Raw genomic sequence first — 115,343 nt, 5'->3', positions numbered from 1 at the left:
CTGCCCGAAGATATTTCAGATCCGGAGCAAGTGGAAGACATCATCCGCATGATTAATGACATGGGGATCCCCGTACACGAGAGTGCTCCGGATGCGGACGCCCTTATGTTGGCCGATGCTGACACCGACGAAGCCGCTGCTGAAGAAGCAGCTGCAGCGTTGGCGGCAGTAGAAACCGATATTGGTCGCACTACCGACCCAGTACGCATGTATATGCGTGAAATGGGCACGGTAGAACTGCTGACACGCGAAGGCGAAATTGAAATCGCCAAGCGTATCGAAGAAGGCATCCGCGAAGTGATGGGCGCAATCGCGCACTTCCCTGGCACGGTTGACCATATTCTCTCCGAGTACACTCGCGTCACCACCGAAGGTGGTCGCCTTTCTGACGTCCTGAGCGGTTATATCGACCCGGACGATGGAATTACGCCGCCTGCAGCCGAGGTTCCGCCTCCTGTCGATCCTAAAACGGCCAAGGCCGAAGGTGATGACGAAGAGGAAGAGAAGGACGACGCTACCGATGAAGAGGAAGAGGTCGAAAGCGGCCCCGATCCAATCATCGCGGCACAGCGCTTCGGCGCCGTTTCCGATCAGATGGAAATCACTCGCAAGGCACTGAAGAAGCACGGTCGCGACAGCAAGCAGGCGATTGCCGAGCTGGTTGCCCTGGCTGAGCTGTTCATGCCGATCAAGCTGGTGCCCAAGCAGTTCGAAGGCCTGGTTGAACGTGTTCGCAGCGCTCTGGAGCGTCTGCGTGCACAAGAGCGGGCCATCATGCAGCTGTGCGTCCGTGATGCACGCATGCCGCGTACTGATTTCCTTCGCCTGTTCCCGGGCAATGAAGTCGACGAAAGCTGGAGCGACGCGCTGGCCAAAGGCAAAAGCAAATACGCTGAAGCCATTGCCCGCTTGCAACCGGACATCATCCGTTGCCAGCAAAAGCTGTCTGCTCTAGAAGCAGAAACCGGCTTGAAGATTGCCGAGATCAAGGACATCAACCGTCGCATGTCGATCGGTGAGGCCAAGGCCCGCCGCGCGAAGAAAGAGATGGTTGAAGCCAACTTGCGTCTGGTGATCTCCATCGCCAAGAAGTACACCAACCGTGGCTTGCAGTTCCTCGACCTGATCCAGGAAGGCAACATCGGCTTGATGAAAGCGGTAGACAAGTTTGAATACCGCCGCGGCTACAAATTCTCGACTTATGCCACCTGGTGGATCCGTCAGGCGATCACTCGCTCGATTGCCGACCAGGCACGCACCATCCGTATTCCGGTGCACATGATCGAGACGATCAACAAGCTCAACCGTATTTCCCGCCAAATGCTGCAGGAAATGGGTCGCGAACCGACCCCGGAAGAGCTGGGCGAACGCATGGAAATGCCTGAGGACAAAATCCGCAAGGTATTGAAGATCGCTAAAGAGCCGATCTCCATGGAAACCCCGATCGGTGATGACGAAGACTCCCATCTGGGTGATTTCATCGAAGACTCGACCATGCAGTCGCCAATCGATGTTGCCACCGTTGAGAGCCTTAAAGAAGCGACACGCGATGTACTCGGCGGCCTTACAGCTCGTGAAGCCAAAGTACTGCGCATGCGCTTCGGTATCGACATGAATACCGACCACACCCTTGAGGAGGTTGGTAAGCAGTTCGACGTTACCCGTGAGCGGATTCGTCAGATCGAAGCCAAAGCGTTGCGCAAGCTGCGCCACCCGACGAGAAGCGAGCACCTGCGCTCCTTCCTCGACGAGTGATACCAAAACCCCCGGCCCTGCCGGGGGTTTTGCTTTGTACCCGCCAAACCTTTCCAGCGCCTCACGTCCATATCCCACAGCCCGTCTACACTCGTCACATTCGCGAGTAGAACGAGCCCCGCATGCCACGACTGCCAGCCACCCTCCTCTTGCTGCTAATCGCCTTTTCCACAGCGGCCAACGCCTTGACGTTGACCGATGAAGAGCGACAGTGGCTCGACAAGCATCCCGAGCTACGCCTTGGGGTGGATGCGTCATGGCCACCCTTTGAGTTCCGCGACGAAAAGGGCCTCTATACCGGCCTGGCCGCGGACTACGTGGAACTGATCAAAAACCGTTTGGGTGTGAGCATCAAACCCGTGGAGCCCTACGACTGGAGCAGCGTCCTTGAGCTCGCCAAAGAAGGCAGTCTCGACTGGCTACCCGGCATCATGTCGACCCCTGAGCGTCAGAAAACCCTGGCCTTTACGCGCCCCTACCTCGACTTCCCGATTGTCATCCTCGCGCACAAAGGCGGCCCCGCCCCAAAAAACATTGATGAGCTGTATGGGCTGAAAATCGCCGTGGTCGAAAACTACGCCCCGCACGAGCTGTTGCATGCCCAACACCCCGACCTGAATCTCGTCGCCCTGCCCAATGTCAGCTCCGCGCTACAAGCATTGGCTACCGATCAAGTCGACGCCATGGTGGGCGACCTGGCGTCCAGCGTCTGGAGCCTGCGCCAGCTCAAGCTGGACGGGTTGTACGTCAGTGGCGAAACCCCGTATCGCTATCAACTGGCAATGGCCGTACCCAAAGACCAAACCATCCTGTTGCGCCTGCTGGATAAAGTCATGGCCGACATGACACCCCGTGAAATCGAAGCCATTCAAGCGCGCTGGATCGGCAATACCGGCGATTATCAGGCGTTGTGGCGCGGGTTACTGCTGTATGTACTGCCGGGCATCTTGTTGCTCGTCACCGTATTGATCGTGGTCGTGCGCATCAACAGGCGCTTGAGCTCCGAAATAGCCCGCCGCGTTGCCCTCGAACAGGAACTGCGCAGTAGCGAATACCGCTACAGAGGCTTGGTCGAAAGTCTGTCTGCCATCGCATGGGAGGCCCAACGGGATGACTACACCTACACCTATGTTTCCCCTCAGGCCGAAACACTCATCGGCTACCCCTTGGCCGACTGGCTGACCCCTGGGTTCTGGGAGCGAATCATCCATCCCGATGACCTGCCCCGAACCAAAATGTACTGCGAAAGTGAAATCAAGGCCGGGCGCGACCACAGCATCGACTATCGCGTGATAACCGCCGATGGCAGAACCCTGTGGCTACGGGACATCATCACGCTTTCCACGCACAATCAGACGCCCGTACTGCGCGGATTGATGATCAACATCAGCGAAACCAAACAAACCGAAGAAGCGCTGCGCCTTTCTGAGGAAAAATTTGCCAAAGCCTTCCATGCATCGCCAGACGGATTGCTGTTGAGTCGGCAAAGTGATGGCTTGCTGATCGAAATCAACGAAGGCTTCAGCCGCTTGACGGGCTACGACAGCGCCAGCGCACTGAATCGATCCTCTCTGGACCTCAACATCTGGGCCGATGTTCACCAACGCCAAGAGTTACTCACACGCCTGAGTGAGGACGGGTTTGTACGGGATTTCAGGTGCAAATTGCGCCACAAAAGCGGGCGCATACGCATCTGTGAAGTCTCTAGCCGACCGCTGAAAATCGGTGATGAAGACTGCATGTTGACCATCACGCGGGACATCACCGAACGCCAACAGATGCAGGAAAAACTCCTGCAAACCGCCACCGTGTTCGAAAGCACGGCTGAAGGCATCTTGTTCACCGACCCGGCGCAAACCATCACCGCCGTGAACCGCGCCTTCACCGAGATCACGGGCTACAGCGAGGCCGAAGTACTCGGCCAGACACCGCGGATTTTGGCCTCCAATCAGCACGACAGCGCCTTCTTTGCCGCCATGTGGCATCAGTTGTCAGGCGAGGGACACTGGCAAGGGGAGATTTATAACAAGCGCAAAAACGGGGAAGTCTATCCTTGCTGGATAACGATCAGCGCAGTACACAACTCCGAAAATATCGTCACTCACTTTGTGGCCGTCTTTGCCGACATTTCCAGCCTCAAGCACGCACAGGCGCGTCTGGATCATCAGGTCCATCACGACCCGCTGACTGGCTTGCCTAACCGTTTGCTGTTCGAGAGCCGACTGGACCAGATCCTCAATCAGCAAAATGCGCAAGACCAACACGCGGCAGTACTGTTTCTGGACCTTGATCGCTTTAAAAACATCAACGACAGCCTGGGCCACCCGGTGGGCGATCTGTTGCTCAAAGGCATCACCGCACGCCTCAAGGTGCAGCTGCGCGACATTGATACCGTCGCCCGCCTCGGCGGCGATGAATTCATTATCCTGCTGCCCGGCCTTCAGCAACCCCGTGATGCCGAGGTGATTGCCAACAAGTTACTGGCCTGTTTCAGCGCACCGTTCCCAGCGGGCGAACACGAACTGTTTATCAGCGCCAGCATTGGCATCAGCGTGTACCCGCATGACGGCACGGACGTGGCCACACTGGTAAAAAACGCCGACGCCGCCATGTACCGCTCCAAGCTCAAAGGCCGCAACCGGGTTGAGCGCTACACCCATGACCTCACCTCACAAGCGAGCGAACGGGTGATCCTCGAACAGGAACTGCGACGTGCGCTGGAGCGCAACGAGTTATCACTGTTCTATCAACCCAAAATCAGCTTGCACGACCTGAGTCTGGTCGGCGCTGAAGCCCTGATTCGCTGGACCCACCCCACGCTGGGCGTCATTGCCCCTGAGCGCTTCATTCATCTGGCGGAAGAAAACGGCATGATCATCCAGGTGGGTGACTGGGTGCTGGAGCGTGCATGCATGCAATTGAATGAGTGGAATCAGACATACGCACCTTTTGGCCCGGTTTCCGTAAACCTGGCCGGCGCCCAATTACACCAACCCCGACTGGTCGGCCGCATCCGCCAACTTCTGAAAAAATACAACCTCCAGCCGGGTTGCCTGCAACTTGAGATCACTGAAAACTTCATCATGAACCAGACCGAAGAAGCACTGGACGTCCTGCATCAGCTCAAGCGATTAGGCGTACAACTGGCGATAGATGACTTTGGCACCGGATATTCCTCACTCAGCTACCTCAAACGCCTGCCCCTGGACACCTTGAAAATTGACCAGTCATTCGTGCGCGGCTTACCCCACGACCCCAATGACGAAGCCATCGTACGGGCCATCATTGCCCTGGGTCGCAGCATGCAATTCACCGTCATTGCCGAAGGTGTGGAAAACCAGGCCCAGCAAGACTTCTTGGCCAACGCCGGCTGCGAACAGATTCAGGGGTACATCGTCAGCGTGCCTTTATCGGCTGAAGAATTCGCGACGACCTTCCTTCGTATCTCTATTTCAGACTTTTCGGATAGCACTGCCGAGAAACCATCGTTATAATCCGCGACCTACTGAGGGCCTATAGCTCAGTTGGTTAGAGCAGGGGACTCATAATCCCTTGGTCGTAGGTTCGAGTCCTACTGGGCCCACCATACTCAAAGCCGCGCACTGCGCGGCTTTTGTGTTTCTGGCGTTTGCAGGGTTGTGCTGCGAAAAGTCGTGATCGTCCATATCCCGTCCAACACTGGACGTCCCGCCCCTCAAGCGCTGTACCATGAGCGCCCACTTCGATGACGCCACTGGAGCCTCTCTTGCCTGACTCTCGCCCACCCGTGCTGGATGAAATCGATCGTCAGTTGATTGCCGCCTTGCAGCTCAATGCACGCGAAAGCGTCGCCATGCTGGCGCGTCAGTTGGGGATTGCGCGCACCACGGTGACGTCACGGCTGTCACGTCTGGAGAAAAACAACGTCATCACCGGTTATGGCGTTCGACTGGGGCAGCGCCTGATTGATGGCGGGCTGCAAGCGTATGTCGGGATTACCGTGCAGCCACGCTCGGGCAAGGAGGTGGTCAGGCGGTTGAGTGCCATGGCGCAGGTGCAGCAACTGTGCGCCGTCAGCGGTGAATTTGATTACGTCGCGTGGCTGCGCAGCGATTCCCCCGAGCAACTTGATCAATTGCTGGACCAGATCGGCAGTGTCGAGGGCGTTGAAAAAACCACGACCTCCATCATTCTCAGCAGCAAAGTCGACCGCGGCTAGGCCGACGCGAACAACACTTTGCACAGCACTTTCGTCACACTGCGCAAAGACAATGCAAAACGACGACACTTTGCGTCTTAATAACGTGTTCTGTGCTCCCTATCATGGTGCCTGTCTTTTCCTATACTCAGCGTTAAGCGCGGGTCGCCAGCAAGGTCAGCCATGAATAAGAACAATCGCCACCCGAATGACGGCAAGAAACCGATCACCATTTTCGGCCCCGATTTCCCTTTCGCCTTCGACGACTGGATCGAACACCCGGCCGGTTTGGGCAGTATTCCCGAACATAAACTGGGCGCAGAGGTCGCGATTGTCGGTGCTGGCATGGCCGGAATGGTCGCCGCGTATGAGTTGATGAAGCTCGGCCTCAAGCCTGTGGTGTACGAGGCCTCGAAAATGGGCGGACGTTTGCGCTCGCAAGCGTTTGAAGGCAGTGAAGGCGTCATCGCCGAGCTGGGCGGGATGCGCTTTCCGGTGTCCTCTACCGCCTTCTACCACTATGTCGACAAACTCGGGCTTGAGACCAAACCGTTCCCCAACCCGCTGACACCCGCCTCTGGCAGCACCGTGATTGACCTCGAAGGTCAAACCTTCTACGCGCAAAAACTGTCGGACCTGCCTGCACTGTTCCAGGAAGTGGCTGACGCGTGGGCGGATGCACTGGAAGCAGGGTCGCAATTTGGCGATATCCAGCAGGCCATTCGCGATCGCGATGTCCCGCGTTTGAAAGCGTTGTGGAACACCCTGGTCCCACTGTGGGACGACCGCACGTTTTATGACTTTGTCGCCACCTCCAAAGCCTTTGCCAAACTCTCGTTCCAACACCGCGAAGTGTTCGGCCAGGTCGGCTTCGGGACGGGCGGATGGGACTCAGACTTCCCCAATTCAATGCTCGAAATCTTCCGCGTGGTCATGACCAACTGCGATGACCATCAGCACCTGGTGGTGGGCGGGGTTGAGCAGGTGCCGCTGGGAATCTGGCGCCACGCGCCGCAGCGCTGTGCTCACTGGCCTGAAGGCACCAGCCTCAGTTCGTTGCACCATGGCGCACCGCGAACCGGGGTCAAGGCGATTTCCCGCACAGACGACGGTTTGTTTTCTGTCACCGACAACCTCGGTGTGACCCGCCCGTTCGAGGCTGTGTTGGTGACGTGCCAAAGCTGGCTGCTGACCACCCAGATCGAGTGCGAAGAAGCGCTGTTCTCGCAAAAGATGTGGATGGCGCTCGACCGCACGCGCTACATGCAATCGTCCAAAACTTTCGTCATGGTCGACCGCCCGTTCTGGAAAGACAAAGACCCGCAAACCGGCCGCGACCTGATGAGCATGACCCTCACCGACCGCCTGACCCGTGGCACTTATTTGTTCGATAACGGCGACGACAAACCAGGCGTTATTTGCCTGTCGTACTCATGGATGAGCGATGCGCTGAAAATGCTGCCGCACCCCGTCGAAAAACGCGTGAAGCTGGCCTTGGACGCGTTGAAAAAGATCTACCCCAACGTCGACATCGCCAGCCGGATTATTGGCGACCCGATCACCGTTTCGTGGGAAGCCGATCCGCACTTCCTGGGCGCTTTTAAAGGCGCGCTGCCCGGTCATTACCGCTACAACCAGCGTATGTACGCGCACTTTATGCAGCAGGAGATACCAGCAGAACAACGCGGAATTTTCATCGCTGGCGACGATGTGTCGTGGACACCCGCGTGGGTGGAAGGAGCGGTACAGACCTCCTTGAACGCCGTGTGGGGCATCATGACCCACTTTGGCGGGCGCACCCACGCCGACAATCCCGGGCCGGGCGATGTGTTTAACGACATCGGCCCAATCGCCCTGCCGGATTGAACCGCGCGCCAACCCACCCGGAACAGGAGAACCCCATGCGCGTCGCCCTTTACCAATGCCCGCCCCTGCAACTGGACATCGCGGGCAACTTGAAACGCCTGAGCCTCGTTGCCCAGCACAACCCCGGGGTTGATCTGCTGGTGCTGCCCGAAATGTTCCTGACGGGGTACAGCATTGGTCAGCCTGCCGTGGCGCAATTGGCTCAACCCCACGACGGCGACGCGGCCCGAGCAATCGCCCAAATAGCCAAGGCCTGCAACATGGCCATTGCTTACGGTTACCCGGAGCTGGGCGCGGACGGCCGCCTCTACAACAGCGCGCAACTGATCGATTGCCACGGCCAACGCCTGCTCAACTACCGCAAAACCCACTTGTTCGGGACGCTTGACCACGCCCAGTTCAGCCCCGGCGAAGAAGCGTACCCCGTGGTCGAGCTCAACGGCTGGCAGGTCGGCATGCTGATTTGCTATGACCTGGAGTTTCCGGAGAACACGCGGCGTCTGGCACTGGCCGGCGCGCAATTGATCGTTGTGCCCACCGCCAACATGCAACCCTACGACTTCATTGCCGATGTCACGGTGCGCAGCCGTGCGTTTGAAAATCAGTGTTACGTGGCCTACGCCAATTACTGTGGCCACGAAGACACGCTTCATTATTGCGGCCAAAGCAGCATCGCAGCGCCAGATGGCCAGCAAGTAGCACTGGCTCAACGGGATGAAACGGTGATCGCCGCCGAGCTTGATCCACAAAAACTGACGGACGCGAAGGCTGGAAACAACTACTTGGCCGACCGCCGTCCGGAACTTTACGGTGCGCTGAGCGCGCGCTGATTGCCAGTAATCCGCTAGCATGAGCGCTTCTCTGTAACGGAAGTGCCCATGCCCGCGTTGAACACCCCAGACGTCCTACGCCTGACCACCCGCAATGGTCTGACGCTGACCGTGCGCCATGTCCCACGGCTCACCCGCAGCGCGGCTTGCATCCGAGTGGCCGTAGGCAGTCATGACGTACCCGCCGACTGGCCGGGGCTGGCGCATTTTCTGGAGCATTTGTTGTTCCTCGGCACCGAGCGCTTCCCCGCGGCGCAGGGCCTGATGGCCTATGTGCAACAGCATGGCGGGCACCTCAACGCGCGCACCAGCGAACGCCATACCGACTTCTTTTTTGAATTGCCGCCCGAAGCCTTTGCGGGCGGGCTGGATCGCCTGTGCGACATGCTGGCTCATCCGCGTCTGGATCCGGACGACCAGCGGCGCGAACGCGAAGTGCTGCACGCGGAATTCATTGCCTGGGCCCGCGAGCCTTCGGCGCAACGCGACCTGCAAAGGCTTCAACCGCTCAACGCCACACACCCGCTGCGGGGCTTCCACGCGGGCAATCGCTACAGCTTGCCCGTGCCACGCGCAGCCTTTCAGCGCGCCTTGACGCATTTCCATGAGCAGTTTTACCGAACCGGGCACATGACCTTGAGCCTGGTGGGCCCGCAATCGCAGGACACGCTGATCGCACTCGCCGAGCGTTACAGCCTTGAGCTTCAACCGGGGACGACCGCCACGCCACAGCCCCCGCCGCCTCTGATGAGCAAGGGTTCGTCACAGTACCTGCAGGTCGAGGGTTCACACGTGGACCTGATGTTTACCTTGGAGCAGCTACCCACTGCATCAGAAGAAGCGCTGGCATTCCTGTGTCACTGGATCAACGCCGATAAACCGGGCGGACTTCTCGCTCACTTACGTCAGCAGCAACTGACCGACAGCCTGCGTGCCACACCGGTGTACCAGTTTCGGGACCAGGCCCTGCTCGGCCTGACGTTCACAGGGTCGACGGACATGAGGGCCAAGGCTCAACCGATTCGCGACGCCGTCGACGACTGGTTGTGCTTTTTCAGCGCTCAGCAACCCTGGACCGGCCTGCGCAACGAATACCGACGCGTACAGGAGCGTCAACAACAGGTCAGCAGCGCCTTGGAATTGGCCCGCCGCGATGTTCAGCACCACCCGACAGGGCTGTCAGGCCACGGTGTTGAAGCACTGGCGGTGATCCTGAAACACCTGCAAACCGAGCCCCGCCCGAGCGGGCAGCACGCCTGGCAATTACCCACACCCAATCCCTTCCTCATATCGGAGAAACACCCCGTGACCGCTGGCCTTATTCGTGGACAAACCAGTGCCCATCGCGGCTTGCGCACGTTTGCCCAGGACCGCTTGCGCAGCCGCCGCGAAGTATCGGCCATGACGTTCAGCCCTGCTCTCGCGCCCCCTAATGGCGAAGCCGCTGTGTACTTGCGCTGGCACTTGGGCGTGACCCCTGCCCCCTCGCTGTTACCGGCGCTGCAACACCGCCTGCTGAGACTGCAACACGATGCCCGCGAAGCGGGCGTTGAAATGTCGCTCATCGCGCAGGGCAATGACTGGTTGCTGACGTTGCATGGCCTGCAAGAGCCGATGCCTGCCATTCTCGAACACGCGCTGCCATTGCTCACCCCGCTGACGGATGATGCGCCGGGAGCGACGCCGCAAACGCCACTGATGCCCATCCGCCAGCTACTCAAACGCCTGCCGGAACTGCATTCCCGCTTCGCACTGCCTGCGGCTGACTCCGTGCAGCACGTCTGGCCATCCGCCCGATGGCACGGTCTGGCGGTGGGCGTTTCCCCGGCCAGTCAACCCATGATCAGCAGCGCGCTCAGCAAAGCCCCCGGCACCCCGGACCCGCACCTGACGCACGTCGTCGAAGCCCCCTCAGCACGCCACTGGCACACCGAACCGTGCGAGTCGAGCGAACAGGCGTTGCTGCTGTTCTGCCCGGCACCGCGGGCTGACGTCACGCAAGAAGCCGCCTGGCGACTGCTGGCCCACCTGGCGCAAACCCCGTTCTATCAGCGTCTGCGGGTGGAGCTGCAAATGGGTTACGCCGTGTTCAGCGGCGTGCGCCAGCTTGGCGACAGAACCGGCCTGCTGCTGGGGGTGCAATCGCCTCAAGCCACGACGGCAGACATCTTCGAGCAGGTCCGCACTTTCCTCGGGCAATTGCCGCAGCAGATTGCCGCACTGGATGAAGCGTCTTTCATCGAGGCACGCACCGCACTGGCTCAACAGTTCTCAGCCGAGGCCCTCAGCCTGGCTCAAGCCGCCGACCTGCTCTGGCACGCTCAACAGGCGGGCCACTCGTCGGATTACCTCAAGGTGCTCTACAACGCACTTATGACGCTGGACCGAGCCACTACACTCAAGGCAGCTGAGTGCCTCAATGACCCGGACAGCGACTGGCTGTGCGTGGCCACCGAGCCGCAAACTGAATCGTTTTATCAACGTAGAAGCTGATTTTTACCATCCACGTAATGAGCTTTCTTCGACTTTGGTCGTTCATGCTCAGTCAAATTTAGTAACATAGCCACCTAAGCATCTGAACATCTCCTTCGGGAGCTGGACTAAGTTAAAGACACCCCACCCACCCCCACTGCTAAGGAGTCACCTCATGGCTTGGACTAAACCGGCTTACACCGATCTGCGCATTGGCTTTGAAGTCACCATGTACTTCGCAAGCCGTTGATCTGCCGCTTTTATTGAGCAGAGCAACCCAACGCCTCGGTTCGCCGGGGCGTTTTTATTTTCAGATTTGCAAGAGAACAGCCTCCCATGTTCGTCCAGATTCTAGGTTCCGCCGCTGGCGGCGGGTTCCCGCAGTGGAACTGCAACTGCGTCAATTGTGCCGGTTTTCGCGAGGGCACCTTGCGCGCCACGGCCCGTACCCAGTCTTCCATTGCGATCTCCGATGACGGCGTGAACTGGGTGCTGTGCAACACCTCGCCCGACATCCGCGCCCAGCTCCAGAGCTTCGCCCCCATGCAGCCCGGCCGCACCCTGCGTGACACCGGGATCAGCGCCATCATCCTGATGGACAGCCAGATCGACCACACCACCGGCCTGTTGAGCCTGCGCGAAGGTTGCCCGCACGATGTCTGGTGCACCGACATGGTCCACGAGGACCTGAGCACCGGTTTCCCGCTGTTCACCATGCTCAAGCACTGGAACGGCGGCCTGAACTGGCACCGCATCGAACTCGAAGGGTCGTTCACCATCCCGGCCTGCCCGAACCTGCGCTTCAGCCCGTTGCCGCTACGTAGCGCTGCGCCGCCGTATTCGCCGCACCGCTTCGACCCGCACCCAGGCGACAACATCGGCCTGATCGTCGAAGACCTGCGCACCGGCGGCAAACTGTTCTATGCACCAGGGTTGGGCAAAGTGGATGCGCCCTTGCTCGACATCATGGCCAGCAGCGATTGCCTGCTGGTGGACGGCACGATGTGGGATGACGACGAAATGCAGCGCCGCGGTGTCGGCACGCGCACCGGCCGTGAAATGGGCCACCTTGCACAAAATGGCCCCGGCGGCATGCTCGAAGTGCTGGAGCAATTGCCCGAGCAACGCAAAGTGCTGATACACATTAACAACACCAACCCGATCCTCGACGAAGACTCCGCCGAACGTGCCGAACTGGCCCGCCGTGGCGTAGAAGTCGCCTTTGATGGCATGAGCATCGAGCTGTAAGCCACACCCTGTCGCTGCCACACGCTGCGTTCACGGACGCAGCGCTCAGGTCGGCGTCACCCCCTGCGGCTGCAACGACACACCGTCTTTTCTGGAGGCACCCGATGACCCAAGCCCCACTGTCCAAAACTGAGTTCGAAGCCGCATTGCGAGCCAAGGGCGCGTATTACCACATCTACCACCCGTATCAGGTGGCGATGTACGAAGGCCGCGCCACGCGCGAACAGATCCAGGGCTGGGTCGCCAACCGCTTCTACTATCAAGTCAACATCCCGCTCAAGGACGCCGCGATTCTGGCCAACTGCCCTGACCGCGAAGTACGCCGCGAGTGGATTCAGCGCTTGCTCGATCACGATGGCGCCCCCGGCGAAGACGGCGGTATCGAAGCCTGGTTGCGCCTGGGGCAGGCCGTCGGCCTTGACCCGGATCAACTGCGCTCCCAAGAGCTGGTGCTACCCGGCGTCCGGTTTGCCGTGGATGCCTACGTCAACTTTGCCCGCCGCGCCACTTGGGAAGAAGCCGCCAGCAGCTCGCTGACCGAAATGTTTGCCCCGCAGATCCATCAGTCGCGTCTCGACAGCTGGCCGCAGCATTACCCGTGGATCGACCCGGCGGGCTACGAATACTTCCGCACGCGTCTGGGCCAGGCACGCCGCGACGTCGAGCACGGGCTGGCTATCACGTTGCAGCACTACACCACGTGGGAAGGCCAGCAGCGCATGCTGGAAATTCTCCAGTTCAAACTGGACATCCTTTGGAGCATGCTCGACGCCATGACCATGGCTTACGAGCTGGACCGCCCGCCGTACCACAGCGTGACCGACCAACGCGTCTGGCATAAAGGAATCACCCTATGAGCTTCGATCGCAGCAAAATCCCGACCTGGCGCCCCGGCTATCGTTTCCAGTACGAGCCCGCGCAAAAAGGCCACGTGCTGCTCTACCCCGAAGGCATGATCAAACTCAATGACAGCGCCGCGCTGATCGGCGGCCTGATCAATGGCCAGCGCGACGTCGCGGCCATCATTGGCGAACTGGATGCACAGTTCCCCGACGTTCCCGAGCTCGGTCAAGACATCGAGCAATTTATGGAGGTCGCTCGTGCAGAGCACTGGATCGAACTGGCCTGACAGCCGGGTGCCACCCACGCCAGAAGTTGGCTTGCCGCTATGGTTATTGGCGGAGCTGACCTACCGCTGCCCGCTGCAATGCCCGTACTGCTCCAACCCGCTGGACTTCGCCCAGCAAGGCAAAGAGCTGACCACCGAACAGTGGATCAAGGTGTTTCGCGAAGCGCGCGAAATGGGCGCCGCACAACTGGGCTTCTCGGGCGGCGAACCATTGGTGCGTCAGGATTTGGCCGAACTGATAGGTGAGGCGCGCACGCTGGGGTTCTACACCAACCTCATCACCTCCGGCATTGGCCTGACCGAGCAAAAAATCAGCGACTTCAAAAAAGCCGGTCTGGACCATATCCAAATCAGTTTTCAGGCCAGCGACGAGCAAGTGAACAACCTGCTCGCCGGGTCGAAAAAAGCCTTCGCACAAAAGCTGGAGATGGCCCGCGCCGTCAAGGCTCACGGCTATCCGATGGTGCTCAACTTTGTGACCCATCGACACAACATCGACAAAATCGACCGCATCATCGAACTGTGCATCGCGCTGGAGGCCGACTTCGTCGAACTCGCCACCTGCCAGTTCTACGGCTGGGCGCAGCTCAACCGCGTGGGTTTGCTGCCCACCCGCGAGCAATTGGTGCGGGCCGAACGCATCACCAACGAATACCGCGCCAAACTTGAGGCCCAAGGTCATCCCTGCAAGCTGATATTCGTCACCCCGGACTATTACGAGGAACGCCCCAAAGCCTGCATGAATGGCTGGGGCAGCATCTTTTTGACCGTCACCCCGGACGGCACCGCGTTGCCCTGCCATGGTGCGCGGCAGATGCCGGTTCAGTTCCCCAACGTGCGCGAGCACAGCATGCAACACATCTGGTACGACTCGTTTGGCTTCAACCGTTTCCGCGGGTATGACTGGATGCCCGAACCCTGCCGCTCCTGCGACGAGAAGGAAAAGGACTTCGGCGGCTGTCGCTGCCAGGCGTTCATGCTGACGGGCGACGCCAGCAACGCCGACCCGGTGTGCAGCAAGTCACCGCACCACGACCTGATCCTCAAGGCGCGCGAAGAAGCCGAGCACGCCACCCAAACCATTGAGCAACTGGCCTTCAGAAATGACCGAAACTCACGACTCATCGCCAAAGGCTGAACCGTTCAGCGCCGCCCTCGCCGTGGCCGCCGGGGTGGATTTTGCCGAATTGAAACTCGGCCGCCACGGCCTGTTCTGGAACGAATATCGCCCCCAGGACGCGGCCTGCCGCCTCTGGCACTGGCGCGACGGTCAGGCGCACTGCCTGACACCCAACGGCTTCAGCGTGCGCAGTCGGGTGTATGAGTACGGCGGCGGGTCGTTTTGCCTGAGCGGTGACGGCGTGGTGTTCGTCAACGAGGCCGATCAACAGGTGTATGTGCAAACCCTGGAGGGCACTGCGCCTCACGCCCTGACCCAAGGCAACTGCCGCTATGGCGATGTGCAGTTTGCCCATGGGCAGGTGCTGGCGGTCGAAGAAGACAACGACCGGCATCGTTTGGTCAGCCTTGACACCGCTTCGCGGGCGCGCCACGTACTGGCCGAAGGCGCCGATTTTTATGCGGCGCCGACGCTCAGCCCGGACGGCCAGCGCCTGGCGTGGATCGAGTGGTATCGCCCACATCAGCCGTGGACCTCAACCCGCTTGATGGTCGCCCGGCGCAGTCACGAAAACCGTTGGCAAGCGCCGCAGTGCATCGCGGGCGAGGCGGGCGAGGAGTCGCTGCAACAACCGCGTTTCGATGAGCACAACCGCCTGTACTGCCTGACAGATCGCGAAGGTTTCTGGCAACCGTGGGTCGAATCGTCCGGGGGCTTGAAGCGCTTGCCGTGCGAGCGCGCCGACCATGCGCCTGCGCCCTGGCAGCTAGGTGGCAACACCTGGCAACCGCTGAGTGACAACGCGTATGTCGCCAGTTGGACGCAAGACGGTTTCGGACGCTTGGGCATACGCGCATCCGACGCCAGCCTTGAGGATTTCACAGGCCAATACAGCCGTTTCCGCAGTCTGGCGCTGGATGACGATGCCCTTTATTGCATCGCGGCCTCACCGGTAAGCCCGTCGGCCATCCTTCGCATTGCCCGCAACAGCCGGCAGGTGACGGTGTTGGCCGGTGGGGTGGCGCCATTGCCGGCTGATCGCGTCAGCCGCCCGCAAACGCTGCGCTACCCCACGGCCGGTGGCGAGGCTCATGGATTTTTCTACCCGGCGATGCACGGCGAAAAACAGCCGCCGCTGGTGGTGTTTATCCATGGTGGCCCGACCTCGGCGTGTTATCCGATGCTCGACCCGCGCATTCAATACTGGACGCAACGCGGCTTTGCCGTCGCGGACCTCAACTACCGGGGCAGCACCGGCTATGGCCGCGAGTACCGGCAGGCGCTGCACCTGAAATGGGGTGACGTGGATGTGGAGGATGCCTGTGCAGTGGTCAGCTATCTGGCCGATCAGGGGTTGATTGATCGCCAACATGCCTTCATTCGAGGCGGCAGCGCAGGCGGTTACACCACGCTGTGCGCGCTGGCATTCAAGGACGTGTTTCGGGCAGGCGCCAGTCTGTACGGGGTCAGCGACCCGGTGGCGCTGGCACGCGATACCCATAAGTTCGAAGGCGATTACATGGAGTGGCTGATTGGCGATCCCGACCGGGATGCCGAGCGTTATGCCGCGCGCACGCCCTTGTTGCACGCCGCCAACATCCGCGTGCCGGTTATTTTCTTTCAAGGTGAGCTGGATGCGGTCGTGGTGCCGCAGCAAACCCGCGACATGCTGAGCGCCTTGCAGGCAAACGGTATCCCTGCCAAAGCGTATTACTACCCCGACGAACGCCACGGGTTCCGCAAGGCCAGCAATCAGGCCCACGCCCTGGAGCAGGAGTGGATGTTTTATCGGGAAGTGATGCAATCAACCCCTGAATAAGTCGGGCGAATCGCTGCCGGGCAACGAAGCTGCGTGGGGCGCAGCTTCGTGCGGATCGGCAACAGTGACCGATCAGGGCGAAAGGAAAGTTATCGCTTGGCGATGATGTACACCGCGTGGATCACGCCCGGGAAATACCCCAACAGCGTCAACAGAATATTGAGCCAGAAAGCACCGCCGAAACCGACTTGTAAAAACACACCCAGCGGCGGCAGCAGGATGGCGATGATGATTCGAATAATGTCCATGTGTTCAGTCCCCAATCAATGGTGGGCTCAATCAAGCCCTATGGTTAATCGACTCTGAGCACTGTCAAAAGGTTCAGTCGGTACTTTTCCACAGGCAAAAAAACGCCCCGTGCCGAACGAAACAGGCACGGGGCGATGCGTTATACCGCGAGACGGTTCTTTAAATTCTGTGTGCGCCGGTGTGTCAGCGATTACACCAACACGGCACGGCGACACTGCAACTGCGCGGTTCTGACCCGGGAAAACGCGCGGGCCAAACGCAGCAACATTTCATCGATATTGCCTTTGCTGACGCACAGCGCCGGGGTAAAGCGCAGGCAGTCGGGTTGCGGCGCGGTAATCAGCAAGCCTTCATAAAGCGCTGCTTTTACGAGCTCCTCTGCCGAGTCATCCGACAGTGTCAGGCCCCACATCAGGCCCTGACCGCGTAATTCCCCCTGTGCATAACGGCTGGCCAAACGCCCCAGGCCCTCGCGCAAGTGTTGCCCTGCGTCGCGAACCTGCTGCAAAAAGCCTTTTTCAACAAGCGTTTCCAGCACGGCACTGCCCGCTGCCGTCATCAGGGCATTGCCGTGATGCGTGCCGCCCAGCTCGTCCGCTTCCAGGCAACACGCTTTGCCGCGCGCCAGCAGCGCAGCCAGTGGCACACCACCGCCCAAGCCTTTGCCCAGGGTGATGACATCGGCACGAATGCCGTAATTCTGTTCCGCCAGCAGGGTGCCGCAGCGCCCCATACCGGTGTGGACTTCATCGAGAATCAGCAAAATGCCCAACTCCCGGCACAGGCGCTCGACCCCTTTGAGGTAATGCTCGGTCGCGGGAATCACCCCCGCTTCGCTCTGCACCGGTTCCAGCATGATGGCCACGGTTTGCGCATCGACTGCGGCGTGCAACGCGGGAAGATCGTTGAACGGCACATTGATGAACCCCGGCAGTTGCGGCTCGAAACGGTTATCGAACGTGCCGCTGCCCGACGCCGACATCGCGCCAAAGCTGCGACCGTGACAACTGCCGGTCGCCGTGATGATCCGGTGAGCGCCGCCGCGATGCAGTTGGCCCCATTTGCGCGCCAGCTTGATCGCGCCTTCGTTAGCCTCGGCCCCGGTGTTCAAAAAATGCACCTGATCGCTGCCCGTGCTGTGGCACAGGCGTTCAGCCAGGTCCAGCATGCCGCGATTGAAAAACCCGGAGCCAGGGTTGATCAATGACTGCGCCTGTTCTGCGATCGCCCGGGTCAGCACGGCCGGGCTGTGGCCCAGACAATTGGCGGCCCCGCCCTGGGTGAAATCCAGGTAAGCCCGACTGTCGCTGTCCCACATCCAGGACCCCTGACCGCGCACGAAAACCTGCGCTGGCCGCTCTACGCTGGGCATCAAACACGCTCTGGATACGGCGTTATTCATAGGCAATGACTGAGGCTCAATCGCCAGTTCATCAAGGCTGGGGGATTGGCGACGCAGGTTAAACAGGTTCATGCACGCTGACCTTGTGACCATAAGCCGTTTCGATTTGCAATCGGGGGCGGGGCATATTCAGGGTGAATCCCTCTGCGGGGTTTTCTGCCTTGCCTATGCAAAATTGCGCTACGCCCATGCACTTCATTGGGCTCTGTGACGCTATGAGCCCTGTGGAATGGGCGTAGACTAGGCGCCTGACGGCGTTTGAGCCATTTCGTTTTTTAAGCATTTTCGATAAGTATTACTTATGGATTTCAAGCAACTGCGTTATTTCGTCGCGGTGTACGAAGAAGGTCATGTGGGACGCGCTGCCGAACGGCTTTCCATCTCGCAACCGGCCCTTTCGCAACAGATCCGCCATCTCGAACACAACCTTGATGTCAGCCTGTTCGAGCGCAGCAGCAAACGCTTGCTGCCCACACTGGCCGCGCACACGTTGTATAACCACGCATTGCCACTGCTTGACGGGTTGCAGCGGGCGAAAGAAGCCTTGCGTAACTTTCAGGGCCAAGCCTTGCGCACCATTGCCATTGGCGTGCTGCAAACGGTCCACACCAGCTTGGTGCCGCAAATGCTGGAGCGAGTGCGTCAGGCGCAACCGCACCTGGTGGTGCAGATTTACGAGCTGACAGGCCTTGAGATTGAACGTCGCCTGCTCAATGGCTCACTCGACATCGGCATCAGCTACCTACCGCCGCGCCAGCCGGGGTTACACGGCATGCTGCTGTACGAAGATGAGCTGCAACTGGTCATCCCGGCAGATCACCCACTGCGGGAATTCAAGAAGGTCTCGCTGACGCAGGCGGCAGAGTTGCCGATGCTGCTGTTGGGGGAAGAGTTTCAGGTGCGCCAGATCTGGCAGAGCCAATTGGCCAATCTGGGCCGTCGTCCACAGGTCCAGGCGGAGCTCAACAACATGGCCGGGATTCTCGACAGTTTGCCGCACACCAAATTGGCCACGGTGCTGCCGGGGCGTTCGCGTCACGAACACGACGACAAGGCGCTGCTCTGGAAACCGCTCAGCGAGCCGAGGGTGCCATTGAAAGTGGGATTGGTGTGTCGAGATGTACAACGCCAGCAAGCCACATTGGGGTTACTGCGCACGCTGCTTGAGGATGTGATCCAGCAGGAAGAAACCCCGCTCTAACGTTTACGCCCCATGAGAAGGCTTGCTCCTACACGTCGTAAACATCTTTCTGCGCCACAAAAAGAAAACCCCGCCGAAGCGGGGTTTTGCAGACTGTTTCCCTGACATCCTTTTCACTCCGCCTTCCTGGCAGAATCCTACGTGTCCCTGTTGTTGCTTTGAGCTTCCTGCTCGACGTCCATGTGAAGTAGATTACCGCTGGATCCAATTCTGCGATATGGACGATTGGCAGCGCGTTGTGTAAGCAAATGCTTACATATGCCTAAACAGGTTAAAAATGTGCTTCATCGAGCAAATACAACGACTCGCTGCCCGCCTTGACCGACGCACTCAGAGAATGAATACGGGGCAGCAAACGCTCGAAATAGAAGCGTGCAGTGCCCATTTTGCTGACATAGAACGCGTCTTCCGCCTCCTTGCCCTTAGCGGCTTTGGCCATCATTGCCCACATGTAGGCATACGTTATGTAACCAAAAACGTGCAGGTACTCGACCGAGGCAGCGCCGATCTCGTTAGGGTTGGATTTCGCACGCTCCAGAACCCAGGCCGTCAACGCATCAAGTGTGTCCAAAGCTGAGGCCAAAGGCGCCGTGAACTCATGCAGGTCGCCGCAAGCCGACGCGATGAACTGACGGATTTCATCGGCGTACAAACGGTAATACGCGCCGTTATTACCCACGATCTTGCGCCCGACCAAGTCCAGCGCCTGAATACCGTTAGTGCCTTCGTAGATTTGCGTGATACGCACATCACGCACCAGTTGCTCCTGGCCCCACTCACGGATGTAACCGTGACCGCCAAACACCTGCTGGCCGTGGACGGTTGTTTCGAGGCCCAGGTCGGTGATGAACGCCTTCGCCACCGGTGTCAGCAATGCCACCAGGGCATCGGCCCGCTCGCGGGCGCCTGGTTCATCGCTGAACTTGGCAATGTCCAGCTGATTGGCCACGTAGGTGGAAAAGGCCCGTCCGCCTTCGTTCGACGCTTTCATGGTCAGCAGCATGCGACGCACGTCAGCGTGGACGATGATCGGGTCGGCGGCTTTGTCTTTGGCTTGAGCGCCAGTGGCTGCCCGGCCTTGCAGGCGATCACGCGCGTATTCCACCGCGTTCTGGTACGAGCGTTCGCCCGATGCCAGCCCCTGAATGCCTACCCCCAGACGCTCATAGTTCATCATGGTGAACATGGCCGCTAGGCCACGGTTGGGCTCGCCCACCAGGTAGCCGACAGCCTCGTCGAAGTTCATCACGCACGTGGCCGAGGCCTGAATGCCCATTTTGTGTTCGATAGAGCCGCAGGTGACCGGGTTGCGCTGGCCGAGGCTGCCATCGGCATTGACCATGAACTTGGGCACCAGAAACAGCGAAATGCCTTTAGGCCCCGCCGGGGCGTCCGGCAGTTTGGCCAGCACCAAATGGATGATGTTTTCCGTCAGGTCGTGCTCACCACCGGTGATGAAAATCTTGGTGCCGCTGACCCGGTATGAGCCATCGGCCTGAGGCTCGGCCTTGGTCCGGATAATGCCCAGATCGGTGCCAGCGTGTGGCTCGGTCAAGCACATGGAACCGGCCCACACCCCGGCGTACATATTCGGCAAATAGGTGGCTTTCAGCGCGTCGCTGGCATGGGCGTTGATCGACACGCAGGCACCGGCCGTGAGCATCGGGTACAGGCCGAACGCGAGGCTGGAGGAGTTGATCATCTCTTCAACTTGAGCCGACACTGCCTTGGGCATACCCATGCCGCCGAACTCGGGATCACCGCCGACGCCGACCCAGCCGCCCTCGGCGTACGTTTTATAAGCCTCGACAAAACCGGCGGGGGTGGTCACGACCGTATCGTTCCAATGGCAACCCTCTTCATCACCGCTACGGCTCAACGGCGCGATGCTTTTGGCTGTCACTTTGCCCGCTTCTTCAAGAATGGCCTCAACCGTTTCGGCGTCCACGGTCTCGGCCAGTGCCGGCAGTGTTGCCCAAAGGGAGGCGACCTCGAACACTTCATTGAGGACGAAGCGCATATCGCGCAGGGGCGCTTTGTAATCAGCCATAGCAAACCTCGTAATCGCTAACGGTCAAAGCCCGGACGGGCCACGGATAGAAGTGGCACACTCTAACTTAACAACGAGAGCGATACATAGGGTCGCCTAGTGACTGAATAGACAGATACAGTCATCTCAGGCTGGGGCTTCAGTGGTCCGCACGGCGCCCCGTCGGGTTTGGCCATAGGCAATGACGCAATTGCGGCCTGCACTCTTCGCACTGTAGAGCGCCTTGTCCGCCGCCTTGAGCACCTCTTCGGCCGTGCGCTGCTCCGGCATCCGCTCGGCGACGCCGATACTCACCGTGACCGATACACTGCTGGCCCGCGTGCCTGCACGGCGCTGTCGACCTTGTTGGTCATCTTGCGGGCGGCTTTCCTGATTACGTAACTGGATGTTGTAAATGGCAATGGACTCACGCAACTCATCAAGATGCTGCATGCATTCGTCCAGGGTTTTGCCTGCGAAAACCAGCGCGAACTCCTCGCCGCCGTAGCGATAGGCCCGGCCGCCGCCACCGACTTTGGACAGCTTGCTGGCAACCAGACGCAAGACCTGATCGCCGACATCGTGACCGTGGGTGTCGTTGAATTTCTTGAAATGATCGACGTCGCTCATGGCCAGGACGTAATTACGCCCCAACCGCTGCAAGCGTTCGTTCAATGCGCGACGCCCCGGCAAACCGGTCAGCTCGTCACGGAAAGCCATTTGATAGGCCTCGTGCGCCACAGCGGCGGCGATCATCAACATCACCTGGCTGCACATGATGTTGAGCGTGAACGGCAGGATGAACGTTTGCGGCAACATCCAGAACAGCCCCAGCAACCCCACCAATTGGGCCGCATGCAGCGGCCGGGGGTTGCGCCAGTACTGCCAGCCGAGCAGTACAAAACCGATACAAAACACCGGGTAAGACAATTGAATCAGGCTCATCCAGGCGCCATGCAAGGCGGGCCAGCGAATTTCTGCCAGCCAGTTCAGCAGCACCTGTGGGTAACTTTGCTCCAGCCCCAGCGCGACACTGCCGACCGCCAACAGCACAGCAAAGCGCGCCACCAAATCCTGAAACAGGTGAGTGCGCTCCTCCCAGGCCGCGTAGAGGCTGTACAGCAGCGGCAATAACAGTGAACACAAATGGAAAACCACGGCGGCATCGGTGCGCACTTGTCCGTTGTCACGGTAGTAATCGGTCTGGGTATCGAGCAGAAAGTAGGCGATGTACACCGTCAGCATCAAAAACAGTTCGCGCTGACGCCGGTAGACCGCGCAGTAAGCACCGCCCAACAACAGCACCAGAGTGGGGAGCACATTGAACAATGAGGTAAAAAACACATTGAGGTCTTTGACATACGCAGCCGCCAGGCCCGCTGTCAGCAGCACAATAGACGGCAAAAAGTGAGTGAAACGTGCAGCAGAAGGACGCGACAAAAGTAAGGCTCCAACCTGAACAACCAAGTAGTGGCATTGTGCCTGCTTTTTCCGCAGTTAAGCACACTAGGCGACGTCCCGTTCGCCTCGGCCATAGGATTTAACGGCCGAAAAGGCGAAAGTCTTAGAGGATTTGTCGGGTTTAGATGTTGCAGATCGAGACAGCCAGGGCGCAGCGCGCGGCGTAAACGGCGAATCACTTCGCCCACAACTAAAAAAGCCGCTTCCCCCGAAGGAGAAGCGGCTTTTGGAAGGGGACAGCGGCGGGGCTTAGTAGCCCAGGTCGAAGTCTTCTTCTTTCATGTCCATCAGGTTGGCGGCACCCGACAGCATGGCAGCCACGTGAGTGCGAGTGCGTGGCAGGATGCGCTGGAAGTAGAAGCGGGCGGTCTGCAATTTCGCTTTGTAGAACGCTTCTTCCGAGGTGCCAGCAGCCAGTTTCTCAGCCGCCAGACGCGCCATGTCAGCCCAGAAGTACGCCAGGCAGGCATAACCCGAATACATCAGGTAGTCGACCGAAGCCGCGCCCACTTCTTCACGGTCCTTCATGGCGGCCATGCCGACCTTCATGGTCAGTTCGCCCCATTCTTTGTTCAGCGCCGCCAAGGGTGCGATGAACTCCTGAACGCCTTCGTTGCCTTCGTTGTTCTGGCAGAACTTGTGCACGATCTTGGTGAAGCCTTTGAGGGCTTCGCCCTGGGTCATCAACACTTTGCGGCCCAGCAGGTCGAGCGCCTGAATGCCGGTGGTGCCTTCGTACAGCATCGAAATACGGCTGTCGCGAACGTTTTGTTCCATGCCCCATTCAGAGATGAAACCGTGACCGCCGTAGATTTGAACGCCATGGTTGGCGGCTTCAAAACCGACTTCGGTCATGAACGCTTTCGCGATCGGCGTCATGAACGCCAGCAGTGCGTCGGCCTTTTTCTTCTCTTCTTCATCAACGCCGTATTTCACGATGTCGACTTGCTTGGCAGTGAAGTAGACCATCGCACGGTTGCCTTCGGCGAAGGCCTTCATGGTCAACAGCATGCGACGCACGTCCGGGTGGACGATGATCGGGTCAGCGGCTTTTTCCGGGAATTTAGGGCCGGTCAGCGAACGCATTTGCAGGCGATCGCGGGCGTATTTCAGGCCGCCCTGGAAGCTGATTTCGGCGTGGGCCAGACCTTGCAGCGCAGTGCCCAGACGGGCGGTGTTCATGAAGGTGAACATGCAGTTCAGGCCTTTGTTCGGCGGGCCGATCAGGAAACCGGTCGCGCCGTCAAAGTTCATCACGCACGTGGCATTACCGTGAATGCCCATTTTGTGCTCAAGGGAGCCACAGCTCACTGCGTTACGCTCACCGATGGTGCCATCGGCAGCGGGCATGAACTTGGGCACGATGAACAGCGAAATGCCCTTGGTGCCAGCCGGTGCATCCGGCAGACGCGCCAGAACGATGTGGACGATGTTGTCGGCCATGTCGTGTTCACCGGCCGAGATGAAGATCTTGGTGCCGGAAACTTTGTACGAACCATCAGCCTGAGGCTCGGCCTTGGTGCGCAGCATGCCCAGGTCGGTGCCGCAGTGCGGCTCGGTCAGGCACATAGTGCCGGTCCACTCGCCCGTGACCAGTTTGCTCAGGTACGTCTCTTGCTGCTCGGGAGTGCCGTGCTCGGAGATGGTGTTCATCGCACCATGAGACAGGCCGGGGTACATGCCCCACGACCAGTTGGCTTCGCCCACCATTTCACTGACCGCCAGACCCAGCGACTCAGGCAAACCCTGACCACCGTGCGCGACGTCGTGAGCCAGGCTTGGCCAGCCGCCTTCAACGAATTGTTTGTAGGCTTCTTTGAAGCCGGTCGGGGTTTTAACGCCAGACTCGCTCCAGGTGCAGCCTTCGGTGTCACCCACACGGTTCAGAGGTGCCAGCACCTGTTCACAAAACTTGGCGCCTTCTTCAAGAATGGCGTCAACCATATCTGGAGTAGCGTCCTGGCAAGCCGGCAGGCTCTGATAGTGCGCTTCGTAACCGAGCAGTTCGTCACGTACGAAGCGAATATCACGCAAGGGGGCCTTGTAATCAGGCATAGCGATAAACCTCTGCTGATGAATCCGGGAATGAACAACCGCGTAGAATTTGTTATTGCGGTCAAACAGGTGTTTGAAACATACGTTTACGCCCTTTTATTGTCAAGCAGCTGCAATACGCCGTTCGTCCCGACGGACACACGGCGACCTGCCTGTGAAAAAGCGTTGAAAACAGTTAAGCGCGACAGTGCCGGGGTGGCGTCAGGCTGCGCCGGGCAGCCTTTGGGAAGATCCAGAGTGGACATCGACCCGGCCTGAAGCCGCGTCGAGGTCAACACCCGCAGATCAGGCGTAGGTATCGATCAACGTTCCGACCATTTCGTCAGCCGTGCGTACCACTTTGGCGCCGAGTTCGACTTGTGCTTTGCCTACGCTTAAATCAGCCACATCACTGGCAACATCAGAAAGCTGGCTACGGTCAACGGCACGCATGCGGTTGACTTGAGTGTCGGAGGATTGGCTACCCACCGCGCGATCAAGCGTCGCACCGGCGATCTGCCCCGCGGCTTGGTCGACCCGGTTCTGCCCGGCCTGAACGGTGCTCAGACCCGCGTAAAACGCAGTGCTTCCTGAGATTTCCATGGCGGCATCATCCTTTGAAGAGGGAATCGACCTTCATTCAAGCAGACCTGATGGCAAAAGGCCCGTCAAAAAAGCTCATGGCTGTTGGCCAGTCGATAGGCCCCGGCAATAGCGTCAGGTTCAGTCCAGCAGGTCCAATTCAAGGTACTGCGCGACGGCCTCGGGGGTCGGTAACTTGAGTTTGGGCACTCGCCCCAAACACGGTGCAGGCAAGCGTTCGGCCAGGGTGGCGAGGTTTTCCTCAAGGCGCGAGGTCTTCGGGTCAATGATATTGGCCACCCAGCCAGCCAGTTGCAGGCCATCCTGAGCAATCGCTTCAGCCGTGAGCAAGGCATGGCTGATGCACCCCAGCCTCACCCCCACCACCAGGATCACCGGCAAATCCAGACCCTGAGCCACATCCGACAAACTGTCCTGCCCCGACAACGGCACGCGCCAACCGCCTGCGCCTTCTATAAGGGTGAAATCGGCGCGCTGACTCAGGATGCGCTGCATCGGTGTGAGTAATGCCTGCACCGTCAGGGCCACGCCTGCCTCACGGGCCGCGATGTGCGGCGCGATGGCGGGTTCAAACGCGACCGGGTTAACCTCTCCATAGCTCAATGCAAGGGTGCATTGAGCCATCAATGCCAGCGCGTCTGCGTTACGCAGCCCCTCGGGCGTCACCTCGCACCCGGAGGCCACCGGTTTACCCGCCGCCGTGCTCAAGCCCGCCGCACGCGCGGCCTGTAACAGACCCGCCGCGACCGTGGTTTTGCCGACATCGGTGTCCGTACCGGTAATGAAATAAGCAGGACTCATCGCGGGTTCTCCAAAATGCCGTAGACCACCTGATACGTCGCCGGTAACCCTTGGGGTTGACGGAAGTGTTCATAAGCGGCCATCAACCCCTGAAGCCGCGCCCTGCCGGTCAAGCCTTCGGGCCGTCCCGGATTAAGGTTATGCGCGCCCAGGGCTTTGAGTTCATGGGTCAAGTGGCGCACCTGAGGGTAGTGCAGCACATGGGGCTGAGTCTGCAAGCTGAGCACCTGAAAACCACTGTCGGCACAGCGTTGCTGATACGCGGCGAACGACCGGAAACGGTTGACATGGACTTGCCCGTCAACCGCCTGCCAACTGTCGCGCAACTCGCTCAGCGTGCCGACGCACAGGCTGGCAAACGCCAACACCCCGCCCGGCCTGAGCACGCGCTGGGCTTCTTTGAGCACCCCGTCAAAATGCTCGCACCACTGCAACGCCAGGCTGGAAAAGATCAGGTCACAGCGGTTGTCTTGCAGCGGCAAGCACTCAGCGTCCCCGGCAATAAAGTGCTGCGCGCCCCCCAGCGGCCGCGCATAGGTGAGCATACCCTGCGCGATATCCAGCGCCACGCCTTCACTGCCCGCAAATTGCTGACCCAGCACGCGACTGAAATAGCCGGTGCCACTGCCCACATCCAGCCAGCGTCGGGGGCTCACATCAGGCGGTAATCGCCCGATCAATTCATGACCGACTGCACGTTGCAATTCAGCCACGCTGTCATAACTGGCAGCCGCACGCGAAAACGACACCGCCACCAGACGCTTGTCCGGCAGGTTGCCCACACTCAGATCAGTCATCACCCAACTCGTTTAAAAAACTCTGGATCGCCGCCGCCAGTTCGTGGGGTGCTTGCAGAAGAAACGCGTGACAGGCCTGTTCCATCAGGCCCACTTGAACATCGGGCAATAACGCCAGCAAATCGCTGGCGGCCTGCGCGGGCACCAGCCCGTCTTGCCCGGCGAAAACGTGAAATTGCGGCCCGTTAAACGCTTTGAGCGCCCCACGGGTGTCCAGCGTAGCGAGCAGCTCAAGCCCCGCCAGCAAGGTATCCGGCTGCGCGTGCGGTGCGCCGTTAAGCAGCCGACTGGCCATGGCCTTGCCGTCACTGCACAACAAAGAAAAACGCTTCAACGTTGTGTTAGGCGCCTCCCGAAACCCGTTGATAAACGCGTCAAACGTGGCGCCCGGCATGGCGCCCGGCCAGTCGTCGGTGCGGACAAAACGCGGGTTACTGGCCAGCGTCACCAACCCACAGCAGCGCTCTGCCCGACGCGCAGCCAGCTCACTGGCGAGCATGCCGCCCAAAGACCAACCGCCCAGCCAGACGTCTTGAGGCACCGCAGCCTCCAGTTCATCCAGCCAGTCGTCCAACTGCGCCGATGCAAGCACCGGCAACGGTTCGATCTCAACCCGCAAGTGCTCGTTCAGCCCTCGCAAGGCGGCCGCCAAAGGCTCCAACGGCGACACGCCAAGCCCCCAGCCCGGCAACAGAATCAAGCGGTCACGCATGGTTCGACTCCACGGTTGGCCAGCAGTCGTTTAATGCGTTTAACAGTAGCTGCACCTGGGCCTCGGTGTGCGCGGCCGACAAGGTGACGCGTAAACGCGCACCGCCAGCCGGCACCGTCGGCGGGCGGATGGCGGTCACCAGCAGGCCGCGCGCACGCAATTGCTGCGATAAACGCACCGCTTGCGCGCTGTCACCCACGAGGATGGGTTGAATCGGCGTGAAGCTGTCCATCAGTTGCAGGCCCATCTGCTCGGCCCCTTGACGGAACTGACCAATCAACCGGTTCAAGTGCTCACGTCGCCAGTGTTCACTGCGCAGCAGCTCAAGGCTCTTTAACGTCGCGCACGCCAAGGCCGGGGGCTGGCTGGTGGTGTAGATGTAAGGGCGGGCGAACTGGATCAGGCTTTCGATCAACGCCTCACTGCCCGCCACAAACGCACCGCTGGTGCCGAAGGCTTTGCCGAGGGTTCCGATCAGCACGGGAACATCGTCCAGCCCCAAGCCGAAATGCTCGACAATCCCGCCGCCCGTGGCACCCAGCGCCCCAAAACCATGGGCATCATCGACCATCAGCCAGGCCCCTTTGGCCTTGGCTTCGCGGGCCAGCGCGGGCACGTCGGCCACATTGCCGTCCATGCTGAACACGCCGTCCGTGACCACCAGCGTATTGCCGACGGCTTTCTGCAGACGCTTGGCCAAACTGGCGGCATCGTTGTGCAGATAACGATTGAACCGCGCCCCGCTCAACAAGCCCGCATCCAGCAGTGACGCATGGTTGAGGCGATCTTCGAGCACCGTATCGCCCTGCCCCACCAGCGCCGTGACGGCCCCCAGGTTGGCCATGTAGCCATTGCTGAATAAGAGTGCGCGCGGGCGACCGGTGAATTCGGCCAGTGCTTCTTCCAGTGCGTGGTGCGGGCGGCTGTGACCGATCACCAAATGCGATGCACCGCCCCCGACACCCCAGCGCGAAGCGCCCTGCTGCCAGGCTTCAATAACTTGCGGGTGATTGGCCAGGCCCAGGTAGTCGTTGTTGCAAAACGCCAATAACAGCTGCCCGTCGACCACCACTTGAGGGCCTTGCGGGCTTTCAAGCAAAGGGCGATGGCGATAGAGATTGTCCGCCCGGCGCGCAGCCAGACGGGCACTTAAATCAAAAGACATGCTAGGCGAGCCCTCTTGTAGCCACCGGCGCACGCTGCGACAGGCCGCACGGCGGGCAAAGCCGAGCCGTTACAGACCTGAGCGCAGCGTGCGCCCGCGCCTACCTGTGCGGTGGGTAGCGTTAAACCGCAGCGTTGTAGAACTGCTCGCTGGATTTTTGATCCATCAGCGCGTGCTCGATGGCCGCCTGATGCACTTCGTCAGCATGATCTTCGCGGGCCTCGGGGAGGATGCCCAGGCGACTGAACAACTGCATGTCCTTGTCCGCCTGCGGGTTGGACGTGGTGAGCAGTTTGTCGCCGTAAAAAATCGAATTGGCCCCGGCCATGAAGGCCAGCGCCTGCATTTGTTCGTTCATGGCTTCACGGCCGGCCGACAGCCGTACATGGCTCTTGGGCATCATGATGCGCGCCACGGCCAGCATGCGAATGAAGTCAAACGGGTCCACATCGTCAGCGTTTTCCAGCGGCGTCCCCGCCACTTTCACCAGCATGTTGATCGGCACGGATTCCGGGTGTTCCGGCAGGTTGGCCAGTTGAATCAGCAAATTGGCGCGGTCATCGAGCGACTCACCCATGCCCAGAATGCCGCCCGAACAAATCTTCATGCCTGCATCACGCACATAACTCAGGGTTTGCAAGCGCTCGCTGTAAGTGCGGGTGGTGATGATGGTGGTGTAGAACTCTGGCGATGTATCGAGGTTGTGGTTGTAGTAGTCGAGCCCCGCCTGGGCCAGCGCGGCGCTTTGCTCCTGATCGAGCTTGCCCAGTGTCATGCAGGTTTCCAGCCCCAGCGCTTTCACGCCTTCAACCATTTTCAGCACATAGGGCATGTCTTTGGCCGACGGGTGCTTCCACGCGGCCCCCATGCAAAAGCGCGTTGCGCCGATGGCCTTGGCTTTCGCCGCTTCCTCCAGCACCGCCTGTACCTGCATCAACTTTTCTTTCGCCAACCCGGTGTTGTAGTGGCCCGACTGCGGACAATATTTGCAATCTTCCGGGCAGGCGCCGGTTTTGATTGAAAGCAGCGTCGAGACCTGCACCCGGTTAGCGTCGAAATGCGCGCGATGAACCTGTTGCGCCGCAAACATCAGGTCGTTGAAGGGCTGGGTGAACAACGCCCGCACTTCGACTAAAGACCAATCATGACGCATGGTGTTAAAGGTGCTGGCGCTCATCGGCGTCTCTCTTGTTTATGCTTTGGTTTAAACCTGAATGGGGTATTTCAGGCAGGGGCACGGATGACCGGTATGTTTAAGGATGTTACCCACGCTGTCAACCCAGAACAAAATGGAGGTTTACATCTGGTTATTTAATGTACAGAACTGCTTACTATGCGATGAGCCATCCGCCACCCGGCAACCGGTATGCGGGCCCTGCAAACACGAACTGCCATGGCTGCAAACCCCCTGTCAGCGCTGCGCCCTGCCGTTGTCCATGCCGGGCCTGACCTGCGGGAGCTGCCTTAAACACCCGCCCGCCTTTGAGGGGGTGCATGCGCCGTGGCTGTATGACTTCCCGGTGGACAGCCTGATCCTGCGGTTCAAACACAACAGCCGCTGGCCTTTTGGCCGCTTGTTGACAGCACTTCTCAGTCAATCGCTGCTCGATCGCTACCAGCAGGCTCAACCCCGGCCGGATGTGCTGCTGCCCGTCCCACTGTCCGCCGCCCGGCAACGTCAACGCGGTTACAACCAGTGCGTCATGCTGGGTCAGTGGCTCAGTGACCACCTTGATATTCCCTGCCAGGCACACTGGCTATTACGCACCCAGGACACCCCGGCACAACAGGCGCTCGACGCCAAAGCCCGCAAACGCAACTTGCTCAACGCCTTCGCGCTGGGGCCCGACGCTCAAGTCCGGGGGCTGCATGTGGCGTTGGTGGATGACGTATTGACCACCGGCGCTACGGCACAAAGCCTCGCCCTGCTGTTGCTCAAGGCCGGGGCGAAACGGGTGGATGTGTACTGCCTGGCGCGCACGCCAAAACCGGACGGCCCGGCTTGACGACGCCCCGGCAAGTGGGCACTTTGCCAAGCCCCCTGCCAAACGAATCAATCGACATGCATTTGCCGACCTTGCTGACGCAGCACATCGTCCGCCGCCCACAGCGAATAGCGCTGTTGCAGCACATCGCCGAGCAAGGTTCGATCACCCGAGCCGCCAAAAGCGCCGGCATCAGTTACAAAGCCGCGTGGGAGGCCATTGATGAACTGAACAATCTGGCACAAACCCCCTTGGTAGAACGCAGCGTGGGGGGCAAGGGCGGTGGCGGTGCCCGGTTGTCGGTAGCGGGCGAGCGTGTGCTGCGTCTTTATCAACGGCTGCAAGTGCTGCAAAGCCAGGTACTGGACGCCGCCGAAGAAGCCCAAGACCTTGAGCTGCTGGGCCGCCTGATGCTGCGCACCAGCGCCCGCAACCAGTTGCACGGCACCGTCGCGCGCATTCACGGCCACGGCCATTACGACTTGATCGATCTGCAATTGGCAGGTGGGCTGACCCTGCAAGCGCACATCACCCGCGACAGCACGCAGCGCCTGGAGCTTGAACCCGGCACGCCGGTGGTGGCGTTAATCAAGGCCGGTTGGTTGCAGTTGATTAAGCCCGAAGCTGCGGTGGCGGGTCACAACCGGTTACACGGCAAGATCGAGCAGATTTTCCACGCGCACGACGGCCCGAGCGAAGTGCGCATCGGCCTGCCCAATGGCCAGACCCTGTGTGCGCTGAGCGAAGCGCAACACCTCGAAACACTCGCGTTGGTGGAGGGCAGTGAAGCCCTGGTGCAGTTCGCGCCGACCTTGGTGCTGTTGGGTACGCCGCTTTAACACGTCGCCCGCCACCCTCTGAAACATCCCTGTCACACCCTCTGATTAAGGTGGCTGCCAAAACCGTTGCGAGGGGCAGCCTGACATGAACCTATTACAAGAAGACCAAACCACCGATCTTGAACAGATCATCGGCCTCAGCCGTCGGGGCTTCATCAGCGCGGGCGCCTTGTGCGGCGCGGCGATGTTTCTGGGCGGCAGCCTGCTGAGCCGCAGTGTGCTGGCCGACGGGGTGCGCGCAGCGTCCAGCCCGTTACTGGGTTTTAACAGCATCGACGCCGCCACCACCGACACCCTCACCCTGCCGCCCGGCTACCGCGCCTCGGTGCTCATCAGCTGGGGCCAACCGCTGCACGCGCACGGCCCGGCCTTCATGCCCGACGGCAGCGGCACGGCGGCGCAACAGGAAGTGCAATTCGGCGATAACAACGACGGCATGAGCCTGTTTGCATTCCCCGACGACCCCGACCGCGCTCTGATGGCCATCAACAACGAATACACCAACTACCGCTACCTCTACCCCCACGGTGGACAGCCGACCTCGGCCCAAGACGCGCACAAGGCGCAGGCCAGTGAAGGCGTGTCGGTGATTGAAATTCAGCGCAAGGGCGACCACTGGCAGTTTGTCCAAGGATCGCCCTTCAACCGGCGCATTCACGGCAATACGCCGATTCGCCTGAGCGGCCCCGCCGCCGGCCATGCGTTGCTGCGCACCCAGGCCGACAGCACCGGCACCCGGGCGCTGGGCACGTTTCAAAACTGCGCCAACGGTAAAACCCCGTGGGGCACGTACCTGACATGCGAAGAAAACTTCACTGACTGCTTTGGCAGCACCGACCCGAATCAAACCTTTGATGCCGCGCAAAAGCGTTACGGCGTGGTCGCCGCCAGTAAAGACATCAACTGGCACCTGCACGACCCGCGTTTCGACCTGGCGCACACCCCCAACGAATTGAACCGTCACGGCTGGGTGGTGGAAATCGACCCGTTCGACCCGCAATCAACGCCGGTCAAACGCACGGCACTGGGCCGCTTCAAACACGAAAACGCCGCACTGGCTGAAACCCGCGACGGTCATGCCGTGGTGTACATGGGCGACGACGAGCGCGGGGAGTTCATTTACAAGTTCATCAGCCGCGACAAGATCGACCACCAAACCCCCAAGGCAAACCGCGACCTGCTGGATCAGGGCACCTTGTATGTCGCACGCTTTGATAACGGCGACAGCCACCCCGACCGGCCCAAGGGCAAAGGCCAATGGATCGAACTGACCCACGGCAAAAACGGCATCAACGCGGGCAGCGGCTTCGCCAATCAGGCTGAAGTGCTGATCCACGCCCGCCTGGCCGCCAGCACGGTCGGTGCCACACGCATGGATCGCCCGGAGTGGATCGTCGTCAGCCCCAAGGACGGCCAGGTGTATTGCACCCTGACCAACAACGTTAAACGCGGTGAAGACGGTCAGCCCGTCGGCGGCCCCAACCCGCGCGAGAAAAATGTGTACGGGCAAATCCTGCGCTGGAGCGAGCAAGGCAATGACCCTGGCGCTGCCACGTTTGACTGGGACCTGTTCGTCGTCGCGGGCAACCCGGCCGTGCATCCCAAACAGCCCAAGGGCGGGTCGGCCAATATCACCCCGCAAAACATGTTCAACAGCCCGGACGGCATGGGCTTTGACGAGGCGGGAAGGCTCTGGATCCTGACCGACGGCGATGTCAGCAACACCGGCGACTTTGCCGGCATGGGCAACAACCAGATGCTTTGCGCCGACCCCAACACGGGTGAAATCCGTCGCTTCATGGTCGGCCCGGTCGGTTGCGAAGTGACGGGGATCAGCTTTGCCCCGGATCAGAAAACCCTGTTCGTGGGCATCCAGCACCCGGGCGAAAACGGCGGTTCGACCTTCCCCGAGCACCTGCCTGGCGGCAAGCCGCGGTCCTCGGTAATGGCCATCAGCCGCGAAGACGGAGGAATCGTCGGCGCCTAAGGCCAACACCCGCAGGGCGATGGATATCTATCGCCCTCTGCTCAGCTGTCTGCGCTAACATGCGGGGCCGGACGCGGCAGCCTGCTGCGCGCAGGAGTCAGCATGTCTCATCCGTTTGCAACACTTACCCCAGATCTGGTGCTCGACGCCGTTGAAAGCATCGGCTTTCTCAGCGACGCCCGCGTGCTCGCGCTCAACAGCTATGAAAACCGCGTGTATCAAGTCGGCATCGAAGGCTCGGAACCGCTGATCGCCAAGTTCTACCGTCCACAGCGCTGGACCAACGCAGCCATTCTCGAAGAACACCGTTTCACCTTTGAACTGGCCGACTGCGACGTGCCGGTGGTCGCACCGTTGATTCACAACGGCGAAAGCCTGTTCGAACACGCCGGTTTCCGCTTCACCCTGTTCCCGCGCCGGGGTGGCCGTGCGCCGGAGCCGGGCAACCTCGATCAACTCTATCGCCTCGGCCAACTGCTCGGCCGTCTGCACGCGGTCGGCGCTACCAAGCCGTTCGAACACCGAGAGGCCCTGGGCGTAAAAAACTTTGGCCATGACTCCCTGACGACCTTGCTTGAAGGCAATTTCATACCCCGCAGCTTGCTCCCGGCCTACGAGTCTGTGGCACGCGATCTGCTCAAGCGCGTCGAAGATGTCTATGCCGCCACCCCGCACACCACGATCCGCATGCACGGCGATTGCCACCCCGGCAACATGATGTGCCGCGACGAGGTGTTCCACATTGTCGACCTGGACGACTGTCGCATGGGGCCTGCGGTGCAGGACTTGTGGATGATGCTCGCCGGGGATCGTCAGGAATGTTTGGGCCAGCTGTCGGAATTGATGGACGGCTACAGCGAGTTCCATGATTTCAACCCGCGTGAACTGGCCTTGATCGAGCCGCTGCGCGCCCTGCGCCTGATGCACTACAGCGCCTGGCTGGCAAGGCGCTGGGACGATCCGGCCTTCCCCCACAGCTTTCCGTGGTTTGGCACCGAACGTTACTGGGGCGACCAAGTGCTGGCGTTGCGCGAGCAACTGTCCGCGTTAAATGAAGAACCGCTGAAGCTGTTCTGAACACCCTGACACCGCGTTGCTGAGGCCCGGGAGCACGTTTTCGCGGCCTCGGGCGTCGGCCGCAAAAATGCTGTCTGCCCCCGCCTTTCACACGACACCTTCGTAAAACCTGCTTACACTCTTGCCCTTCACAGTGTCTGACAGTTGTTCACGCAAGGATTCCGCATGCAAGCCGCCAACCCGCGCCACGGGTACATTCTGGGCCTGAGCGCCTACATCATCTGGGGCCTGTTCCCGATCTACTTCAAGCTGCTGGCCAGCGTCCCCGCCGCAGAAATCATCGTCAACCGCGTGCTCTGGTCTGCACTGTTCGGCTCGTTACTGTTGTTGGTGTGGAAACATCCCGGCTGGTGGCAAGAGTTACGCGACAACCCCAAACGCCTGGCTGTGCTGACCGTAAGCGGCCTGCTGATTGCGGCCAACTGGCTGACCTACGTGTGGGCGGTCAACAACGACCGGATGCTCGAAGCCAGCCTCGGGTACTACATCAACCCGTTGGTTAATGTGCTGCTGGGCATGTTGTTGCTGGGCGAACGTCTGCGTCGATTGCAGTGGGTCGCCGTCGGGCTGGCGGCGGTCGGCGTGGCGCAGCAAGTGTGGCAAGTGGGCAGCCTGCCCTGGGTGTCGCTGGCGTTGGCGCTGACGTTCGGCTTTTATGGACTGATCCGCAAACAGGCGCCGGTCAAGGCATTGCCCGGCCTGGTGGTTGAAACCTGGATTCTGGTGCCGATTGCCATTGGCTGGCTGCTGATGCACCCGGAGGCCAACAGCGCGCACGCCGAATTCTGGGCCAGCTCTGAAGCCTGGTTGCTGGTGGCCGCAGGCCCGGCAACGCTGATCCCGCTGGTGTGCTTCAACGCCGCCGCACGGCATTTGCCCTACACCACACTGGGTTTCATGCAGTACTTGGCGCCCACCATTGTGCTGATTCTGGCCGTCACGCTGTACGGCGAACACTTGTCTGAAAGCACACTGATCGCGTTCATGTTCATTTGGGCGGGGTTGCTGGTCTACAGCATCGATGCGTGGGTCAACCTGCGCCGTCGCGCCTGATCAAAAAACGTACATTCCAATGCAGGCCATACCCCCTGTGGCCTGCAACGATGTTTCCAACGGTTATCCACAGGCAGGTGCAGCGTTTCATGGGATAACCTTTGGCTTTACTCGTCTGTGCGTAACTTCAGTTCCACTAGCATCTCATCGGCGAGTTTTTCCAGCCGCTCTTGCAGCACCTCCAGCGACAGCGTCAGCGGCACGGCCAGAATGGCTTCGGCATGAAACAACGGCTCATTGCTCATGGGCGCGGGCCGCACCTCCGTCACCAGCCGCTCCAGGCTGACCTCATGATCGGTCAGCACCTTGGTGATATCGCGCACGATGCCAGGGCGGTCGTTGCCGACCAGGTCCATGGCAATGGGTTTCCAGGTGCAGGCTTGCTCAATCCCGCTTTCAGCCACCAGCACCCGAATGCCTTCGGTCTCCAGCCTTTTAAGCGCATCCACCAACTCCTCGTAGGTTTCGGCTGACACGCCCACCCGCAAAATGCCAGCGAACTGTCCAGCCATGCGTGACATGCGACTCTCCAGCCAATTGCCGCCATGTTCGGCAATGCATTGGGCGATGCGCTCGACCTGACCGGGTTTGTCCGGGGCAAAAACCGTAATCACGAGATGGTTCATGGCGCCAGCACTCTGAAAAGGGGTCGACTGAGTATAGGCAACCGTGCGCCATCCGCCTGGCCGACTACAGTTGGCTGCGCAGCGGCTGTTTACACGTGCGGAGCGCGAACGACAGTGGCGCGAACACAGGGTTTGCACATTAAATTGTGTACTGTTTTTAGAATTATCTGGAACAACCTGTGTGTTTCTTGAGAACATCCTGTTCTTCTACATGACCAGACCCTTAAAAATGGTCGTGGAACGACGTGATTAGTCTGATTTTCACATCTGCAATTGATCATGTAGTATGCCTCGGCGAGCACTACATAATTCGTAACACGGTTCGCCAAAGCGTCTGCAATACCCCGTACAACCCCGCAAGCATGAGCCACGCGGTGTTTTGAGAAGCGCTCCAGGCTTTAAATAAAAATGAGTGAGGCAAGCAATGACTGAACACGTTCACGTCGGTGGCCTGCAGGTCGCCAAAGTCCTGTTCGACTTCGTAAACAACGAAGCTATCCCCGGTACCGGTCTGAATGCCGACCAGTTCTGGGCCGGTGCCGACAAGGTTATTCACGACCTGGCACCCAAGAACAAAGCACTGCTCGCCAAACGCGATGATTTGCAGGCGCGCATCGACGCCTGGCACCAGGCTCAGGCCGGCAAGGCCCATGACGCCGTGGCTTATAAAGCCTTCCTCCAAGACATTGGGTATCTGCAGCCAGAAGCCGCGGATTTCCAGGCAACGACGCAAAACGTCGATGACGAAATCGCTCGCATGGCCGGCCCGCAGTTGGTGGTGCCCGTGATGAATGCGCGCTTTGCCCTCAACGCGTCGAACGCCCGCTGGGGTTCACTGTATGACGCGCTGTACGGCACCGATGCCATCAGCGAAGCCGATGGCGCCGAAAAGGGCAAAGGCTACAACAAGGTACGTGGCGACAAGGTAATTGCCTTCGCCCGCGCCTTCCTCGACGAAGCCGCACCGCTGGCCAATGGCTCCCACGTGGACTCGCTGGGTTACGCGGTGGTCAATGGCGCACTGCGCGTGGCCCTCAAGGGCGGTGCCAGCAGCGGCCTGCGCGACGCGGCGCAACTGATCGGCTACCACGGCGAAGCCGCCGCACCGACCGCCGTGCTGCTCAAGCACAACGGCCTGCACTTTGAAATCCAGATCGACGCCTCAAGCCCCGTCGGCCAGACCGATGCCGCGGGCGTCAAAGACGTCCTGATGGAAGCCGCGCTGACCACCATCATGGACTGCGAAGACTCCGTGGCCGCCGTCGATGCCGACGACAAAGTGGTGATCTACCGCAACTGGCTGGGCCTGATGAAAGGCGACCTCAGCGAGCAAGTGTCCAAGGGCGGCCAGACCTTCACCCGCACCATGAACCCGGACCGCGAATACACCGCCCCCAACGGCGGCACCGTGAACCTGCATGGCCGCTCGCTGTTGTTCGTGCGCAACGTGGGTCACTTGATGACCATCGACGCGATCCTCGACAAAAACGGCAACGAAGTGCCAGAAGGCATCCTCGACGGCCTGATCACAAGCCTCGCGGCGATCCACAGCCTCAACGGCAACACCTCGCGCAGCAACAGCCGCACCGGTTCGGTTTACATCGTGAAACCCAAAATGCACGGTGCCGAAGAAGCCGCGTTCACCAACGAGCTGTTCGGCCGTATCGAAGAAGTCCTGAACCTGCCGCGCAACACCCTCAAAGTCGGGATCATGGACGAGGAGCGCCGCACCACGGTCAACCTCAAGGCCTGCATCAAGGCTGCCAGCGAGCGCGTGGTGTTCATCAACACCGGCTTCCTGGACCGCACTGGCGACGAAATTCATACCTCGATGGAAGCCGGCCCGGTCGTGCGCAAGGCTGACATGAAAGCCGAGAAGTGGATCTCGGCCTACGAGAACAACAACGTCGATGTCGGCTTGAGCACAGGCCTGCAAGGCCGCGCCCAAATCGGTAAAGGCATGTGGGCCATGCCGGACCTGATGGCCGCCATGCTGGAACAGAAAATCGCTCACCCGCTGGCAGGCGCCAACACCGCCTGGGTGCCGTCGCCGACGGCCGCGGCCCTGCACGCGCTGCACTATCACAAGGTCGACGTGTTCGCCCGCCAGGCCGAACTGGCCAAGCGCGCCAAAGCGTCGGTGGACGACATTCTGACCATCCCGCTGGCCGTGAACCCGCAGTGGACGCCCGAGCAGATCCAGAACGAACTGGACAACAACTCGCAGGGCATCCTGGGTTACGTGGTGCGCTGGATCGACCAGGGCGTGGGGTGTTCGAAGGTGCCGGACATCAATGACATCGGCCTGATGGAAGACCGCGCCACGCTGCGTATTTCAAGCCAGCACATCGCCAACTGGCTGCGTCATGGCATTGTCAACGAAGCGCAAGTGATGGCCAGCCTCAAGCGCATGGCGCCGGTGGTTGACCGTCAGAACGCCAACGACCCGCTGTACCGCCCGCTGGCCCCGGACTTCGACAGCAACATCGCCTTCCAGGCGGCGGTCGAACTGGTGATCGAAGGCACTAAACAGCCGAACGGTTACACCGAGCCGGTGCTGCACCGTCGCCGTCGCGAGTTCAAGGCCAAACAGGGTCTGTGAATCAGCGTTAACGGCGCGTCATCAAAAACCCCGGCCACGTGCCGGGGTTTTTGTGGGCGTTCATTCGATGCGCAACTCGCGCTTGATCAGGTTGAGCAACTGATCGGTATCAATGGGTTTGAGCAGAAAATCCACCACGCTCAAATGCATCGCGGCGATGGTGTCGCGCACCTCGGCATCGCCCGACATGATAATCACCGGCAAATTGGCCCATTGCGACCTGCGCACCTTGCGAACCAAGTGCAAACCGTCGCGCTCGGGCATGCGTAAATCGGTGAGGATCAAGCCAATGGTTTTTTCCGTCATCAACGCGCGAATGGCTTGTCGGGCACTGGCCGCCTTGATGGAGGGGATGCCATGCATCTGCAGTAATTCACTCAGCAGGTCGCGTGCAAACTGATCGTCTTCGACAATCAATACACACTGCTCAGGCTGTACCGGAGCAGGCGCTTTCATCACCTCACTCAGGGCCTCTCGCTCGGCGTCACTCAAGATGTCGTGTTCGGTCATAGGGTTCTCAAACGCGTTGTGAAAGTCGTTTATCCCACCGGTGCAGTCAGCTTTCTCTAAGCTCTGCGCCCAATGTGCACTCGCAGAGCTGTAATTCCAAGTTTTGCAACACAATAAACGGACCTGTTTTCTGTGAGGTGATTCAAAAATATTAATAGGCCATTACCCTGTAAGGCCTGCCATAGACTTACGTCCAATGGGCACGTGAGCGCAGACAACCGAGCATGAAGCGCATCAAGACGACAGGGGGCACGACCCCGCCATAACAACAACGGTCAGACATGCGGTCACGGTCAATGAGTAAATCGGATGCGTTTCTCCAGGCAGGAAAAACCGCGGTGTTGCAGAACATTCACGGCACCATGCAGTTTTTGCAGCGATTCCCGCCCTTCAACCAAATGGAAAACACTCACCTGGCGTTTCTGGTCGAGCAGTGCCAACTGCGCTTCTATGGCCCCGGTGAAAGCATCATTCGACCCGCCGATGGCCCGGTCGAACACTTCTACATTGTCAAGCAGGGCCGCGTGGTGGGCGAACGTACCCATGTGGGGCGTCAGGAGGCCGAGACCACGTTTGAAATCACGGCCGGCGAGTGTTTCCCCCTCGCCGCGTTGCTGGGCGAGCGCGCCACGCGCACCGAGCATCGCGCGGCCGAAGACACGTTTTGTCTTCAATTAAACAAGCCTGCGTTTATCAAGTTATTCGCCCTGTCCGAAGAGTTCCGTGACTTCGCCCTGCGCGGGGTCAGCAGCCTGCTCGACAAGGTCAATCAGCAAGTTCAGCAAAAGGCCGTCGAAACCCTCGGCACGCAATACTCGCTCAACACCCGCCTGGGCGAACTGGCCATGCGCCATCCCGTGACCTGCCTGCCCGGCACAGCCCTGCGCGAAGCCGTGCGGCTGATGCACGAACAACAGGTGGGCAGCATCGTGGTGGTGGACGAGGACAAAGCGCCGCTGGGGATTTTCACCCTGCGCGATTTGCGCCAAGTGGTGGCCGACGGGACGCAGGATTTTGAGCAAGCCATCGAACAGCACATGACGCCCGGCCCGTTCTACTTGTCCCCCGACCACAGCGCGTTCGATGCCGCCATCGCCATGACCGAACGCCACATTGCCCACGTGTGCCTGGTCAAGGAACACCGCTTGTGCGGCGTGGTGTCCGAACGTGACCTGTTCTCCCTGCAACGGGTCGATCTGGTGCATCTGGCGCGCACCATTCGCCATGCCCCGCGACTGGACAACCTGATCAACCTGCGCGGCGAAATCGGTCAACTGGTGGAGCGCATGCTGGCCCACGGTGCGTCATCGACCCAAATCACCCACATCATCACCCTGCTCAACGACCACACCGTGTGCCGTGTCATCGAGCTGGTGCTGGCCGAAAAAGGCGACCCCGGCGTGCCGTTTACCTGGCTGTGCTTCGGCAGCGAAGGGCGACGGGAGCAGACACTGCACACCGATCAGGACAACGGCATCCTGTTCGAAGCGACCGATGCGGCGCAGGCGGCCGAGATTCGTCAGCGCTTGCTGCCCATCGCCCAGCTCATCAACACGCACCTGGCGGCCTGCGGTTTTACCCTGTGCAAAGGCAACATCATGGCCGGCAACCCCGACCTGTGTTTATCCCGAGCCGAATGGGCGCGCCGCTTCGCCGCGTTTATCCGCGAAGCCACGCCCGAAAACCTGCTGGCATCGAGCATCTATTTCGACCTGCGCGCGGTGTGGGGCGACGAAAGCGGTTGCCGGCAACTGCGGCGCGGCATCCTTGAGCAGGTGGCTGACAATCGCCTGTTCCAGCGCATGATGGCCGACAACGCCTTGCGCCATCGCCCGCCCGTGGGGCGCTTCCGCGAATTTGTGTTGGAACGCAAAGGCAGCGACAAGGCCACCCTCGACCTGAAAGTGCAGGGCCTGACGCCCTTTGTGGACGGTGCCCGGCTACTGGCGCTCTCCCATGGCGTCGAGGCCATTAATACGCTGGAGCGTTTGCGCCAGCTGGTGACGCTCGGCGTGATCGAAACGCTGGACGGCGCGGCCTACGAAGAGGCGTATCACTTCATTCAGCAAACGCGTATGCAACAGCACCAATTGCAAACGCGGGAAAACCGCCCGTACTCCAACCGCGTCGACCCGGACAACCTCAACCAGCTTGACCGACGCATCCTGCGCGAAGCGCTGCGTCAGGCCCAGCGTCTGCAAAGCAGCTTGGCCCTGCGGTATCAGCTATGAGCCTGTTCTCCTGGTTGCTGCCACGCAAGACCCCGGTCTTGAGCCTTGAACAGCAACAGCGCCTGCTGCAACTGCCGCCCGCGCCGAGGCTCGGTGAGGCGTCATTGCGCCGCCAGCGTTGGGTGGTGGTGGATCTGGAGACCAGCGGGCTGAACCTCAACCGCGACCAAGTGCTGTCGATTGGCGCCATGGTGATTGAGGATGGCGCGATTGATCTGGGCCAAGCGTTTGAGCGCACTTTGCTGCGCACCCACAACCCGCTGAACCCCAGCGTGTTACTGCATGGCCTGGGCCCCGAAGCGATTGCCGCCGGGTGCGACCCCGCTGATGCCCTGCTCGACTTCATGACGTTTGTGGGCGACAGCCCGCTGCTGGCGTTCCATGCCCCGTTTGACCAGCACATGCTGGGGCGGGCCTTGAAAGACAGCCTGGGGTATCGCTTGCAGCACCCGTTCATGGACGTAGCGGCCCTGGCGCCCCTGTTGTGCCCGCACGCCGACATGCGGGATGCGGGGCTGGACCACTGGGTCCGGCACTTCAACTTGCAGGTTGAAGACCGCCATAACGCCAGTGCCGATGCACTGGCCACCGCCGAGCTGGCGCTGATCCTGTTCAGCCGCGCCCGCGCTCAACACCTCGACAGCCCCTTGGCCCTGCAACAGCGGCTCAATCAGTGGCAGCGGCGCAAGCAGATGCACAGCTTCTAACCCCACTGCCCAAGCCTGATGTCGGGGGCGCTTGCACTGACGCCGCCTCTCTTCTTTCCCGTTGCGCGAAGGTCAGCGTGAGGGCGTTCATCCGATGAGCGTCAATTGCGCATGGCTTTTGGCTCTGACACAATCGCGAATAATTATCGTTAGTTAAAACTTGCATTCGGTGATGCCTTTGTCGTCAGTCCAAAATCCCCACAGTGAGCTGGTTGGATCGCTTTATCGCGACCATCGCGGCTGGCTGCTGGCGTGGTTGCGGCGCAATGTCGCCTGCCCGCAGCGGGCTGAAGACTTGAGCCAGGACACCTTTGTGCGCCTGCTGGGCCGACCCCAATTGCAAGCACCCCGCGAGCCGCGCGCCTTTTTGGCGGCCATCGCCAAAGGCCTGCTGTTCGATTACTTCCGGCGCGCCGCACTGGAACAGGCCTACCTCAACGAATTGAGGCTGATTCCCGAAGCCGAGCAGCCTTCGCCTGAAGAACAGCAATTGATCCTCGAAGACCTCAAGGCCATTGATCGCTTGCTGGGCAAGCTGTCGAGCAAGTCCCGCGCCGCCTTCTTGTACAGCCGCCTCGACGGCCTGACCCACGCCGACATCGCTGAGCGCCTGGGCGTGTCGGTGCCCCGGGTGCGCCAGTACCTGGCCCAAGGCATTCGCCAGTGCTACATCGCGCTGTATGGCGAACCGACATGAGCCAGGCCAACAGCAAACCGGTGTCCGCTCGCGTGCTCGACGCCGCCATTGCCTGGCAGTTATGCCTGGACTGCGGCAACGGCAGTGAGGTTGAACAGGCCGAATTCGCCAAGTGGTACGCCGCCAGTGAAGAACACGCCCGCGCATGGCTGCAGTTGGGCATGCTCGACCACCGTTTCAGCACCGCCAGCGTCCCGGCGCGCAATGCCTTGCTCAAGGCCCGTGACAGCGCCCACCACCGGATGCGCAAAATCGGCAGCGGGCTGGCCAGCCTTGCGCTGGTGATCGGGTTGACCTTACTGGTGGGCAAAAACCACCTGCCGATGGATTACTGGATGGCCGATCAACGCACCGCCACGGGCGAGCAACGCGTGGTAACACTCGCCGACGGCACCCTGCTCAACCTCAACACCCACAGCGCGGTGGACGTGCGGTTTGACGAAACCACGCGCCTGATCGTGCTGTACGAGGGTGAAATCATGGTGCAAACCGGCCACAACGACGCCCGCCCGTTTATCGTCAAAACACGAGATGGCAGCCTGCGCGCCCTGGGCACCCGGTTTATGGTCAAGCGCGAAGACGACGGCACCCGCCTCAGCGTCCTGCAATCGCGAGTGGCTGCGCACCCCGAACACACCGCCGACGAGACTGTCTACGCCGAAGGCCAGCAAGTGGTGATGCACCGCGACGGTCTGGGCCAGCGGCTGGCGCTCAACCCCGGCGCAGACGCCTGGACCCGCGGGATGCTGGTGCTCGACAACGTACGCCTGAGCGACATGGTCAGCGAGCTCAACCGCTACCGGCGCGGCCACCTGGGGGTTGACCCGGACGTCGCTGACCTGCGCATCACCGGCAGCTTCCCGTTAAACAACATTGAACTGGCACTCAATGCACTGCTGCCGACCCTGCCGGTGCAAATCACCCAACGCACCCCGTGGTGGGTCACGGTCAGCGGAAAACCGGAAGCCCGGTGATCGGGTAACGGCTACCGCCCTGGCGCCCCGCGTTCGAGCGTGTTTCGCACCGGGGGCTAAGCGCGTGCGCGCTGTTGCTCACCCTGGACACCGGCACCGCGCTGCCTTACGGGCTCAAATAACTGGCCCGACCCAAAACGCCCTTGACCTGCGGGCCGACCTCGCGCTTAAACCATAGGCACATCCGCTGGCGCAGGTGCTGTACTGCCTGCGCCAGCGTTTACGGCTGCGCACGCCCCCGCCTGCATATTTATTTCACTTAGCCCTATCACTTTTCCAGACTCGTTCGGCATAGAGGCATTGAGAAACATTTCCATTCAGGAATCTGCCGAATGTCCCGTACCCTCGACACGTTGTTGCGCCCCAGCCTGCTAGCCGTCGCCATTGCGTTCAGCGTCCCGTTGACCAGCAGCGTGCTGATGGCCGCCGAACACAGCACGACCGCCCGCAGCTATAACCTGCCCGCCGGCCCACTGGCCTCGACCCTGAACCAGATCGCCAGTCAGGCGGGGATCACGCTGGCCATCGACTCGTCCTTGCTGGCAGGCAAAACCTCGGCGCCGGTCAACGGCCAGTTCGAGCCGACCACGGCGCTGCGCGAGGCGTTACAGGGCAGCGGTTTGCAGTTGGTGCCCGGCATTAACGGCAGTTTTACCCTGATAGAACTCCCCCAAGGTACGTTAGCCCTTGATGCCACTACGATTTCAGGTCAAGGAGGCTACGAAACGGCTTGGGGGCCAACAAGTGGATATCTTGCCCAACGTACGGCCTCAGGAACAAAGACAGACACTGCCCTGCGTGAAGCCCCGCGCTCAATATCGATCGCCACACGCAGTCAGATGCAAGACAGGGCAGTGCAAAACCTTGACGATGCAGTGCGTTACATGCCGGGAGTTACTGCAAGTAGTTATGGTAGCGATAGCCGTGCAGAGTGGTTAAAGGTACGCGGGTTTGAACCGACCCAGTTCCTTGATGGGTTGCCTTTACCAAAAGGCACATATGCCATGCCAAAACTGGAAACCTGGGACTTGGAACGTGTAGCGCTTTTGCGCGGGCCAGCGTCTTCGGTTTATGGCCAGACGCCGGCTGGAGGGCTGCTCGACATGGTCAGCCGTCGTCCTGAAGACGCTCCGGCTCATGAGCTCCAAGTTCAAATCGGCAGCTATCAACGTAAGCAAATCAGTTTTGACACTACGGGTCCAATCGATGATGAAGGCCGTTTTCTGTATCGCGTCAGCGGTGTAGTACGAGACAGCAACACGACCATTGAGCATAACGAAGACAAACGATACAACATCGCGCCCAGCCTGACTTGGAATATCAATGAAGACACAAAGCTGACATTCCTCAGCCAGTTCAATCGTGACGATACCGGTATCACCAGCCAATTCCTGCCATTGCAAGGGACTCAAGTAGCCACACCCGCTGGCCAAGTGAAATATCACAAGAACTTGGGTGATCCGACGTGGGAATTCTATGACAAAACTTATTACGCCTTGGGCTATGCGTTGGAACACAACTTTAATGACGTGTGGCAGTTTCGACAAAATGTGCGCTACACCAAAAGTGATTTAGCTTTTCAGGGCATAACGGCTGGCGGTTTTTATGGTTCTGTGGCGGACGATGGAACATTACAGCGCGGGGCGAATGTGGTTGATGAGGATATTAGCCAATTTGCTGTGGACAACAACTTTCAGGCTGATTTCAATACCGGGCTAATCAAGCACACACTGCTGATCGGGCTGGATCATCAACGCATCAACACTAATTACAAGTGGGATTACGGAACTGCGCCGACCAGCAACATCACTAATCCTATCTACGGGCAAGACTTCAGCAACGTCCAGTTCACGGCTTATAACGATTACAACCAAAAAACCCGTGACACGGGTCTTTATCTGCAAGATCAGATGGCTTTAGATAATTGGCGTTTAACCTTGGGTGGCCGTCAGGACTGGCTGCATACCAACACAATTTTTTATAACTATAGCAATGCCCAAGACAAACGCGATGATAGTGCATTTACGGGCAACGCCGCACTCAGTTACGTGTTCGACTCAGGTTTTACGCCTTATGTGTCATATGCCGAGTCATTTCAGGCTGAAGCAGGGGGATTTCAGGGCAAGGCGTTCAAACCCGGTACCGGCAAACAATATGAGTTAGGCATCAAATATCAGCCTCCCGGCAGCGAAATGCTGTTCACAGCCGCGGTCTATGACCTGACTCGCAAGAATATTGTGCTAAATGACACTCTTGGCGTCAGCCGTCCTCTGGGGGAGGCAAACGTGCGAGGACTGGAGTTAGAAGCTGTAGGTAAAGTGACCGAAAACTTAAAGCTGACGGCTGCTTACACCTATGCCAATAGCAAAATGACCAAAGTAGGCGATCCGATGGACAAAAATCGTCCATTGCCACTTACTCCAGAACATCAAGCCTCCCTTTGGGCCGATTACACGTGGCATAACGGCGTGCTCGAGGGCTTTGGCGTCGGCTTCGGCGCTCGTTACATTGGTGAAACAGACAACATTGCTATAGGGAGCATGGCGTTTGTTCCAGACAAGTCCTACGGCCATAGTAAGGCTTACACTGTCTACGACGCAGCCGTCCATTACGACTTGGGGAAGTTGAACAAAAGCCTCAACGGAGCATCGTTTTCTCTCAATGCTAATAACGTTTTTAATAAGGAATACATCTCTACCTGTGATGGATTCTACTGTTATTACGGTGATCGCCGAAGCATACTCGCCAGCGTTAATTACAAGTGGTAACCACTTGTAATCGCTGCCGCAGGCTGCGAAAGGTTGTTCAGCAATTTTTATATCGGAACCACAACCCATCCCTCGCAGCCTGCGTCATTTTTGGAATGTCATGAAAAGCAAAACCATCCGTCGCTGGTCCTTTATCCACACGTGGACCAGCCTGATTTGCACCGCGTTTTTGCTGTTGCTGGCGCTGACCGGTTTGCCGCTGATTTTTCATCATGAAATCGATCACCTGCTGGGTGACAGCCCGCAGCTTCGAGAGATGCCCGCCGATACACCGCGCCTGAACCTGCAACAACTGGTCAAGGCCGCCGAGGCACATCGGCCCGGCGAGGTCATGCAGTACTTCGGCACTGAAGACGACGAACCCAACGCGGTGATCGCCATCATGGCCGCCACGGCAGGCACCGAGCCCAATGCCTCGCACACCTTCATGCTCGACGCCCGCACCGGCGAAGCCCTGGAAATGCCGTCGGCCAATGGCGGCCTGATGATGGTCATGTTGCGCCTGCACGTGGACATGTTCGCCGGACTGCCGGGCAAGCTGTTGCTGGCCTTCATGGGCATTCTGTTCGTGCTGGCGATTGTCTCGGGCGCGGTGTTGTACCTGCCGTTCATGCGCCGACACACCTTCGCCACCGTGCGCACCGACAAATCCACACGCCTGCGCTGGCTCGATCTGCACAACCTGATTGGCGTCGTGACGCTGACCTGGGCCTTGGTGGTCGGCGTCACAGGCGTGATCAGCGCCTGCGCCGACTTGATCATTGCCGCCTGGCGCACCGACAGCCTCACGGCCATGGTCGAGCCGTACCGCAACGCCCCCCCGTTGACCCAACTGGCACCGGCCACGCACCTGCTGGACATCGCCGCCACCGCCGCCCCCGGCATGCGCCCGGACTTCATCGCCTTCCCCGGCACGCGTTTTTCCAGCGAGCACCATTACGCGGTGTTCATGAAAGGCAGCACGCACCTGACCTCGCACTTGCTCACGCCGGTGTTGATCGACGCCAGCACCCTGCAGGTAACGGCCGTGGGCACGCGACCGTGGTACATGGACGCCATGGGCATGTCCCAGCCTTTGCACTTCGGGGACTACGGCGGCATGCCGATGAAAATCATCTGGGCAGCGCTCGACGTATTGACCCTCATCGTGCTCGGCAGCGGCCTGTATTTATGGTGGGTTCGGCGCACCGCCGCGAAGGAGAACACGTGATGAAACCGCGTCAGTCGAGTTTCTGGAAAGTCTTCTCCATCCCGCTGGCCATCGGCCTGCTCAGCGCCATGGGCCTGTTCAGCGCGTTGCTGGACGACGGCGCGTGGGATGCCCTGAGCTGGATCGGCCTGGGCATACCGGTGTGGATCAGCGCGCGCGGGTTGCTTAAGCGGTGAATAGCGCGCTGTCCGATGAGCGGTCTAAAACCTATTCGTTCTGAGAGTATCCGCCTGCCCGTTAGACCTTTATTAATCACCTGAACCGGTGAAATGAGAAAAGGGTTAACGCCATGTCAAAAAAAAAGAAGACACAGACTCACAGCTATGCGTACGACCCGCTGGACCGCCACGTAATCAGTCAAGGCGCGAACGCAGATAATACCCAGCTGTTCTATTGTCGAGACCGTGTCGCAACTGAGCACCGAGGTAACGTAGGGCTTCGGATCTTCGAATGTGAAGAGGCTGTATTGAGTTATCAGGTACACCAGAACGGCACGCCTAAGGCATTACTTATTGCAGGTGAAGAAAATCGATCAACGCTAACTGTATTGAACAACAGCCAACAACATTTAATCGCCTACACACCCTATGGCCATCATCTGCAAGAAGCTGATACCCCACAGCTGCTCGGCTTTAATGGCGAACGCTTTGACCCGTTCACCGGGTATTACTTACTCGGTAATGGCTACCGGGCGTTTAACCCGGTTCTGATGCGTTTTAACAGCCCCGACAGTTGGAGCCCGTTTGGTGAGGGTGGGATTAATGCGTATGCCTATTGTGCGGGCGATCCGGTGAACCGGGAGGACCCGACCGGGCACATGCCTTGGAAATGGCTAAGACGCCTATTTCACCGCACCCCCCGTACACCGGGGTCGCAAAAAAACTTATCAGTTCTCCCCAACCAGAATAACGTGCAGCCCAAACAATCGGGTCCCTCGCGTTCTCCTCAAACAAATAGCCCCCACTCAAGACAGCCTACGCAACCCACTGAACAGAAGGGCTGGGTTGTGGAACCGTTAGATCCAGGCAGAATAAGCCATGTATCGCCCGCTACCGCCAGAAAAAACTTAGGTGGCCGCGTGGAACTCAAAGAGGGAACCTGGACACTTACCTCGACTCAACCCGTTAATAGAACGGGTTTCGTACCTAACCCCAAAAATAAAGATTGGATAATACGCGTAGGAAAAAGTGAAGCTGAAAACATTTTGCGTGGGCCCGTGACATTGGAAGGAAACTCCTGGGTACTCGCTCCCCGCACCAGCACAGCCCCTAAAGTAGCTGCCGTTATCCGAAAGAATTAGATCAAGAGTGACGCCCCCTTAACACCCCGGCTTGTCCGCCGTATACCGGCGAGCCGGGTTGACCGCCGCGCCGAACTCACGCAGGGCCTTGGCGCCGATCAGCAGCGGGTAGTTGAAACTGCTGCGGTCGGTCAGGTTGACCTCCACGGTGCGCTTGACACTACCCAGGCACATTTCAAGGTCAACCACCGGGCGCTTGGCGCTCGCGGGCTCTTGCTTATCGTCGTCTTCATCGGCGCGGTTTTTGATTTTGCTGATGCGCGCCACTTTGTGCTCGTACACCTTGTCGCTCGCGCCTTTGGTCGCGAGCTGGAAACGCACCCATGACTCGCCATCGCGGGTGAAGGTTTCGATGTTCTTGGCCGACAACGACGCCGTCAGCGCGCCCGTGTCCATCTTGGCCTGCAAGGTTTCACCGATTTCCGGGAGCTTGATGTATTCATAACGCCCGTACAGCGTGGGCTCGGCCGCCATCACCGGCAAAGCCAGAACGGACAACAAAACGAAAACGGATTTCATGGTGGCAGTTTCCTGTAGAGGTTGCGGGTTAGACCCCGGTTTGCGCCTTGGTTCCCGCGGGCAAAGGGCATCCGGTCGTTGGGCGTGGTCGCTGGTGATCGCACGCAGCGCGTTTGGGCGGCACGTGTTCAGGTGTGCGCGCAGCTTATTTCATCGCCTGTGAAACATTTGTCCACACTCCAATTTGGCGTTCTATGGCGTGCTGCTTATCATTGACGACCCTCACATCGTCAAGAGTCGCTTATGCGCCGCCTGCTCACCGGCTGTTTGGTCACGTTATTGCTGCTGTGCAACACCCTGGTTTTATTTGGTCCGCTGATGCTGTTTGCCCTGCTCAAGCTGATCTCGCCGGGGCGTCTGCGCGATTACAACTCGCGGGCGGTCATGTGGATCGCCGAAACGTGGTCCGACATCGACAAGCGCATTTTTGCCCTGTGCCTGCCCACGCACTGGGACATCCGCGGCGCCGAGGGTTTGAGCCGCGACACCTCTTATCTGGTCATCAGCAACCACCAATCGTGGGTCGACATCCCGGCGTTGATGCAGGGCCTGAATCGCCGCACGCCGTTCTTCAAATTCTTTTTAAAGAAGGAACTGATCTGGGTGCCGTTTCTCGGGCTGGCCTGGTGGGCGCTCGATTACCCGTTCATGAAGCGCTATTGCAAAGCGTTCCTGGCCAAGCACCCCGAGCTCAAAGGGCAAGACCTGAAAATCACCCGCGCCGCCTGCAAACTGTTCAAGCGCCAGCCAGTGACGGTGGTCAACTACTTGGAAGGCACGCGCTTCACCCCGGCCAAAAGCGCGCTGCAACACTCGCCCTACACCTACCTGCTCAAGCCCAAGGCGGGCGGCGTGGCGTTTGTGCTGGCGGCGATGGGTGAACAACTGGATGCCGTACTCGACGTGACCGTGGTGTACCCACAGGCCAGAATTCCGGGGTTTTGGGAGTTGATCAGCGGGCAAGTGCCCAAAGTGATTGTCGACATCCAGACCCGTGAGCTGGATCCGGCGTTGTGGCAGGGTGATTACGAAAACGACCCGGTGTTTCGTGAGGTTGTCCAGAGCTGGGTCAACCAGCTCTGGATCAAGAAGGACCAGCGCATCAGCACCTTGCGTGCCGAGCGCAACTGACCTTTAAGCGCCCCACAGCGTACTCAACGTGGTCAACAGCGGGCTGGCTACGCCCTGTTGGCCCAAGTACTGAGTGATCAACGGCGCGAACTCCTGAATCAGGCTGCTGTTCATGCCCAGCGCTTCGAACGCGCTGTTGAGCTGCGACTGATTCGTCACGTTGCTCACTGCCACTTTGGCATCTTTGCTGACCGGGTTGATCTGCCCCACGAGGGCCTGAAGCTGCGGGTTCTTGGCGCTGAACTGGCTCAGTTGGGTCAAGGCACCGGCCCCGGTGACTTTGTTGATGCCCGGCACTTGCTGCGTCAAGGCTGCGTAATCATTGGTGGTGAGCTGGTTTTTGGCCAGGCTCAACATCGCGCCCACGCCACCGGCTGCCTGCTCAGGCTTAACACCCATCTGTTGGGCTTTATTCAGCAGGGCCAAGGCCTGAACGGTCTGGTCGGACTTCGCGCTGTTGCCGCCCTGAACCTGATTCAAAATGCCGGCGGCATCGTTCAGGCTAAAGCCCCCTGCAAACACCGGGCTCGCGGCCACGGTCATCCATGTTGCCAGTGCTACGGCGCTCAACTTCTTCATTGCGTCCACCTCTTAAAAGCCAAAGACCACTCCCGGCGGAGCAGTGAAACCGTGTGTAAGACCTGCCGCCCCGGCCGTTGTTCCCAACGCCCGTCGCCGGTCCAACGGACGGCAAGCTTAATGCAAAAGCGCTACGGCCTACAGCAATTGAGGTTTGCCGGTTGCGGGCCAGCGGCTTATAGTCCGCCGGTCGTCCTCATGACGACCGGGTTTGGCGACCTGACTACCACCATGCGAAAACTCTTGTTTAATTGCAGGACTTTTTGCACCCGCAAAGCTGCTTTATGGCAGCTGCGCGTGGGAGACCTTCGGGTCTGCCGGTGGTGTGTTTCCGGTTCGCCAACCTGCGCGCAGCTGCCACCTATTCGTTTGGCGACGGCTAGGTGGGAGTTTTATCAAACACACAAAGAGCATTGTCCATGAACCACTACATCCCGCTGACCGCCATCGACTGCCTGATCCCCAGCCTGCTGATAGACACCCAAAGCCCGCCCGACGTCCTGCATGCCAACGCGGCGGCGCGCATTCTGGCCGTCACCCAGGCGCTCGAAAGCCTTGACCGGCTCGAACTCAACGACGCTGACAGCGTCGACCTCAAACACCTCACCCACGCCTGCGCCCTCTTGCTGCGCGACGGCTGCGACCTGCTGGACGTACTGGGCCGGCGTTTGCACGTGTCAACCTGAGTCAAGACAGGCCGTGACTCAGGCAGTGCCCGGCAACGGGCGCTGCTGACCTATCACTTCTGCTAGCTATACACCCCCCGAATACGTATGGATGCTTGAATCGTATCCAACCACTGATTCGGCATTCACGATGAAAACATCACCCCCCACGCTTGAAGGCACTTACCAGTACGATGCACTGGACCGCCTGACCACCCGCAACGCCACGCGTCGGTTTTATCAAGATGAGCGCATTGCCACTGAAATTGAAGGCGAACGTAAAACCCGTTTTTTTGAAACCGACTCCCAACCGCTAGCCTTGCAACAGCATGGCAGCGGCGTGAGCACCACGTTGTTGGCGACTGATCAACAAAGCTCAGTACTCAGTGGCGTTAGCCCCGACGGTACTCAGCACGCGCAGGTGTATACGCCCTTTGGATATCACGTCAACGACGCTTTGCTCAGCGTAATGGGTTTTAACGGCGAACGACCCGAACCCGTGACGGGGCATTATTTATTGGGCCAAGGGTATCGAGCGTTTAATCCGGTATTGATGCGCTTTAACAGCCCCGACAGTTTGAGCCCATTTGGCAAGGGAGGGATTAATGCGTATACGTATTGTGATAATGACCCTGCGAATAAAATTGATCCTACAGGACACATTCCGAATTTTATGAAAAGGGCTCTCAGATCACTGGGAATCATAGAGCATTCAACGGTTTCGAAACTGCCGACAACGATTGATGAACAGATAGACAAAAGCAATTGGCTTATAAACGAAATCGCTGGAAAATCCGCCCCATTAGAAAACCCTCCGAAACTTTTCGGTTTATCGGAAAATGAAGCCCTAGATCTCCTAAAACAGGCAGAAATGCGCCAAAAAATAGTTTATAGCGAAAATAAAAAATACATACATAAATTTGACCGCCTAATCGATAAGAGAGATAAGCTTCAAAAAGCTAAGAAAGACGCTTCATCCGTCATTCAAAAAATCTCAAACACAGATGATGCAAGGCATGACTTTCTCATGTTGGAGCAAGAAATTAACACCATAAAAGAATACATAGCGTGGTTTAGATCCCAATAATTCCACGCTCTATCGGACCTACTGGCTATACACACTAAAAAACGGAAAGATCCTTAATCCTTCGTTCACTTCCCCCGGAGTGCAGCATGAGCAAAACGCGCAAAGTCTTAGCCAGCACATACAGATACGACCCGTTGAACCGCCTCACGACGACCAACAGCGTCCAACGCTTTTACAACAACACCCGCATTGCCACTGAAATTGAAGGCGAACGTAAAACCCGTTTTTTTGAAACCGACTCCCAACCGCTAGCCTTGCAACAGCATGGCAGCGGCGTGGGCACCACGTTGTTGGCGACTGATCAACAAAGCTCAGTACTCAGTGGCGTTAGCCCCGACGGTACTCAGCACGCGCAGGTGTATACGCCCTTTGGGTATCACGTCCACGACGCTTTACTGAGCGCTATAGGGTTTAACGGCGAACGCCCCGAACCCGTGACCGGGCATTATTTATTGGGCCAAGGTTATCGAGCGTTTAATCCGGTATTGATGCGCTTTAATAGCCCGGACAGTTGGAGCCCGTTTGGCGAGGGGGGGATTAATGCGTATGCGTATTGTGATAATGAGCCGATGATGAGGCAAGACCCAACCGGGCATATGTGGCAATGGGTGAAAGCGTTTGGAAGGGGGCTAGGGATTATGAAAACGTCAAAACAAACTAATAAAATAATTATCGATCTCCAAAATACAGTGGTTACAACAATGAACAACATAAATAAAAATCACACATTCGATTTAGTAATGGGGAGCAAGGCATTTGATCAAGCAAATAATCTATCCACTGGCCAATTAATTAAGCGTAGCCGCGCCAACCTTGCAAAAGCCGATGATCTAATATCAGAGAGCAGGCAATTCATGCAAAGACAGTACATGTCTCCCAAGAGAAACTTTTTTTCTCCACCGAACCTTAAGAAGGGTAGAGGAACCGCAAAAAATCCACGCATAGATGTCGACCCTATTCAAGAGGCTCGGGGAGCTACTGACCTAAAAACATTATCAAAAGAAAAAAAGTTGCAGGCAGTAGATTTGTTAGAGTCAACCTATAAGGTTTTAAGTATAACGGCGACACATCGCGGCATCAGAACTCAGTAATAGCATTAAAAATAACGCCAATTAAAACCACCTCCAAGGCGTCGATTGAGGCATTGGAGGTGTGTGTCACTCACACGTCACTAAACAACCGATGCGGATCAATCACAAACTTCTTCGGCACGCCCGCATCAAACTCCCCGTAGCCGCGAGGTGCCTCATCGAGGCTGATGACTTCGACCCCGACAATGTCGGCAATTTTGATCCGGTCCCACATGATCGCTTGCATCAATTGGCGGTTGTATTTCATCACCGGGGTTTGCCCGGTATGAAAGCTGTGGGATTTAGCCCAGCCCAGTCCAAAGCGGATGCTCAGGCTGCCCATTTTGGCGGCGGCATCCACAGCGCCGGGGTCTTCGGTCACGTACAACCCCGGAATGCCGATTTTGCCCGCCACCCGCACCACGCCCATCAGTGAGTTCAGCACCGTGGCCGGGGCTTCGTGTTTCACGCCGTCGTGCCCGTGGCCTCGGGCTTCAAAGCCCACGGCATCGACCGCGCAATCCACTTCGGGCTCGCCCAGCAAGTCGGCGATTTGTTCATGCAGCGGGGTGTCTTTGGACAGGTCGGCAATTTCAAAGCCCTGCGCCTTGGCGTGGGCCAAGCGAATCGGGTTCACGTCCCCCACGATCACCACGGCGGCGCCGAGCAAACGCGCGGACGCCGCCGCCGCAAGCCCCACCGGCCCGGCGCCCGCAATGTAGACCGTGCTGCCGGGGCCAACGCCCGCCGTGACGGCGCCGTGGTAACCGGTGGGCAGGATGTCGGAGAGGCAAGTCAGGTCGCGGATTTTCTCCATCGCGGCATCGCGGTTCGGGAGTTTGAGCAGGTTGAAATCCGCATAAGGGACCAATACATATTCCGCCTGACCGCCCACCCAGTCGCCCATGTCCACGTAACCATAAGCACCGCCGGGACGGGCCGGGTTGACGGTCAGGCACACGCCGGTGTTTTGCTCTTTGCAACTGCGGCACCGCCCACAGGCCACGTTGAACGGCACCGATACCAAATCCCCGACCTTCAAATGCTCCACGTCACGCCCGGCCTCGATCACCTCGCCGGTAATTTCGTGCCCCAGTACGAGCCCGGTTTGCGCCGTGGTACGGCCGCGCACCATGTGCTGGTCTGAGCCGCAAATATTGGTCGACACCACGCGCAAGATCACCCCGTGGTGGATGGGCTTGCCTTGAGGGTTTTGCATCTTGGGAAACGGAATGCTCTGCACTTCAACCTGGCCGTTGCCCAGGTACACCACACCGCGATTGTCCGCCATTGAGTTCACCCTTGTTGTTATGGAGCGGGATGACCGGCCAGCCGCCCGCCGATCTGCTTGCAGCTTAGTGGGCGCTGGCGTGTCACAGCACCACGGTACGACCTCCATTTAGGAAAACGCGCCGCTCTATGTGATAACCCACACCCCGGGCCAATGTCTGGGCTTCAATGTCGCGGCCTCTGGCAATCAAGTCTTCGGGGTAGTAACTGTGGTCCACGACCTCGACGCCCTGAGCGATGATCGGCCCTTCGTCGAGGTCGTTGTTGATGTAGTGCGCCGTGGCGCCCACCAGTTTCACGCCTTTCTCGTAGGCCTGGTGATACGGCTTGGCGCCTTTGAAGCCGGGCAGTAACGAGTGATGAATGTTGATCGCCTTGCCATCGAGCTTGCGGCACAGCTGGGGCGAGAGCACTTGCATGTAACGGGCAAGGATCACCAGTTCGGCACCGGTGTCTTCGATCACGCGCCAGACCCGCGCCTCTTGCGCGGGTTTGTCGTTGGGGTCGAGGGCGAAGTGGTGATAGGCGATACCGTGCCACTGCGCCAGCGGCTCTAGGTCCGGGTGATTGGAGACCACGGCCACCACGTCCATCGACAACTGCCCGATGCGCTGGCGATACAGCAAATCGTTCAGGCAGTGGTCGGACTTGGACACCATGATCAGCACTTTGGGCCGGTAATGCGGCGGGGTGAGTTCGAAGGCCATGCCGAAGGATTGACCGCGCTCGCTGAGCCCGCGGCGAAAGGCCGGTTCGTCAAAACCTTGTGGCTGACGAAATTCGACCCGGATAAAGAACCGGCCGGAACGTTGATCGTCGAAGGAGTGATGCTCGGTGACATAGCACTGGTGTTCAAACAGGTGACGCGTCACGGCGTCGACCGTGCCCAGCCTGCTGGGGCAATCGGCGGTGAGAATCCAGGTGTCCGGGGCGCGGCTCATGAAGGGCTCCTTTTAGTGTTCTGATGTGAAAAGCAAAAGCCCCTCACCCTAACCCTTTCCTAACGGGAGAGGCTTAGGGTGAGGGCCAGCCGCGACTCAGGCCTCAACACTCAACCCATATTGCGCCGCAGCATCCTGCAACCAGAGCCACCAATAATCCGAGAAGCTGCGGCGGATCAGCAGTTCCCACGTGTCCTCGGCCGTATGCCGGATCACCAGCTGCGATTTCGCAAACACCGTGCCCACCGCTTTGCCCACCGGGAAGTTGTCAGGGTGGACGTCGTAGCTGGTGGATTTCATCAGCACCTCGCGCACGTTCGGCCCGCGCAGCTCCAGCAGTTGTTGCCCGCCGCTGACGTTCACCACGGCAATGTGCTGACCCGCCAACGCCTCGCGCAACGCCTGTTCCACCTTGAACTCTTCACCGCCCGGCACGATCAGCAGCCATTCGTCCGGGCCCATCCATTGCAAGGACGTTTCGCCGCTGGCCACCAGGCTCAGCGCCACCGGCAGTTCGAGGCCCAGCGCCTGGTGTACGCCTTCGCTGAACGCCGGATCGCGCGCGTCGCCACGCAAGGTCAGGTGGCCCAGCAGTTTTTTCTCACGCACCGTGACGCCGGGGTTTTGCCGACCCTGGCCGATGAGCGCCGATAACCGGGCGTGGTGCAAGGATGACTCAGCTTTAGCGCCCGACTCCGGACGCTGTTGGTATACGTTTGCGCTCGTCATGTGACCACCCATCAAATGTTCTGCCGTTCGCCTTTGGGGTCGAAAAACACCGAAGACACGATTTCCGCTTCGATCACGCTGCCATCGGCCAACGGGGCGAATACCCGTTCACCCATACGCTTGAGACCGTCCTTGACCACGCCCATGGCGAATGAATACCCCAGCGAGCCGCAGGTGTAACTGGAGGTCACGTGGCCGACCATGCTCATGGGGATCGCCTGCGTGGGGTCGAACACCAGTTGCGCCCCTTCCGGCAGCCATTGAGTCGGGTTCACCGGTTTGAGGCCCACCAGTTGTTTACGCGCCTCGCGCACGCAGTCTTCGCGGTTCATGCCGCGCCAGCCAATCCACGAAAAAGGCTTGTTGCGGCCCACGCACCAGCCCATGTTCAGGTCATCCGGGGTCATGGAGCCGTCGGTGTCCTGGCCGACGATGATGAACCCCTTTTCGGCCCGCAACACGTGCATGGTCTCGGTGCCGTAAGGGGTCAGGTTGTAGGCTTTGCCGGCCTCGACGATGGCTTCCAGCACGCCCATGGCGTAGTCGGCCTGGATGTTGACCTCGTACGACAATTCGCCGGTAAACGAGATGCGGAACACCCGCGCCGGCACGCCGGCCACCCGGCCTTCTTTCCAGCTCATGAACGGGAAGGCGTCGCGGTCCAGGTCGATGTCGGTCACTTCGCTCAGCAGTTTGCGGCTGTTAGGGCCGGACAAGGTCAGGGTCGCGTAATGGTCGGTGACCGAGGTGAAGTACACCTTCAGCTCCGGCCATTCGGTCTGCTGGTACAGCTCCAGCCATTGCAGCACCCGCGCCGCGCCGCCCGTGGTAGTGGTCATTACAAAATGGTTGTCGGCCAGGCAGGCGGTCACGCCGTCGTCGAAGACCATGCCGTCTTCTTTGCACATCAGCCCGTAGCGCGCCTTGCCCACGTCCAGTTTGGTCCAGGCGTTGGTGTAGATGCGGTTGAGGAACTCCCGCGCGTCCGGCCCCTGAATGTCGATTTTGCCCAAGGTCGATGCATCCAGCATGCCGACGCTGTCACGCACGGCCTGGCACTCGCGCTTGACCGCCGCGTGCAGGTCTTCGCCGGGACGCGGGAAGTACCACGGCCGCTTCCACTGCCCGACGTCTTCAAACGCTGCGCCCTGTTTGACGTGCCACGCCTGCAACGCGGTGTAGCGCACGGGCTCGAAAATGTGCCCGCAATGACGCCCCGCCACCGCGCCAAAGGTCACGGGCGTGTAGTTGGGGCGGAACATGGTGGTGCCCATTTGCGGGATGCTGACGTTCAACGAACGCGCCGCAATGGCCAGCCCGTTGACGTTGCCGAGCTTGCCCTGATCGGTGCCAAACCCCAGCGCGGTGTAGCGTTTGACGTGTTCGACCGACTCAAACCCTTCGCGGGTGGCCAGTTCGATGGCGGCCGCCGTGACGTCGTTTTGCAGGTCGACAAATTGTTTCGGCGCCCGTGCCGTGCCTTTTTCGTGGGGCACGTGAAACAGCGCCAGCGTGGGTTCCTGGTGATGATTGAGGGCTTTGGGCAACACGCCTTCCACGGCTTTGAACCCGGCTTCACAGGCCGCACGCACGCCGCCTTCAAAGCCGTCCGCCAGGCTGTCGCCCAAGCGATAGACGCCATTGATCCCGCCCACGCACACGCGTTTTTGCGGTGCGTCACCGGGCACAAACCCGAGGATGTCTTCGCGCCAGACCGGTTTGCCGCCCAAGTGCGACGCCAAGTGCACCACCGGGCTGTAGCCCCCCGAGGTGGCAATCAGGTCGCAATCGAGCAGTTCGCCGGGGCTGGTGACGCGGTGGGTGTTGAGGTCGATCGCCGCCACCCGGGCACCGGTCACGTGTTTGCTGCCACGGGCTTCAATCACGGCGCTGCCGGTCAGAATGCGGATGCCCTTGGCGCGGGCTTCTTCCACCAGCGCACCACGCGGGTTGCTGCGGGCATCGGCAATGGCCACCACTGGCAGGCTGGCGTCGAGCCAGTCCAGCGCCACGCGATAGGCATGGTCGTTATTGGTGCTCAGCAGCAACGTGCGCCCCGGCGCCACGCCGTAACGCCGCACATAGGTGGACACGGCACCGGCCAGCATGTTGCCCGGCACGTCGTTGTTGCCATACACCAGTGGCCGTTCGCAGGCGCCCGTGGCCAGCACCACACGTTTGGCCCGCACCCGGTGGATGCGTTGACGCACCAGGCCAATCGGTGCGCGGTCGCCCAGGTGGTCGGTCAGGCGTTCGTGAATCGTCAGAAAGTTGTGGTCGTGATAACCGTTGACGGTGGCCCGTGCCAGCAACACCACGTCCGGCATGCCGCGCAGCTCGGCCACCACGCTGGCGACCCAGTCCATGGCCGGTTTGCCGTCCAGGCTTTCGCGGCTGTCGAGCAGGCTGCCGCCGAACTCTTCCTGTTCATCGGCCACGATCACCCGGGCGCCACTGCGCGCCGCCGCCAGCGCTGCCGCCAGCCCGGCAGGCCCGGCACCGACAATCAGCACGTCACAGTGACGGTTCATGTAGTCATAGGTGTCGGGGTCGTTTTGCGTCGGTGAACGGCCCAGCCCGGCCGCCTTGCGGATGTACTTCTCGTAGGTCATCCAGAACGACTTGGGGTACATGAAGGTTTTGTAGTAAAACCCCGGCGGCATCAGCTTGCCGCCCACCTTGCCCAAGATGCCCATCATGTCGGTGTTGACGTTGGGCCAGCCGTTGGTGCTGGTGGCCACCAGCCCTTGGTACAGCGCTTGTTGTGTGGCGCGCACGTTAGGGATTTGCGTGGCCTCGGTCGCCCCGATTTGCAGCACGGCATTGGGCTCTTCGGCGCCTGCGGCATAAATGCCCCGTGGCCGGGAATATTTGAAACTGCGGCCGATGATGTGTACGCCATTGGCCAACAACGCGGCCGCCAGGCTGTCGCCTTCATAACCGGTGTAGGTGTGCCCGTTAAAGGTGAAGGTCAGCACGCGCGTGCGATCAACACGGCCGCCATGGGCCAAGCGATGGGTCTGGCTCATACCTTTTCTCCCAGCTCGCGGGGGGCCGTTGTCGAGGCTGGCGCAGGCGACTGTTCAGTGAACTGCGGCTGGCTGCCGATGCGGTAGGTCTCAAGGATTTCGTACGTCACGGTGTTGCGGGTCGCGTTGAAAAACTGACGGCACCCGGCCACGTGGTTCCACAACTCGTGGTGCAGGCCGCGCGGGTTGTCGCGAAAGAACAGGTAATCGCCCCACTCGGCATCAGTGCAGCTATTGGGGTCCAGCGGGCGCGGGATGTGTGCTTGCCCTGAGGCGTGGAACTCTTCTTCAGAGCGCAACTCGCCGCAATGGGGACAGAAGATATGCAACATAGGTCTTTCTCCTGTTAGTGAGCGACGGCAGCAGCGCCGTGTTCGTCGATCAGCGCGCCGTTGTGGAAGCGCTCAAGGGAAAACGGGGCGGCCAGCGGGTGCATCTCGCCCTTGGCCAGACTGGCGGCAAACACGTTGCCCGAGCCTGGGGTGGCCTTGAAGCCGCCCGTGCCCCAGCCGCAGTTGAAAAACAGGTTGGGCACCGGGGTTTTGGAGATGATCGGGCACGCGTCGGGCGTGGTGTCGACGATGCCGCCCCACTGGCGGTTCATGCGCACGCGGGACAACACCGGGAACATTTCCACAATCGCCTGGATCGTGTGTTCGATCACCGGGTAGGAGCCGCGCTGGCCGTAGCCGACCCAGCCGTCAATCCCCGCGCCGATCACCAGGTCGCCTTTGTCGGACTGGCTGATGTAGCCGTGGACGGCGTTGGACATGATGACGCTGTCGATGATCGGCTTGATCGGTTCGGACACCAGCGCTTGCAGCGGGTGCGACTCGATGGGCAGGCGGAACCCGGCCTGACGCGCCATGTGCCCCGAATTGCCCGCCGTGACCACGCCCACGCGCTTGGCGCCGATAAAGCCTTTGCTGGTTTCGACGCCGATGCACACACCGTTTTCCTTGCGAAAGCCCAGCACTTCGGTTTGTTGAATCAAGTCCACGCCCAACGCATCGGCTGCCCGGGCAAAGCCCCAGGCCACGGCGTCGTGACGCGCCACGCCGCCGCGACGTTGCACGGTGGCGCCCAGGACCGGGTAGCGGGTGTTTTTTGAGCAATCCAGGTACGGGATTTCATCGGCCACCTGCTGCGTGTTGAGCAGTTCACCGTCCACGCCGTTGAGGCGGTTGGCGCTGACCCGGCGTTCCGAGTCGCGCATGTCTTGCAGGGTATGGCACAGGTTGTAGACGCCGCGCTGGGAGAACATGACGTTGTAGTTGAGGTCCTGGGACAGGCCTTCCCAGAGTTTCATCGCGTGTTCATACAAGTGCGCCGACTCGTCCCACAAATAGTTGGAACGCACGATGGTGGTGTTACGCGCTGTATTGCCGCCCCCCAGCCAGCCTTTCTCGACCACGGCCACATTGGTGATGCCGTGTGCCTTGGCCAGGTAATACGCAGTGGCCAACCCGTGCCCGCCGCCCCCGACGATGACCACGTCGTAGACCTTTTTCGGCGTCGGTGTGCGCCACATCTTCTGCCAGTTTTCGTGGTGGCTGAGGGAGTGCTTGAAGAGGCCGAAGCCTGAATACCGTTGCATAGGATCTACTCCAAAACCGCGCTCAGCGATAAACCGGGAAGTCTTTGCACAGCGCCGTCACTTGCCGCGCCACGTCCGCCTCAATGTCGGCATCGCCGAGATGATCGAGGATGTCGCAGATCCAGCCAGCCAGCTCGGTGCATTGCGCCACTTTGAAACCGCGGGTGGTGACCGCCGGGGTGCCGATGCGCAACCCCGAGGTCACGAACGGCGACTGCGGGTCATTGGGCACTGCGTTCTTGTTGACGGTGATGTGGGCGCGGCCCAGCGCGGCATCGGCGTCTTTGCCGGTCAAGCCCTGACGGATCAGGCTGACCAGAAACAAATGGTTGTCCGTACCACCGGACACCACGTCATAGCCGCGTTTGATAAACACCTCGGCCATCGCCTGAGCGTTGTCGATCACGTGCTGTTGATAAGTGGTGAACGCAGGCTCCAGGGCTTCCTTGAAGCACACGGCCTTGGCCGCAATCACGTGCATCAGCGGCCCGCCCTGCCCGCCGGGGAACACGGCGGCATTGAGTTTTTTCTCCAGAGCTTCATTGCCACGGGCCAAAATCAGCCCGCCCCGTGGCCCGCGCAGGGTTTTGTGGGTGGTGGTGGTCACCACGTCGGCGTACGGCACCGGGTTGGGATATAAGCCTGCGGCCACCAGCCCGGCGACGTGGGCCATGTCGACAAACAGATATGCGCCCACCTTGTCCGCAATCTCCCGAAAGCGTGGGAAATCCAGGGTTTTGGAGTAAGCCGAAAAACCGGCAATGATCATTTTGGGCTGGTGCTCGACGGCCAGCCGCTCCACGTCGTCGTAGTCAATCAACCCGGTCGCGGTGTCGATGCCGTACTGCACGGCGTGATAGAGCTTGCCGGAAAAACTCACACTGGCGCCGTGGGTCAAGTGGCCACCATGGGCCAGACTCATGCCCAGCACGGTGTCACCGGCATTGAGCAAGGCCAGGTAGACCGCCGCGTTGGCCTGGCTGCCCGAGTGTGGCTGGACGTTGGCGTAATCGGCGCCGAACAGTTGCCTGGCGCGGTCGATGGCCAATTGCTCGACTTTATCCACATGCTGGCAGCCGCCGTAATACCGCTTACCCGGGTAGCCCTCGGCATACTTGTTGGTCAGGCCGCTGCCTTGGGCCTGCATGACGCGCTGGCTGGTGTAGTTTTCGGACGCGATGAGCTCGATGTGATCTTCCTGACGCTGATCTTCGGCATTCATGGCCGCTAACAAGGCGTCGTCGTACCCCTGTATCTGATCCTGCTTGCTGAACATCGCGTTCTCCCGGCGCCAGCGCGCCATTGGTCTGGATGAGGGCTTGCCCTGTGAGACCGATGGTAGGGCCGGCGCGGGCCGATCAAATGCCCACGCGCGCCACGCAGTGGTGCGTTTACGACATGCCGGTGGCATTGCCTTGCGAACCCGTGACGCACCGCGCAAGCAGCCCGTGCGGCTACAGGGCTGACAGGTCATTCGCCGGTTATTGCGTAAGAGATTTCCGCGACTTAATCCGTGCCTGTGCACCCGCAGATTTCTTGGCTAAAGTGCACGACAACTTTGACCACGGAACCGGAAAATGACTGACAAGAGCCAACAATTCGCCAGCGACAACTACTCCGGTATCTGCCCCGAAGTCTGGTCGGCCATGGAAAAGGCCAATCACGGCCACCAGCGTTCCTATGGCGATGACCAATGGACCCTGCGTGCGGCGGACGACTTCCGCAAACTGTTCGAAACCGACTGCGAGGTGTACTTCGCCTTCAACGGCACGGCGGCCAACTCGCTGGCGCTGTCGGCGTTGTGCCAAAGTTTCCACAGCGTCATCTGCTCCGAAACGGCCCACGTCGAGACGGACGAATGCGGCGCCCCGGAGTTCTTCTCCAACGGCTCCAAACTGCTGATCGCCCGCACTGAAAACGGCAAGATCACCCCTGAATCAATCCGCGAGATCGCTCTCAAGCGCAAAGACATCCACTACCCCAAGCCCCGCGTGGTGACCATCACCCAGGCCACTGAAGTGGGCAGCGTCTACACCCCGGAAGAAATCCGTGCCATCAGCGCCACCTGCAAAGAACTCGGCCTGTTGCTGCACATGGACGGCGCGCGTTTCTCCAATGCCTGCGCCTACCTGGGCTGCACCCCGGCCGAGCTGTCGTGGAAAGCGGGCGTGGACGTGCTGTGCTTTGGCGGGACCAAAAACGGCATGGCGGTGGGCGAAGCGATCCTGTTTTTCGACCACGCCCTGGCGGTGGACTTCGATTACCGCTGCAAACAGGCCGGGCAACTGGCCTCGAAAATGCGCTTTTTGTCGGCGCCGTGGGTCGGTTTGCTGGAAAACGGCGCCTGGCTCAAACACGCCAAACACGCCAACCACTGCGCGCAATTGCTCAGTGAACTGGTGAGTGACATTGACGGGGTTGAGCTGATGTTCCCGGTGCAGGCCAATGGCGTGTTCCTGCAACTGTCGGAACCGGCCGTAGCGGCACTGACCGCCAAGGGCTGGCGCTTCTATACCTTCATCGGCAAAGGCGGCGCCCGCTTCATGTGCTCGTGGGACACAGAAGAAGCCCGCGTACGGGAGCTGGCGGCGGATATTCGGGAAGTGATGGCGGGATAAGCGCCGCGGCTGCGACGCAATCGATCGCAGCCTCGTGTCTCGGGACGGCTACAGGGTCAGGAATGCCTGTGGTCGTGCACGAGTGCCGCGAGGCTGCGGTCGGCGACGTAACCCTCACCGGCATGCTCAGGGGTTACGAGCGCTGTGCACAGCATGGCGAATCGTCAGGATTGCCCGAGTGTTCGCTCTATCACATCGACCGTGGCGCTGACTTGCTCTTGATAACGGTCGAGCTCCTGTTTGTGGCTCAGTTGCAGTTCGATCTGTTGCGAACACAGATTCAAGGCTGCCAGCACCAACAGTTTGTCCCCGATCAGGCTCGGGTACTTGCGTTTCGTTTCGGCCAGGGCGGCTTTCAACATCACGGTGGCGGCCATCAGGGTTTGTTGCTCCCCTTCAGGTGCCTTGATCGTGTAGTCGTTACCCAGAATCGAGACGACATTTACACCGTCTCTGTCCACGCTCATGCGTTGACAGGGCTCACGCTCGCGCGCTCAACCAGTGCCTGAATGCGTGCTGCGGTGGCGCCTTGCTTCTCTTCGTGTTCCATCAGGCTCAGTTGCAGGCTTTCGTTTTCGTCTTTGGCCTGGGCCAGTTCAGCCGTCAGCTGAGAGTTGGCGTCCAGCAGTTCTTGCTTTTGCTGAACCAGGTCGCTGACCAGTTGTTCAAGTTTGCTAAGGGATGACTCAATCATGGGGAAGGTCTCAAGCAGTTTCAGAGGGCGCGTACGATAAAGAAAAGTCACCCTCTAAGCCAGGGTTATTCAGGCCCAAAGGCCCGATTTAGCTAGGGGCGCCGTTCATTTAGCCCCCTAAAGACTGTGGCAGGCCAACTAGGTTCCCGCCCCCGGTCGGCAAAGCCTGCGGCGCAACAATTTCGCGGACGGCATTCAAGACTTTAGTCTTATGACCGATAGGTCATATACACCCCGCATTGACGTCGCACGGACCGCGCCTCATCCCTCAGGAAACATCATGTCTTTACGCAATATGAATATCGCTCCGCGCGCCTTTTTAGGGTTTGCGCTGATCGGCACACTGATGCTGATTCTGGGGGCTGGCGCACTGCTCCAGATGGGCCAGATCCGCTCGGCGGCCGAGGACATCAGCACCACGAGCGTGCCGAGCATCCAGAACCTGGATGAGTTCACCCAACTGGCGTTGCGCCTGCGCGTGCTGTCGTACCGCTTGCTGATTAACCGTGAGCCCGACGTTCAGCAAAAAACCATGGAACTGCTGGACCTGCGCAACCAAGAGATCCGTACAGCGCAAACCGAGTACGAAAAGTACATCAGTAGCCCGCAAGAGCGGGCGGTGTACGAGCGCTACCAGCAACTGATGGGCAATTACCGTCAATTGGAGGACCGCATGCGCAGCCTGTCGCGCAATGGCGACATTGATCAATTGCGTGCGTTGCTCAATACCGAGCTGCTGGAAAACTCCGAAGCGATCAACAAAGAACTCAACAGCCTGATGCGTATCAACGGTCAGCAAATTGCAGAAGCCAACCAGCGTGCCAGTGACATGTATTCAGCCGCGATCAAGCTGGTGGTGTTCTTGCTGTTACTGGCCACTGCGCTGACCATCGCGTGCGCCCTGCTCCTGACCCGCAGCATCACTCAGCCCATCGCGCAGGCGCTTGAGGCGGCCGAAGCGATTGCCGAAGGCAACCTCACTCGCCCGATCAAGGTCGATGGCAGCGATGAAGCCGGTCGTCTGTTGCAGGCCATGGCCAAGATGCAAGGCAAGCTGCGTGACACCCTGCAACGGATTTCGGGCTCGGCCACGCAATTGGCGTCTGCGGCTGAAGAGCTGAACTGCGTCACGGACGAAAGCGCCAAAGGCCTGACCCAACAGAACAACGAGATCGAGCAAGCCGCAACGGCCGTCAACGAAATGACCAGTGCCGTAGAAGAAGTGGCACGTAACGCCGTCAGCACCTCCGAAGCCTCGAAAAATGCCACCGCCTCGGCCGGTGATGGCCGCGACCTGGTACTGGAAACTGTCAGCGCCATCGAACGCATGAGTGGCGATGTGCAGAGCACCGCGACCCTGATTGGCAACTTGGCCGCTGAGTCGCGGGACATTGGCAAAGTGCTGGATGTGATTCGCGGCCTGGCCGATCAGACCAACCTGCTGGCCTTGAACGCGGCCATCGAAGCGGCGCGTGCCGGTGAAGCGGGCCGCGGGTTTGCGGTCGTGGCGGACGAAGTGCGGGCACTGGCACATCGCACGCAGCAGTCGACCAGCGAAATTGAACGCATGATTGGCAGCATTCAGGGCGGCACCGAACAGGCCGTGGACTCGATGCGCAACAGCACCGAGCGCGCCGAATCGACGCTCAACATAGCCAAAGGCGCGGGCCTGGCGCTGGACACCATCAACACGGCGATTGTGGAAATCAACGAGCGCAACCTGGTGATTGCCAGCGCCGCCGAAGAACAGGCCCAAGTGGCCCGCGAAGTGGATCGTAACCTGGTCAACATCCGCGACTTGTCGGTGCAATCGGCAACGGGTGCCAGCCAGACCAGCTCGGCGAGCAATGAGCTGTCGCGCTTGGCGGTGGACCTGAACAGCATGGTTTCGCGCTTCAGTTTGTAAGCCAGACGTTAAAAGCCCCTCTCCCAAAGGGAGAGGGGCCTAGCCACCCTAAAACTCAATCCGCACATCCCCCTTCGGCACACTGCAACACGACAAGATGTAGCCTTCGGCCACGTCTTCATCGGTGATGCCGCCGTTGTGATCCATCTCCACGTCCCCGCCCAGCTTCAACACTTTGCACGTCCCGCAGATCCCCATCCCGCATGCCTTGGGAATCATCAGCCCCAACTTGGCCGCCGCCGCATGCACGGTTTCCGCCGGGCCCACGCGGATGCTCTTGCCCGACGCCGTGAACTCCACCTGATTAAGCTCGGACGCGTCCAGTTCGGGGGCATCGGCCGCCTGCTCGGCCTGCTCTTGCGCATCGGCCCGCACGCCGGGCGGCGTCGCGCCGAATGACTCTTCGTGGTAACGGCTCATGTCAAACCCGTTGGCTTCGAGCAACCGTTTGACCGCCGTCATGTACGGCGTGGGGCCGCAGCAGAACACTTCACGCTCCAGAAAATCAGGGGCCATCAGTTCCAGCATTTTGTGATTCAAATACCCGCGATACCCCGCCCAGGGTTCGCCCAGGCCGTGCTTTTCGCAGATCAGGTGCAGGCTGAAATTGTCGATGCGCGAGGCCATGTGCTCCAGCTCGCGGTGGTAAATGATGTCTTTGGGGGACCGCGCGCTGTGGATAAACACCATGTCGACATTGGCATTGGTGTCGTAAAACCAGCGCGCCATCGACATCACCGGGGTAATGCCCACCCCGCCACTGAGGTACAGCACTTTGGGGCTCGGCGCATCGATGGCATTGAACAGGCCCACCGGGCCATGCACGGCCAGCTCCTGACCTTCCTGCAAGGTGTCATGCAGCCAGTTGGACACCCGCCCGCCGGGGACGCGCTTGATGGTGACGGAAAAACTGTACGGCACCGAGGGTGAGCTGGAGATGGTGTACGAGCGCATCACTTGCTCGCCGTCGATGTCCAGTTCCAGCGTCACGAACTGCCCCGGCTTGAAAAAGAACAGGATCGGCTGGTCGGCCATAAAACAGAACGTGCGCACGTCCCAGGTTTCCTGAATCACTTTCACGCAGCGAACGGTGTGGCGGCCGTTGGCCCAGGTCTGGGTGGTTACCGGGTTCAGAAAGCTGTTGGACATGCGCTTCTCCACGGCCGACTGCCGGCCTCTTGCTGGCGATTCTGCGCATGCGCCGTGAGCGCCATTTATCTATTCGCGACATTCACATGCTTATCGCGACCAGCCCCTGAAAACGGGCGCTCGGGCGTCGGGAACAGATTGGGCCATGTCGCTCACAGACAGGGCCGCCGCGCGCTTGAAACGCACACTCAGCGCCAATGGCTTGACCTTGCGTCGCACCCTTGACCCGCCACTTGAAGGCCGCCTCCCATGGCCATGAGGACCACACGATGGACGTCACCGCAACCCTGAGCCTGGGCGATCCACTGGAACCCGCACGCAAGGCCACCGCCGAAATGCTGCACACCCGCGAACGGACGTTTTCCCTGCCCCAGCCGTTCTACAACGATGAGCGGTTGTTCGCCATCGACATGCAGGAGATTTTTCAGAAGGAATGGCTGATCGCAGGCATGACCTGCGAGATCCCGAGCAAGGGCAACTTCCTGACCCTGCAAGTGGGCAACAACCCGATCATCGTGATTCGCGGCGCCGAAGGCCAGGTGCATGCCTTTCATAACGTGTGCCGCCACCGGGGGTCCAGGCTGTGTACCAGCGAGAAAGGCAAAGTCGCCAAGCTGGTGTGCCATTACCACCAGTGGACCTACGAACTGGACGGGCGCCTGCTGTTTGCAGGCACTGAAATGGGCGCTGACTTCGACATGAAGCAGTACGGCCTCAAACCGGTGAACGTGAAAACCGCGGGCGGTTACGTCTTTATCAGCCTGGCCGAGCACCCGCCGGCCATTGATGAGTTCCTCGCCACGCTCGATCACTACATGGAACCCTACGACATGGAAAACACCAAAGTGGCGATCCAGACCACGCTGGTGGAGAAAGCCAACTGGAAACTGGTGCTGGAAAACAACCGCGAGTGTTACCACTGCAACGCCTCGCACCCGGAACTGCTCAAAACCTTGCTGGAATGGGACGACGTCACCGACCCGCGCGCCGATCAGGCGTTCAAGGACCACGTTGGCGCCTCGGCCGCTGCGTGGGATGCCGAACACATCCCCTATGCCCACCAAAGTTTTGGCCTGCGCAACCGCATCGTGCGCATGCCCCTGCTCAAGGGCACGGTGTCGATGACGCTGGATGGCAAACAAGGCTGTGCAAAACTCATGGGGCGCATCAAAAACCCGGACTTGGGTTCAATGCGCATCCTGCACCTGCCGCATTCGTGGAACCACTGCATGGGCGACCACATCATCGTGTTCACCGTCTGGCCGATCAGCGCGCAGGAGACCGTGGTCACCACCAAATGGCTGGTGCACAAGGAGGCAGTCGAAGGTGTGGATTACGACGTGCAGCGCATGCGCACCGTGTGGGACGCCACCAACGATCAGGACCGGCGACTGGCCGAAGAAAATCAGCGCGGGATCAACTCCACCGCTTACCAGCCGGGGCCATACTCCAAAACGTACGAATTTGGCGTGATCAACTTCGTGGACTGGTACAGCGAGCGCATGCTCAGCAACCTCGGTGCCGCGCCTGCGCCCTACCTTAAAGAAGTGAGCGCGCCCTGACGCCCGCCGTCGATCGCCTCGGCGCACGTGTCGCTGAGGCGATCGACCCGGCCCAAGCCAGCGTTACCGGGTCACGGGCCTGCTCATCAGATAGGCCTGCCCGGTCACGCGAAACAGCGGATGAGGCGTTATCTGGCAGGTTTTGACAATGCTAAAACCGTGGCGCTCATAAAAGCGTCGAGCCCCGGTATTGGCGGCGTAATCGATCAGGCTCAGGCCTTTGAGCCCCAGCGCCTCACAACGCGCCTGGGCCGCTTGGAGAAAGGTCGCCCCCAACCCCTGATTGCGCCAGCCCTCGTCCAGCGCCAGGCTGGAAATGTAGAGCGTGTCCGGTATTTCCATATCGGCATAGGGCGCCAACACCGGGTCAGTCACCGGCTCGGCGTGCGGGTCGTGGCGCATCACGTAGCTGTGCATCATGCCGATCACGCGCCCTTGGTGCTCCGCGATCAGGCAGTTCTCGTACGAAAAGTTCACCCCCTCACGGGCGTAACGCGCCGCGCCCACCTCCAGTAAGTCCTCACCGGGTTGTGCAATCAGGCTCCAGATGTAATCCGCCCCACCTTCGGAGCTGATCTGGAAAAAACGGGCAATTTCGCGCGCGTCGTCACGTCGAGCCGGTCTGAATAAAACAGTCATGGGTGTCTCTTGCGCCTGGAGTGGACCGTTTTTTTAGCCCACGACGTTTGCTCTCACAACGGCTGCTTGCACGCTATGTATAACGAGATATGTCCACTGAGTGATCATTTTTTGATCAATGGCGCACACCCCGTGCATTCAAAGGCGCGTAGCCAAGCACGAACACGTTATCCACAGGCACACCCACAGCAATTGTGGGGAAGTGGACACATCATCCACCCAACGGCCATTGATCAATTTTTGTACAAAATCCTGCACGTCACGTCCTGCGTGGCCTACAGCGGAAAGCGAACACGTTATCCACACATCCGCCAACAGAGAATGTGCGCAACTTATGCACGGTGCCTGCGGCTGTGGAAAAGCCCTTCAAAGCGCCGATATTCAAGGCTTTAGAGAGCGAGCCGTGGATAAACCTGATATTTGGCTATTTTTTGACCAAAATCCTGCAAGCCACGTTTTGCAAGGCTTGCAGCGGATAGCGAACATGTTATCCACACAAGCGCTAACAGACTTTGTGGGCAAGTCTCACCGCACCACCCCTTCTTCGATCAGCAACGTCAAAATCGCTTGCGCGCCTTCTTCAGCACTCACGCCGCTGAGGACGCGTCCGCTGCCGCCTGCGGCCTTGGCTGTCGCGGCTTTCATGCGGTCGGCGCCGCTCTTGGCCTTGATCACCTTGAGGCGTTTGGGTCGGGGCTTGGCAGGGGATAACGTAGCTGCTGTGGATAACTGATCGTCAACCACCTCAACGTCTTGCGCGTCAATCTCCCCCCGCATGGCCGGGCCATAAGCGCTTTGTCGGCCAGTGGGTGCGGCATTATCCACAGTGGCCATAAAGGGCAAGCGCACGTGCAGGCGTCGACGCTGCCCACGGGGCAAGGCTTGCAACACGCTGGCCACGCCGTCGTGGACAGACTCGATCTGCGCCACCCCTGCCACCAGCGGCCAGCCCAGTTGCTCAGCCAACAGGTACGGGAGCATGCCGGAGCCCTCGCCGGTTTCTGCCTGATTGCCGGTGAGCACCACCTGCACACCCGCCTCACGCAGATAGTCGCGCAGCACGGGCACGGCATCGGCCTGTGGGGGTTGTTCGAGCACCTGCAACTGCGCCAGCCCCATGCCCAGATACGCGCGCAATGCGGGCTCATGGGGGTTGCCCGCGTGCAGCACGTGCAGGTCATCGCCGGCCAGTTGCAGGCCCATTTCTACCGCGCGGGCATCTTGTTCGGCGCGGCGTGGGCGCTGTGAGGCGGGGTGGATACCGATGGATACCAATACGACGGTGGGGATGGTCATGAATCACACTCCAAATCAAAAGCCCTCACCCTGGCCCGCTCGCAGAGGGAGAGGGTTGGGGGTGTGGGCGCGGTTAAGCTGCATCCCGCACGTGGTCTTGCCGCCACTTATCCACAGCCGCCAGCAACGCCTCAAGCACTAACGCCGCATCCCCAATCACCGACAAGTCGGCGCGTTTGATCATGTCGCAAGCCGGGTCGAGGTTGATCGCCACGACTTTGTCGCACGCCCCCATGCCTTGCAGATGCTGAATGGCGCCACTGATCCCGACCGCCACATACACGCGGGCGGTCACCCAAGTGCCGCTGGCGCCAACTTGCCGCTCACGCGCCATAAAGCCTGCGTCCACAGCCACCCGGGATGCACCTTCAGTGGCGCCCAACGCCGCAGCGGTCCTGTGGAAAAGCCCCCAGTCTTTGACCCCATTGCCGCCACTGAGAATGAACGGCGCTTCAGCCATCGGGATCACCGACGGGTCGACTTCAACCGGCCCCAAGTCTTCTATGCGCGGCAAGTTGGCGACAACGGGTGTGGATAACTCAACGACCAACGCTTGGTGGCGGGTCTCGCTCACCGCATCGGCGCATTCGGCCGCCGCCAAAATCAACCGGGGCACGGGTTGTTGCAGGTCTTGCACACCCGCGCCCGCACGGCCGATGCACAGACCGTCCTTGACCTGCCAGACCCGTGTTGCAGGACGCTCACCGATGCGCGCGGCAAACCGCCGACCCCGCTCACCGCCCCCTTCGCGGCTGTCGGGCAACACCCAATGCCGGGGGGAAAATTGGTTATCCACAGCCTGGAGCGCCAACACTAGCTGCTCCGGTGCATAACCTTGATGGTCGAGCATCAGCAATCGATCCACCCCGGCCTCTGCAAAAGCACGCTCCTTATGCTCCCCGAATACCACGGCCAACACCGCGCCTTCGCTGCCTGCCAAGACATGCGCCAAGCCAAGCACGTCGCGATCGTGAGCACTCAACCGGCCTCCAGGCAGGTCGGGCACGACGGCGATGTAGAACGCAGGACTCGGCACCTGATGCAACGGCCGTTGAGCCTGCACACTGACCGCACGCCGGGTCGATCCGCCTTGCTGGCCGCCACTGCGGTCAATGCGCTTGAGCCCCTGCGGGCCGATAAACCCCACGCCGTGGACATTTTTGCGCAGCACGCCGTTGGGCCCCATCCAGCGTTCAGGTCGCGGTTGCAAGGCCGCATGCAGCGGGTGCAGACGATTACGGGCAATCCACTCGGCACGCGGGTCACGACGAAGCACGTCACTCATGCGATCACCTCCTGGGTGTTGTGCTTCGCGAGGCGGGGCGCTGTGGCTCGCTCCACCAATGCATCGGCCACCAGTTCGGCCAGGTCTTTGATCTGCGGGCGCGGCGCGACCACCCCTTCGAGCATGGCCGTGCATTGCGGGCAGCCCACGGCCACCCGTTCGACGCCGGTTTCGCGGATGTCGGCCATGCGCATGTCAGGGATGCGCTGTGTGCCGGGGATGTCGGTAATCGGCGCCCCGCCCCCGCCGCCGCAACAGCGGGAACGGAACCCCGAACGCTGCATGTCCTGAACCTCAAGCCCCAGTGCACGCAGCACCTGACGCGGAGCCTCGTATTCGCCGTTGTAGCGGCCCAGGTAACACGGGTCGTGGTAGGTCACGCGGCCTCCGGTGTCCGGTTTAAGCTCAAGCAGCCCGCCCTCGATCAACTCGGCCATGTAGGTGCTGTGATGCTGCACCCGGTAATCACCGCCCAAGGCGCCGTATTCGTTTTTCAACACGTGAAAGCTGTGGGGGTCGCAGGTGACGATGCGGCTGAAGGCGTACTGCGCCAGGGTCTGGATATTGCGCGTGGCCAACGCTTGAAACGTGGCTTCGTCGCCCAGACGCCGGGCCACGTCGCCACTGTCGCGTTCTTCAAGCCCCAGGACGGCGAAATCAACACCCGCCGCCTTCAGGACGCTGACAAAAGCACGCAGGGTGCGTTGATTGCGCAGGTCAAACGCGCCGTCACCGACCCAAAACAGCACGTGTGCCGAACGCTTGTCGCGCATCAGCGGCAGGTTCAAATCGGCGGCCCAGTTCATGCGCCCGCCCGGTGCGAACCCGCCGGGGTTGTCCGTGGCGATCAGGTTGTCCAGCACCTGCGCACCGGTATTGGGCGTGGCGCCTTTTTCCAACGTGAGAAAGCGCCGCATGTCGACGATGGCGTCCACGTGCTCGATCATCATCGGGCACTCTTCGACACAGGCTCGGCAGGTGGTGCAGGACCACAACGTGTCAGCGTCCACCAAGCCGTTGACGATGGGCTGATGCGCAGTGCCCCCGTGCTCACCGAGGGGCTTGCCGGGGTAAGGGCTGCCTGCAAAGTGAGCATCGGTGCCCCCCGCCATGCCCACCACCATGTCTTGAATCAACTTCTTCGGGTTCAGCGGCTGGCCTGCAGCAAAGGCCGGGCACGCGGCTTCGCACTTGCCGCATTGCACACAGGCGTCAAACCCCAGGAGCTGGTTCCAGGTGAAGTCTTCAGGTTTTTCTACGCCCAAAGGGGCGCGGCGATCGGACAGGTCCAGGGCTTTCAAACCGGTGGAGCGCCCGCCGCCAAACCGCTCGGGGCGTCGGTGCCAGGCCAGGTGCAAGGCCCCGGCAAACGCATGCTTCATCGGCCCGCCCCAGGTCATGCCGAAGAACAATTCGCCCAGGCCCCAGACCACGCCCACGCCCAACAGCGCCGCCAGCGACCACCCCCCGAAGCCTTCAGGCAATACACCCGCCACGGGCAGGGTCAGGATGAAAAAGCTCGCGGCAAACACCAGCAGGCTTTTCGGCAGGCGCATCCACGGGCCTTTGGACAGACGGCTCGGCGGGTTGAGGCGACGTTTGAAGACAAACAGCGCCCCCACACCCATCAGCGCCGTGGCACACAGCAAGGCGTAGGCAAGGACGCGCTGATGCACGCCCACCCCATGAACCAGAATCGCCAGCACCGCCGCCAGCACAAAGCCGCCCGCCGTGGCCACGTGGGTGTTGGCCATGTAGCGGTCGCGGGCCACGACGTGGTGCAGGTCGTTCATGTAGCGCTTGGGCATGGCCAGCAGGCCGCCCAACAGATCGACGCGGGACGGGCGGCCCTGACGCCAGAGGTGGATTCGCCGAAACGCGCCGATGAGGGTCAGGCCCAGTGCCGCGAAGATCAGGAGGGGAAGAAGGATGTTCAGCATGGGTGGCTCCCATCAAGATTCGGTTTGAGCACATGCCCTCACCCCCGACCTCTCCCTCCGGGGGAGGTGGAGGCCCGGGGGTTTACCTCAGAAGTCCTTGCACAACCTGAGCGCGTCATAGATCGCCGCATGCACATTGCGTTGCGCCACGCAGTCGCCAATGCGGAACAACAAGTACCCATCACCCGCCTCGCTCAGGCACGGCTGCGGCTGGATCGCGAACAACGCTTCAACGTCTATCTGCCCTTTATTGCGCGAACCGGGCTTGAGCGCGTAGTACAACGCTTCGTCCGGGCGCACGCCGTTTTCCACCACCACCTGGTCCAGCACGCGCTCTTCCCGGGCCCCGGTGTATTCGTTTTCCAGCACGGCAATCAGCGTGTCGCCTTCGCGGTACACCTGCTCCAGCATCATGTCGCCGGTCATGATGACTTCTTTGGGGTACAGGCTGCGGTAGTAGGTGGGGAACGAGGTGCCGCCAATCGCCACGCCGGGTTTGATGTCGTCGGTGACGATCTCGACCTGCGCGCCTTTCTCGGCCAAAAAGTCGGCTACCGACATGCCCGTGAATTCGCAAATGGTGTCGTACACCAGCACGTTTTTACCCGGCGCCACCTTGCCGTCCAGGACGTCCCAACTGCTGACCACCAACCCTTGGGCGGCGCCCCAGTGTTCGTTCTGTTCCACATACGCGTGCCCGCCCACGGCCAGCACCACGATGTCAGGGCGCAGGTCTAAAATCGTGGCCTCATCGGCCGCCGTTCCGAGCCGCACGTCTACGTTCAGGCGCGCCAGTTCCAGCTGAAACCAACGCGTGATGCCGGCCATCTGGTCACGCTGCGGGGCTTTGGCGGCCAGGCTGATTTGCCCGCCCATGGCCTCGCGTTTTTCAAACAGGGTCACGTGGTGCCCGCGTTCGGCCGCCACCCGCGCCGCTTCCATGCCCGCAGGGCCAGCGCCCACAATCACCACGCTGCGTTTGGGGCCGGTGGACTTCTGGATGAGGTGCGGCACGCCCATGTATTCACGGGAGGTGGCGGCGTTCTGGATGCACAGCACGTCCAGCCCCTGGTACTGACGGTCGATGCAGTAGTTGGCACCCACGCATTGTTTGATCTGATCGACCTGGCCCATTTTGATTTTGGCGATCAGGTGCGGGTCAGCGATGTGGGCACGGGTCATGCCGACCATGTCCACATAACCGCCTTCCAGGATGCGCGTGGCCTGGGTCGGGTCTTTGATGTTTTGTGCGTGCAGCACCGGCGCCTTGACCACCTCCTTGATGCCCGCCGCCAGGTGCAGGAACGGCTCCGGCGGGTAGCTCATGTTCGGGATGACGTTGGCCAGCGTGTTGTGGGTGTCGCAGCCCGAGCCAACCACGCCGATGAAGTCCAGCATGCCGGTGTCGTCGTAATATTGTGCAATCTGCTTCATGTCCTCGTGGCTCAGGCCATCGGGGTGAAACTCGTCGCCGCACAGGCGAATGCCCACACAAAAATCCGGGCCGACTTCGGCACGCACCGCTTTGAGCACTTCAAGGCCAAAACGCATGCGGTTTTCAAAACTGCCGCCCCATTCGTCGGTGCGTTTGTTGACGCGCGGGCTCCAGAACTGGTCGATCATGTGCTGGTGCACCGCCGACAGTTCCACGCCGTCCAGCCCACCTGCCTTGGCCCGGCCCGCGGCGCTGGCGTAGTTGCCGATGATGCGCCAGATTTCTTCGGGTTCGATGGTTTTGCAGGTGGCGCGGTGCACCGGTTCGCGCACGCCTGACGGCGACATCAGGGTCGGCCAGTTAAAACCGTCCCACCGCGAGCGACGGCCCATGTGGGTTATCTGGATCATGATTTTGGCGCCGTGCTTGTGCATCGCATCGGCCAGGTTCTGAAAGTGCGGGATGATGCGGTCGGTGCTCAGGTTGACCGAACTCCACCACGCTTGCGGGCTGTCGATGGCCACCACCGATGAACCGCCACAAATGGCCAGCCCGATGCCGCCCTTGGCCTTTTCTTCGTAGTACTGCACGTAGCGCTCGGTGGTCATGCCGCCGTCGGTGGCATACACCTCGGCATGGGCCGTGCTGAGCACACGGTTACGGATGGTCAACTTGCCGATTTGAATCGGCTCAAACATCGCTTCGAACGCCATATCCCGATCCTCGACTTACAACGGCTTGACGGTAAACAGGCCGTGGTCATGGCCTTCTTGCGATCCGCTGTAGACCTGCTCGGCCACGGTGCGTAACTGACTGCCCCGCGCGTGCAGAATCTGGTCCATCGCCCCGGCAAACCAACCGGTGAACATGTAGTCGACCTTGCGCCCGACCTTGCCGTACACGTACACGAAGCACGAGTGTTGGAGCGCGACCGTGGCCGTCCCCGTGTCGAGGTCAATGGCCTGGATGTTGAACAGCCCCCAGCCGCGCTGCGACAGGCGTTTCATGTAGTGCTCGAACACCGCGACGCCTTCAAGGCCGTGGCATTCGGCTTCTTTTTCGCACCAATGCCAGGCGGATGTGTAACCGGCCTTGTAGAGAATATCGGCGTACGCCTCGGCCCCCAGCACGTCCTCAATGCCCCGGTGGTTGTTGACGAAAAAATGGCGCGGCACGTACAGCATCGGCAAGGCGTCGGAGGTCCAGACGCCGGTTTCGCTGTCGACTTCGATGGGCAGTTGCGGGGCGATTTTAGCCATGGGTACCACTCCAGAAATTGATTCACAGTGTTGCGTGGCGCTGGCGCCTTTACCGGTGAGCGCAGCAGGTGTGAGCGCGCGTCACTCGCCCCACACGTCCTTGAGCACGTTGACCCAGTTTTCCCCCATGATCTTGCGCACCAGGCGTTCGCTGTGGCCGCGCTTGAGCAGTGTTTCGGTGAGGTTGGGGAACTCGCCCACGGTGCGGATGCCCAGCGGGTTGATGATTTCGCCGAAGCGGGTCAGGCGCCGGGCGTAGCCTTTGTCGTGGGTCAGCATTTCGAAAAAATCCTGCCCATGGCCCTGGGTAAAGTCGGTGCCAATCCCGATGGCGTCTTCGCCCACGAGGTTGAGGGTGTATTCGATGGCCTCAGCGTAATCGTCGATGGTCGAATCGATGCCCTTGGCCAAAAACGGCGCGAACATGGTCACGCCGACAAAGCCGCCATGGTCGGCAATGAACTTGAGTTCTGCGTCGGCTTTATTGCGCGGGTGTTCTTTAAGACCGGACGGCAAGCAGTGCGAATAGCAGACCGGTTTGGTGGAGGCCAGGATCACCTCTTCAGAGGTTTTGGCGCCCACATGGGACAGGTCGCACAGGATGCCGGCGCGGTTCATTTCGGCCACCACTTCATGCCCGAACCCCGACAGCCCGCCATCGCGTTCGTAGCAACCAGTGCCCACCAGGTTCTGCGTGTTGTAGCACAGCTGCACCACGCCGACGCCGAGCTGCTTGAAGATCTCGATATAGCCCAGTTGGTCTTCGAACGCATGGGCGTTCTGGAAGCCGAAAATGATCCCGGTCTTGCCCTGTTCCTTGGCGCGGCGGATGTCGGCCGTGGTCTTGACCGGGATGACCAGGTCACTGTTCTCGCGGATCAGCGTCTGGCTGGCGACGATGTTATTGATCGTCGCCTGAAACCCTTCCCACACTGACACGGTGCAGTTGGCCGCCGTCAGGCCGCCCTTGCGCATGTCTTCGAACAGGTCGCGGCTCCATTTGGCAATGATCAGCCCGTCGATAACGATGCTGTCGGCGTGCAACTCGGCTGGGCTCATCAGGCGTCCCCTTGGTGGCGATTGCGGCGCCGAATCGTCTGCCGGCGCTGTGGGGCCAGCATAGGCCGGGGGTTGAAAGCGGCCGGGTGCAAAAGCGACAGCGCGATTGCCGAAAGCGTCAATCCACGACAAAGCGCATCGCCGCCGCTTGATGGCCTATGCTGCCTGACTGTTATTTAGGGGGCGGTTCAGCCAGAATCGGTCCCAACTCTGGATTAGGAAGGCGCAATGAAATCGATTCTCCTGGCCTTGGCGTTGATCACAAGCGGCGCCTACGCGGCCGATGATGCCGACTTCAACCCCTGTGACGCGGTCGAAAACGACCAGCAAACCCTGGCGTGTTCGGTCTACAGCCGCAACGCTGCCGAGCAGTTGCTGACCGATAACTACGAAGCCCTGCAAGCTCGCATGACCAACTTGTATGGCGGCAACCCGACCCAACTCAACAACATCACCAGCAAAATCAAAACCGCCCAGTCATTGTGGTTGCACCAGCGTGACGCCGATTGCGCGGTTGCCGTGTTCCCGGCCACGGCAGGCACCGAGGCGTTCAACATTGCGCAGAACGACTGCATTGCCCGCGTCAGCGATGACCGGTCGGAGTTTTTGGAATCGATTGGGCAGGAGTGAACAACGACAGCCAACCCCTTGGCCGCAGCGCAAAGGGCAGGCTGTTGCGAGCGCCTTAATCAACAATCTTGATGTTCAGTTCAGCCGATTTTTCTTGACCGACCGTGTACATCACCGTTGCCGTTTTGCCTGAAAACTCGCTGTACCAGCCTGACTCCAGACGTAGCCTCAGTGGCGTAGTGCCGCTCGTCGTGCCTTTAACAGACCGATCATGCCCTTCTACCAGAAAGTGGGCGGTCAGCTCGGTTTTGTCGGGCAGACCCGCGATGACCACATTCACATGGGTCCCGTTGCCTTTTATGGAAATTTCCTTCAGTTCAATATTTTGAGAGTTTTGAACGGTGGGCGCTGGCAGATTTTGATTTTTAGAACTCATGTCAATACATCCTTTGTGTTGAGTTAATACATCAGGAAGTTCAACGTGCACGCTGACACTCACGCACTGCTCAGCACTTATCCGTGAATACGGCCCCCTTAAATACTGTCAGAAATAACAGTCTCGACGACTGGTTCACGTCACTCACTCAACACAGGTTTTTTATGACTATTTGCGGCATTGATATCAAAGGCAGTGAAGCCATTTTCGCCGTGGCCACCCAAGGCGCCCACGGTCTGGAGCACGTGGCCATTGCCACTAAAAAGATTGCCCTGGACGACGATGAAAACGCCGCTCATGTCAAAGCGTTTGCTGCCTCGATCGCGGCCTTTGTGAACACCCACGCCATCACGCGCATCGCCATTAAAAAACGCAGTAAAAAAGGCGAGTTTGCCGGTGGCCCGATCACGTTCAAAATCGAAGGCATCATCCAGTTGCTGAACCACTGCGAGGTGCAATTGCTCTCGCCGCAAACCCTGACCGCGCAATTCAAAAAACACGCGTTCGACCTGCCTGCGTCGCTCAACAAATACCAACATGACGCTTACAAAACAGCGTGCGCTGCCTTGTTAAAAGCCTGAAAGCGACCTGCTTTTAGGCAAACCAGACATCCGGTCAACGTGCGCTTGCCCATCGCCACGAGCACGACCAGACTCACTTCACGTTCATGCCCTGCACAAGGATAAAAATATGATGCACGCAGACTTGATTGATGAAGTGGATCTGGTCAACCAGTTGCGCTCGCTGGGGTTTGAGGTGTCGGGCAGCGCGGAACACGCCTGCAGCAGCGCGGTGTGCGGTTTGAGTGAAACCGGCGCGCAGGCACTCAAGCAGATGGTAGAAAAGCTCTACACCGGCAACGCCACACTCTTGCCAGCGGTGCGCCAAGCCATCGACCAACAACTGCTACCGGGGCTGGTGCGTTTCAAACGCACCTGATTGCCCCCGCCCCAGGCGTGCGGTTACAGCCGCACGCTGGCAAACGTCGATTCATTGCGCGCCTGGTTCAACGCCGACAGCGGCCCCGCCAGCGGGCTGAGCAGCAACGACTGCGGGATCGGCACCAACGTGGTCTGTTGCGCGGTGTTGGAGCCTACGCGCTCATCGCGCGGCGGAATGCCAAAATACTCGCGGTAACATTTCGAAAAGTGCGGCGTCGACACAAACCCGCACACCGCCGCCACTTCGATAATCGACATCGGCGTTTGCTTGAGCAGTTGCCGGGCCCGGACCAGCCGCAGCTTGAGGTAATAACGCGACGGCGAACAATGCAGGTATTTCTGGAACAGCCGCTCCAGTTGGCGACGCGACACCGTCACGTACTCGGCCAGCTCGTCAAGGTCGATGGGCTCCTCAAGGTTGGCCTCCATCAACGCCACGATTTCCTGCAACTTGGGCTGATTGGTGCCGAGCATGTGCTTGAGCGGCACGCGCTGATGGTCTTGCTCGTTGCGAATACGCTCGTAGACAAACATCTCGGAAATCGCCGCCGACAACTCGCGGCCATGATCGCGGCTGATCAGGTGCAGCATCATGTCCAGCGGCGCCGTGCCGCCCGAGCTGGTAAACCGGCAACGGTCCAGGGTGAACAAACGGGTGCTCATCGACACCCGCGGGAAGGCTTCCTGCATCGACGCCAGGCACTCCCAATGCACGCTGCAATCAAACCCGTCGAGCAAACCGGCGTACGCCAGCGCCCAACTGCCGGTGCACACCGCGCCCAACCGGCGCGACTGACGCGCTTGACTTTGCAACCATGAAACGTGTTCGCGGGTAACAGTGCGTTGAATACCGATACCGCCGCACACAATCACCATGTCCAGCGCCGGGGCCTTGTGCATGCTGGCATCGGGCGTGACTTGCAGGCCGTCACTGGCCCACACCTGGCTGCCATCGGCGGTGAGCGTGGACCAGCGATACAACTCGCGGCCGGACAACTGATTGGCCATGCGCAAGGGCTCTATCGCGGAGGCCAGGGAAATGAGCGTGAAATTGTCCAGCAGCAAAAAGCCGATGGATTGAGGCGCACGGTTCTGGGGTTGAGCCCCGGAGTTGAACGACGTCATCGCAGTATCTCCTCACACAATGCAGAGAATGGCCCAGGCGCAGGCTCTTGTTATTGCCCACTTGGCTGGGGGCTTGGCGAAGACAACGCAAATGCCATGCCTAAACTTGAATAGCCATTCAATAAAGCCTGAAAACGACGTCGCAATGAGGCTGGGTGGGCGGTGACGCAAACGGGGTGAACAGGCGCGGCGCAACGCGAACTGTGGTCTTGAGCAAATCGGTAGCACTTGCGGGAAACACGAAAGACGAAGCCATGCCAACCAAAATGCAGGTGAGGGATGTGCGCTGAAACAGGGCCGGGTGCCCTTAAACCATGCACACCGCTCCCCTACGGCTCAAGAGTCGCGTATTCGTGAAGAGGCAGATGCTTGGGGAAAGAACACTTCGCGGTGATAATTACGCACACTTTTATAGGCTCTGTACGAAAAGTAATGTCGTAAACATCGCATGGCGCAGGCCAGAGAGACCATCGCGGCATAACTTTTCGCGAGTTTGTCGAAGCGCGTAACGATGCGGCGGTTCTCCTTCAGCTAGCCAAACATACGCTCGATGATATTGCGCTGTCGGTACTTGGGACGATCAAACAGTCTCGGTAACCCCGGCTTAGGTTTGCGCTTCATACTGCGCAGAGGAGTCACCGGCTGCATCCGATACCGGTCGCAGTAGCGACGCAACGCTTCAGCGTCATAGCCTTTGTCCGCCAGCCACCATCGGCAGCGTTTGCGAGGGCGACCGCGCAAGCTGGGTATGTACGCTTCGTCGAGCAACGGCTGAGCGTAAGCAATGTCACTGGTCTGTCCACCGGATAATAGGAACTTCAGCGGGACACCGTTGGCATCGCACAGCATATGGATTTTGGTGGTCAGGCCGCCCCGGCTGCGCCCGAGCGCGTGATCTTGGGGTTCTTCAGGCCCCCTTTTTTCCCAGCTCCAGATGAGGCCCGGGTTGCTCGTACTGCGGTGGAGTCAATCATCCAGGTCTCCAGATCAATTAACCCTTGCTCGTTGAGTTTGATGTGAAGCCGCTTGAGCATCTGGTCAAACGCTCCGCGATTGCGCCAATCACGCAAGCGCTGATAAACCGTCGACCATGGGCCAAAGCGCTCAGGCATATCGCGCCAGGCAGCGCCAGAACAGAGCACCCAGAGGACGCCGTTGAGCATCAAGCGATCATCTGCTCGTGGGCGCCCACTGCGGCGGGGTTCATAGAAGATGTCTGCAACCAAATCCCAGGCGGCGTCGGGGAGTTCGTATCGTTTGACCATCGTGGGCTCCTGCCTTTGATGGTCGCGTACTTTACTGAAACTCGGCGCCTGCGGAATTCAAATTGGTTTCGGCTGATTTCGTACAGAGCCTATGACTGGAGCAGCTTCCATGATCACAAATCATATAACTGGACAACCGAACCGATATACACATGGACACTCAATGCGACCTTCACTCACCACTGATCTTTTAACGATAAGAATCATCACTGTCATAACTTGTATCGCTCTGCACATCTTCCCCATAACGAATTTTCTTTTGCGCAACCTTCAACGTCTTCTTCCTGGCTTCTACACCTCTCAAGAAAAGTAAATTTGCATCTGCGCGTGCCTCTTCAAAATCCATCTGGAGCCTGAAATCGGCGGCCGTGTTGCTCGACCGGCTATAAATGCGACTTACGTATTCAGAATTACTGTTGACTTGAGAGGGTAAAAAACCATGAGCTCTACCTAGCGAAATATCCCTAAGCCGCTCTAAAGAGCTTACACCCCTTAACACAGATTGATTCCCAGAAACTCTGGCGTGCATTGTTTTAGAGGCAATGGAGAGATCAGAGAGTGTTGTTCCGGAGAGCATACTGAGAATTTTTTTCATCGGCACATCAGGTAAATTTTCAAGCGATGGCTTAACTAATTGGCGTACAGGACTCAACCGTCTTCCAAAACGTCCAGCGGCTTTGACCAGCAACACCACAATTTTGAATGACACACGGCCATCTGTATCACGCCGATTAATGGGGTCATTCAAGCAATAAACATAGGCATTAATCCCGCCTCTTCCAAATGGGCTCCAACTGTCCGGACTATTAAACCGCATCAATACCGGATTAAACGCCCGATACCCATTGCCCAATAAATAATGCCCGGTCACGGGGTCAGCACGCTCGCCATTAAACCCCAACACACTGATTAAGCCATTCTCTACCGGACGATGGCCGTAAGCGTTATAAGCCATCGAATGATGTTTATCGGCACCCACTACGTGCAACACCGACTGCTGTAAATCCGTGCCCAATAAGTGGCACTCCTCTTTCGTACGGTCATGTCGCCGTTGACCCAATAACTGACCGCCCTGTTGGAACACGCTATAACGCTGCGTGCCCTCAATCTCCGTCGTTATTCGCGATTGATTGTAGAAGCGTTGAATGCCCGCCGTGTGGATCAGGCGGTCGAGGGGGTCGTAGTGGTAATGGAAAATAGTCATTTTTATTTCCTATTGGCTCTGGCACGAACCTAGCGATTGAACGGTTACATTCAAACTTCCTACGGGTCGATCTGCGACGCCATAACCCTTAAGTTTGGCTTATCCGCATCGTCTCATCGCAGGCATTGTCGCCCCCACTTTCATGCACGCCTGATATCTATATGTTTGGCCTGACGGGTGGGGAAAAAGGTCACAGGATCGTAATTTCGCCGAAGTTCTGGAATCATCTTAAGCATGCCGGTATTACGATAAACAGCCATTTCAACGGTTGGCTGATAAATCTTATTGATCTCCATATTAGGGATTAACGCATTAAGACTGCGTGCTGCCACCGTCCCTCTAAATCCTTTAGTCTTAAGCCCTGTCAAGTTGGCTACTTGTTGAGCAAAATTCCTCTCTGCACTGTGACAGATCATTAATTTTACTGAGTCGTACAATTCAAATTTAACGCCATTTTCACGCGCCAAGTTAACTAACCGCTCAGGATCAACAGGATTTTTTTTTGACCCCAGCACCAACTTACTATTTTCGAAGAAAGAATGAGCATCCAGCACGATTTTACGTTCACCTTTTTTTGTAAATTGGCCATACGCATACATATCAAGGTCAGCCATGATCTTCTTCACGTTAGAAATCGACTTGATATGCCTTCCTAATAGTGCATTTTTATGCCCCCACATCATGTTCGTAACCCCCCTCAACGCAGCCCAAAAAAAATGCCCACTGGGATCTATTCGATTAACGGGGTCCCCGCCAACATACCCATAACTATTTACCCCACCTCGTTCAAATGGGCTCCAACTGTCAGGACTATTAAACCGCATCAATACCGGATTAAAGGCACGGTAGCCATTGCCCAATAAATAATGCCCGGTCACCGGGTCAGCACGCTCGCCATTAAACCCCAACACACTGATTAAGCCATTCTCTACCGGGCGATGGCCGTAAGGGTTATAAGCCATTACGTGCCGTTTATCGGCACTCACTGCGTGCAACACCGACTGCTGTAAATCCGTGCCCAATAAGTGGCACTCCTCTTTCGTACGGTCATGTCGCCGTTGACCCAATAACTGACCGCCCTGTTGGAACACGCTATAACGCTGCGTGCCCTCAATCTCCGTCGTTATTCGCGATTGATTGTAGAAGCGTTGAATACCCGCCGTTTGGATCAGGCGATCAAGGGGGTCGTAGTGGTAATGGTAGGTTGCCATGGGCTTGGGCTCGGCTCAGGGAGACCATCAGATTGCGCTCGCTCGCAGACGTTGACCACTGGCAACGTTGACAGGTTGGCGGGGGTGACTGGCGGGTGAAATCAGGCGATTCGTACGACGCCTCCCTTTCATTCCGAGGAAACTTCCGAGAAAATCCCGCTCGCTTGCGCCGCTCACATTCGGGGTCTAGTCTCGCCCCGTCGCTGCCAAATCAGCGACCGGGTTTAGTAGCCCGTTACAGTGTTCGGCGCACAGCGCCACCTCCGCGAGGCGCTTTTTTTGGCCTCCGCTTTATGGTGGCCGTGCGCAGGGTGCCTTTGGGCACGCCGGGTTCCGAACACTCCGGTCTACTAACCTGCGTACGGCTGCCACCCATTCGTTTAGTAGCGACGGACGGCAGCTCCCTTAATGTGTTCGGAGTTGTTCATGAAAAAAATTGTTCCCGATCCGCCCGCTTTCACCCTGCCGGATGCGGCTGGGTGCACGCCCGAGTCACTGGACCGTGCGGCCGCCAATCGCGCGCTCGACTACTACCTCACCGACCATCGGCCTGTTCGTATTGCGGGCAGTTGCACGTATGCCATCCCCAACAGCGTCAATTTAGAAGCGGCTTTGGCCCAAGCGTCAGACTTGTTGCGCTGCATGGGGGCAACAGCGAACGAGGCGGGGAATGGTTTGCACGGGGCGCAGCGCGATGTGGTGCTGTCGATTGTGCACCTGGCGGAGCTGGCCAGAGCGTATGTCGATAAATCGCTGGATTGTCTGGTGACGCACTAAGCCGCACGCGCCTGCTTGGCGACAGGCGCGTCAAACCGTCCTTGGCCCCGCCGCCGGGGCATTCAGCACTCCACGGCACTCACCGCCAGCCCGCCGCGTGAGGTTTCTTTGTATTTGTCGTGCATGTCGGCGCCGGTGTCGCGCATCGTGCGGATCACCCGGTCCAGTGAAATAAAGTGCTGGCCATCCCCGCGCAAGGCCATTTGCGCCGCATTGATGGCTTTCACCGCCGCGATGGCATTGCGCTCGATGCACGGCACTTGCACCAACCCGCCCACCGGGTCGCAGGTCAGGCCCAGGTTGTGTTCCAGGCCAATTTCTGCGGCATTGCACAGTTGCTCGGGCGTCGCGCCGAGGATCTGCGCCAGCCCCGCCGCCGCCATGGCGCAGGCCGAACCGACCTCTCCCTGGCAGCCCACTTCGGCGCCGGAGATCGAGGCGTTCTTTTTGCACAAAATGCCGATGGCCGCCGCGCTTAATAAATAGTCGACCACGTGGGCCTCGCTGACGTCCTCGCTGAATTTCATGAAGTAGTGCAACACCGCCGGGATGATACCCGCCGCGCCGTTGGTGGGTGCCGTGACCATGCGTCCGCCTGCGGCGTTTTCTTCGTTGACCGCCAGTGCAAACAGGTTGACCCATTCCATCGCGCTGAGGGTTGAGCCGATGACGTTGGGTTTGCCCAGCTCCAGCAGGCTGCGGTGCAACCGCGCGGCGCGGCGGCGCACGTTTAACCCGCCGGGCAGGATGCCTTCGTGGGTGAGGCCCTGTTCGACACAGTCTTGCATGGCGCGCCAGAGGGTCATGAGCCCGCAGCGGATGTCGTCTTCGCTGCGCCATGTGCGTTCGTTGGCCATCATTAGGGCGGCCACGCTCAGGTGGTGCGTGCGGCACAGCTCAAGCAACGCCACGGCGCTGTCAAAGTCATAGGGCAATTGGCTGCGGTCGGCATTGGCCAGGCCGCTGGCGGCTTGCGCTGCGTCCACCACAAAGCCGCCGCCCACCGAGTAATAGGTGTCGCGGTGCAGTTCGCCGTGGTGAGTAGACGCGATCAGGGTCATGGCGTTGGGGTGAAACGGCAGGTTCTGCTCGATCAAGCGCATGTCCCGCGTCCATTCAAAGGCAATGGGTAGGTCGCCGTTGAGCAACAGGGTGTTGCAATCGCGCACGTGCGCGATGCGCGGGGCGATGCAGGTCGGGTCTATGGTGTCCGGCCATTCGCCCATCAGCCCCATGATGACGGCGTTGTCGCTGCCATGGCCCACGCCGGTGGCGGCCAACGAGCCGTACAACTGCACTTCGACGTGTTGCACCTGTTGCAGTTGATCGCGCTCGCGCAACCCTTGCACGAACAACGCCGCCGCCCGCATCGGCCCTACGGTGTGGGAGCTGGAGGGGCCAATGCCAATCTTGAACAGGTCAAACACGCTGATAGCCATGTGCACAAACCTCGGGGGATGAGTGCGCCCATCATCAGCCCTCTTGCGCCGCGCAAAACGTCCACCTGCGACCCACGGTTGCCCGCCAGCGCCTTCGCCGTTTTAAACGCGGGCGCGACGCTAAACACGCGGTTTTCAGGCGATAAATTTCCAGATACGACCTCGCAGGCATCAGATACGACCCTCCCTGTACTGGATGCGACGCTCCCTGTAGGCGTTTGAATTTGACTGTTACATGATCGTTCTTGACTCGATTGCACGATGCCCGGTCAGCCCGGCATTGCCCAACCGCAACTGATACGTACGGTTTCACGCTCGAAACCGCCCCACGAACGCCAGGAGTCGAACCATGAACCACACCCGATCAGTGTTGTTGGCTGCACTGTTGAGTCTGCCGGTCATCACCCACGCCGCCGAACCTGCGCAATGCGCCACGGTGAACTTCTCGGATGTCGGCTGGACAGACATCACCGTCACCACCGCCGTCGCCAGCACGTTGCTGGACGCACTCGGTTACACGACTAAAACCACCATGATTTCGGTGCCGGTCACCTACAAGTCGCTGGCGGACGGTAAGAACATGGACGTGTTTTTGGGCAACTGGATGCCGACCATGGAGAACGACATCAAGCCGTATCGCGACGCCGGGACGGTGGAGACCGTGCGCGCCAACCTGGAGAACGCCAAGTACACGCTTGCCGTCCCTGAAGCGCTCTACAACAAGGGCTTGAAGGACTTTGCCGACTTGCCGAAGTTCAAGCAGGAACTGGGCGCGAAGATCTATGGCATCGAGCCCGGCAATGACGGCAATCGCATGATCCAGACCATGATCGACAAGAACGCGTTCGGCTTGAAAGACGCCGGGTTCAAAGTGGTGGAATCCAGCGAGGCGGGGATGCTGTCGCAGGTCGACCGCGCGCAGCGCCGTGGCACTGACGTGGTGTTTCTGGGCTGGGAACCGCACCCGATGAACACCCGTTTCAAAATGAAATACCTCACCGGCGGTGACGATTTCTTTGGCCCCAATTATGGGCAGGCCACCATCTACACCAATACCCGCAAGGGCTATTCCGAGGAGTGCAGCAACGTGGGTCAGTTGCTGAAAAACCTGGTGTTCAGCCTGGACATGGAAAGCACCTTGATGGGCGAGGTGCTGGATAACAAGATCAAGCCAAACGTGGCCGCCAAGGCGTGGCTCAAACAGAACCCGCAGGTGCTCGACACGTGGTTGGCGGGCGTGACAACGCTGGATGGCAAACCGGGTCTGGAGGCCGTGAAAGCCAGCCTTACGCAGTAACTGCGGGCGCCGGGCAACGGGTTTGCCGGGCGCCGTTTCCATTCCCCCTGCATGCGGACGTTCACTACCATGCTGATCGATCAAAAAATCCCTTTAGGCCAGTACATTGCGGGCTTTGTCGACTGGTTGACGCAACACGGCGCCAGCACGTTCGATGCCATCGCGACGTCGCTGGAAACGATGATCCACGGCGTGACGTTTGCGCTGACCTGGTTCAACCCTTTTGTCTTTATCGGGCTGATCGCCCTGCTGGCGCATGTCATCCAGCGCAAATGGGCGCTGACGGTGTTTGTGGCGCTGTCGTTTCTGCTGATCCTGAACCTGGGCTATTGGCAGGAGACCATGGAGACCCTGGCGCAGGTGCTGTTTGCCACGTTCGTGTGCGTGATTATCGGGGTGCCGCTGGGGATTCTCGCGGCGCACAAACCCATGTTCTACACTTTTATGCGACCGGTACTGGATCTGATGCAGACCGTTCCTACGTTCGTTTACTTGATCCCCACCTTGACCCTGTTTGGGCTCGGGGTAGTGCCGGGGTTGATTTCAACCGTTGTGTTCGCCATTGCGGCGCCGATCCGCCTGACCTATCTGGGCATTCGCGACGTGCCACACGAACTGCTGGATGCGGGCAAGGCGTTTGGCTGCTCGCGACGCCAACTGCTGACCCGCATCGAACTGCCCCATGCCATGCCGAGCATCGCGGCGGGCATCACGCAATGCATCATGTTGTCGTTGTCGATGGTGGTCATCGCCGCGCTGGTCGGGGCTGACGGCCTGGGCAAGCCGGTGGTCAACGCGCTCAACACCGCTGACATCGCGCTGGGCTTTGAAGCCGGGCTGGCGATTGTGTTGTTGGCCATCATGCTCGACCGGATCTGCAAGCAGCCGGACGCCAAGAAAGGAGCCGACGCATGAGCATTATTCGCTTCGATAACGTAGACGTGATTTTCGCCAAAGACCCGCGTGAGGCGCTGGGTTTGCTGGATCAGGGGATGACCCGTGACCAGATCCTGAAAAAAACCGGTCAGATTGTGGGCGTCGAAAAGGCCAGCCTGGACATCGACAAGGGTGAAATTTGCGTATTGATGGGCTTGTCCGGCTCGGGCAAATCCAGCTTGCTGCGCTGTATCAATGGCCTCAACACCGTCAGCCGTGGCCATTTGTACGTGGAGCATGAAGGCAAGCAAATCGACATCGCCTCGTGCAGCCCGGCCGAGCTGAAGATGATGCGCACTCAACGGATTGCCATGGTGTTTCAGAAGTTCGCGTTGATGCCGTGGCTGACCGTGCGCGAGAACATCAGTTTTGGGCTTGAGATGCAGGGTCGCCCGGAGAAAGAGCGGCGCACGCTGGTGGATGAAAAACTGGAGCTGGTGGGCCTGACCCAGTGGCGCAATAAAAAACCGGATGAGCTGAGTGGCGGCATGCAGCAGCGGGTCGGGCTGGCGCGCGCCTTGGCGATGGACGCCGACATTTTGCTGATGGATGAGCCGTTTTCAGCGCTCGACCCGTTGATCCGCCAGGGGTTGCAGGACGAACTGCTGGAGCTGCAACGCAAGCTGAGCAAGACCATTGTGTTTGTCAGCCATGACCTGGATGAAGCGCTGAAGCTGGGCAGCCGCATCGCGATCATGAAAGACGGGCGCATCATCCAGTACAGCAAACCTGAAGAGATCGTCCTCAACCCGGCGGATGATTACGTGCGCACCTTCGTCGCCCACACCAACCCGCTGAACGTGTTGTGCGGGCGCAGCCTGATGCGTTCGCTGGACAACTGCAAACGGGTCAATGGTTCGGTGTGCATTGATCCGGGGGATGATTCCTGGATTGACCTGGCGCAGGGCAACACCATCAAGGGTGTGCGCCAGGGGGCGACGTCACTGAATTTGCAGCAGTGGCAGCACGGGCAGGCCGTGGAAGGACTGGGCCGCGGCCCGACGCTGGTGGACAGCAACATTGGCATGCGTGATGCATTGCAGATTCGTTACCAGACGGGCAACAAACTGGTGCTGCATGACAATCAGCAAGTGGTGGGGATTTTGGGGGATACGGAGCTGTATCACGCGTTGTTAGGCAAGAATTTAGGTTAGACGCGGGCCTTCACCCCCAGCCCTCTTCCAAAGAGAAAGGGCTGGGGTGGCCAGACGATTTAACTGAATGAACGGGCTCTCGCGAACGCCTCAATCAGCCCCCTCTCCCTGCGGGAGAGGGTTGGGGTGAGGGCAAGGGCCAACACGGCCGACCCTGCCTTGCACCCCGCTCCACTCAGCTATACACCCGGCCAAGGAGTTGGCGATGGCTTTCGAACTGGTCGAGCACGTCACGGGTGATCTGGTCATCCGTGAAGCCCATCAAGTCGTACTCCTGACTGCCGTTGTGCAAATACACTTCGGCACGGTAGTAACGGCTGCGCACTTCTTCGCTGCTCGCCGCGTTTTGCTCCGACTCGCTCGGGGCCGCCAGGTAGCCGTCCAGGCTGACTTCGTAAACGAACGGGTTGCCCTCGTCCATTTCAACCCGCACACCCATGCAACGCTTGGCTTTGCCCAGCAGGGTTTGTACGTCCAGGCCCTGACTGCGCAAATGCACGGCCGCTTCTTCCAGCGCGGGCGTCACGTGTTTGTCCATAAAGCGCTGAACCACCGCTTGGGTCGGTTGCAGCTCTTGGGCGGTCAAGCGCTCGCTGAAGAAACCACGACGTCCACGCGCCGCCAGTTCGGCCTGTTCCAGTTCCATTTGGGCGTCCTGACGCATCGCTTTGTGCAGGCCGAACATGAACAGGATCAGCACCACCGAGAACGGCAGGCCCGCCAACACCACCATGGTTTGCATCGCCGCAAAGTTACCGGCGAACAACAGGCCGATGGTCACCAGCGTAATCACCACCGACCAGAAGATTCGCAGCCAGTGCGGGGCGTCTTCGTCGACGTCGCCGCCTTTGCAGGACAGGTTGGCCATCATCACGGCGCCCGAGTCGGCGGGTGTCAGGAACAACACAAAGCCGACAAAGATCGACACGCCGATCACGATTTTCGACGCCGGGTAATGCTCAAGCAGTTGGTAAATCGCCATCGACGGCTGTTCCAGCGCGGTTTTGCCCAGTTCCACTGCGCCCTGGTTGACCACCAGATCCAGCGCCGAGTTACCGAAGATCGACAGCCATGCCAGGGTGAAGCCCAGCGGGATCAGCAGCACGCCCGCCACCAGCTCACGCACGGTGCGGCCACGGGAAATACGCGCGATGAACATGCCGACAAACGGGGCCCAGGAAATCCACCAGGCCCAGTAGAACAGGGTCCACAGGCCCAGCCAGCCTTCGGTTTTGCCGGTGTCGCCTGCATACACGTACAGGTCGAAGGTTTTCATGATCAACCCGTTGAGGTAGTCACCGGTGTTCTGCACAAAGCCGTTGAGCAGGTGCAGGGTCGGGCCGAACAACAACACAAAAATCAGCAAGCCACTGAACAGCACGATGTTCAGGTTGGACAGGCGACGAATGCCGTTTTCAACACCGGAAACCGCCGCGATGGTGGCCACGGTGCTCATCACGATGATGACGATCAGCAGGTTGGTGTTGCTGTGTTCCATGCCGAACAGGTTTTCCAGCCCGGAGGACACTTGCATCGCACCAATGCCCAGGTTGGTCACCAGGCCGAGCAAGGTGACGAACATGCCGAAGCCGTCCACCGCGTGGCCCGCAGCGCCTTTGACCCAACGCTCGCCCATCAACGGGTACAGCGCCGAACGCAAGGCCAGCGGCTGGTTGTGACGGTACGCAAAGTACGCCACGGCCAACCCGACCAACGCGTAGATCGCCCAGCCGTGCAGGCCCCAGTGCAGGAAGGTCAGTTGCAGCGCCTGACGCGCCGCTTCATGGCTGCCCGACACGCCTTGCGGCGGATTGAAGTAGTGGTCCAGCGGCTCGGAGGCGCCGAAGTACAGCAAGGAGATGCCGATGCCCGAGGAGAACAGCATCCCGGCCCAGGCGCCGTAGCTGAAATCCGGGGTGTCTTGCTTGGTCCCCAGTTTCAGTTTGCCGTACGAGGAGAACGCCAGCCCGACCACAAAAATCAGGTAAGCGGCGATCACCACCATGTAGTACCAACCGAAGGTCCGCGACAGCCACTCTTGGGCAACGCCCAACACGCGGCCGGCTTCTTCGGGAGCGGCGATCAGGATGGCAGTCAACAACAGTATCAAGGCAGTGGAGGTGTAAAACACCCAACCGTTGACCGTCACCTTTTGCGGTGGGGTCTTTATAAGAGAGGCAGAACTCATTGCACGGATGCTCCAGGCAGTGCGAGAGAAGAACGATCAACAACGCACCACCCGACTATTCGCTTAGATAGCGATCAACGGTCGGGTGATATAAAGACACCGCAAAAAAACGGCCCCTGTGAACACAACCTTTGTCGCAGCACGCAGGCTGGCGAAAATCCCAAGAGCGCCGCGCCTGTGCCTCTGGCGCGTCTATCGGTCATGACCTTCGCGAGCCGGTGTGCTCCTGCAAAATCAGGGGGTTTGGTGATGTTTGCCGTGCCGAATTGCGCCATTCATGCGTAGGAAACCGGCATCAATCGCGACGAATTGTCGCAGATAGTATTCTTTGTTGATTGAACGTTCAATCAAAACAAAATAGACTGGCCGCCGTTCAGTGAGCTTCCCTGCACTGTCCGCCGGCCCAAGGAGATGAGCAAAAATGCCCAAGGTCGGTATGCAACCCATACGCCGTCAGCAGTTGATTGAAGCCACGTTACAGGCCGTCGATCAGGTTGGTATGGCGGATGCCAGCATTGCGCTGATTGCCCGTTTGGCCGGCGTGTCGAACGGCATCATCAGCCACTACTTTCGAGACAAGAACGGTCTGATTGCCGCCACCATGCGGTACTTGATGAACGTCTTGATCGACAACGTCACCGAGCGCCGCCAAGCGTTGGGTGACGACAGCCCCAGGGCGCACTTGCAGGTCATCGTTGAAGGCAACTTCGACGCCAGCCAGGTCAGTGGCCCGGCAATGAAAACCTGGCTGGCCTTTTGGGCCGCCAGCATGCATCAGCCGTCGTTGCGCAGATTGCAGCGGATCAACGATCACCGCCTGTATTCCAATCTGTGCTGCCAGTTCCGTCGTGTATTGCCGTTGGCGCAAGCCCGCTCGGCAGCCCGCGGACTGGCGGCTCTCATCGATGGTCTTTGGTTGCGGGGTGCCCTGTCGGGAGACGCTTTCGACACCGAGCAGGCGCAACGCATCTGCTACGAATACATGGATCTACAACTGGCGAAACAGGTGAGTTAGGCCTCAATGACTGCTTAACCCCTGAACTGTCGTGAATCTGAGTTGCCCCAGTCAGATGGCATCCAGTGACACGATCAACGCCAACCACTTATGCACTTGCGAGGATTTTATGGCCCGTTTCGAACTGCAAAAACTTTACATCGACGGCGGCTACACCGACGCCAGCAGCGATGCAACCTTCGATGCCATCAACCCGGCTAACGGCGAAGTCCTCGCCCAAGTGCAGCGTGCGACCAAAGAAGACGTCGAACGCGCCGTTGTCAGCGCTGAAAAAGGCCAGAAGATCTGGGCCGCCATGACCTCCATGGAGCGTTCGCGCATCCTGCGCCGTGCCGTGGACATCCTGCGCGAGCGCAACGATGAGCTGGCCGCACTGGAAACCCTGGACACCGGCAAGTCGTACTCCGAAACCCGTTACGTCGATATCGTGACCGGCGCCGACGTACTGGAATACTACGCGGGCCTGGCCCCAGCCATTGAAGGCGAGCAAATCCCGCTGCGTGACACCTCGTTCGTCTACACCCGTCGCGAGCCGCTGGGCGTTGTGGCCGGTATCGGCGCGTGGAACTACCCGATCCAGATCGCACTGTGGAAATCGGCTCCGGCATTGGCCGCGGGCAACGCGATGATTTTCAAGCCAAGCGAAGTGACGTCGCTGACCACCCTGAAACTGGCTGAAATCTTCACCGAAGCCGGCCTGCCGAACGGTGTGTTCAACGTTCTGACCGGCAGCGGCCGCGAAGTCGGCACCTGGCTGACCGAGCACCCGCGCATCGAGAAGATCTCGTTCACCGGCGGCACCGACACCGGCAAAAAAGTAACGTCCAGCGCCACCAGCTCTTCCTTGAAGGAAGTGACCATGGAACTGGGCGGCAAGTCGCCGCTGATCATTTTCGACGACGCCGATCTGGACCGCGCTGCCGATACCGCAATGATGGCCAACTTCTACAGCTCGGGTCAGGTCTGCACCAACGGCACTCGCGTGTTCGTACCGACGGCGCTCAAAGCCGCCTTCGAAGCCAAAATCCTGGAGCGCGTTGCGCGCATCCGCATCGGTAACCCGGAAGACGAGAACATCAACTTCGGCCCGCTGGTTAGCTTTGCTCACATGGAAAGCGTGCTGGGCTACATCGCCAAGGGTAAAGAAGAAGGCGCCCGTCTGCTGTGCGGCGGCGAACGTCTGACCGAAGGCGCACTGGGCAAAGGCGCCTACGTGGCCCCGACCGTGTTCTCCGATTGCACCGACGAGATGACCATCGTTAAAGAAGAAATCTTCGGCCCGGTGATGAGCATCCTGACGTACGACACCGAAGAGGAAGTCATCCGTCGCGCCAACGACACCGAGTTCGGTCTGGCCGCCGGTCTGGTGACCAAGGACCTGAACCGCGCGCACCGCGTGATTCATCAGCTGCAAGCCGGTATTTGCTGGATCAACGCCTGGGGCGAGTCCGACGCAAAAATGCCAGTAGGCGGCTACAAGCAGTCGGGCATTGGCCGCGAAAACGGCATCAGCTCGCTGGCGCAGTACACACAGATCAAATCGGTACAGGTCGAGCTGGGCGATTACGTTTCGGTGTTCTAAGCCTGGCACAAGGCTGCGAGCACGCCTGTACGGCCTCTGCAAAAACGGGTTGGCGTACAACCCTTCGCAGCCTTGGGCAGCGACTTCGGTTTATCTATTTCAAAGAGGGTGCATTTTATGTCCCAAGAATTCGACTACATCATTATTGGTGCCGGCTCTGCCGGTAACACCCTGGCGACCCGTCTGACTGAAGACCAGGGCGTCACTGTGCTGCTGCTTGAAGCGGGCGGCCCGGACTACCGTTTCGACTTCCGTACCCAGATGCCTGCGGCACTGGCGTACCCGTTGCAAGGCCGTCGCTATAACTGGGCGTTCGAAACCGATCCAGAGCCGCACATGGACGGTCGCCGCATGGAATGTGGCCGTGGCAAGGGCCTGGGCGGCTCGTCGCTGATTAACGGCATGTGCTACATCCGTGGCAACGCGATGGACTACGACGGCTGGGCGAAAAACCCGGGCCTGGAAGACTGGAGCTACCTGGATTGCCTGCCGTATTTCCGCAAGGCAGAAACCCGTGACATCGGCCCGAACGACTACCACGGTGGCGACGGCCCGGTGAGCGTGACCACGCCAAAAGCCGGTAATAACGTGCTGTTCCACGCCATGGTTGAAGCCGGTGTGCAAGCGGGCTACCCGCGCACCGAAGACTTGAACGGCTACCAGCAGGAAGGTTTCGGCCCGATGGACCGTACCGTGACGCCGAACGGCCGTCGCGCCAGCACCGCACGCGGCTACCTGGACACGGCCAAACAGCGTTCGACGCTGAAAATCGTCACCCATGCCCTGACCGACAAAATCCTGTTCGAAGGCAAGCGCGCAGTGGGCGTGGCGTACATGGTGGGCGACAGCGATACGCGCATTGAAGCCAAGGCACGCAAAGAAGTCCTGCTGTGCAGCGGCGCCATTGGTTCCCCGACCGTGTTGCAACGTTCCGGTGTGGGCCCCGCCGAGCTGTTGAACAGCCTCGACATTCCCGTGGTGCATGACCTGCCGGGCGTTGGCCGCAACCTGCAAGACCACCTTGAGCTGTACCTGCAATACGCGTGCACGCAGCCGGTTTCGCTGTACCCGTCGCTGTTGTGGTGGAACCAGCCGGCGATCGGTGCCGAGTGGCTGTTCATGGGCAAAGGCATTGGCGCGAGCAACCAGTTCGAAGCCGGTGGTTTTATCCGCACCCGCGAACATTTCGAATGGCCGAACATTCAGTACCACTTCCTGCCGGTCGCGATTAACTACAACGGCAGCAATGGCGTGAAAGAACACGGTTTCCAGGCACACATGGGTTCCATGCGTTCGCCAAGCCGTGGCCGGATCAACGTGAAGTCCAAGGACCCGCGTGAGTACCCGAGCATCCTGTTTAACTACATGTCCACCGAGCAGGACTGGCAGGAGTTCCGCGACGGCATCCGCCTGACCCGTGAAATCATGCAGCAGCCGGCTCTGGACGCGTACCGTGGCCGCGAAATCAGCCCCGGTATCGACAAGCAGACGGACGAAGAGCTGGACACGTTCATCCGCGAACACGCCGAGACCGCGTTCCACCCGTCGTGCTCGTGCAAGATGGGCACCGACGAGATGGCGGTTGTAGACGGCGAAGGCCGCGTGCACGGCATGCAAGGTCTGCGTGTGGTCGATGCCTCGATCATGCCGCTGATCACCACCGGCAACCTGAACGCGCCAACGATCATGATCGCCGAGAAAATCGCCGACAAGATCCGTGGCCGCGCACCGTTGCCACGCAGCACCGCCGATTACTACGTGGCAGGCGACGCACCAGTGCGTGGCAAGCCGCTGCGTGACGTGAGCCGTACGGCGCAGTAAGCAAGCCTGAACCTGCAACCGCTGGCGCAACCTGTGCCAGCGTTTGCAGGTTTTTTCCCGCATGTGTTTCATCTTCCCCCGCTTGCCCCGGCCTCAACGCAGGCCTACTCTAATGCCTCGTTTCGCGCCACACCCCCCCCGCCCCACCCGACATGCCAGCACCTGCCTGGCCACGAGGTTTTCTATGTTTGATGTTGTTTCTTCGAGCAAATGGCCAACCGGCTTCCTGATTAATCCAAACGCAGAACCTCTCGATCCGAAGTGGCTGACCGAGTTCAGCAAAATCCCTGCCGCCGCCGTGAGCGACTGCCTGGGCCGCAATGTCGGCGGTCTGGGCCTCAAGTCTTTCCACGGCAACCGCCCGATGCTGGGCAGCGCGTTGACGGTGCGCGTGCGCCCCGGCGACAACCTGATGATCCTCAAGGCCATGCAAATGGCGCGTCCCGGCGATGTGCTGGTGATCGACGGCAGCGCTGACCTGACCCGCGCCGTGTTCGGCGGCATCATGCGCGCCATGGCACTCAAGGCTGGCATCGTCGGGGTGGTCATCAACGGCGCCCTGCGTGACCTGGACGAGTGGCAAACCGGCGAATTGCCTGCCTACGCCATTGGCGGCGTACACCGTGGCCCGAGCACCGACGGCGGCGGCGAAATCAACGTGCCAATCTCGTGTGCCGGGATGCTGGTGATGCCTGGCGACCTGATGATTGGCGATGGCGACGGTGTGGTTGCCGCGTCGCGCAGCGAACTGCCTGAACTGCTGATCCGCTGCCATGACCTGCTGGCGCGTGAGCAAGCCACGCTCAAAGCCATCGAAGAAGGCACCCTGGACCCGGACCGTTTCGACGCCATCCTGCGCGCCAAGGGCTGCCCGGTTTAAAACGCTACGCTGCGTTGTCCTGACCCTCGCCGGCGCGAGAGGGTCAGGGTGAAGGCCGGTTCGCGCTCAGTCAGGAGTTCTGTGCATGTTCGATTTCTACCCTCAGCTCAAGCGATGCTTTGCCGCGTTGCACACCCGGGCCGAGTTCCATTCGTTGCGGTATGTGCGCGAATCCGGGCAGTTTCTGTCGGTGCGCAAGAATGTCGCAGAACCTCCTTACTTCAGTCAGGACCAGGGCGTGATGCTCACGGCGCGGGTCAACGGGGTCGAGGCCTATGCGGCCACTCATGACTTGACGCCCGCCGGGTTGCAGGCAGCGCTCGAACGCGCCGAGCAACTGGCGCGCCTGATTGCTAGCCACGCCCTGCTCGATTTGACGCAGGAGCCGGTTTCCAGCGAGTGCGCCGATTACTGCTCGCCCGACCTCCATCAGCCCTTCCCTTCCCTGAGCGATTGCTACGCGCTGCTGGGCGCCGAGTCCGCTGCGGTGCCGAAGGACGAACGACTGGTGAGTTGGGACGTCAGCCTGGGGCTTACCCACGTCGAGCAGATCTACCTCAACAGCGCGGGGGCCGAGGTGCGCCAGGCGCAGCGGTTTGTCTATCCGGGGATGTCAGTCACGGCGTTCGACGGCCACGACAGCCAGACCCGCAGCCTGGGCCGCGAGAACTTTGGCCAGCAGGGTGGCGCCGATGTCATCCACCGCAGCGGGCTGGTGGGCGCTGCGCCCAACGTGGCGGATCAAGCGCTGCAACTGCTGTTGGCACCCAACGCGCCTCAAGGCAAACGTGACCTGCTGCTGATGCCAGACCAAATGATCCTGCAAATCCACGAATCCATCGGCCACCCGCTGGAACTGGACCGCATCCTGGGTGACGAGCGCAATTACGCGGGCACCAGCTTTGTCAAAACCAGCGACTTCGGGCAACTGCAATACGGCTCGCCGTTGTTGAACGTGACCTTCGACCCCACCCTGCCGGAGCAACTCGCCAGCTACAGCCACGATGACGACGGCACCCCGGCTCACAAGGCATTCCTGATCCGCGAAGGGCTGTTGCTGCGCCCGCTGGGCGGTGCGCTGTCGCAGTTCCGCTCCGGGCTGGAGGGCGTGGCCAACAGCCGCGCTTGCAGCTGGAACCGACCGCCGATTGACCGCATGGCCAACCTCAACGTGGAGCCCGGCGACCAAAGCCTGCCCCAACTGATTGGCGGCATTGAGCGCGGCATTCTCATGGCCACCAACCGCTCGTGGTCGATTGACGATGCCCGCAACAAATTCCAGTTCGGCTGCGAATGGGGCCAGTTGATCGAAAACGGCGAACTCAAGGGCGTGGTGAAAAACCCCAACTACCGGGGCATTTCCGAACAGTTCTGGCGCAGCCTCAGCGCGGTGGGCGACCTCAGCACATTCAAAGTGCTGGGCACACCCAACTGTGGCAAAGGCGAACCCAATCAGGTCATCCGCGTCGGGCATGCTTCGCCAGCGTGTGTATTCAGTGATATCGATGTCTTTGGAGGGGATGCCTGATGGATCAATCAATGCGTGAAGCCAGGCATTTCGAAGGGCTGGTCGACGGGTTACGGGCAGCGTTGCGCGGCCCTGAGCGGTTCACTCTGAACTACAACGCCGAAACTTCGACGTTCATCCGTTTCAACAAGGGCAAGGTGCGACAGGCCGGAAACGTGCAACAGGCCAGCCTGAGCCTCAAGTTGATTAACGACGGTCGTCATGCCGATATCCGCGTGACCCTCAGCGGTGAGGCCGAGGTTGACCAATCGCGTCTGGCCCTGGCGTTGCAGCAACTGCGCGAGACCTTACCGCTGCTGCCGGTGGACCCGTATTTGCTGCTCAGCGCCGAGTCCTGGCAGAGCCGCAACGTACAAGACTCGCCTTTGCCGGACACCGCACAGGTGCTGGACGAAATCCGCAGCGCCTCGCACGGTGTCGACCTGGTGGGCTTCTACGCCAGCGGGCCGATCAGCTATGGCTATGCCAGCTCCGAAGATGCGTTTGGCTGGCATCAGGCCAACAGCTTCAATTTCGACTGGAGCCTGTTCCACAGCAACGGTCAGGCGGTGAAAGCCAGTTACGCGGGCGCCCAATGGGACAGCCAACGCTTCGCCCGGCGCATGCAACTGGCGCGCGAGCAACTGGCGTTTCTTGGCCGCCCGGCCCACGTGTTGGCCCCCGGCCAATACCGCGCCTACCTGGCCCCGGCGGCGCTGGAAGAAGTCATGAGCATGCTGAGCTGGGGCGGATTTTCGGCGCAGGCGTTGGCCAGCAAGGCCAGCCCGCTGCAAAAGCTCTACGCCGGTGACGCCCGCCTCAGCCCGCTGGTGTCGCTGGACGAACAGGTGAGCCAATCCCTGAGCCCGGCGTTTTCCGGGGAAGGGTATCCGCGCCAGGACTTGTCGCTGGTCAGGCACGGCATGGCCGATCAACAACTGGTGGGCTCACGCAGCGCGGCCGAGTATGGCTTGCAGGTCAACGGCGCACTGCCGGGCGAGTCCCCGAGTGCGCTGGCGATGGCGCCGGGCACGCTGGAACAGGCCGATATCCTCACGCAACTGGGCACCGGGCTGTACATCAGCAACCTGTGGTACTTGAACTACTCGGACCAGCCTGCCGCGCGCATGACCGGCATGACCCGTTTCGCGACATTCTGGGTCGAAGACGGCCAGATCATCGCCCCGGTGAACACCATGCGTTTTGATGACAGCGTCTATAGTCTGCTGGGTTCGCAACTGGAAGCGCTGACGGTGGAGCGCGAATGGCTGGTGTCGGCCAGCACGTACGACCAACGCCAGACGGCATCGAACCTGTTGCCCGGCGCACTGGTCAAAACACTCACGTTGACGTTGTAACCTTCCGCGCCATCGCTGCCGCTGGCCCCATGCCGCCTGCGGCAGCGACGAAACCGCTGACTTTTCACACGACGAGGTCTTATGCCCGCTCGCCCGGTTCTCAGTCCTGAAACATTGCGCTGGTTGCCGTGGGTGGTCGCCATCGCGTTCTTCATGCAGTCACTCGATGGCACGATCCTCAACACGGCGTTGCCCGACATGGCCCGCGACCTCGACGAGAACCCCTTGCGCATGCAGGGCGTTATCGTCGCCTACATGCTCACGGTGGCCTTGCTGATCCCGGCTTCCGGCTGGATTGCCGACCGCTTCGGCACCAAGAAAATCTTCTTCAGTGCCATCCTCCTGTTCAGCCTCGGCTCTTTGCTGTGCGCGTTGTCCGGCACCCTCAATCAACTGATCGGCGCCCGCGTGATTCAAGGGCTGGGCGGCGCCCTGATGCTGCCGGTGGGGCGGCTGGTGGTGCTAAAGGCGTATCCGCGCTCGGAGCTGGTGCGGATCATGGGCTTCATCACCATTCCCGGCCTGCTCGGCCCGTTGATCGGCCCGACCATGGGCGGCTGGATGGTGCAGTACCTGAGCTGGCACTGGATCTTCCTGATTAACCTGCCGGTCGGCGCGTTCGGCTGTTGGGCGGTCTGGCACTTCATTCCGGATTTGCGCGGCGACGAACGCACCCGCTTCGATGGCCTGGGCTTTTTGCTGTTTGGCGCGGCAATGGTGTTCATCACCATTGCCATGGAGGGGTTGGGCGAACTGCACATGCCGCACTTGCGGGTGATGTTGCTGCTGTTCGCGGGCATGGCGTGTCTGGCGGCGTATTGGCTGCGCGCCGGTAACATCGCCAATCCGCTGTTTTCCCCCAGGCTGTTCAAGACCAAGACCTTTGCCGTGGGCATCCTCGGCAACCTGTTTGCGCGTCTGGGCAGTGGCGCGCTGCCGTTTCTGGTGCCGTTGCTGCTGCAAGTGGCGTTGGGGTATTCGCCTTCTCAGGCCGGGATGAGCATGCTGCCGCTGGCAGGCGCCGCGATGCTGGCCAAATGGGGCGCGCGGCCGCTGATCGAGCGCCTCGGCTATCGCAAAGTACTGACCTTCAACACCTTCGCGCTGGGCATCATGCTGGCCAGCATGGGGTTGGTGACGGCACATACGCCGTACCCGCTGTTGCTGTCGATGCTGGCCGTGCTCGGGGCCATCAACTCGTTGCAGTTCACGGCCATGAACACCGTGACCCTGATCGACCTCGACGACGCCAGCGCCAGCAGTGGTAACAGCTTGCTGTCGGTGGTAGCGCAGTTGTCGCTCAGCCTGGGCGTGGCCTGTGCCGGCGCGCTGCTCGGCGGTTTCACGGGCGATGGCGGCGGGGATGGGGTCGACACGGTGCTGGGGGCGTTCCAGTTGACCTTCCTGACAGTGGGCATCATGGCCATGCTGGCGGCGGCGATCTTCCTGCAACTGTCGCCTCAGGATGGCCGTAAGCCCAAAGCCCACTCGGAGCACGAACTGGAACACTGATCGTTGCCGCAGGTTCTGGGCGACAACTCGTCCAGAATCTTCAGGCGAAGGGCCTTGGGCTGTTACACTGCGCGACATTTTGTTTTGCAGGCCAGTCCCGTGACCACCATCGCCACCGCTTTTAATACTTTGCCCTTGTCCGCCGCCATGTTGGCTAACCTCGACTCCCTCGGTTATGCCCAGATGACGCCGATTCAGGCGCAGAGCTTGCCGGTGATCCTCAAAGGCATGGACCTGATCGCTCAGGCCAAGACCGGCAGCGGCAAGACCGCCGCCTTTGGTATCGGCCTGCTGAACCCGATCAACCCGCGCTTCTTCGGCTGTCAGGCGCTGGTGATTTGCCCGACCCGCGAACTGGCTGACCAGGTCGCCAAAGAAATCCGCCGTCTGGCCCGCGCCGAAGACAACATCAAAGTGCTGACCCTGTGTGGTGGCGTGTCCTTCGGGCCGCAGATCGGTTCGCTGGAGCACGGCGCGCACATCATCGTCGGCACCCCGGGCCGCATCCAGCAGCACTTGCGCAAAGGTTCGCTGGTCCTCGACGGCCTGAACACGCTGGTGCTGGACGAAGCCGACCGCATGCTCGACATGGGCTTCTACGACGCCATCGAAGACATCATCGTGCAAACCCCGGAGCGCCGTCAGACCTTGCTGTTCTCGGCCACGTACCCGGTTGGCATCAAGCAGTTGTCGTCCAAGTTCATGCGCAACCCGCAGCAGGTCAAGGCCGAGGCGTTGCACACTGACAGCCAGATCGAGCAGCGTTTCTACGAGATCTCCCCTGAAGAACGCATGAGCGCCGTGACCAAGGTGCTGGGCCATTTCCGCCCGCAATCGTGCGTGGCCTTCTGCTTCACCAAGCAGCAGGTTCAGGAAACCGTCGACCACCTGACCTCCAAAGGCATTTCGGCGGTCGGCCTGCACGGCGATCTGGAACAGCGCGACCGCGATCAGGTACTGGCCATGTTCGCCAACCGCTCGACGTCGGTGCTGGTGGCCACGGACGTAGCCGCCCGTGGTTTGGACATCGATGCCCTGGACATGGTCATCAACGTCGAACTGGCGCGCGATTCCGAAATTCACATTCACCGTGTAGGGCGTACCGGCCGTGCCGGTGAAAAAGGCATCGCCATCAGCCTGGTCGCCCCGTCCGAAGCGCACCGCGCCCAGGCCATCGAACAATTGCAGAAAGCCCCGCTGAACTGGGACACCCTCGACACCCTCACCTCGCAGGGTGGCGCGCCGCTGCTGCCGGCCATGAGCACGTTGTGCATCGGTGCCGGTCGTAAAGACAAAGTGCGTCCGGGCGATATTCTTGGCGCGCTGACAGGCGACGCCGGAATCCCGGGCGCTCAGGTCGGCAAAATTGCGATTTTCGACTTCCAGGCGTACGTGGCCGTGGATCGCACCATCGCCAAGCAGGCCGCTCAGCGCCTGAGCGACGGCAAGATCAAAGGCCGTTCGCTGCGCGTTCGGGTGTTGTAAAACGCTTTAAAAACTCCCTCGCCCCAACCCTCTCCCGGAGGGCGAGGGGGCAGAATTCAAGATCGTCTCATCTCAGGCCTCCCCCACCGGGAGAGGCCGGGGTGAGGGTAGCTTTTAGTGAGGACTGCGCTGTGCGTTCTACCGACGTTGTAATCATTGGCGCTGGCGCCGCAGGCTTGATGTGCGCGCTGACCGCTGCCGGACGTGGGCGCAAGGTGATGTTGATCGACCACGCCAACAAGGCGGGCAAAAAAATCCTCATGTCCGGCGGTGGACGTTGCAACTTCACCAATATGTACACCGAACCCAACAATTTTCTGTCGCAGAACCCGCACTTCTGCAAGTCGGCATTGGCCCGTTACACGCAGTGGGATTTCATCGCGATGGTGGCCAAGCATGGCGTGCCGTACCACGAGAAAAAACTCGGCCAACTGTTTTGCGACAACAAGTCTAGCGACATCCTTGAGATGCTCCTGGACGAATGCCAGCACGCGGGGGTCAGCCTGCACCTGGACACGTCCGTCGAGCAGATCGAGAAAACCGAAGCCGGTTACACCGTGAACACCACGCTCGATGCGTTGCAGTGCCAATCGCTGGTGATCGCTACCGGCGGCTTGTCGATCCCGACCCTCGGTGCGACCGGTTTCGGCTATCAAGTGGCCAAGCAGTTCGGGCATACCCTGCTGCCGACCCGCGCCGGGCTGGTGCCGTTTACCATCACCGACCAGTTGAAAGCAATCTGCACCGAACTGTCCGGCACCTCGGTGGATTGCCTGGTGAGCTGCAACGATCAGAGCTTTCGCGAGAACATCCTGTTCACTCACCGTGGCTTGAGCGGCCCGGCGATTTTGCAGATTTCATCGTTCTGGAACCCTGGCGATACGGTTGAAATCAACCTGCTGCCCGACCTCGACGCCCTCGACTGGCTGCACAGCCAGCAGGCCGAACGCCCGAACAGCGAGCTGAAAACCCTGCTGGGCGAGATTTTCACCAAGAAGATGGCCAACCTGCTGGCCGAACACTGGTTTGTGTCCAAGCCAATGAAGCAATACACGCCCGGTGAGCTGGCGGACGTGGCGGACAAACTGGCGTGCTGGAAGGTCGTACCGGCGGGCACCGAAGGCTACCGCACCGCCGAGGTGACGCTGGGGGGTGTGGACACGCGCGAAGTGTCGTCCAAAACCATGGAATCGCTGAAAAGCCCTGGCCTGTATTTCGTGGGCGAGGTGCTGGATGTCAGCGGCCACTTGGGCGGCTTCAATTTTCAGTGGGCCTGGGCTTCGGGCTACGCGGCAGCGCAATACGTCTGACCGCGTTGACAGCCCCCTGATTTTTTTGGGGGCGATGTGAACAGTGTCATTGCACTGTCGTCATAACTGGCTCAATTTAGCGAAACGACTCGCAAGGCAACGCCACTTCAATGTCATCGAAAACCGTTCGACAGTCCCTGCGCCGCCTATGGGCGCAGGACAAGTTCAGTTACAGCGTGCGGGTGTTTATCGCCCTGACCGGCAGCATGGCCTTTTGCTGGTATCAGAATGAAATGAAGCTGCTGATCCCGCTGTTTTTGGGGATCATCGCCAGCGCCCTGTCCGAAACCGATGACAGCTGGCAAGGCCGCCTGAATGCCTTGCTGGTGACGCTGGTGTGTTTCACCGCCGCTGCGACCACGGTTGAACTGTTATTCCCTTACCCGCTGTTGATGGTGTGCGCGCTGGCGTTGGCCAGCTTTGGCCTGACCATGCTCGGGGCCTTGGGTGAGCGCTATGGCGCCATTGCGTCTGCCACGCTGATTCTGGCGGTGTACACGATGATCGGTGTCGATCAACGCGGCGGTGAAGTGACCGATTTCTGGCATGAACCCCTGCTGCTGGTGGCGGGCGCCGCCTGGTATGGCGTGCTGTCGGTACTGTGGCAGGCGCTGTTTTCCAATCAGCCGGTGCAGCAAAGTCTGGCGCGGCTATTTTGGGAATTGGGGCTGTACCTCAAGCTGAAATCATCATTGTTCGAACCGATCCGCAAGTTGGACGTGGAGGCCGGTCGTCTTGAGCTGGCGCGCCAGAACGGCAAGGTGGTGGCGGCGCTGAACACCGCCAAGGAAATCATCCTGCATCGTGTCGGCAACTCGAGGCCGGGCTCCACCCTCAGCCGCTACTTGAAGCTGTACTTCCTGGCCCAGGACATTCACGAACGCGCCAGTTCCTCGCACTACCCTTACAACGCGCTGGCGGAAGCGTTCTTCCACAGTGACGTGATGTTCCGTTGCCAGCGCCTGCTGCGTCAGCAAGGGGTTGCCTGCCAGCGGTTGTCCGAGTCGATCAAGCTGCGCCAAGCCTTTGTTTATGACGACAGTTTTGCCGAAGCGCTCGCCGACTTGCATGCGTCCCTCGAACACTTGCGTATCCAGAGCAATCCGGCCTGGCGCGGGCTGTTGCGGTCCTTGCGGGCGTTGGCCGCCAACCTCGGCACCCTCGACCGTTTACTCAGTGACGCCAGCAACCCCGACACCCTCGCGGATGCCACCGACAGCAGTTTGCTGGACCGTTCGCCGCGCAACCTGAAGGATGTGTGGTCGCGTCTGCGCCAAAACCTGACGCCCACGTCGCTGATTTTTCGTCACGCCCTGCGCTTGCCGTTGGCGCTGTGCATCGGCTTTGCCATGGTGCACTGGATTCACCCGACCCAAGGCTACTGGATCATCCTGACCACATTGTTTGTGTGCTCACCCAGCTACGGGGCCACGCGGCGCAAGTTCAGCCAGCGCATCATCGGCACGGCCATCGGCTTGGCGGTGGGCTGGGCGCTGTTTGATCTGTTCCCCAACCCACTGGTCCAGTCGATGTTTGCGGTGGCAGCCGGGGTGGTGTTCTTTATTAACCGCACCACGCGCTACACCTTGAGCACCGCGGCCATCACCTTGATGGTGCTGTTTTGCTTCAATCAGGTGGGCGACGGCTACGGGTTGTTCCTGCCGCGCCTGTTCGACACCTTGGTGGGCAGCGTGATTGCGGCTGCCGCCGTGTTCCTGTTCCTGCCCGACTGGCAAGGGCGGCGCCTGAATAAAGTGCTGGCCAACACCTTGAGCTGCAACAGCCAGTACCTGCGCCAGATCTTGCAGCAATACGCGCAGGGCAAAAGCGACGACCTGGCCTATCGGCTGGCCCGACGCAACGCCCACAACGCGGATGCCGCGCTGTCGACCACGCTGGCCAACATGCTGATGGAACCGGGGCACTTCCGTAAGGATGCGGACATGGGCTTCCGCTTTCTGGTGTTGTCGCACACGCTGCTCAGTTATCTGTCAGGGCTGGGTGCGCACCGCGACACGCAGTTACCGTCCGAGGTGCGCGAACAGTTGATCGAAGGGGCCGGGCGCACGATTGCCGACAGCATTGACCTGATCGCCCAAGGGCTGGTCAACCGTCAACCGGTGGCGGTGCAGAGCGATGACGAGGAAGCACTGGCCAGCGCGCTGGAGCAGATGCCGGATGACATCGACGAAAGCCAGCGACTGGTGCAAACCCAACTGGCGCTGATCTGCCGCCAGCTCGGACCTTTGCGCACACTGGCCGCGCACTTGATCAAAACCCCGTAAAGCCGTTTAGCGCCTCGGGCGATTAATACGGCCTACATGCCATGGGCTTTGAGCAGGCGTTCAAAACTGCCGTCGGCTTTCATGGCGGTGATTTCACGGTCGAAATCCGAGACGATTTTGGCGTGATCAGGGTTTTGCAGGCTGACCAGAATATGCAGCTGGTTTTCGCTCAAGGCCGTGGGCATGAACTCCACCGCGTTGCGCACCCGCGCCGATTCGCGCGACAGCCGGTAGCGCGCCACATACTCGTCTTCCAGCGTCAGGCTCACCCGGCCTGCCACCAGCATGCGCACGGCCATCGCAAAGTTATGCACAGGGACTTTGTTGAGCTGGGTGCTGTTGTCGAACGCGGGGGTATAGGCGTAACCGGGCACATAGGCGATGGCATAACCGGTCAACTGCCCCAGCGTGTCGTATTCAACGGGGGAGTCTTTGCGGCGGATAAAACGCAGCCGGTTTTGCAGATACGGCGCTGAAAACTGCCCGATTTTCTGACGATCTTCATGGAACCAGGCGTTAACCAGCACGTCGTAACGACCGTTTTGTATCCCTTGCAACGCCCTGGCCCACGGCACTTGCTCAAAAGCGCTGGGGTACCCGGCCCGCGCAAGGGCTGTGCTGACCAGATCGGTGGCCAGCCCGCCATTGACCAGCGTGCCATCGGTAAACGGTGGCCAGTGATCGCCCACCAGACGCAGCGTCTCGGCGCTGGCGTGATGAGCCCATAAGGTCAATCCGGACACAATCAAAGCTCTGCGCAAGCGAGACATGCAAGATCCTTAAGGGGCTGCCCACTATTATTTAGCTGCCATTTATTGGGGCCCATCCTGATCAGCGTCAAGGGATGAAGGCCCGGGCCACTCAAAGATAACTCCCAATCGCAGTAAGTTGATATCAAAAAGCCTTATCTGCTGACACTTTTACGCTTGGCCTGCTTTGCCATTCGCGCCTAGTATCTGGCGATCGCCACTCTTTCAGGACAACACCGTGACCACCGACTGGATCTGTAAACACCACTCTGACCTGGGTAAAGAACAGCTGTACGCCATTTTGAAGCTGCGCTGCGAAGTGTTCATCGTTGAACAGGAATGCGCCTATTTGGACATCGACGGGCAGGATCTGGAAGGTGACACGCTGCACCTGATGGGCTGGCAAAACGATCAACTGGTGGCGTATGCGCGCTTGCTCGACCCTGAGTCCCATGCCGGGGACGTGGTGATTGGCCGGGTGATTGTTGCACCGCAGGCACGTGGGCATAGCCTGGGCCATGATTTGATGGACCAAGCGCTGCATAACATCAAAGAAAACTGGCCGCAGGAGCCTGTCTTCCTGTCCGCCCAGGCGCACCTGCAATCGCTGTACGCCAAGCACGGTTTTAACGCCGTGGGCGAGCCCTACTTCGAAGACAACATCCCGCATATCGGCATGCGCCTGAACGCCGACGCTCAGGGGTAATTCAATACCTGCTTGATCTGTTCCACATGCCGGGCGACCCAACTTTTATCAATCGGGCCCCAACTGCGGATCACATAGCGCCCAGCGTGATTGCGGGCGCCGTCCTCTTGTTCGAATTCGCACAGGATGTCCAGGTCAGCTAGCGCTGCAAGGGTGTCCTGCGCCGTGCGACGGGGCATGCCGGTCACTTCGGTGAGCGCCGGCACATTACTGGCCCGTTGGGTATCAATCAACCAGGCCACATACAGGCGCCGGTAAAAGCTGCTTTTGGTTTTACTGACGTCCATTGATCACTCCTGTCACACGTTGGATTGCCGGTGGCGCGAACCTGTACGCTGCGCCGGTAAAGTCAGGTTTTGCCCTGCATGTCACGCCACGTCAGGTACACCCGCAAGTCGAATTCCAGCTGGTGGTAGTCGGGCAGCATGTACTCGCACAGCTTGTAGAACGCTTTGTTGTGGTCCGATTCCTTCAAGTGGGCCAATTCGTGGACCACGATCATCTTCAGGAATGCGGGTGCGGTGTCCTTGAACAAAGAGGCCACGCGCAGCTCTTTCTTGGCCTTGAGCTTGCCGCCCTGTACCCGTGAAATGGTGGTGTGCAAGCCCAGTGCGCGGTGGGTCAGGTCGAGGCGGTTATCGAACAGCACCTTGTCGAAGGACGGCGCATTGCGCAGGTGTTCCTGCTTGAGTTCAAGCGCGTACGCGTACAGGGCCTTGTCGCTCTGCACGGCATGTTTACCGGGGTAGCGTTCGTTCAGGTACGCGCCTAACTGATCGCGTTCGATCAAATGCCGCACTTGATCCTGCAAGGTCTGAGGGTACGCCTGGAGGTATTTGAGAACAGTCATGGGGCCCGCGCGACGCGTAAAAAGTGCGCCAGTGTAGCGGCGCACCAGCCCTTACTTCCAGTGAACAGGGCTGAGCAGCGCCTGGGTGCTGATCAGCGCGTCATAAAAACGGTACTGCTGACGCCCTGCCCGCTTGGCTTCGTACATGGCCGCATCGGCCGCGCGCATCAGGGGTTCAAGGCCGGTGCCCCCGCCGGGGTCAACCGCAATGCCGATGCTGACGCCGAGGCTGACATCCAGCCCCTGGATGAGCTGATGCACTGCAATCCGCTCGATCAGTTGCTCTGCGATCTGCGCGGCTTCCTGCGGCTCATCGACGCTCAACAACAGGGTGAATTCATCCCCGCCAATGCGCCCCAGAATATCGCCGGGGCGGGCGCACTGCTCCAGCTGCTCGGAGACCCAGCTCAGGGCGTGGTCCCCGACCTCATGCCCAAGCGAGTCGTTGATGCGCTTGAACCCATCCAGGTCCAGGTACAACAACACGCGCAGTTGCGCATCGACGTCATCGCGCATCAGTAACGCTTCGACGGCCCGTTGAAAGCCGCGCCGGTTCAACAACCCCGTCAGCGAATCGGTGATGGCTTGCAGTTCGAGCTGCTGATGCAGATGGCACACTTCGGACATGTCCAGCACCGTCACCACCATGGCGTGTTGTTGCCCGGAAAGCGGCGCACAGGACAAGGTCACGGGGAGCAACTGGTCGTGGGCCGAACGCAGGATGGCGTCATGCACCCGGTAGGTTTCGCCCCGCTGATAACCGTGATAAATGGCAGATTCATACCAGCGCGGCACGTGGGGCTTTTGCAGAAAATCCAGCAAGGGCACGCCTTCGAGCCCGGCCACCGAAACCTTGAGCAGGCGCGAAATGGCCGGGTTGGCAAAGCGGATGCAGCCGTCTTCGTTGACCACCAAAATCCCTTCGGCCGCGTTTTCCAGCACTGAGGCATTGAACGCTTGGGCAATTTCCAGATCGCGGCTCAGGCGACGCAACGCCCTGGCATTGCTTTGATGCTCCAGCAGCGCCTGCACTTTGGGTTTGAGAATTTGGGAATCAAAAGGCTTGAGCAGGTAGTCCACGGCACCGCATGCGTAGCCCTCCAGGACGGCATCCCGGGATAGCGCGTTGGCGGTCAGGAAAATGATGGGGGTAAAACGCGTGCGCTGGCTGCCGCGCATAAAACGTGCAACTTCAAACCCGTCCATGACGGGCATCTGAACGTCCAGCAACACCAGGTCGACCTCGTGGCGCAGCAACATGTCCAGGGCTTCAACACCTGACGCGGCGGTCAGAATGTGCCAGTCGGGGCGCTGCAACAACGCCTGCATGCTGATCAGATTTTCAGGGTAATCATCCACTACCAAAAGAACTGAACCAGCCTCAGCCGGTTTCTCGGGCACGCATTCCATGCTGCTTCTCTATTTGACTGTCCTGAACTCAGGTGAAAACCGGACAAAAACTGAAACTCAACTCTAAACCCGGGCACTGCAAAGCAGAAGCGACCTTGCACTACACAATTAGACATAAGTGGATCCAACCGACTAACGGTATGCCCGTTTATCCCCACGTGTAATGCGGGCTTTACGGTTATAACGTTTTTTTTGACGTCAAATAAAAGTGCCATCATTTAACTGGCCATACCGTTCGTCCTATAAAGACCTCCCGTCAAAGCCTTGGTCCAGACACCACCCCGGTGTGTGTGGCCTGTAAGCGCAGCAGCACAAGGCCCGAAACATGATCGATCTGGCAACCTGGAACCTGAGCGTTCCGGTCGGCTCCACTCCGACGACCATCGACACTCCCCGCCTGCTTAAGGGTTTCAAAAATGTGTATTTCCATGCCGATTCCGGCACGCTTTTTTTCTGGGCGCCGGTGACCGCAAGCACCACCGTCAACGCCATTTACCCGCGCAGCGAATTACGTGAAACCCGCGCCGATGGCTCTTTGCGCAATTGGCTGTACCCCAGCGCCAACCATTTTTTGAACGCCACGCTGGCCGTCAATCAAGTGCCCTCCTCCGGCAAGGTCGTGATCGGGCAGATCCATGCGTTTCAAAGTCAGCAGCCCCTGCTCAAGCTGGAATACCAATACAAGACCAGCAAACTCAGCGGCAACCTGGTGGCCAAGGTGCGCATACGGCCCAACGACACCACCATCAAGACCGTAACGGTGGCCGAGAATGTGCCTCTGCAAAAGAGCTTCACCTATGTCATCAACCTGACACCCGACGGCACCTTGAACGTCAAGGGCGCCAATAAAGTCTGGAACACGCCCATCAGCGCTACATGGCGCGACAAACCGCTGTACTTCAAGGCCGGGGCGTACGTGCAGGACAACACGGGCAATAGCAAAGAAGGCGGGCAAGTCACGTTCAGCAAGCTGGACATCGACCACAACGCGCCCTGAGTAAAGCGCAGAGCCGCACTGGCGGCTCTGTCTTCAATGCATCACTGGCCGAATGGCACGGGGTGCGGTGTGTGTGCAGAGGACGGCGGCAACTGCGGCAACATAAAGCTCGGCTGATCGCCCGTCAGGGTTTTAAGGAAGGCCACTATCTGCCCCACTTCCTCCTGGCTCAGTTTGCGACCCAATTGCAGACGGGCCATCACATCCACCGCTTCCTCCAGATTCCAGTACGCACCGTCATGGAAGTACGGATAAGTCAGCTCGACGTTGCGCAAGGTGGGCACCTTGAACAGCATGCGGTCGGTGTCTTTTCCCGTCAGCCCGGCGACACCTTCGGATGGGTTCTTGGTGACATAGGGCTCGATCATCCCCATTTTCTGCATCGATGCTCCGCCCACGGCCTCGCCGTTATGGCAAGCAATGCAGCCCGTGTTTTTAAACAGTTCATACCCTTTAACCGCGGCCGGGCTGATGGCGTCTTTTTCACCTTTTAACCACCGGTCAAACGGCGCATTGGGTGTGACCAGCGTCTCCTCGAATGCCGCCAGTGCATCGGTGATGTGGTCGATACTGACCGTGTCATCGCCATACACCGCTTTGAATGAATCGCGATATTGCGGGATCGAGCGCACCACGTCAGAGGCCAGGTTGTGGGTAAACCCCATTTCACCGGGGTTGGCAATCGGCCCGCCCGCCTGTTCCTTGAGGGTTTTGGCGCGCCCGTCCCAAAACTGCACGACGTTCAGGCTGGAGTTAAGCACCGTGGGCGAATTGATCGGCCCTTGATGCCAGTTGTGACCAATGGACGTCGGTAAATTATCGCTACCGCCCATGCTCAAGTTGTGGCACGAGTTGCAGGAAATAAATCCGGACTTGGACAACCTCGGGTCAAACCACAACTGCTTGCCCAGTTCCACCTTCGCCGGGTCAGTTATTTTTGCCGGTTGTATCGGCTGTATCGGTTCATTGATCGGCGCGGCGGCCCACGCCTGCACCCCCAGCATCAAACTGCACAGTGCAACCCACGGTTTAATCACGGTGTTCTCCTTCACGTTATGGTTTTTTAACCACTATGGGTTACGTAACGTGATGGCCAGATGATGCGAGTCAACGGATCCATCCCTGGTCAAAAGTGGGATGTTTCCGTATGTAAGTGAAGGGCACTTCTGAGATGACGATCCCCCGGCAGGCACTGCTTGCGGCCCTGAAAGTCACAGGGCTATCTTCTTGAGTCGCCAAGCGGCCTGGCCCAATTGATGCTCCCAGTGGAATCGACATGAAGAAAAAGCGCGACGATCACCAGCACGATGAAAAAACGCGACGCCTGCTTGATGACCTCAACGCTGCACCCGCCCCGCTGGACGAACTCAAACCGACTCAACCCGCCGAAGTCAGCCCGGCCTCGCCTTTCGCCGTGCGCGGTGACGTGCGGGCGCTGGAAGCCTTGAAGCATATGTCGATCATGCTCAAAAGCACCGAGGAGGTTTCGGACGAGATCACCGAGCGCGCCAGCGGCATAGAGCGAGGGCTGATCTGGTCGATGCTGCATTCCGTCGAGATGACCCGCTCGCTGGTGGACGCACTGCTCAGGGGCAATGGCGTGGACCCTGATTCGTTGTAGGCAGGCAGATCCAGAGCCTTTTAGCCTCAACTCAAAACCAGTTGCGCTGGCGATGCTATCAACCTTGAGCAACGATCACCCTCTGCTCACTGACCGTCGCTCATTGGGTCTTTTTTCGGCAGTCAGGGACAAGGTGAGCCCCTGACCGTCAGGCTCAGAAGTCCCAGCGCGTGGTCACCATAAAGTTGCGTGGCTCGCCATAAATCGCCGAGTTATAGAACCCGATGTTGGTGTAGTAGTACTTGTCGAACACGTTATTGACGTTAAGGGTGGTCGACAGGTTTTCCGTGAATTGATAACGGGTCATCAGGTCGACCAGCCAATAGGGCTTCTGCGAGAAATCCTCGTAGCGGTTTTTCGGGCCGTTGTACATTTCTTGCCAGGCCGTGCTCTGCCAACGGGCACCACCGCCCACGGAGACTTTGCTCAGGTCGCCCTTGAGTTTGTAAATGGTGTAGAAGCTGAGCTGGTCTTCGGGCTCAAAGGTCGAGATTTTCTTGCCCGTGTCATCGCGTACCACCTTGTGCGTGTAGCCACCTTGCAAGCTCCACCCGGGGCTCAGCTCCCCGGATATTTCCAGCTCATAGCCCTTGGTCCTCGCGGCAGTGCCCTTGAAGGCATAGTTGGGTGGCGTGGGCGACAGGTTGTTCCAGGCGTCGTCGGGGATGGGGCGATTGCTTTCCTTGATCTCAAAGTACGCCAGGCTGGCATTCAGGCGGCCGTCGAACATTTCGCTCTTGAGGCCGATTTCATAGTTTTCACCCTGGTCCGGGTCGAGCATCTTGCTGTGGCGATCC

General features: G+C 59.7%; 96 protein-coding genes, 1 tRNA gene and 4 pseudogenes (2 of these 101 running past the window's edge). 56 read left to right on the top strand and 45 right to left on the bottom strand.

Going from position 1 to position 115,343, the window contains the following annotated elements; all coding sequences use genetic code 11:
* The 13 genes from rpoD to V6F78_RS09350 all read left to right on the top strand — a co-directional run.
* Positions 1 to 1,755 carry the 3' portion of an RNA polymerase sigma factor RpoD gene (rpoD, locus tag V6F78_RS09410; RefSeq protein ID WP_094990655.1) on the top strand. The gene continues 96 nt to the left of window position 1, outside the view, so 1,755 of the gene's 1,851 nt are visible here — the last part of the coding sequence; the start codon falls outside the window, past its left edge; the stop codon is at positions 1,753 to 1,755.
* Between the two features lie 122 nt (positions 1,756 to 1,877).
* Positions 1,878 to 5,249 carry a bifunctional diguanylate cyclase/phosphodiesterase gene (locus V6F78_RS09405; RefSeq protein WP_047295867.1) on the top strand — a complete coding sequence of 1,124 codons (3,372 nt, stop codon included), beginning with the start codon at positions 1,878 to 1,880 and terminating at the stop codon, positions 5,247 to 5,249.
* A gap of 15 nt (positions 5,250 to 5,264) precedes the next feature.
* Positions 5,265 to 5,341: transfer RNA gene (locus V6F78_RS09400), tRNA-Ile, on the top strand.
* A gap of 159 nt (positions 5,342 to 5,500) precedes the next feature.
* The gene (locus V6F78_RS09395; protein WP_047295906.1) at positions 5,501 to 5,953 is read left to right on the top strand and encodes an Lrp/AsnC family transcriptional regulator; all 453 of its coding nucleotides are present in this window, start codon (positions 5,501 to 5,503) and stop codon (positions 5,951 to 5,953) included.
* Positions 5,954 to 6,115: 162 nt separating this feature from the next.
* Positions 6,116 to 7,798 carry a flavin monoamine oxidase family protein gene (locus V6F78_RS09390; RefSeq protein ID WP_332727022.1) on the top strand — a complete coding sequence of 561 codons (1,683 nt, stop codon included), beginning with the start codon at positions 6,116 to 6,118 and terminating at the stop codon, positions 7,796 to 7,798.
* Between the two features lie 35 nt (positions 7,799 to 7,833).
* Entirely contained in the window at positions 7,834 to 8,628 is a 795-nt protein-coding gene (locus V6F78_RS09385; protein WP_048377357.1) for a carbon-nitrogen hydrolase family protein, read from the top strand.
* A 48-nt stretch (positions 8,629 to 8,676) separates the two neighbouring features.
* A complete protein-coding gene (gene pqqF, locus V6F78_RS09380; RefSeq protein ID WP_332727020.1) occupies positions 8,677 to 11,121 on the top strand; it encodes a pyrroloquinoline quinone biosynthesis protein PqqF in 2,445 nt (814 codons plus the stop codon).
* Between the two features lie 154 nt (positions 11,122 to 11,275).
* Positions 11,276 to 11,350 carry a pyrroloquinoline quinone precursor peptide PqqA gene (gene pqqA / locus V6F78_RS09375; protein ID WP_003444522.1) on the top strand — a complete coding sequence of 25 codons (75 nt, stop codon included), beginning with the start codon at positions 11,276 to 11,278 and terminating at the stop codon, positions 11,348 to 11,350.
* Positions 11,351 to 11,436: 86 nt separating this feature from the next.
* Positions 11,437 to 12,348, top strand: a complete 912-nt coding sequence (gene pqqB / locus V6F78_RS09370) for a pyrroloquinoline quinone biosynthesis protein PqqB (RefSeq protein WP_314399262.1) — start codon at positions 11,437 to 11,439, stop codon at positions 12,346 to 12,348.
* 104 nt (positions 12,349 to 12,452) lie between these two features.
* On the top strand, positions 12,453 to 13,205 hold the full coding sequence (gene pqqC / locus V6F78_RS09365; RefSeq protein ID WP_047278051.1) for a pyrroloquinoline-quinone synthase PqqC: 753 nt from the start codon (positions 12,453 to 12,455) through the stop codon (positions 13,203 to 13,205).
* Positions 13,202 to 13,477: a pyrroloquinoline quinone biosynthesis peptide chaperone PqqD gene (gene pqqD / locus V6F78_RS09360; RefSeq protein ID WP_047295916.1), complete on the top strand. Its 276-nt coding sequence runs from the start codon at positions 13,202 to 13,204 to the stop codon at positions 13,475 to 13,477. Before pqqC ends, pqqD begins: the two co-directional genes overlap by 4 nt.
* Entirely contained in the window at positions 13,449 to 14,615 is a 1,167-nt protein-coding gene (gene pqqE / locus V6F78_RS09355; RefSeq protein WP_047295918.1) for a pyrroloquinoline quinone biosynthesis protein PqqE, read from the top strand. Before pqqD ends, pqqE begins: the two co-directional genes overlap by 29 nt.
* Entirely contained in the window at positions 14,581 to 16,416 is a 1,836-nt protein-coding gene (locus V6F78_RS09350) for a S9 family peptidase (protein ID WP_094990651.1), read from the top strand. Before pqqE ends, V6F78_RS09350 begins: the two co-directional genes overlap by 35 nt.
* Before the next feature lie 89 nt (positions 16,417 to 16,505).
* On the opposite strand, the gene V6F78_RS09345 is transcribed toward V6F78_RS09350, so the two are convergent.
* Both V6F78_RS09345 and V6F78_RS09340 read right to left on the bottom strand, forming a co-directional pair.
* A complete protein-coding gene (locus V6F78_RS09345; RefSeq protein WP_047278059.1) occupies positions 16,506 to 16,664 on the bottom strand; it encodes a YqaE/Pmp3 family membrane protein in 159 nt (52 codons plus the stop codon).
* Positions 16,665 to 16,855: 191 nt separating this feature from the next.
* Positions 16,856 to 18,139, bottom strand: a complete 1,284-nt coding sequence (locus tag V6F78_RS09340; protein WP_047295922.1) for an aspartate aminotransferase family protein — start codon at positions 18,137 to 18,139, stop codon at positions 16,856 to 16,858.
* 229 nt (positions 18,140 to 18,368) lie between these two features.
* On the opposite strand from V6F78_RS09340, the gene V6F78_RS09335 reads away from it, so the two are divergent.
* Positions 18,369 to 19,268 (top strand): LysR family transcriptional regulator, encoded by a 900-nt coding sequence (locus tag V6F78_RS09335; RefSeq protein WP_047278062.1) that lies wholly within the window; start codon positions 18,369 to 18,371, stop codon positions 19,266 to 19,268.
* 271 nt (positions 19,269 to 19,539) lie between these two features.
* Here the strand turns inward: V6F78_RS09335 and V6F78_RS09330 are convergent, their stop codons facing one another.
* From V6F78_RS09330 to bioB, 9 genes are all read right to left on the bottom strand, one after another.
* Positions 19,540 to 21,318, bottom strand: coding sequence for an acyl-CoA dehydrogenase C-terminal domain-containing protein (locus V6F78_RS09330; RefSeq protein ID WP_047295924.1), 1,779 nt, complete (start codon positions 21,316 to 21,318; stop codon positions 19,540 to 19,542).
* 126 nt (positions 21,319 to 21,444) lie between these two features.
* The gene (locus tag V6F78_RS09325) at positions 21,445 to 22,737 is read right to left on the bottom strand and encodes a GGDEF domain-containing protein (protein WP_332727019.1); all 1,293 of its coding nucleotides are present in this window, start codon (positions 22,735 to 22,737) and stop codon (positions 21,445 to 21,447) included.
* A 270-nt stretch (positions 22,738 to 23,007) separates the two neighbouring features.
* Positions 23,008 to 24,813 carry a phenylacyl-CoA dehydrogenase gene (locus V6F78_RS09320; protein WP_332727018.1) on the bottom strand — a complete coding sequence of 602 codons (1,806 nt, stop codon included), beginning with the start codon at positions 24,811 to 24,813 and terminating at the stop codon, positions 23,008 to 23,010.
* 285 nt (positions 24,814 to 25,098) lie between these two features.
* Positions 25,099 to 25,395, bottom strand: a complete 297-nt coding sequence (locus V6F78_RS09315; protein ID WP_169840113.1) for a pyrroloquinoline quinone biosynthesis protein PqqE — start codon at positions 25,393 to 25,395, stop codon at positions 25,099 to 25,101.
* Between the two features lie 120 nt (positions 25,396 to 25,515).
* Positions 25,516 to 26,196 carry a dethiobiotin synthase gene (gene bioD / locus V6F78_RS09310; protein WP_047295930.1) on the bottom strand — a complete coding sequence of 227 codons (681 nt, stop codon included), beginning with the start codon at positions 26,194 to 26,196 and terminating at the stop codon, positions 25,516 to 25,518.
* On the bottom strand, positions 26,193 to 26,993 hold the full coding sequence (bioC, locus tag V6F78_RS09305; protein ID WP_047295932.1) for a malonyl-ACP O-methyltransferase BioC: 801 nt from the start codon (positions 26,991 to 26,993) through the stop codon (positions 26,193 to 26,195). Before bioC ends, bioD begins: the two co-directional genes overlap by 4 nt.
* A complete protein-coding gene (locus V6F78_RS09300; protein WP_047279340.1) occupies positions 26,986 to 27,705 on the bottom strand; it encodes an alpha/beta fold hydrolase in 720 nt (239 codons plus the stop codon). Before V6F78_RS09300 ends, bioC begins: the two co-directional genes overlap by 8 nt.
* A complete protein-coding gene (gene bioF, locus V6F78_RS09295) occupies positions 27,698 to 28,870 on the bottom strand; it encodes an 8-amino-7-oxononanoate synthase (RefSeq protein ID WP_332727015.1) in 1,173 nt (390 codons plus the stop codon). The genes V6F78_RS09300 and bioF overlap by 8 nt, the downstream gene beginning before the upstream one ends.
* 121 nt (positions 28,871 to 28,991) lie before the next feature.
* Positions 28,992 to 30,047, bottom strand: a complete 1,056-nt coding sequence (bioB, locus tag V6F78_RS09290; protein WP_047295937.1) for a biotin synthase BioB — start codon at positions 30,045 to 30,047, stop codon at positions 28,992 to 28,994.
* Positions 30,048 to 30,139: 92 nt separating this feature from the next.
* On the opposite strand from bioB, the pseudogene V6F78_RS09285 reads away from it, so the two are divergent.
* The 5 genes and pseudogenes from V6F78_RS09285 to rarD form a co-directional block, all read left to right on the top strand.
* A pseudogene (locus V6F78_RS09285) lies at positions 30,140 to 30,876 on the top strand (ComF family protein); the annotation flags it as partial.
* A gap of 56 nt (positions 30,877 to 30,932) precedes the next feature.
* Positions 30,933 to 31,694, top strand: coding sequence for a TOBE domain-containing protein (locus V6F78_RS09280; RefSeq protein WP_047295940.1), 762 nt, complete (start codon positions 30,933 to 30,935; stop codon positions 31,692 to 31,694).
* Between the two features lie 85 nt (positions 31,695 to 31,779).
* Positions 31,780 to 33,681 (top strand): PhoX family protein, encoded by a 1,902-nt coding sequence (locus V6F78_RS09275; protein ID WP_047295942.1) that lies wholly within the window; start codon positions 31,780 to 31,782, stop codon positions 33,679 to 33,681.
* 102 nt (positions 33,682 to 33,783) lie between these two features.
* Complete coding sequence (locus V6F78_RS09270) at positions 33,784 to 34,758, top strand: serine/threonine protein kinase (protein ID WP_047278086.1); 975 nt, start codon at positions 33,784 to 33,786, stop codon at positions 34,756 to 34,758.
* A gap of 165 nt (positions 34,759 to 34,923) precedes the next feature.
* Positions 34,924 to 35,811, top strand: coding sequence for an EamA family transporter RarD (gene rarD / locus V6F78_RS09265; protein WP_047278088.1), 888 nt, complete (start codon positions 34,924 to 34,926; stop codon positions 35,809 to 35,811).
* A 107-nt stretch (positions 35,812 to 35,918) separates the two neighbouring features.
* On the opposite strand, the gene V6F78_RS09260 is transcribed toward rarD, so the two are convergent.
* The gene (locus V6F78_RS09260) at positions 35,919 to 36,437 is read right to left on the bottom strand and encodes a glycine cleavage system protein R (protein ID WP_047278090.1); all 519 of its coding nucleotides are present in this window, start codon (positions 36,435 to 36,437) and stop codon (positions 35,919 to 35,921) included.
* Between the two features lie 424 nt (positions 36,438 to 36,861).
* Between V6F78_RS09260 and V6F78_RS09255 the strand changes: the two genes are divergently transcribed.
* The gene (locus V6F78_RS09255; protein WP_047295946.1) at positions 36,862 to 39,039 is read left to right on the top strand and encodes a malate synthase G; all 2,178 of its coding nucleotides are present in this window, start codon (positions 36,862 to 36,864) and stop codon (positions 39,037 to 39,039) included.
* Between the two features lie 60 nt (positions 39,040 to 39,099).
* Here V6F78_RS09255 and V6F78_RS09250 read toward each other — a convergent pair whose 3' ends face one another.
* The gene (locus tag V6F78_RS09250) at positions 39,100 to 39,549 is read right to left on the bottom strand and encodes a response regulator (RefSeq protein ID WP_169858354.1); all 450 of its coding nucleotides are present in this window, start codon (positions 39,547 to 39,549) and stop codon (positions 39,100 to 39,102) included.
* Between the two features lie 296 nt (positions 39,550 to 39,845).
* Here V6F78_RS09250 and V6F78_RS09245 point away from each other — a divergent pair, with 296 nt between their 5' ends.
* From V6F78_RS09245 to V6F78_RS09210, 8 genes are all read left to right on the top strand, one after another.
* Positions 39,846 to 41,780: a putative nucleotidyltransferase substrate binding domain-containing protein gene (locus V6F78_RS09245; protein WP_169858355.1), complete on the top strand. Its 1,935-nt coding sequence runs from the start codon at positions 39,846 to 39,848 to the stop codon at positions 41,778 to 41,780.
* Positions 41,777 to 42,487: a 3'-5' exonuclease gene (locus V6F78_RS09240; protein WP_332727011.1), complete on the top strand. Its 711-nt coding sequence runs from the start codon at positions 41,777 to 41,779 to the stop codon at positions 42,485 to 42,487. Before V6F78_RS09245 ends, V6F78_RS09240 begins: the two co-directional genes overlap by 4 nt.
* 172 nt (positions 42,488 to 42,659) lie before the next feature.
* Positions 42,660 to 43,184 (top strand): RNA polymerase sigma factor, encoded by a 525-nt coding sequence (locus tag V6F78_RS09235; RefSeq protein ID WP_162199706.1) that lies wholly within the window; start codon positions 42,660 to 42,662, stop codon positions 43,182 to 43,184.
* Positions 43,181 to 44,158: a FecR family protein gene (locus tag V6F78_RS09230; RefSeq protein WP_332727009.1), complete on the top strand. Its 978-nt coding sequence runs from the start codon at positions 43,181 to 43,183 to the stop codon at positions 44,156 to 44,158. The genes V6F78_RS09235 and V6F78_RS09230 overlap by 4 nt, the downstream gene beginning before the upstream one ends.
* 332 nt (positions 44,159 to 44,490) lie before the next feature.
* Positions 44,491 to 46,926 carry a TonB-dependent siderophore receptor gene (locus tag V6F78_RS09225; protein ID WP_332727007.1) on the top strand — a complete coding sequence of 812 codons (2,436 nt, stop codon included), beginning with the start codon at positions 44,491 to 44,493 and terminating at the stop codon, positions 46,924 to 46,926.
* Positions 46,927 to 47,026: 100 nt separating this feature from the next.
* Positions 47,027 to 48,136 carry a PepSY-associated TM helix domain-containing protein gene (locus tag V6F78_RS09220; protein ID WP_332727006.1) on the top strand — a complete coding sequence of 370 codons (1,110 nt, stop codon included), beginning with the start codon at positions 47,027 to 47,029 and terminating at the stop codon, positions 48,134 to 48,136.
* On the top strand, positions 48,136 to 48,312 hold the full coding sequence (locus V6F78_RS09215; protein WP_099421585.1) for a hypothetical protein: 177 nt from the start codon (positions 48,136 to 48,138) through the stop codon (positions 48,310 to 48,312). The genes V6F78_RS09220 and V6F78_RS09215 overlap by 1 nt, the downstream gene beginning before the upstream one ends.
* A gap of 113 nt (positions 48,313 to 48,425) precedes the next feature.
* Positions 48,426 to 49,436 carry an RHS repeat-associated core domain-containing protein gene (locus V6F78_RS09210; RefSeq protein ID WP_332727004.1) on the top strand — a complete coding sequence of 337 codons (1,011 nt, stop codon included), beginning with the start codon at positions 48,426 to 48,428 and terminating at the stop codon, positions 49,434 to 49,436.
* Between the two features lie 18 nt (positions 49,437 to 49,454).
* Here V6F78_RS09210 and rloA2 read toward each other — a convergent pair whose 3' ends face one another.
* A complete protein-coding gene (gene rloA2, locus V6F78_RS09205; protein ID WP_047295960.1) occupies positions 49,455 to 49,955 on the bottom strand; it encodes a retropepsin-like aspartic peptidase RloA2 in 501 nt (166 codons plus the stop codon).
* Between the two features lie 243 nt (positions 49,956 to 50,198).
* Here rloA2 and V6F78_RS09200 point away from each other — a divergent pair, with 243 nt between their 5' ends.
* Entirely contained in the window at positions 50,199 to 51,086 is an 888-nt protein-coding gene (locus V6F78_RS09200) for an acyltransferase (protein ID WP_332727002.1), read from the top strand.
* A gap of 3 nt (positions 51,087 to 51,089) precedes the next feature.
* Here the strand turns inward: V6F78_RS09200 and V6F78_RS09195 are convergent, their stop codons facing one another.
* Entirely contained in the window at positions 51,090 to 51,665 is a 576-nt protein-coding gene (locus tag V6F78_RS09195; RefSeq protein WP_047279354.1) for a DUF2780 domain-containing protein, read from the bottom strand.
* A gap of 419 nt (positions 51,666 to 52,084) precedes the next feature.
* Here V6F78_RS09195 and V6F78_RS09190 point away from each other — a divergent pair, with 419 nt between their 5' ends.
* From V6F78_RS09190 to V6F78_RS09180, 3 genes are all read left to right on the top strand, one after another.
* On the top strand, positions 52,085 to 52,351 hold the full coding sequence (locus V6F78_RS09190; RefSeq protein ID WP_047295964.1) for a hypothetical protein: 267 nt from the start codon (positions 52,085 to 52,087) through the stop codon (positions 52,349 to 52,351).
* A 130-nt stretch (positions 52,352 to 52,481) separates the two neighbouring features.
* Positions 52,482 to 53,417 (top strand): RHS repeat-associated core domain-containing protein, encoded by a 936-nt coding sequence (locus V6F78_RS09185; protein WP_332727000.1) that lies wholly within the window; start codon positions 52,482 to 52,484, stop codon positions 53,415 to 53,417.
* A gap of 86 nt (positions 53,418 to 53,503) precedes the next feature.
* Entirely contained in the window at positions 53,504 to 54,508 is a 1,005-nt protein-coding gene (locus V6F78_RS09180; protein ID WP_332726999.1) for an RHS repeat-associated core domain-containing protein, read from the top strand.
* A 70-nt stretch (positions 54,509 to 54,578) separates the two neighbouring features.
* Here V6F78_RS09180 and fdhA read toward each other — a convergent pair whose 3' ends face one another.
* From fdhA to glyA, 7 genes are all read right to left on the bottom strand, one after another.
* A complete protein-coding gene (fdhA, locus tag V6F78_RS09175) occupies positions 54,579 to 55,778 on the bottom strand; it encodes a formaldehyde dehydrogenase, glutathione-independent (RefSeq protein ID WP_048375447.1) in 1,200 nt (399 codons plus the stop codon).
* A gap of 82 nt (positions 55,779 to 55,860) precedes the next feature.
* Positions 55,861 to 56,718 carry a formyltetrahydrofolate deformylase gene (purU, locus tag V6F78_RS09170; RefSeq protein WP_047291801.1) on the bottom strand — a complete coding sequence of 286 codons (858 nt, stop codon included), beginning with the start codon at positions 56,716 to 56,718 and terminating at the stop codon, positions 55,861 to 55,863.
* Positions 56,719 to 56,814: 96 nt separating this feature from the next.
* Positions 56,815 to 57,447 (bottom strand): sarcosine oxidase subunit gamma, encoded by a 633-nt coding sequence (locus tag V6F78_RS09165; protein ID WP_047279162.1) that lies wholly within the window; start codon positions 57,445 to 57,447, stop codon positions 56,815 to 56,817.
* 11 nt (positions 57,448 to 57,458) lie between these two features.
* Positions 57,459 to 60,476 (bottom strand): sarcosine oxidase subunit alpha, encoded by a 3,018-nt coding sequence (locus tag V6F78_RS09160; RefSeq protein ID WP_332726996.1) that lies wholly within the window; start codon positions 60,474 to 60,476, stop codon positions 57,459 to 57,461.
* Positions 60,473 to 60,808 (bottom strand): sarcosine oxidase subunit delta, encoded by a 336-nt coding sequence (locus tag V6F78_RS09155; protein ID WP_047291804.1) that lies wholly within the window; start codon positions 60,806 to 60,808, stop codon positions 60,473 to 60,475. The genes V6F78_RS09160 and V6F78_RS09155 overlap by 4 nt, the downstream gene beginning before the upstream one ends.
* Before the next feature lie 14 nt (positions 60,809 to 60,822).
* Complete coding sequence (locus V6F78_RS09150) at positions 60,823 to 62,073, bottom strand: sarcosine oxidase subunit beta family protein (RefSeq protein WP_047291806.1); 1,251 nt, start codon at positions 62,071 to 62,073, stop codon at positions 60,823 to 60,825.
* Positions 62,074 to 62,095: 22 nt separating this feature from the next.
* Positions 62,096 to 63,349, bottom strand: coding sequence for a serine hydroxymethyltransferase (gene glyA / locus V6F78_RS09145; RefSeq protein ID WP_169858360.1), 1,254 nt, complete (start codon positions 63,347 to 63,349; stop codon positions 62,096 to 62,098).
* A 301-nt stretch (positions 63,350 to 63,650) separates the two neighbouring features.
* Here glyA and V6F78_RS09140 point away from each other — a divergent pair, with 301 nt between their 5' ends.
* Positions 63,651 to 64,691: a threonine aldolase family protein gene (locus tag V6F78_RS09140; RefSeq protein ID WP_047291810.1), complete on the top strand. Its 1,041-nt coding sequence runs from the start codon at positions 63,651 to 63,653 to the stop codon at positions 64,689 to 64,691.
* 164 nt (positions 64,692 to 64,855) lie between these two features.
* Here V6F78_RS09140 and V6F78_RS09135 read toward each other — a convergent pair whose 3' ends face one another.
* Positions 64,856 to 65,158, bottom strand: coding sequence for a cell division protein ZapA (locus tag V6F78_RS09135; RefSeq protein WP_047278128.1), 303 nt, complete (start codon positions 65,156 to 65,158; stop codon positions 64,856 to 64,858).
* The gene (locus V6F78_RS09130; protein ID WP_047291812.1) at positions 65,155 to 65,385 is read right to left on the bottom strand and encodes a hypothetical protein; all 231 of its coding nucleotides are present in this window, start codon (positions 65,383 to 65,385) and stop codon (positions 65,155 to 65,157) included. The genes V6F78_RS09135 and V6F78_RS09130 overlap by 4 nt, the downstream gene beginning before the upstream one ends.
* Before the next feature lie 211 nt (positions 65,386 to 65,596).
* On the opposite strand from V6F78_RS09130, the pseudogene V6F78_RS22410 reads away from it, so the two are divergent.
* Together V6F78_RS22410 and V6F78_RS22405 are read left to right on the top strand one after the other, a co-directional pair.
* Positions 65,597 to 66,436 (top strand): annotated as a pseudogene (locus tag V6F78_RS22410) (MCP four helix bundle domain-containing protein); the annotation flags it as partial.
* Positions 66,419 to 67,291 carry a methyl-accepting chemotaxis protein gene (locus V6F78_RS22405; RefSeq protein ID WP_371057938.1) on the top strand — a complete coding sequence of 291 codons (873 nt, stop codon included), beginning with the start codon at positions 66,419 to 66,421 and terminating at the stop codon, positions 67,289 to 67,291. The pseudogene V6F78_RS22410 and the gene V6F78_RS22405, both read left to right, overlap by 18 nt.
* 48 nt (positions 67,292 to 67,339) lie before the next feature.
* On the opposite strand, the gene gbcB is transcribed toward V6F78_RS22405, so the two are convergent.
* A complete protein-coding gene (gene gbcB, locus V6F78_RS09120) occupies positions 67,340 to 68,440 on the bottom strand; it encodes a glycine-betaine demethylase subunit GbcB (protein WP_047291816.1) in 1,101 nt (366 codons plus the stop codon).
* A gap of 269 nt (positions 68,441 to 68,709) precedes the next feature.
* Here gbcB and gbcA point away from each other — a divergent pair, with 269 nt between their 5' ends.
* Positions 68,710 to 70,002, top strand: coding sequence for a glycine-betaine demethylase subunit GbcA (gene gbcA / locus V6F78_RS09115; protein ID WP_048375438.1), 1,293 nt, complete (start codon positions 68,710 to 68,712; stop codon positions 70,000 to 70,002).
* 63 nt (positions 70,003 to 70,065) lie between these two features.
* On the opposite strand, the gene V6F78_RS09110 is transcribed toward gbcA, so the two are convergent.
* From V6F78_RS09110 to V6F78_RS09080, 7 genes are all read right to left on the bottom strand, one after another.
* Positions 70,066 to 70,641 carry a GNAT family N-acetyltransferase gene (locus V6F78_RS09110; protein ID WP_047291820.1) on the bottom strand — a complete coding sequence of 192 codons (576 nt, stop codon included), beginning with the start codon at positions 70,639 to 70,641 and terminating at the stop codon, positions 70,066 to 70,068.
* Between the two features lie 525 nt (positions 70,642 to 71,166).
* Complete coding sequence (etfB, locus tag V6F78_RS09105; RefSeq protein ID WP_169840207.1) at positions 71,167 to 71,937, bottom strand: electron transfer flavoprotein subunit beta; 771 nt, start codon at positions 71,935 to 71,937, stop codon at positions 71,167 to 71,169.
* 73 nt (positions 71,938 to 72,010) lie between these two features.
* Complete coding sequence (etfA, locus tag V6F78_RS09100; protein WP_169858362.1) at positions 72,011 to 73,222, bottom strand: electron transfer flavoprotein subunit alpha; 1,212 nt, start codon at positions 73,220 to 73,222, stop codon at positions 72,011 to 72,013.
* Entirely contained in the window at positions 73,219 to 75,162 is a 1,944-nt protein-coding gene (gene dgcB, locus V6F78_RS09095; RefSeq protein WP_332726991.1) for a dimethylglycine demethylation protein DgcB, read from the bottom strand. Before dgcB ends, etfA begins: the two co-directional genes overlap by 4 nt.
* An 87-nt stretch (positions 75,163 to 75,249) precedes the next feature.
* Positions 75,250 to 77,310 carry a dimethylglycine demethylation protein DgcA gene (gene dgcA, locus V6F78_RS09090; RefSeq protein WP_047291827.1) on the bottom strand — a complete coding sequence of 687 codons (2,061 nt, stop codon included), beginning with the start codon at positions 77,308 to 77,310 and terminating at the stop codon, positions 75,250 to 75,252.
* A gap of 15 nt (positions 77,311 to 77,325) precedes the next feature.
* Entirely contained in the window at positions 77,326 to 77,856 is a 531-nt protein-coding gene (locus V6F78_RS09085; RefSeq protein ID WP_047291829.1) for a DUF5943 domain-containing protein, read from the bottom strand.
* Positions 77,857 to 77,937: 81 nt separating this feature from the next.
* Entirely contained in the window at positions 77,938 to 78,915 is a 978-nt protein-coding gene (locus V6F78_RS09080; protein ID WP_169840209.1) for a dipeptidase, read from the bottom strand.
* A 228-nt stretch (positions 78,916 to 79,143) separates the two neighbouring features.
* On the opposite strand from V6F78_RS09080, the gene V6F78_RS09075 reads away from it, so the two are divergent.
* Positions 79,144 to 79,545: a lysozyme inhibitor LprI family protein gene (locus tag V6F78_RS09075; protein WP_094990628.1), complete on the top strand. Its 402-nt coding sequence runs from the start codon at positions 79,144 to 79,146 to the stop codon at positions 79,543 to 79,545.
* A 55-nt stretch (positions 79,546 to 79,600) separates the two neighbouring features.
* Here the strand turns inward: V6F78_RS09075 and V6F78_RS09070 are convergent, their stop codons facing one another.
* Positions 79,601 to 79,921: a hypothetical protein gene (locus V6F78_RS09070; RefSeq protein WP_203305652.1), complete on the bottom strand. Its 321-nt coding sequence runs from the start codon at positions 79,919 to 79,921 to the stop codon at positions 79,601 to 79,603.
* Between the two features lie 164 nt (positions 79,922 to 80,085).
* On the opposite strand from V6F78_RS09070, the gene V6F78_RS09065 reads away from it, so the two are divergent.
* Both V6F78_RS09065 and V6F78_RS09060 read left to right on the top strand, forming a co-directional pair.
* Positions 80,086 to 80,502 (top strand): DUF3010 family protein, encoded by a 417-nt coding sequence (locus V6F78_RS09065; RefSeq protein ID WP_314397655.1) that lies wholly within the window; start codon positions 80,086 to 80,088, stop codon positions 80,500 to 80,502.
* A 109-nt stretch (positions 80,503 to 80,611) separates the two neighbouring features.
* Positions 80,612 to 80,860 (top strand): hypothetical protein, encoded by a 249-nt coding sequence (locus V6F78_RS09060; protein ID WP_047291837.1) that lies wholly within the window; start codon positions 80,612 to 80,614, stop codon positions 80,858 to 80,860.
* A 23-nt stretch (positions 80,861 to 80,883) separates the two neighbouring features.
* Here V6F78_RS09060 and V6F78_RS09055 read toward each other — a convergent pair whose 3' ends face one another.
* From V6F78_RS09055 to V6F78_RS09040, 4 genes and pseudogenes are all read right to left on the bottom strand, one after another.
* Positions 80,884 to 81,987, bottom strand: a complete 1,104-nt coding sequence (locus tag V6F78_RS09055) for a GlxA family transcriptional regulator (protein WP_047278161.1) — start codon at positions 81,985 to 81,987, stop codon at positions 80,884 to 80,886.
* A gap of 417 nt (positions 81,988 to 82,404) precedes the next feature.
* A pseudogene (locus tag V6F78_RS09050) lies at positions 82,405 to 83,252 on the bottom strand (IS5 family transposase); the annotation flags it as partial.
* Positions 83,253 to 83,442: 190 nt separating this feature from the next.
* Complete coding sequence (locus tag V6F78_RS09045) at positions 83,443 to 84,456, bottom strand: RHS repeat-associated core domain-containing protein (RefSeq protein WP_332726985.1); 1,014 nt, start codon at positions 84,454 to 84,456, stop codon at positions 83,443 to 83,445.
* A gap of 140 nt (positions 84,457 to 84,596) precedes the next feature.
* Positions 84,597 to 85,667 carry an RHS repeat-associated core domain-containing protein gene (locus V6F78_RS09040; protein ID WP_332726984.1) on the bottom strand — a complete coding sequence of 357 codons (1,071 nt, stop codon included), beginning with the start codon at positions 85,665 to 85,667 and terminating at the stop codon, positions 84,597 to 84,599.
* Positions 85,668 to 86,093: 426 nt separating this feature from the next.
* Here V6F78_RS09040 and V6F78_RS09035 point away from each other — a divergent pair, with 426 nt between their 5' ends.
* Positions 86,094 to 86,444: a DUF6124 family protein gene (locus tag V6F78_RS09035; RefSeq protein ID WP_047279164.1), complete on the top strand. Its 351-nt coding sequence runs from the start codon at positions 86,094 to 86,096 to the stop codon at positions 86,442 to 86,444.
* A 62-nt stretch (positions 86,445 to 86,506) separates the two neighbouring features.
* On the opposite strand, the gene V6F78_RS09030 is transcribed toward V6F78_RS09035, so the two are convergent.
* Positions 86,507 to 87,883 carry an L-serine ammonia-lyase gene (locus V6F78_RS09030; protein ID WP_332726982.1) on the bottom strand — a complete coding sequence of 459 codons (1,377 nt, stop codon included), beginning with the start codon at positions 87,881 to 87,883 and terminating at the stop codon, positions 86,507 to 86,509.
* 349 nt (positions 87,884 to 88,232) lie between these two features.
* Here V6F78_RS09030 and V6F78_RS09025 point away from each other — a divergent pair, with 349 nt between their 5' ends.
* The 3 genes from V6F78_RS09025 to choV all read left to right on the top strand — a co-directional run bounded on the left by V6F78_RS09025 (position 88,233) and on the right by choV (position 91,270).
* A complete protein-coding gene (locus V6F78_RS09025) occupies positions 88,233 to 89,180 on the top strand; it encodes a choline ABC transporter substrate-binding protein (protein WP_047295979.1) in 948 nt (315 codons plus the stop codon).
* A gap of 69 nt (positions 89,181 to 89,249) precedes the next feature.
* Positions 89,250 to 90,095 (top strand): choline ABC transporter permease subunit, encoded by an 846-nt coding sequence (gene choW / locus V6F78_RS09020; protein ID WP_047279166.1) that lies wholly within the window; start codon positions 89,250 to 89,252, stop codon positions 90,093 to 90,095.
* Complete coding sequence (gene choV / locus V6F78_RS09015; protein WP_047278170.1) at positions 90,092 to 91,270, top strand: choline ABC transporter ATP-binding protein; 1,179 nt, start codon at positions 90,092 to 90,094, stop codon at positions 91,268 to 91,270. The genes choW and choV overlap by 4 nt, the downstream gene beginning before the upstream one ends.
* A 175-nt stretch (positions 91,271 to 91,445) precedes the next feature.
* Here choV and V6F78_RS09010 read toward each other — a convergent pair whose 3' ends face one another.
* Complete coding sequence (locus V6F78_RS09010; protein ID WP_241485541.1) at positions 91,446 to 93,401, bottom strand: BCCT family transporter; 1,956 nt, start codon at positions 93,399 to 93,401, stop codon at positions 91,446 to 91,448.
* Positions 93,402 to 93,879: 478 nt separating this feature from the next.
* Here V6F78_RS09010 and betI point away from each other — a divergent pair, with 478 nt between their 5' ends.
* The 10 genes from betI to yccS all read left to right on the top strand — a co-directional run bounded on the left by betI (position 93,880) and on the right by yccS (position 108,213).
* Complete coding sequence (gene betI, locus V6F78_RS09005; protein ID WP_047295983.1) at positions 93,880 to 94,473, top strand: transcriptional regulator BetI; 594 nt, start codon at positions 93,880 to 93,882, stop codon at positions 94,471 to 94,473.
* Positions 94,474 to 94,582: 109 nt separating this feature from the next.
* The gene (gene betB, locus V6F78_RS09000) at positions 94,583 to 96,055 is read left to right on the top strand and encodes a betaine-aldehyde dehydrogenase (protein ID WP_047295985.1); all 1,473 of its coding nucleotides are present in this window, start codon (positions 94,583 to 94,585) and stop codon (positions 96,053 to 96,055) included.
* A gap of 117 nt (positions 96,056 to 96,172) precedes the next feature.
* Entirely contained in the window at positions 96,173 to 97,876 is a 1,704-nt protein-coding gene (gene betA / locus V6F78_RS08995; RefSeq protein ID WP_047278178.1) for a choline dehydrogenase, read from the top strand.
* A 184-nt stretch (positions 97,877 to 98,060) separates the two neighbouring features.
* A complete protein-coding gene (locus V6F78_RS08990) occupies positions 98,061 to 98,756 on the top strand; it encodes an RraA family protein (protein WP_047278180.1) in 696 nt (231 codons plus the stop codon).
* Between the two features lie 85 nt (positions 98,757 to 98,841).
* Positions 98,842 to 100,284, top strand: a complete 1,443-nt coding sequence (locus tag V6F78_RS08985) for a TldD/PmbA family protein (RefSeq protein ID WP_070412710.1) — start codon at positions 98,842 to 98,844, stop codon at positions 100,282 to 100,284.
* Entirely contained in the window at positions 100,284 to 101,621 is a 1,338-nt protein-coding gene (locus V6F78_RS08980; RefSeq protein WP_047295989.1) for a TldD/PmbA family protein, read from the top strand. Before V6F78_RS08985 ends, V6F78_RS08980 begins: the two co-directional genes overlap by 1 nt.
* A gap of 81 nt (positions 101,622 to 101,702) precedes the next feature.
* Positions 101,703 to 103,133: a multidrug transporter subunit MdtD gene (gene mdtD, locus V6F78_RS08975; RefSeq protein WP_047295992.1), complete on the top strand. Its 1,431-nt coding sequence runs from the start codon at positions 101,703 to 101,705 to the stop codon at positions 103,131 to 103,133.
* A 147-nt stretch (positions 103,134 to 103,280) separates the two neighbouring features.
* The gene (dbpA, locus tag V6F78_RS08970) at positions 103,281 to 104,618 is read left to right on the top strand and encodes an ATP-dependent RNA helicase DbpA (protein ID WP_231740598.1); all 1,338 of its coding nucleotides are present in this window, start codon (positions 103,281 to 103,283) and stop codon (positions 104,616 to 104,618) included.
* Between the two features lie 131 nt (positions 104,619 to 104,749).
* Entirely contained in the window at positions 104,750 to 105,928 is a 1,179-nt protein-coding gene (locus V6F78_RS08965; RefSeq protein WP_095007385.1) for an NAD(P)/FAD-dependent oxidoreductase, read from the top strand.
* 110 nt (positions 105,929 to 106,038) lie between these two features.
* Positions 106,039 to 108,213 carry a YccS family putative transporter gene (gene yccS / locus V6F78_RS08960; RefSeq protein WP_094991359.1) on the top strand — a complete coding sequence of 725 codons (2,175 nt, stop codon included), beginning with the start codon at positions 106,039 to 106,041 and terminating at the stop codon, positions 108,211 to 108,213.
* Positions 108,214 to 108,245: 32 nt separating this feature from the next.
* Here the strand turns inward: yccS and V6F78_RS08955 are convergent, their stop codons facing one another.
* On the bottom strand, positions 108,246 to 108,983 hold the full coding sequence (locus tag V6F78_RS08955; RefSeq protein WP_332726978.1) for a substrate-binding periplasmic protein: 738 nt from the start codon (positions 108,981 to 108,983) through the stop codon (positions 108,246 to 108,248).
* A 217-nt stretch (positions 108,984 to 109,200) separates the two neighbouring features.
* On the opposite strand from V6F78_RS08955, the gene V6F78_RS08950 reads away from it, so the two are divergent.
* Entirely contained in the window at positions 109,201 to 109,668 is a 468-nt protein-coding gene (locus tag V6F78_RS08950) for a GNAT family N-acetyltransferase (protein ID WP_094991358.1), read from the top strand.
* On the opposite strand, the gene V6F78_RS08945 is transcribed toward V6F78_RS08950, so the two are convergent.
* From V6F78_RS08945 to V6F78_RS08935, 3 genes and pseudogenes are all read right to left on the bottom strand, one after another.
* Positions 109,659 to 109,955 (bottom strand): winged helix-turn-helix domain-containing protein, encoded by a 297-nt coding sequence (locus V6F78_RS08945; protein ID WP_047279385.1) that lies wholly within the window; start codon positions 109,953 to 109,955, stop codon positions 109,659 to 109,661. The two genes, V6F78_RS08950 and V6F78_RS08945, sit on opposite strands and share 10 nt — an antisense overlap.
* 62 nt (positions 109,956 to 110,017) lie before the next feature.
* Positions 110,018 to 110,518 (bottom strand): M48 metallopeptidase family protein, encoded by a 501-nt coding sequence (locus tag V6F78_RS08940; protein WP_169838887.1) that lies wholly within the window; start codon positions 110,516 to 110,518, stop codon positions 110,018 to 110,020.
* Between the two features lie 99 nt (positions 110,519 to 110,617).
* Positions 110,618 to 111,928: pseudogene (locus V6F78_RS08935) on the bottom strand (diguanylate cyclase domain-containing protein); the annotation flags it as partial.
* A 325-nt stretch (positions 111,929 to 112,253) separates the two neighbouring features.
* On the opposite strand from V6F78_RS08935, the gene V6F78_RS08930 reads away from it, so the two are divergent.
* Positions 112,254 to 112,925 (top strand): polysaccharide lyase family 7 protein, encoded by a 672-nt coding sequence (locus tag V6F78_RS08930; protein ID WP_047296002.1) that lies wholly within the window; start codon positions 112,254 to 112,256, stop codon positions 112,923 to 112,925.
* A 41-nt stretch (positions 112,926 to 112,966) separates the two neighbouring features.
* Here the strand turns inward: V6F78_RS08930 and V6F78_RS08925 are convergent, their stop codons facing one another.
* Entirely contained in the window at positions 112,967 to 113,962 is a 996-nt protein-coding gene (locus tag V6F78_RS08925) for a cytochrome-c peroxidase (RefSeq protein ID WP_277620519.1), read from the bottom strand.
* A 239-nt stretch (positions 113,963 to 114,201) separates the two neighbouring features.
* On the opposite strand from V6F78_RS08925, the gene V6F78_RS08920 reads away from it, so the two are divergent.
* Positions 114,202 to 114,546: a hypothetical protein gene (locus V6F78_RS08920; RefSeq protein ID WP_047296004.1), complete on the top strand. Its 345-nt coding sequence runs from the start codon at positions 114,202 to 114,204 to the stop codon at positions 114,544 to 114,546.
* A gap of 154 nt (positions 114,547 to 114,700) precedes the next feature.
* Here the strand turns inward: V6F78_RS08920 and V6F78_RS08915 are convergent, their stop codons facing one another.
* A protein-coding gene (locus V6F78_RS08915) for a TonB-dependent siderophore receptor (RefSeq protein WP_332726976.1) crosses the window boundary here: on the bottom strand, positions 114,701 to 115,343 show its 3' portion. Its footprint extends 1,796 nt past the window's final position; the window shows 643 of its 2,439 coding nt (coding positions 1,797-2,439); its start codon lies beyond the right edge, outside the window; the stop codon is at positions 114,701 to 114,703.

This window comes from Pseudomonas sp. ESBL9 (assembly GCF_036668715.1).
GTDB classification, from domain to species: Bacteria; Pseudomonadota; Gammaproteobacteria; order Pseudomonadales; family Pseudomonadaceae; genus Aquipseudomonas; species Aquipseudomonas lundensis.
The sequence above is the reverse complement of the archived record's forward strand: the minus strand, read 5'-3'. Positions and strand labels throughout refer to the sequence as shown.

Excerpts from the sequence above, each read along its gene's own strand:
- V6F78_RS08980 (WP_047295989.1), top strand. The coding sequence starts at position 100,284 with ATGGATCAATCAATGCGTGAAGCCAGGCATTTCGAAGGGCTGGTCGAC.
- bioF (WP_332727015.1), bottom strand. The coding sequence starts at position 28,870 with ATGTCTTTTGATTTAAGTGCCCGTCTGGCTGCGCGCCGGGCGGACAAT.
- V6F78_RS09080 (WP_169840209.1), bottom strand. The coding sequence starts at position 78,915 with ATGAGCCCAGCCGAGTTGCACGCCGACAGCATCGTTATCGACGGGCTG.
- V6F78_RS09245 (WP_169858355.1), top strand. The coding sequence starts at position 39,846 with ATGAGTAAATCGGATGCGTTTCTCCAGGCAGGAAAAACCGCGGTGTTG.
- V6F78_RS08985 (WP_070412710.1), top strand. The coding sequence starts at position 98,842 with ATGTTCGATTTCTACCCTCAGCTCAAGCGATGCTTTGCCGCGTTGCAC.
- pqqB (WP_314399262.1), top strand. The coding sequence starts at position 11,437 with ATGTTCGTCCAGATTCTAGGTTCCGCCGCTGGCGGCGGGTTCCCGCAG.
- V6F78_RS09330 (WP_047295924.1), bottom strand. The coding sequence starts at position 21,318 with ATGGCTGATTACAAAGCGCCCCTGCGCGATATGCGCTTCGTCCTCAAT.
- V6F78_RS09035 (WP_047279164.1), top strand. The coding sequence starts at position 86,094 with ATGAAAAAAATTGTTCCCGATCCGCCCGCTTTCACCCTGCCGGATGCG.
- V6F78_RS09060 (WP_047291837.1), top strand. The coding sequence starts at position 80,612 with ATGATGCACGCAGACTTGATTGATGAAGTGGATCTGGTCAACCAGTTG.
- V6F78_RS09150 (WP_047291806.1), bottom strand. The coding sequence starts at position 62,073 with ATGCAACGGTATTCAGGCTTCGGCCTCTTCAAGCACTCCCTCAGCCAC.
- V6F78_RS09055 (WP_047278161.1), bottom strand. The coding sequence starts at position 81,987 with ATGACGTCGTTCAACTCCGGGGCTCAACCCCAGAACCGTGCGCCTCAA.
- etfA (WP_169858362.1), bottom strand. The coding sequence starts at position 73,222 with ATGAGTGACGTGCTTCGTCGTGACCCGCGTGCCGAGTGGATTGCCCGT.
- V6F78_RS09130 (WP_047291812.1), bottom strand. The coding sequence starts at position 65,385 with ATGATTGAGTCATCCCTTAGCAAACTTGAACAACTGGTCAGCGACCTG.
- pqqC (WP_047278051.1), top strand. The coding sequence starts at position 12,453 with ATGACCCAAGCCCCACTGTCCAAAACTGAGTTCGAAGCCGCATTGCGA.
- dgcA (WP_047291827.1), bottom strand. The coding sequence starts at position 77,310 with ATGGCGTTCGAAGCGATGTTTGAGCCGATTCAAATCGGCAAGTTGACC.
- V6F78_RS09070 (WP_203305652.1), bottom strand. The coding sequence starts at position 79,921 with ATGAGTTCTAAAAATCAAAATCTGCCAGCGCCCACCGTTCAAAACTCT.
- V6F78_RS09200 (WP_332727002.1), top strand. The coding sequence starts at position 50,199 with ATGCGCCGCCTGCTCACCGGCTGTTTGGTCACGTTATTGCTGCTGTGC.
- V6F78_RS09225 (WP_332727007.1), top strand. The coding sequence starts at position 44,491 with ATGTCCCGTACCCTCGACACGTTGTTGCGCCCCAGCCTGCTAGCCGTC.
- V6F78_RS08920 (WP_047296004.1), top strand. The coding sequence starts at position 114,202 with ATGAAGAAAAAGCGCGACGATCACCAGCACGATGAAAAAACGCGACGC.
- pqqD (WP_047295916.1), top strand. The coding sequence starts at position 13,202 with ATGAGCTTCGATCGCAGCAAAATCCCGACCTGGCGCCCCGGCTATCGT.
- V6F78_RS09165 (WP_047279162.1), bottom strand. The coding sequence starts at position 57,447 with ATGACGAGCGCAAACGTATACCAACAGCGTCCGGAGTCGGGCGCTAAA.
- glyA (WP_169858360.1), bottom strand. The coding sequence starts at position 63,349 with ATGTTCAGCAAGCAGGATCAGATACAGGGGTACGACGACGCCTTGTTA.
- V6F78_RS09255 (WP_047295946.1), top strand. The coding sequence starts at position 36,862 with ATGACTGAACACGTTCACGTCGGTGGCCTGCAGGTCGCCAAAGTCCTG.
- V6F78_RS09300 (WP_047279340.1), bottom strand. The coding sequence starts at position 27,705 with ATGCGTGACCGCTTGATTCTGTTGCCGGGCTGGGGGCTTGGCGTGTCG.
- V6F78_RS09075 (WP_094990628.1), top strand. The coding sequence starts at position 79,144 with ATGAAATCGATTCTCCTGGCCTTGGCGTTGATCACAAGCGGCGCCTAC.
- V6F78_RS09250 (WP_169858354.1), bottom strand. The coding sequence starts at position 39,549 with ATGACCGAACACGACATCTTGAGTGACGCCGAGCGAGAGGCCCTGAGT.
- V6F78_RS09215 (WP_099421585.1), top strand. The coding sequence starts at position 48,136 with ATGAAACCGCGTCAGTCGAGTTTCTGGAAAGTCTTCTCCATCCCGCTG.
- V6F78_RS09280 (WP_047295940.1), top strand. The coding sequence starts at position 30,933 with ATGCATTTGCCGACCTTGCTGACGCAGCACATCGTCCGCCGCCCACAG.
- V6F78_RS09155 (WP_047291804.1), bottom strand. The coding sequence starts at position 60,808 with ATGTTGCATATCTTCTGTCCCCATTGCGGCGAGTTGCGCTCTGAAGAA.
- gbcB (WP_047291816.1), bottom strand. The coding sequence starts at position 68,440 with ATGTCCAACAGCTTTCTGAACCCGGTAACCACCCAGACCTGGGCCAAC.
- bioB (WP_047295937.1), bottom strand. The coding sequence starts at position 30,047 with ATGAGCGCCAGCACCTTTAACACCATGCGTCATGATTGGTCTTTAGTC.
- fdhA (WP_048375447.1), bottom strand. The coding sequence starts at position 55,778 with ATGGCGGACAATCGCGGTGTGGTGTACCTGGGCAACGGCCAGGTTGAA.
- V6F78_RS08990 (WP_047278180.1), top strand. The coding sequence starts at position 98,061 with ATGTTTGATGTTGTTTCTTCGAGCAAATGGCCAACCGGCTTCCTGATT.
- V6F78_RS09190 (WP_047295964.1), top strand. The coding sequence starts at position 52,085 with ATGAACCACTACATCCCGCTGACCGCCATCGACTGCCTGATCCCCAGC.
- V6F78_RS09065 (WP_314397655.1), top strand. The coding sequence starts at position 80,086 with ATGACTATTTGCGGCATTGATATCAAAGGCAGTGAAGCCATTTTCGCC.
- dgcB (WP_332726991.1), bottom strand. The coding sequence starts at position 75,162 with ATGCTGAACATCCTTCTTCCCCTCCTGATCTTCGCGGCACTGGGCCTG.
- V6F78_RS09210 (WP_332727004.1), top strand. The coding sequence starts at position 48,426 with ATGTCAAAAAAAAAGAAGACACAGACTCACAGCTATGCGTACGACCCG.
- V6F78_RS08945 (WP_047279385.1), bottom strand. The coding sequence starts at position 109,955 with ATGGACGTCAGTAAAACCAAAAGCAGCTTTTACCGGCGCCTGTATGTG.
- betI (WP_047295983.1), top strand. The coding sequence starts at position 93,880 with ATGCCCAAGGTCGGTATGCAACCCATACGCCGTCAGCAGTTGATTGAA.
- V6F78_RS09385 (WP_048377357.1), top strand. The coding sequence starts at position 7,834 with ATGCGCGTCGCCCTTTACCAATGCCCGCCCCTGCAACTGGACATCGCG.
- V6F78_RS09160 (WP_332726996.1), bottom strand. The coding sequence starts at position 60,476 with ATGAGCCAGACCCATCGCTTGGCCCATGGCGGCCGTGTTGATCGCACG.
- V6F78_RS09405 (WP_047295867.1), top strand. The coding sequence starts at position 1,878 with ATGCCACGACTGCCAGCCACCCTCCTCTTGCTGCTAATCGCCTTTTCC.
- V6F78_RS09180 (WP_332726999.1), top strand. The coding sequence starts at position 53,504 with ATGAGCAAAACGCGCAAAGTCTTAGCCAGCACATACAGATACGACCCG.
- V6F78_RS09110 (WP_047291820.1), bottom strand. The coding sequence starts at position 70,641 with ATGACTGTTTTATTCAGACCGGCTCGACGTGACGACGCGCGCGAAATT.
- V6F78_RS22405 (WP_371057938.1), top strand. The coding sequence starts at position 66,419 with ATGGCCAAGATGCAAGGCAAGCTGCGTGACACCCTGCAACGGATTTCG.
- V6F78_RS09275 (WP_047295942.1), top strand. The coding sequence starts at position 31,780 with ATGAACCTATTACAAGAAGACCAAACCACCGATCTTGAACAGATCATC.
- rloA2 (WP_047295960.1), bottom strand. The coding sequence starts at position 49,955 with ATGAAATCCGTTTTCGTTTTGTTGTCCGTTCTGGCTTTGCCGGTGATG.
- etfB (WP_169840207.1), bottom strand. The coding sequence starts at position 71,937 with ATGACCATCCCCACCGTCGTATTGGTATCCATCGGTATCCACCCCGCC.
- mdtD (WP_047295992.1), top strand. The coding sequence starts at position 101,703 with ATGCCCGCTCGCCCGGTTCTCAGTCCTGAAACATTGCGCTGGTTGCCG.
- bioC (WP_047295932.1), bottom strand. The coding sequence starts at position 26,993 with ATGACTGATCTGAGTGTGGGCAACCTGCCGGACAAGCGTCTGGTGGCG.
- V6F78_RS09235 (WP_162199706.1), top strand. The coding sequence starts at position 42,660 with ATGCCTTTGTCGTCAGTCCAAAATCCCCACAGTGAGCTGGTTGGATCG.
- bioD (WP_047295930.1), bottom strand. The coding sequence starts at position 26,196 with ATGAGTCCTGCTTATTTCATTACCGGTACGGACACCGATGTCGGCAAA.
- purU (WP_047291801.1), bottom strand. The coding sequence starts at position 56,718 with ATGAGCCGCGCCCCGGACACCTGGATTCTCACCGCCGATTGCCCCAGC.
- dbpA (WP_231740598.1), top strand. The coding sequence starts at position 103,281 with ATGTTGGCTAACCTCGACTCCCTCGGTTATGCCCAGATGACGCCGATT.
- V6F78_RS09270 (WP_047278086.1), top strand. The coding sequence starts at position 33,784 with ATGTCTCATCCGTTTGCAACACTTACCCCAGATCTGGTGCTCGACGCC.
- choV (WP_047278170.1), top strand. The coding sequence starts at position 90,092 with ATGAGCATTATTCGCTTCGATAACGTAGACGTGATTTTCGCCAAAGAC.
- V6F78_RS09140 (WP_047291810.1), top strand. The coding sequence starts at position 63,651 with ATGACTGACAAGAGCCAACAATTCGCCAGCGACAACTACTCCGGTATC.
- V6F78_RS08930 (WP_047296002.1), top strand. The coding sequence starts at position 112,254 with ATGATCGATCTGGCAACCTGGAACCTGAGCGTTCCGGTCGGCTCCACT.
- V6F78_RS09085 (WP_047291829.1), bottom strand. The coding sequence starts at position 77,856 with ATGGCTAAAATCGCCCCGCAACTGCCCATCGAAGTCGACAGCGAAACC.
- V6F78_RS09315 (WP_169840113.1), bottom strand. The coding sequence starts at position 25,395 with ATGGAAATCTCAGGAAGCACTGCGTTTTACGCGGGTCTGAGCACCGTT.
- V6F78_RS09340 (WP_047295922.1), bottom strand. The coding sequence starts at position 18,139 with ATGAACCTGTTTAACCTGCGTCGCCAATCCCCCAGCCTTGATGAACTG.
- V6F78_RS09025 (WP_047295979.1), top strand. The coding sequence starts at position 88,233 with ATGAACCACACCCGATCAGTGTTGTTGGCTGCACTGTTGAGTCTGCCG.
- V6F78_RS09030 (WP_332726982.1), bottom strand. The coding sequence starts at position 87,883 with ATGGCTATCAGCGTGTTTGACCTGTTCAAGATTGGCATTGGCCCCTCC.
- V6F78_RS09345 (WP_047278059.1), bottom strand. The coding sequence starts at position 16,664 with ATGGACATTATTCGAATCATCATCGCCATCCTGCTGCCGCCGCTGGGT.
- V6F78_RS09240 (WP_332727011.1), top strand. The coding sequence starts at position 41,777 with ATGAGCCTGTTCTCCTGGTTGCTGCCACGCAAGACCCCGGTCTTGAGC.
- betB (WP_047295985.1), top strand. The coding sequence starts at position 94,583 with ATGGCCCGTTTCGAACTGCAAAAACTTTACATCGACGGCGGCTACACC.
- choW (WP_047279166.1), top strand. The coding sequence starts at position 89,250 with ATGCTGATCGATCAAAAAATCCCTTTAGGCCAGTACATTGCGGGCTTT.
- V6F78_RS09320 (WP_332727018.1), bottom strand. The coding sequence starts at position 24,813 with ATGCCTGATTACAAGGCCCCCTTGCGTGATATTCGCTTCGTACGTGAC.
- V6F78_RS09350 (WP_094990651.1), top strand. The coding sequence starts at position 14,581 with ATGACCGAAACTCACGACTCATCGCCAAAGGCTGAACCGTTCAGCGCC.
- V6F78_RS09335 (WP_047278062.1), top strand. The coding sequence starts at position 18,369 with ATGGATTTCAAGCAACTGCGTTATTTCGTCGCGGTGTACGAAGAAGGT.
- yccS (WP_094991359.1), top strand. The coding sequence starts at position 106,039 with ATGTCATCGAAAACCGTTCGACAGTCCCTGCGCCGCCTATGGGCGCAG.
- gbcA (WP_048375438.1), top strand. The coding sequence starts at position 68,710 with ATGGACGTCACCGCAACCCTGAGCCTGGGCGATCCACTGGAACCCGCA.
- V6F78_RS09040 (WP_332726984.1), bottom strand. The coding sequence starts at position 85,667 with ATGGCAACCTACCATTACCACTACGACCCCCTTGATCGCCTGATCCAA.
- pqqF (WP_332727020.1), top strand. The coding sequence starts at position 8,677 with ATGCCCGCGTTGAACACCCCAGACGTCCTACGCCTGACCACCCGCAAT.
- V6F78_RS09390 (WP_332727022.1), top strand. The coding sequence starts at position 6,116 with ATGAATAAGAACAATCGCCACCCGAATGACGGCAAGAAACCGATCACC.
- V6F78_RS09260 (WP_047278090.1), bottom strand. The coding sequence starts at position 36,437 with ATGAACCATCTCGTGATTACGGTTTTTGCCCCGGACAAACCCGGTCAG.
- betA (WP_047278178.1), top strand. The coding sequence starts at position 96,173 with ATGTCCCAAGAATTCGACTACATCATTATTGGTGCCGGCTCTGCCGGT.
- rarD (WP_047278088.1), top strand. The coding sequence starts at position 34,924 with ATGCAAGCCGCCAACCCGCGCCACGGGTACATTCTGGGCCTGAGCGCC.
- V6F78_RS09195 (WP_047279354.1), bottom strand. The coding sequence starts at position 51,665 with ATGAAGAAGTTGAGCGCCGTAGCACTGGCAACATGGATGACCGTGGCC.
- V6F78_RS09135 (WP_047278128.1), bottom strand. The coding sequence starts at position 65,158 with ATGAGCGTGGACAGAGACGGTGTAAATGTCGTCTCGATTCTGGGTAAC.
- V6F78_RS08955 (WP_332726978.1), bottom strand. The coding sequence starts at position 108,983 with ATGTCTCGCTTGCGCAGAGCTTTGATTGTGTCCGGATTGACCTTATGG.
- V6F78_RS09045 (WP_332726985.1), bottom strand. The coding sequence starts at position 84,456 with ATGACTATTTTCCATTACCACTACGACCCCCTCGACCGCCTGATCCAC.
- V6F78_RS09220 (WP_332727006.1), top strand. The coding sequence starts at position 47,027 with ATGAAAAGCAAAACCATCCGTCGCTGGTCCTTTATCCACACGTGGACC.
- V6F78_RS09185 (WP_332727000.1), top strand. The coding sequence starts at position 52,482 with ATGAAAACATCACCCCCCACGCTTGAAGGCACTTACCAGTACGATGCA.
- V6F78_RS09230 (WP_332727009.1), top strand. The coding sequence starts at position 43,181 with ATGAGCCAGGCCAACAGCAAACCGGTGTCCGCTCGCGTGCTCGACGCC.
- V6F78_RS08940 (WP_169838887.1), bottom strand. The coding sequence starts at position 110,518 with ATGACTGTTCTCAAATACCTCCAGGCGTACCCTCAGACCTTGCAGGAT.